Source organism: Streptomyces sp. NPDC059679 (assembly GCF_042734105.1).
Lineage (GTDB): Bacteria > Actinomycetota > Actinomycetes > Streptomycetales > Streptomycetaceae > Streptomyces.
This window is the reverse complement of sequence record NZ_JBHWES010000033.1, coordinates 1-114,461: the sequence shown is the minus strand read 5'-3', so window position 1 is coordinate 114,461 and position 114,461 is coordinate 1. Positions and strand designations below refer to the sequence as shown.

Genomic DNA, 114,461 nt, shown 5'->3' with positions numbered 1-114,461 from the left:
TCACCGCCGTGCAGCGCGGTGCGCGCATGGGCGTACTCGTGCAGGCACAGCGACACGATCCAGCCGGAGACCACGAAGAGGAAGACGGCGAAGCCGGGGCTCGCCGAGTAGTCCGTCCACACCGCCCATCCGGACACGCCCATGATCGCGACCAAGCCGAGGAACACGGGACTGATCCGCCGATTGCGGCGGCTGACTGCGGTGGCCATGCGTGAAGTCTCTCCGTGGGGGGTGCGGCTGTGCGGTCGGGGCGTGGTGCGCGGTGCACGGTGCGGTGACCGGGAAACGTCGATCGAGGTGCGGTGAGTTCCGGTGGCAGATGCTAGAGCCTGTCGTCAAGGGGGGGCGAACAGCTGAGCGGACCAGCCGCCGCCGTGCATGACAATAGGTCGGTGCGCTACGCCATACTCGGCACCACCCAGGCCCGACGCGACGACGGCACCCCCGTCGCGCTCGGCGGCACCCGTCTGCGCGCGCTGCTGGCCGTACTGGCGCTGCACCCCGGACGGGCGCACACCACCGGCGCGTTGATCGAGGAGATCTGGGACGCCGACCCGCCCGCCGACGGCAACGGCGCGCTGCAGGCCCTCGTCGGCCGCCTCCGCAGGGCCCTCGGCAAGGACGCGGTGCGCTCGGTCCCCGGCGGCTACCGGCTGTGCGCCGACCGTGACGACGTCGATCTGCACCGCTTCGAACGCCTCGTGGACGAGGGGGCCAGGGCCCTGGACGACGGCGACCCGGCCAAGGCCGCCGCCGTCCTCGACGACGCCCTCGCCCTCTGGCGCGGCCCGGCCCTCGCCGACCTCCCCGGCGGCGGCTCGGCGGCGGCCCGGGCCGAGGCCCGCCGGCTGGACGCCCGTCGCTGCCGTATCGCGGCCGACCTCGCCCTCGGCCGGGCCGACCAGGCCCTGCCCCAGCTCGCCGAACTCTGCGCCGCGCATCCCCTCGACGAGCCCCTGCACGCCCTGCGGATCCGTGCCCTGCGCGACGCGGGCCGCCCGGCGGAGGCGCTGACCGCGTACGAGGCGATCCGCGCCGAGATCGCCGACCGGCTCGGCGCCGACCCCGGCCCCGCCCTGCGCGCGCTCCACGCCGAGCTGCTGGACCCGGCGGCGTCTGCAGTAGCCGCCGTAGCCACTGCATCTGCCGTATCCGCCGCGCCGGGGCCGAGGTTGGGGCCGGGGCCGGGCTCCGAGGGCGCGCCGACCCGGCGGCCGGATGCGCGGCCCTGGGTGCGGGGCGGCAATCTGCGGGCCCGGCTCACCAGCTTCGTCGGCCGTGAGACGGATCTCGGCGTACTGCGCGCCGACCTGGCCGGGCAGCACCGGCTCATCACCCTCCTCGGGCCCGGCGGGGCCGGGAAGACACGGCTGTCGCAGGAGGCCGCCGAATCGGTGGTGGATGCCTGGCCGGACGGCGTCTGGCTGGCCGAGCTGGCGCCCGTGGACGACCCGGGGACCGTGCCCGAGACGGTGCTCACCGCGCTCGGGGCGCGCCAGACCGTCATCCGCGGCACCGCCGCGGAAGGGCTGCGGGCCGCGACCGACCCGACCACGTTCGACCCGCTCGCGCGGCTCGTGGAGCACTGCGCGCCGCGCCGCATGCTGATCGTGCTCGACAACTGCGAACACCTCGTCGACGCCGCGGCCCGGCTCGCCGAGACCCTGCTGACCCGCTGCCCCGGCGTCACCCTCCTGGCCACCAGCCGGGAACCGCTGGCCGTCCCGGGCGAGCTGGTGCGCCCCGTGGATCCGCTGCCGGACCCCGTCGCGCTGCGGCTGCTCCAGGACCGGGGCGCGGCGGCCCGGCCCGGCTTCCGGGTGGACGACGACCCGGCGGCCTGCGCCGAGATCTGCCACCGGCTCGACGGTCTGCCGCTGGCCATCGAGCTGGCCGCGGCGCGGCTGCGGTCGCTCACCCCGCGTCAGCTCGCCGACCGGCTCGACGACCGCTTCCGCCTGCTGACCAGCGGCAGCCGGACCGTGCTGCCGCGCCAGCAGACGCTGCGCGCGGTCGTCGACTGGTCCTGGGACCTGCTCGACGAGCGGGAGCGCACCGTGCTGCGCCGGCTTTCGGTCTTCGCGGGCGGCTGCGACCTGGCCGCCGCCGAGGCCGTATGCGGAGACCCGGGCGACGGAGACAGCGGGGGCAACGGGGTTGATGGGGCCGGTGCGGTCGACCCCCTCGACGTCACCGCCCTGCTCGGCTCCCTCGTCGACAAGTCCCTGGTCGTCGCCGCCCCCGACACGGCGGGCGGGATGCGCTACCGGCTGCTGGAGACCGTCGCCGAGTACGCCTCCGAACGGCTCGAACAGGCCGGGGAGCGCGCGGCGGTGGAGCGGCGGCACCTGGTCGCCTACCGCGAGCTGGCCCGCACCGCCGACCCCCTGCTGCGCGGCCGGGAGCAGCGCGTATGGCTCGACCGGCTGGAGACGGAGCACGACAATCTGCGGGCCGCGCTGCGTCGCGCCGTCGCCGCGCGCGACGAGCAGGAGGCGCTGTGCCTGGTGCTGTCGCTCGGCTGGTTCTGGCAGCTGCGCGGCCACCGCGGCGATGCCCGCCACTGGTCGGCCGCCGCCGCGGCGCTCGGCCCCAACCCCTTCGCGCCGCCCGTGGCCTCGGCGCCCCCGCTGCTGTCGGCCTCCACGGACCGGCCGCCGCCCATGCCGCCCGATCTGCTCGAGGAGGCGCGGCGCGGGGTGCGGCTGATCGGGCTGGCCAATATCGAGGGCGATATGCGGAGGCTGGGCAGCGAGGAGGCGCGGCGCGAGCTGGAGGGGATCATCTCCGCGTACCGTCCGGGGCTGCCGCAGAACTGCCGGGTACCGGGCTTCATGTGGTTCTACGCCGTGCTGCTCACGGGCGACTTCACGCTGCTGCGGGAGATCATCGACGAGGGGGTGCGCAGCTGCCGGGAGCTCGGCTACGAGTGGGAGACCGCCCTGATCCTGCAACTGCGCGCCAAGATCCTGGGCGACCGGGTGGAGGACACCGACGAGGCGCGGCGAGCCGCCGACGAGAGCCTGGAGATCTTCACCCGGCTCGGGGACGCGTGGGGCGTGGCCGAGGCCCTGTCCGGCCGCGGCGAGTTGCTGGAGCAGCGCGGTGAGAGCGAGGCGGCCGCCGCCGACTATCGCGCGGCGATCGGCTGTGCCGAGCAGCTTGGCGCGTTGTCGCAGGTGTCGCTGTTGCGGGCCCGGCTGGCCGGGGTGATGACCGAGAGCGGGGTGGCGGCGCAGGTCGCCGAGGGCGAGCGGATCCTGCGCGAGGTGGTGGAGCAGGGGCAGCACATGGAGGCCGAGGCGCTGGCGTACGCCCGGCTGCATCTCGCCATGCGGTGCGGCAACAGCGGGGCCACCCAGGAGGCGCGGGACCATCTGGAGCATGTGCTGGCGGTGTTCGACCAGCGCGCGCTCGACCTCTTCCACGGGCTGGTGGAGGGGCTGCTCGGCTGGCTGGATCTGCTCGAAGGACGGCCCGAGGACGCCCTGGTGACGCTGCGGGGAGCCCTGGCCAAGGGCAGCGATCCGCTGGCCCGGATGATCGCGCCGCAGATGCAGATCGTCAACGTCCTGATCGGCGCCCGGGCGCTGGCCGCGCTGGGCGACGCCGCGCATGCCGAGACCGCGGCGCGGCTGGTCGGCGCGTACGACGCGCTGCGGCCGACCGGCTATCTCGTCCCGACCATGGAGGTCACCAACCGCGAGCGGACGGTGGCCGCGGCGCGGGACCGGCTGGGCGAGGCGGCGTACGAGCGGGCGTACGCCGAGGGCGGCGGCCTGTCCCTGGAGGAGGCCACCGCCCTCGTATGAGGCGGCTCGTACGAGGCCGCTCGTATGAGGCGGCGGGTGCTGCGGATCGCTGCGCGCGGTTCAGGTCTTGTTGCGGAACTTCGCCACCGCCAGCGGCGCGGTGACCACCGTGATGGCCAGCGCCCAGATCACGACGATGGTCACCGGATGCGCCACCGCGCCATGACCACTGGTCAGCGCCCGGGCCCCGTCCGCCAGCTGGGACAGCGGGTTGTAGTCGGTGAAGGACTGCAGCCACCCCGGCATGGTCGAGGTCGGGGCGAAGATGGACGAACCGAACTGCAGCGGCATGATCACGAGGAACCCCAGTCCCTGTACGGCCTGAGGGGTCTTCAGCGACAGGCCGAGCAGCATGAATATCCAGGTCAGCGAGGATCCGAAGAACAGGGCCAGGGCGACCGCGGCGAGCAGCTCGACCGGACCGGTCTTGAGGTCGAACCCCATGATGAAGCCCATGACCAGCAGGACCACGGTGGACACCAGCATCCGGCCGGTCTCCACGATCAACTTGGCGATCAGCACCGAGGAGCGGGCGATGGGCATCGTGCGGAAGCGGTCCATGACGCCCTTGTTGAAGTCGTCATTGACGCCGGTGCCGACCGACATCGCGATGTTCAGACCGCCCATCGCCATCATCCCGGGGATGAAGTAGTTCACATACGCGTTCCGGTCGCCCTGCGCCACCGCGCCGCCGAAGACATACACGAACAGCAGCGAGAAGATGATCGGCATCAGCAGGGCGTCGAACATCGACTCCGGGTCCTGCTTGATCTGCAGCGCGTTACGCCGCACCAGCGCGCCGATATGGCGCAGATTGGCGCGCAGCCCGATCCGGCCCTCCCCGGGCAGCGCCTTCACGGGCGCGGAACTCACCGTCGCGGCGCTCACGCGGCGACCTCCTCAAGTGCGTCGTGCGTCTCGGCCATGGACGTCTTCTGACCGGTGATGGCCAGGAACACCTCGTCCAGGCTGGGCAGATGGGTGTCGATCCCGGAGATCGCGAAGCCGCGCTCGCCGAGCAGGCCGATCACGGCGGTCAGCTGCTCATCGCTGATGATCGGCACATTGACCAGGCCCTCTTCCACATCCGCGGTCGCGCCGCTGACGCCGTCGAGCCCCGCCTGGGCGATGGCGCCGACCATGCGGTGCAGCTCTTCCGGATCGGTCGGGCGGATCTGCAGGGTGCGGCCGCCGACCTTGGCCTTGAGCTCGTTGACCCGGCCCTCGGCGATGACCTTGCCCTGGTCGATGACCGTGAGGTCGTCCGCCAGCTGCTCGGCCTCCTCCATGTACTGCGTGGTGAGCAGGACCGTGGAGCCCTCGGAGACCATCCGCTTGACCTCGTCCCACACCTCGTTACGGGTGCGCGGGTCCAGACCGGTGGTCGGCTCGTCCAGATAGAGCACGGCGGGCCGGCCGATCATGGACGCGGCCAGGTCCAGCCGGCGGCGCATACCGCCGGAGTAGGTGCGCGCGGGCCGCTTGGCCGCGTCGGTGAGGGAGAACCGCTCCAGCATGGCGTCCGCCCGCGCGCGGGCGTCCTTACGGGACAGATCGAGCAGCCGCCCGATCATGTACAGGTTCTCCCAGCCGGAAAGCTTCTCGTCGACCGAGGCGTACTGCCCTGTCAGCCCGATCGTGCGGCGCAGCTGCCGGGGCTGGCGCAGCACGTCGTACCCGGCCACCACCGCGGTGCCGGCGTCCGGCACCAGCAGGGTGGACAGGCAGCGGACGAGGGTGGTCTTGCCCGCGCCGTTCGGCCCGAGCACGCCGAGGACGGTGCCCTCGGGCACGGTCAGGTCCACTCCGTCGACGGCTTTCGTGTCGCCGAAGTGTTTGACCAGCCCCCGCACTTCGACGGCGTTGCCGCCGCTGGTCGTGTGTTCGTATCGCGTCATACCGCCACGATGACAGCCGCTACCGACAGACCACCGACAAGCAGCAGACAAGCCGCAGACATACAGCAGACAAGCGGCAGACAGCCCGCCGACGGGGGAAGATCGGCGGGCTGTCGGCGTGCCGCGGTGGCTAGTGGAAAGAGTGCTCCGCGGCCGGGTAGGCGCCGCCGACGACATCCTCCGCGAAGGCGCGCGCCGCGTCTCCGAGAGTCTGGCGCAGCTGCGCGTACTGCTTGACGAACCGCGGCACGCGGCCGCCGGTCAGACCCGCCATATCGGTCCACACCAGGACCTGTGCGTCGCAGTCGGGCCCGGCGCCGATGCCCACGGTGGGGATGTGCAGCGAGCGGGTGACCTCGGCGGCCACCTCGGCCGGGACCGTCTCCAGCACGACCGCGAAGGCGCCCGCGTCCTGTACGGCCTTGGCGTCCCGCAGCAGCTGCTGCGCGGCCTCCTCACCGCGCCCCTGCACCGGGTAGCCGCCGTAGGCGTTGACGGACTGCGGGGTGAGGCCGACATGGGCCATGACCGGGATGCCGGACTGGACCAGCAGCTCGATCTGGTGGGCGGAGCGCTCGCCGCCCTCCAGCTTCACCGCGCCCACCCCGGCCTCCTTGACCAGCCGGGTGGCGCTGCGCAGCGCCTGCACCGGGCCTTCCTGGAACGAGCCGAAGGGCAGATCGCCGACGATCAGGGCGCGCTTGGTGCCCCGTACGACGGCGGCGGACAGCATGGTGATCTCGTCGAGGGTGACCGGGACGGTGGACTCGTAGCCGAGGTGGCAGTTGCCCATCGAGTCGCCGACCAGCATGACCGGGATGCCGGCCTCGTCGAAGACGGAGGCGGTCATCGCGTCATAGGCGGTGAGCATGGGCCACTTCTCGCCGCGCTCCTTGGCGGCGGCGATATCGCGGACGGTGATACGCCGGGACCCCTTCCCTCCGTACAGCGCCTTTCCGGCCTCGGAGGGGCCGGTCCCGCTGCTGTCGGGCTGTTTCCCGGCAGGGCTGACGTGCGCCATTGCAACGCTCCTGTTCGTCATCTCGAGGCGCCCTCACGGCGTCCCCGGACCACCCCCATGCTGGCACGCGGTGCCGCCGGGCGAAAGTGGGCCCTCGGCCGGGCCCGCTGTACCCCGCTCGGCGTGCGCGGGACCGTAAAGGCGGGTAAAGGCTCGCAAAGATTTTCTAATACGAGACGGTTCCGTATCGGAACGCCACCTAGCCTGGGGCATATGGCATCCCCCTCCGACACCCAGGGCGCCTCCGCCGTGAGCGGCGTCCCCGAGGTGATCCACCGCAGACGGTGGGCGATCCTGGTCGTGCTGATGCTCAGCGTCCTGGTCGTCGTCCTCGACAACTCCATACTCAACGTGGCGATGAAGACCATCGCCTCGCCCAAGCCGACAGGGCTCGGCGCCGGCCAGAGCCAGCTGGAATGGGCGATCAACTCCTACACCCTCGTCTTCGCCGGGCTGCTGTTCACCGCCGGTCTCCTCGGCGACCGGCTGGGCCGCAAGAAGGTGCTGCTCAGCGGCATGGTGATCTTCGGCATCGGGTCGGTGCTCGCCGCGTACTCCAGCACGCCGGGCGAACTGATCGGCTACCGGGCGCTGATGGGCCTGGGCGCGGCGCTGGTGATGCCCGCCACCCTCGCCATCCTGGTGAACGTCTTCGAACGCGACGAGCAGCCCAAGGCCATCGGCATCTGGACCGCGGCCGTCGGCCTCGGCATCGCGATCGGCCCGATCACCGGTGGTGTGCTGCTCGAGCGCTTCTGGTGGGGCTCGGTCTTCTTCGTCAATGTGCCCGTCGTCATCATCGCGCTGATCGCGATGTCGCTGCTGGTCCCCGACTCCAAGGACCCGGCGCCCGGCCGGCTCGACCCCGGCGGTGTGCTGCTGTCGGTCGTGGGTCTGGTGCTGCTGGTGTACGGCATCATCAAGGGCGGCCAGCTCGCCGACTTCTCCGATGCGAAGGTGCTCGGCACGATCGCCGGCGGACTGGCGATCCTGGTGCTGTTCGTGGTGTACGAGAAGCGCAGCGACCACCCGGCCATCGATGTCTCGTACTTCCGCAAGCCCGCCTTCTCGGCCGCCATCGCCGCGATCGCGCTGGTCTTCTTCGCCCTGATGGGCGTCACGTTCTTCATGGTCTTCTACATCCAGAGCGTGCGCGGCTACAGCGCGCTGGAGTCCGGCCTGCTGATCCTGCCGCTCGCCGTCGCCCAGCTGATCTTCGCGCCGCGCACCCGGCTGGTCGTCGAGCGGTTCGGGGTCCGGGCGGTGTGCGCGGGCGGCATGCTGCTGGTGGCCGGAACCATGGCGGGGTTCACGCTGCTGGGGGTGGACACCCCCCTCGTGGTGATGGAAGTGCTCTTCTTCTTCCAGGGCGCGGGGATGGCCCACATCATGCCGCCCGTCACGCTGACGGTCATGCAGACGCTGCCGCGCCAGAAGGCCGGCTCCGGCTCGGCGCTCAACAACACCTTCCGCCAGGTCGGCGGCGCGCTCGGGGTCGCGGTGCTCGGCTCGGTGCTCTCCGCCACCTACCGCAACGGCATCAAGGACACCCTGGCGGCAGTCCCCGGGCTGCCCGACTCCGCGCGGCATGCGGCGGGGGAGTCCGTCGAGGCCACCCTCGGCCTCGCCGAGAAGCTGGGGCCCAAGGGCCAGGCGCTGGTCGGCCCGGCGCACGACGCCTTCGTCCACGCCATGCACATCACCGCGCTCGGCTCGGCGGCCGTCGCCCTCTTCGGCGCGCTGGTCGTGGTGGCCTTCCTGCCCGGCAAGGCCGCCGCCGAAGGCGAGCCCGGTGGCGACCGGCCGCGGGAGAGCGCGGGGGCGGGAGCGGAGCGATGACCGCGCGCGACGGGGCGTTGGCGGCTCCGGGCGGAGCGACGGCCGCGCCGGACGGAGCGACGGCCGCCCGCGACGGGGCCACGGCCGCGCTGAACGGGGCCACGGCCGCCCGCGACGGTGCGCCGGCCGCGCGCGACTGCGCGGGGCCCCGGCTGCCGGGGCGGCCGCGAAGCGCCGCTGCCGACGCCGCGATCATCGAGGCCACGCTGCGGCTGATCGAGGACGGCGCCACGATCGGCGGACTGTCCATCGAGCGCATCGCGCGCGAGGCGGGGGTCGGCAAGGCCACCGTCTACCGCCGCTGGTCCGGCAAGGACGCGCTGATGATCGATGTGGTGCGCTCCCTGGAGGAGCCGAGCGAGCCGGCCGCTGGGGTCTCGGTCCGCGACGACCTGGTCACCATCCTGGAGCGGATGCGGCGGCGCGGCCTGGCCAAGCGCAGCTCCGCACTGCTGCGCACCGTCCTCACCCAGATGCACGCCAACCGCAAGCTGTGGCGCGCCTATGAAGACCATGTGATAGCCGTCCGGCGCGAGGTGATGTACGAGGTGCTGCGCCGCGCGATGGCGAACGGCGAGATCCGCGACGACCTCGATGTCGAGCTGATCGCCGATCTGTTCACCGGCCCGATGCTGTCCCGCACGATTCTTCACGAACGGAAGGCGCTTCCGGAGGGACTGGCCGAGACCATCGTCGATACGGTGCTCGAGGGGGTGCGGACCTAAGAGCCGACACCGCCGCCGCACGGCTGGTGACGCCCGCCGTCTTACGGCTGGTTTGTGCCCGTTGTGTCACAGTGGTCCCGCCCTCCCGCCAGAGCCGGAACCCGTACGCTCCCGGCGAACGTCCCCCTACTGGGGCACTCGCCCGGAGCGTCGGGGAAAGCACTGGTCATCGCCTAGGGTCTTAGCCCAGGGCGCGGCAGTTGAGGCAGCGAGGGACGGACGACGAATGGCGCAGGCGTACACGCAGGAGACGGAACAGCACGGGGCTGCGGAGCCGACCGGCTCTCGGGCCCGGCGCCTGCTCGACCGGCTCCGCCGTGACCGCGGCATCTGGCGGCGGGGGCTGGTCCTCGCCGCGATCGCGGTGCTGCTCACGCTGGTCATGGTCTTCCACGCCGAGATCCCCAACCGCGTGGGCAACCTCGGCAGCCTCCTGGAGACCTTTCTGCCCTGGCTGGGCCTGCTGATCCCGATCCTGCTGGTGCTCGCGCTGGTCCGCCGGTCGGCCAGCGCCGTGCTCTCGCTGGTGCTGCCGGTCTTCGTATGGCTGAATCTCTTCGGCGGGCTGATGTTCGCCGACAAGTCCGGCGGCGAAGGCGATCTGACCGTCGTCACCCACAACGTCAACGCGGACAACCCCGATCCGGCCAAAACCGCGAAGGACGTGGCCGCTTCGGGCGCGGACGTGGTGGCCCTGGAGGAGCTGAAGACCGCCGCGGTGCCCACGTACGAGCGGGCGCTGGGCGGCACTTACCCGTACCACACGGTTCAGGGCACGGTCGGGCTGTGGAGCAAGTACCCGCTCTCCGGCACCAAGCCGGTGGACATCAAGCTGGGCTGGACGCGCGCGATGCGCACCACGGTCGCCGCGCCGGACGGCCGCGTCGCCTTCTATGTCGCACATCTGCCATCCGTCCGGGTGAAGTTCAACGCGGGCTTCACCGCCGGACAGCGCGACGACAGCGCCGACGCGCTGGGCGAGGCCATCTCCAACGAGCCGCTCGACAAGGTGATCCTGCTGGGCGACCTCAACGGCACCATGAACGACCGCTCGCTGGCCCCCGTCACCTCGCAGATGCGGTCCGCGCAGGGCGCGGCGGGCGACGGCTTCGGCTTCAGCTGGCCCGCGTCGTTCCCGATGGCGCGCATCGACCAGATCATGGTGCGCGGGGTGTCGCCGGTCTCGGCGTGGACCCTGCCGCGGACCGAGAGCGACCATCTGCCGGTGGCGGCGTCGGTGAAGCTCTGAGGGTGTCCTGGGGGCGGTCTTGAGGGTGGCCGTCCGCAAGATCTAACAACATGTTCACCTGGGGGATTCTCCTGGGGAACAAAACGCGTGAGAGACTTTGTTCCGGTAGAGAACATACGCATCACACCCCTCTTCTCCTTCGTTTGAAAGGTCTCTCATGCCCCTGGCCCTGCTCGCACTCGCTGTGAGCGCCTTCGGCATTGGTACTACCGAGTTTGTGATGATGGGCCTGCTGCCCAACGTCGCGGACGACCTGGGCACCTCCGTGCCGACCGCCGGGTACCTCGTCTCCGCCTACGCCATCGGTGTCGTGGTGGGCGCCCCGCTGCTGACCGCCCTCGGCTCCCGCATCCCGCGCAAGCGGATGCTCATCCTTCTCATGGCGCTCTTCACGGTGGGCAACCTCGCCTCCGCCCTGGCCCCCTCCTTCGGGCTGCTGATGGCCGGACGAGTGCTCGCCGGGCTGCCGCACGGCGCGTTCTTCGGCGTCGGCGCGGTGGTCGCGGCGCGGCTGGTGGCGGAGGAGCGGCGGGCCCGCGCGGTCGCCACGATGTTCCTCGGCCTCACCGTCGCCAACATCGTCGGCGTGCCCGTGGCCACGCTGCTCGGCCAACGCCTCGGCTGGCGCGCCACGTTCCTCGTGGTCGCCGCGATCGGCGTCGTCGCCATGGCCGCGCTCGCCCGGCTCATCCCCCAGATCTCCATGGACCAGCAGGCCGGCCTCCGCCACGAACTGGGCGCGCTGCGCGACCGCCAGGTCGTACTCGGGCTGCTCACCGCGGTCTTCGGCTTCGCCGGCGTCTTCGCGGTCTACAGCTACCTCGCCTCGATGATGACCGAGGTCACCGGCCTGGCCGAGTCCTCCGTCACGGTGGTGCTGGCCCTCTTCGGCATCGGCATGACCCTGGGCGCGCTGCTCGCCGGCCCGCTCACCGACCGGGCCCTGCGGCCCACGCTCTACGGATCGCTGGCGGCGCTCGCGGCGGTGCTGGTGCTGTTCGACTTCACGGTGCATATGAAGTGGGCGGCCATGGCCACGGTCGTGGTGCTGGGCGCGGTCGGCTTCATGACCACGACCCCGCTGCAGATGCTGGTCATGAACAAGGCCCGGCACGCCCCGACTCTCGCCTCCGCCTCCAACCACTCCGCCTTCAACCTCGCCAACGCGGGCGGCGCCTGGCTCGGCGGCGTCGCGATCGCGGCCGGCTGGGGCTGGACCTCGCCGACCCTGGTCGGCGCGGCGCTCGCCGCCGCGGGCCTGGCCATCGCGGTCACAGCGGGCCTGCTCGACCGCGGTACGAGCGGGGTGTCCCGGGTGGTGGCGAGCAGCGAGTCGGCGCCCCGCCTCTCCGAGGTGGCCTGACCCCTCGCCGCCGTACGTACCGCCTGTACGGACCGCACGCGGCAACGCGCCCCCGCTCCCGGCAGACAGTCGGAGGCGGGGGCGCGTTGTCTTGCACGATGTGGCGGTCGGTCGGCCGAACCCGCCGCTCAGGGGGTCATCGACGACGGCTGCGAGGAATGCGGACCAGGCGGCGTGAGAGACCCGGGCGGCGGGGAGATGGGTGTTCTTCGAGTCCCGTACGGCGATGCCGGGAGCGTTGGGTATGTCGGCGACCTCGACGCAGTTGCCGTTGTTGGCCGTGTACGAACTCTTTCGCCACCTGGCGTCAGCGAGGTCGCCCTTCTCGCCTGCCGTGAACGGGATGCCCCGGAACGTGACGTTGGCCAGCTCGGCGATTTCTGCGAGGTGGCGGAGCTGTGCGCGCCTGACTTCCGCCCCTCCGACCACGGCTTCGAGGACCAGCGGATCGTCGTCCCGTAGCCGTTGCCGGCGGCGCATCCGAACCTCCACCAGGCTGTCCACCTGATCGGGGCCGAGGGCTGCGAAGCCGGTACTCGTGATGGCGCGGGCGTAGTCCTCGGTCTGCAACAGGCCGGGAATCAACAGGGCCTGATACTCGCGACTGCGGCCCGCTTCGGCCTCGCTTGGCCGAGGCCGGCGAACTGGTCGTCACCGAGCTGGTGGCCAACGCCTCCCAGCACACCCGATGCCATTACATCCGTGTCACCATCACCCGACCGAGTGATGATCTGGTGCGCATCGGTGTCGTGGACAAGTCCCGTACTCTCCCGACGCTGCGGCACCCGGATGACGACGATGTGCACGGCCGGGGCCCGGCCCTGATCGACACACTGACCTGCCGCTGGGGAACCGATCTCCTGCCGTGGGGCAAGCGGGTCTGGTGCGAGCTGCGCACTGGGGCCGCCCAACGCCACCTTGCCCAGGATCCAAGGCGACCATGTCGGCCGTCCCAGGGCCCCAGGGCTCGTACGAGGCTGCCTCCGCGCCCCGTAAGCTCCCGCCGGAACTGTGATCGCGGCGTGGGTGCCTTGTCCGTTCGAGTTGGGCCAGGTGTGGGGGCCGCGCAGGCGAAAACCGATGGACACAGTTACTTGTGCGTCCTAGCCTCACCGAGGTTGGAAGATCCCCACGTCCGGATGAGGTGGATTTGATGACGGTCCAGGCAACGACGGCCAGCTTCAACAGGCCGTTCTCCGCGCACTTCATGACCTCATCGGACGTAAGGAACCCCAACAGTGGATCTTCCACGTAGCTTTACCATTCGCGAGAGCAGCCACCGCATCCACAACCCGTTCACCAGCGAGAAGCTGGCTGCTCTGGGGCAGGTGCTGGGCCTGGCCCCCGGGACGCGCGTGCTCGACCTCGCCAGTGGGACGGGCGAGATGCTGTGTACCTGGGCGCAGGCCCACGGCGTCGTCGGGACCGGAGTGGACATCAGCACCGAGTTCACGGCCAGGGCCCGTGTCCGGGCAGCTGAGCTCGGCGTTGCCGATCAGGTGGTTTTCCTTCACGGCGATGCGTCCGGCTATGTCGCGGACGAACCCGTCGGCCTCGCCGCATGCATCGGCGCCACCTGGATCGGTAACGGAGTGTCCGGCACGATCGATCTGCTGCGTCGCAGCCTTTGCCCTGGTGGCATGCTGCTGATCGGCGAGCCGTACTGGCGTCAGGAGCCCTCGGACCAGCACATCGTCGAGGCGTGCCATGCCAGCGCCAAAGAGGACTTCCGACTGCTGCCTGAGCTGATCGAACAGTTCGGCGAGCTGGGTTACGACGTCGTCGAAATGGTGCTTGCTGATCAGGACAGCTGGGATCGGTATCGGGCTGCGCAGTGGCTCAACGTCCGACGCTGGCTCGACCGGAATCCCGATGACGAGCTGGCTGCCGAGTTGAGGGCCGAGCTCTCCCAACAACCGGCCCGCTATGCCAGGTACGAGCGTGAGTACCTCGGTTGGGGGGTCTTCGCTCTCATGGGCCGCTGACGGTCACGTCGAGGCCGGGGGCCGGCGGCATGCTGCCGGCCCCGTTTGCCTGGGTGATTCATGGCGCGGGCAGGACGAGCCTGGCAGGGGCAAGCGGTTCAGCCGGGTCAAGCCAACAGCGAGATCATCTCAACCCGTGGCCGGCTATTGCGAGACCGCTCGAAGCCTTCCCGCCCGTCGGGGCCCTTCGACGCCGTGGCAGATCCCTCGGTCCTGTCGAGTTCAGTCGGCAGTGTCCTGGATCCTGTCGACCACACGCTTGATGCCGATCAAGACCCTGTAGCGCCGCCGCTTTATGAACTCCGTCATCTCCCAGACCACCGGGCGCCCTATCTCTGCACACAGATGCAGCACTCGACCCTCGTTCACCCAGACTCCTACGTGGGCGCCATAAGCATCGTCGGTGGCGTTGAACAACACCAGGTCAAGCGGCTGGGCAACCGATACACGTACTGTGGCCTGCGTGTCGGCCCACAGTTCACTCGAACGCAGATCAGGCGGAGCCAGGCCGAAGTGCCGAAGCACCTCGTAGGCGAACAGCTGGCAGTTCGCACCCTCCTCCAGGTTGGGAAGGTCAGCCACCCCCGACGCCCCCGGAAACCGGGAGCCCACGTACGGAACGGTCCGGAAAACGGCAGGTAGTTGGTGCAGCACGGGATCCATGACCCCATTTTCCCTGAGGTTCGGGCCGGGACAGGGGCTCCAACCACGCACGCCGCCACAGCAGCCTGAGACGGACCTGAAACCTCCCCCAACAGGGAAAGTTCGGTTACGTCCGAGAGGCCGACGGGCGCGAGTACGCCTGGTATATCCCCGACGGCCGCCGCCGCCCGCTCACGGTCTGAAAGCCTTTGGCGTTGCGTCAGGTCCAGCTGACTTTGCCGGTGTCGAGGGAGAAGTAGGCACCCGCGATGGTGAGGGACTTGTTGGCGACCTTGGGCTTGAGTATGGGGTCGGCGTTGAGCGCGGCGACGGTGAGCTTGGTCTGCTGCCGTATCGTCGCGTCGATCAGGGCCGTCAGGTCCGCCTTGGGGTTGGCGGCCTTGGCGGCCTCGTAGGCGGGCTTGGTGGCCGCGATGATCTTGTCGATGTTGGCCGTCGGCATCTTGTTGTTCTCCAGCGCGTTGACCGTGGCGGTCACAGCGCCGCAGCGCTGGTGGCCCATCACCACGATGAGCGGAGTGTTCTCGGCGAACGGCCCGTACTCGACACTGCCCTCGACAAGGCTGTCGTAGTCCTGGGCGGCGACCCGGATCTCGAAGAGGTCGCCGAGCCCGCGGTCGAAGACAATAACCGGGGATATGCGGGAATCGACGCAGCAGAACACCACGGCGGCCGGGTCCTGGCCGGCGGCCACCGCCTTCATGCGGGCGGCGTCCTGGTTCGGATGCTGCATCGTTCCGGACACGAACCGCTTGTTGCCCTCCTTGAGGAGGGTGAGCGGGTCACCCGCGGGCCGAAGGCTCGTGCTGTCGTGGGCAACGGACTTGGCCGTGGCCTGCGTCTTGGGCGCGGCGTCGGCGGAGCAGGCCGCCAGCGCCGACCCGGCGAGGGTCACGCCGACGCCCGTGCCGACCTGACGAAGGACATTTCTCCGGGAAACCGCCGACTCGTTCATTTCTCATGCCTGCCTTCTGAAAACCGGCGCGCGGCCGATTTCTCCTGACGTTGATTGAGCGATACGCGGGCAACTACAGAGCATAACAAGTGATGATCTTCGACTCTGCTGCTTAATCCGGTGAAGCGGGCGTGACCGGCCGTCCGTCCAAGGGTCGTACCTGGGGCAGGCGCGGTATCACCCCGACCGTGAAAGTGCCCAGCCGCAGCCGTGGGTGCCTGCCGGTGGCCGGGCTGCTGTGTTACCGGCCCGGTCTTCCCACCCGCCTGTGCTACCGGTTGCGCCGTCACACAGGGCGGAGGGGTGAACGCCGCTCGCTGACCGTCGGGATCAACGGCGGCCCGAAAGCGCAATAAGTCCTGATCGTCCCTCCATGGCTGCTAGGCGCTAAAAGCCTTCAACGCCGGGAAATGTGTCTGCGAATTGTCACGCCTTCTCGTTGAGTTCGCCTTGCAAGCGATCCGGCCAGCAGAGAACCCGCCTGCCGCTGTCAGCCTCATACGGCTGTAACCGCAAAACCAGGGGAGAAAGAATTGCGCATCAGGAAAGTCGTTCAGGGCGGCGTATCCGCACTGACCATGGCGGCGTTCGCAGTGGCCATGCCGTCGGGCTCTGCCAAGGCGATTGACTGGGATCACGGGCCCCTGTACGACGGCGGCAGGGCCGCGGCGGCCTACTTCGAGGAGAATGGCGACCATGTGAAGGTCTGCGACACCAAGACCGACGGCAAGAAGGCGTGGGTGAACGTCTACGATCACATGACTGGCAAGTTCTTGTACGGTCTCACCGACACCACGAACGACGGGAAGTGCAGTTACCGGCACGCGTCGGATGGCGGCGTGTACAACCTTCCCGAAAAACCATGACATTGGCTTCTCGGTCTCGAAGGAGCCCTCGGACAATTCAGATTCCGAGTATTACGTGTACTTCAACGACCACTAGGAATCGGTCAGTTGAGTGTCACCGAGCGGGAAGGGCGGCGGCCGTTCCCGCTCGGCCGTTCCGCCCCCCTTCTCAAGCCATGCGGATGAAGAGGCCGACGGCCAGCATCCGTACCTCTTCCCGGCACGTGCGCTGTTCGGCGGCCAGCCCGCCTCCGTCCGGATACCGCATGTCTCCCGCGTATCACCCTGGCCGGACCGCGTCACCGGTCCCCAGACAGATCCAGACCCCGAAACCCCGAAGTCAGTGACCAACGCGGTACAGCACGCTGAGTGTGGTGACCGGGTCGTCGGCGAAGAACTGGATGACATCCTCGCCGTCGACATCGGCGATGAGCGTACCCACCTCGGCCCGGTCGCGCTGCGGGCCGCGACCTGGCTGACGGGGAGGCGACGGCCCGGTGGACGCTGCTCGCCGGTGCCGGGGCGCCCTACGTGGACCGGGTGACCGCCGAGCAGTTGGGGGAGGCGGTCGCCGGGGCGCGGGCGTCCGTACCGCCCGGGGCGATGAGCAGTTCGGCCATGGCGCGGGCCTGCCGGGCCGGCCAGTCCGCGCGGTGGGCCTGGACGGAGGCGTAGACGCCCTCCAGTGTGACGGTGAGCTGGTCGGCGAGCGCCGAGGGGTCGGCGATCGGGGAGACGGCCGCCAGGGCGTCGGTGAGCTCGCGGAAGCGGTCGCGGACCCAACGCTTGACGGCAACGGCGTTGCGGTGGGCCGGCAGTTCGCGGTCGGGGAACTCGGCGAGCGTCATCAGGAAGGGGCAGCCTCGGCACTGGTCGGGCTGCACCTGGCTGATGAGCGCGTCGAACAGCGCCAGGATCCGCTCGCGCGGATGGCGGCCGTCGGCCCGGGTCGCCTCGGTGAACCACTGCTGGTAGCCGTGCCCGTTGTGCTCGACGTAGGCGGCGACCAGGTCGTCCTTGGAGGCGAAGAGCCGGTAGAGCGTGGTGGGGGCGACGCCCGCCTCCCGGGCGACTCGGTCGATACCGACGGCACGGACGCCGTGCCAGTAGAACAGGTCGTGGGCGACCGTCAGCACATGCTCGCGCGTTTCCACCGCCGAGCGTCGCATCGAAGTTCCCCCTTCGGTTCCTTGCCTCTTCGTTGAACGCCGCTCTAGGGTATAGGCCACGCCAATGTTAGGGAACGTTCCACTACATCTGGGTTCGACAGGAGCGGCACCATGCCCCACGCCTCCGCACGGCCATCCCGCACACGGACGCGACGCCTGCTGTTAGTTTGGCTGGCCGCGCTGTGCGCGCTCATGATGGCCGCCACCGGCTGTTCCGGCGGCGGTGACGGCAAGGCCCCCGGGAATCCCGCGAGCCGGAACGCGGGCAGCGGCAAGCCGCTTCGGGTGGAGCGGATCGCCTCCGCCAATCCGGGCTCGGTGAACACCTACTGGTTCCCGGCGCCCGAAGGGCTGATCGTCGTGGACACCCAGCGCTCGCTCACCGATGCGCGCAGCGTGCTCAACACCCTCCAGGGCACCGCCGAACCCGTCGTCGCCGTTCTCATCACCCATCCCCACCCCGACCACGTCGGCGGAGCGGGAGTCCTCCATGACGCGTATCCGCAGGCCGGGATCTATGCCTCCGAAGCGAGCAGGGACTTCATGCGCGACGACCCGCTGGGCTTCTACAAGCTCACCCGAAAGCTCCCCGGCTCCGACTACGCCAGGAAGCTGACCCTGCCGGACCACCTGATCCGGTCCGGTGCCGCCCTCCGAGCAGGTGGCGTTCGGCTGGAGACCGCCGAGTTCGGCCCCGGCGAATCGGTGACGACCACCGCCTACTACGAGCCCCGCTCCGGCGCGCTCTTCGCCGGCGACCTGGTCAACAACGAGGCCACGCCCGCACTGATCGAGGGCAACACCTGCGGCTGGCTCACCGATCTCGACCGGCTCGAAGACAAGTTCCCCGACGCCCGCACCCTCTATCCCGGCCACGGGGCACCTGGTGCTCCAGCCGAGTTGATCGATCGGCAGCGCGACTACCTGCTGCACATCCGCCACCTGGTCCGGCCCACCGTCGCCGCCGAGTCGCCCGGCGGCGAGAAGGTGACCCGCGAGGAGAAGAACTCGGCCATCGCCGAACTGAAGAGCTCCTATCCGGGCTTCCAGCCTGTTGCCACCCTCCCCGACCTGTATGCGGTCAACGTCGACGCGGTGGCCAGGGAACTGCGCGGGGAGGACAGCGGCCGGCTGCCCGAAGCCTGCCGGGAACGTGCGAACTGAGTGGCTGTCCGGTGGCTGTTTCGTCCATTCGTCGACAGGGAGAAGTGAAATGATCTTGGTGACAGGTGCGACCGGCAATGTGGGATCGGAACTGGTCAGTGCGCTGGCCGAGGCCGGCGAGCAGGTGCGCGCGCTGACCCGGAATCCGTCGGCCGCCGCCTTGCTCCCGCCCGGGGTCGAGCCCGTGGCGGGTGACCTGAACCGGCCACAGAGCCTGGCCGACGCGCTGGCGGGGGTCAGCGGGATCTTCCTGCTGCCCGGGTATCAGGACATGCCGGGCCTGCTGGAGCAGGCCCGGCGGGCCGGGGTGAAGCGGGTGGTGCTGCTGTCCGGCGGCTCGGCCGCGCTCGCCGACCTCGACAACGCGGTGTCCCGCTACATGACCCTCTCCGAGCGTGCGGTGCGCGAGTCCGGGCTGTCCTGGACCTTCCTGCGGCCCCGGTCCTTCATGTCCAATGCCCTGCGCTGGCGAGCGCAGCTCGCGGTCGGCGACGAGGTGCGCGTGCCGTTCCCCGGGGTGCGGACCGCCGCCGTCGACCCGTACGACATCGCGGCCGTCGCCGTGCCGGCGCTGCTGACCGACGACCACGACGGCCGTATCCACGAGCTGACCGGCCCGGAGTCCCTGCTGCCCGCCGACCAGGTCGCCGTGCTTGCCAAGGTGCTCGGACGGGACCTGCACTGCCACGGCCTGACAGACGCCGAGGCGCGGGAAGACATGAGCCGGACCATGCCCGCCGAGTACGTCGACGCCTTCTTCAGCTTCTTCGTCGACGGAACCCTCGACGAGTCGTCCACGCACCCGACGGTCCGGGACGTCACCGGGCGTGAGCCGCGCACCTTCGAGCAGTGGGCCCGCGCGCACGCCGGTGAGTTCGCCGCACCGGCTTGACTCTGACACCGATGTGAGACTTTAGCGTCGCGGCCATGAGTTCGATGTCTTCCCGCCCCTCACGGTGCCGGAAGCAGCGCATCGACCGTCCAGTGGAAGGAACATCGTCATGACCGCCACATCACCCCTTGGACGCCTCGGCCGCATCGTGCGCGGCACCGGCCCCGGGCTGCTCCTCGCCCACGGCGGCACCGGCAGCATCGACGGGAACTACGGCCCGATCCTGGACGGGCTGGCCGAACGGTACAAAGCAGTCGGACCCGACTACCCCGGCTCGGGCCGCACCCCACGCGCCGAGGGCCCGCTGGACCTCGACCGACTCGCCGACGACGTCGTCGCCACCGCCGTCGAGGAGGGCCTTGAGACCTTCGCGATCGCCGGGTACTCCCTCGGCGGCCCGGTCGCCCTGCGCGCCGCGACCCGGCACCCCGAGCGGGTGACCGCCCTGGTGCTGACGGCCACCTTCGCCCACCCGAACGCCCGGATGCGCCTACTGGTCGGGGACTGGCTCCGCCACCTCAGGTCCGGCGACCCGGAGGCGACGGCCCGCTGGGCGCTGCTCACCGCCGCCGGCACGCCGTACGCGGACCGGATGACCCCGGACCAGCTCGCGGAGGCGGTGGCCGGGACCGGCGCGTCCGTCCCGCCCGGAGCGGTCGAGCAGGTCGAGCTCGTCGGGAGCGTGGACGTACGTGAGGACTTGGGCCGGGTCCGGGTGCCGACCCTGGTGATCTCCACCGCCCTTGACACGATGGCGACGCCGTACCACCACCGTCAGGTCGCGGACGGCATCGCCAACGCGGAGTTCGCCGAGCTCCAGTCCGGCCACCTGCCGTTCCTGGAGGCGCCCGGTGAGTGGCTGAGCCTGATCAGGAAGTTCCTGGACGCGAGGGTGGGCAGCTAGGCGCGGTGCCCCCACCCACCTCAGCCGTGTTCGCGCCAGCGGTTCGTGATCGGGAGGCGGCGGTCCTTGCCGAAGCCCTTGGCGGAGATCTTGGTGCCCGGCGGGTACTGGCGGCGCTTGTACTCCGCGGTGTCGACCAGCCGCAGAATGCGCGTGACCAGCTCGTCGTCGAAGCCCGCCGCGACGATTTCCGCCCGGCCTTGGTCCCGGTCGACGTACAGCTCCAGGATCTGGTCGAGCACGTCGTAGTCGGGGAGGGAGTCGGTGTCGACCTGGCCCGGGCGGAGTTCGGCGCTCGGGGGCTTGGTGATGGAGTTCTCCGGGATGGGCGGGGTCTGGCCGCGCTCTTCCGCGGCTTGGTTGCGCCATTTCGCCAGGCGGAAGATGGACGTCTTGTAGACGTCCTTGATGGGGCCGTACGCGCCGACCGAGTCCCCGTACAGGGTCGAATAGCCGCAGGCCAGCTCGGACTTGTTGCCCGGGGCCAGCACGATGTGGCCCTCCTGGTTGGAGATGGCCATCAGCATCGTGCCGCGCAGCCGCGACTGCAGGTTCTCCTCGGCCAGGCCGGTGAGGTGCAGCGACTCCATATACGCGTCGAACATCGGGGCGATCGGGACCGTACGGAAGTTCAGCCCCGTGCGCCGGGCGAGCTCGGCGGCGTCGGCGATGGAGTGCTCGGAGGAGTAGCGGGACGGCATGGCGACGCCGTACACGTTCTGCGCGCCGACCGCGTCGCATGCGATGGCCGCGACGAGCGCGGAGTCGATGCCGCCGGACAGGCCGATCAGCACGCTGCGGAAACCGTTCTTCGCCACATACGCGCGCAAGCCCACGACGAGCGCGGTGTAGATCTCCTCGTCATCGCCGAGGCGCTCGGCGGTGCCGCCGGTCAGCTCGGGCTCGTACGCCGGGAGCGGGTCCGCGGAGAGCGTGAGGTGGTCGATGCGCAGTCCGTCGTCCACGACGCCCTGTGGCACGGTACCGGGGTCGGCGGCGGGCAGGTCGAGGTCGAGCAGCACACAGCCCTCGGCGAACTGCGGGGCGCGGGCGATCACTTCGCCGTCGCGGTCGACGACGATCGAGTCGCCGTCGAAGACCAGCTCGTCCTGGCCGCCGATCATGGCGAGGTACGCGGTGGTGCAGCCCGCCTCCTGGGCGCGCTTGCGGACCAGCTCCAGGCGGGTGTCGTCCTTGTCGCGCTCGTACGGCGAGGCGTTGATCGACAGCAGCAGCCCGGCCCCGGCGGAGCGGGCGGCGGGCACCCGGCCGCCGTCCTGCCACAGGTCTTCACAGATGGCGAGGGCGACATCGACGCCGTGCACGCGGATCATGGGCAGCGTCTGGCCCGGGACGAAGTAGCGGAACTCGTCGAAGACGCCGTAGTTCGGCAGGTGGTGCTTGGCGAAGGTGAGGATCACCTCGCCGCGGTGCAGCACGGCGGCGGCGTTCTGCGGGGCCCCGGCGGGCTGGCCGAACCGCGGCTGGGCGCGCTCACTGCGGTCGAGATAGCCGACGACGACGGGCAGCTCGCCGAAGCCCTCGGCCTCCAGCCGGGCGGCGAGCGCGCGCAGCGCGGCGCGGGACGCCTCGACGAAGGAGGAGCGCAGGGCCAGGTCCTCGACGGGGTAGCCGGTCAGCACCATCTCGGGGAACGCCACCAGGTGGGCGCCCTGCTCGGCGGAGTGCCGGGTCCAGTGGACTATCGACTCGGTGTTGCCGTCGAGGTCGCCGACGGTCGAGTCGATCTGGTTCAGAGCGAGACGAAGTTGATCCACGGCGACCAGTGTAATCGTCTCTTTGACGCGATGGCCCTGCGTGTCTCCTTTGTCACGTCGGCCCACGACGGCCCGGTCCCCGTCGGCTCGTATGACGACAAAGACCGGGCGGCAGTGTCCCGCTACTTCCGGTAGCCGATGATCGTCATCAGCCCGGACTCCGAGTGGTAGACGTTGTGGCAGTGGACCATCCACAGCCCCGGGTTCTCCGCGTCGAAGTCGACGTTCACCTTGTGGTGCGGCAGCAGGACCGTCGTGTCCTTGCGGGGGCCGCCGTCCGGCAGCTGGAAGGTGTGGCCGTGCAGATGCATCGGGTGCCACATGTCGGTGCCGTTGATGAAGGACAGCCGGACCCGCTCGCCCGCGCGCACCGGATAGCGCTGCGACGGGTCGTACGGCTTGCCGTTGATCGCCCAGTCGTACTTCTTCATGGACCCGGTGATCCGCATGCGGATCGTCCGGTCGGGGTCGCGGGGCCCCAGCCGTACGTCCTCCGTGGCGCGCAGCTCGTCCGCGGTGATCAGCCTGCCGTCCAGCTCCTTGGGGCGTACGGACGGCCGTGGCGCACTGGCGCCCTCGCTGGTGCGCAGCAGGGCCATCGCGGCGCGCCCCTTGCCCTCGGCGAGCGCGATCAGCGGGAAGACCCCGTCCTGGGCGGTGACCACCACGTCGTAGCGCTCGGCCATGCCCAGCAGCAGCGCGTCGGTGGTGGTGTGCTCGACGGGGAAGCCGTCGGTGTGGGTGACCGTCATGGTGTGGCCGCCGAGCGCGACGCGGAAGGCGGTGTCGCCGCCCGCGTTGATGATGCGGATGCGGACGCGGTCGCCGGGCTTGGCGCGGAAGGTCCGGGGGGCGTCCGGGGTGCGGCCGTTGACCAGGTAGTACGGGTACGCCACATTGCCCGGGTCGCCGCCCAGCAGCCGGCTCCTGGCGCCACTGAGGATCCGGGACGGGCCGGTGCGGGGCGGGCGGGGGCCGTCGCCGTCCCCGTCGTTCCCGGAGTCGTCCCGGACGCCCTTGCCGGAGCCGTCGCCGGGGCCCGTGTCGTCCATCCCGTGCATGCCGGCCATGCCGCCGCCGAGCTCGTCCAGCACCTCGTCCGGGGTGCTGCCGTCCACCCCGTCGACCCAGTCGTCGAGCACGACGATCCACTCCTCGTCGTACTCCAGCGGCTCCCTGGGGTCGTCGACGATCAGCGGCGCGTACAGCCCCCGGTCCAGTTGGACTCCGGAGTGCGGATGGAACCAGTACGTGCCCGGGTCCGGCACCGTGAAGCGGTAGTCGAAGGAGGCCCCGGCCTTGATCGGCGGCTGGGTCACCCCGGGGACGCCGTCCATGTCGTTGCGCAGGGAGATGCCGTGCCAGTGCACGGTGGTGGAGTGCGGCAGGTGGTTGGCGACCCGGACCGCGAGGGTGTCGCCCGCGGTGACCCGGATCGGCCGGGCGGGCAGCTCGTCGTCGTACGCCCAGGTCCTGACCGTACGGGCGCCGAGGTCGAGCGAGGTGGTGGTGGCGGTCAGCCGGATCTCCCGTACCGGCCCCCGCTCCCGGTGGGCGGCGGCGACCTCCTCGCCGTGGGGGGAGACATAGCCCTCGGGCGCGGGCTCCGCGGCGGCGGCCGGAGCGCCGGCGTTACCGGAGCCGGCCCGCGAGCCGTCGGACGCGGAGGACGGGGCGGAGCAGGAAGTGAGCGGTCCGCTGCCGCCCGCGACGGCGATTCCCGCACCGAGCACGGCGCGGCGAGTGAATGCGTGCATGAGTGGGCACCCCAATGGCCGATGTGTGTGAGCTGCGTGGTGGGGCGGCGCGTACGCCTCGCCCGCGCCGGGGTGCGGGGTGGGCGGACGCGCTCCTATATGCCCTGTCGCTGGCGCTGTCCGAGCATTGCCTTCCTCCGGTCGCTCCGGTCGGCCACGGCCCCTACGATCGGTGTCGGCGTGTGCCGACGTCGGCCACACTTTACCCCCAAGGGGTATCGAAACCCTGGTGGCGGGCCCGTGTGCGAAGTGCTCGGGGCCGTCCGGGGCCGCATGAAAGTACGATGCACACATCGTGGCGGGGACGCCGGGGGAGCGGTCGGAAACCTCTCCGAAACCCCGCCAGGTGATACTGGGGTCCACAGGTGCCCCACGCGTACCCCAAGTGCCGTCTGACCTGTAAGGATAGGGGACCATGGATAAGCAGCAGGAGTTCGTGCTCCGCACCCTCGAAGAGCGCGACATCCGGTTCGTGCGGCTGTGGTTCACCGACGTGCTCGGCTTCCTCAAGTCCGTCGCCGTCGCGCCCGCCGAGCTCGAAGGCGCCTTCGACGAGGGCATCGGCTTCGATGGCTCCGCGATCGAGGGCTTCGCCCGGGTCTACGAGTCCGACATGATCGCCAAGCCGGACCCGAGCACCTTCCAGATCCTGCCCTGGCGCGCCGAGGCCCCCGGCACCGCCCGGATGTTCTGCGACATCCTGATGCCGGACGGCTCCCCGTCGTTCGCCGACCCCCGCTTTGTGCTCAAGCGGATCCTGGCCAGGACCTCCGACCTCGGGTTCACCTTCTACACCCACCCCGAGATCGAGTTCTTCCTGCTCAGCAAGAAGCCCGTGGACGGCAGCCGCCCGGAGCCCGCCGACTCCTCCGGCTACTTCGACCACACCCCGCAGAACATCGGCATGGACTTCCGCCGCCAGGCCATCACCATGCTCGAGTCGATGGGCATCTCGGTCGAGTTCTCCCACCACGAGGGCGCCCCCGGCCAGCAGGAGATCGACCTGCGCTACGCCGACGCGCTGTCCACCGCCGACAACATCATGACGTTCCGGCTGGTGATGAAGCAGGTGGCGCTGGAGCAGGGCGTGCAGGCCACGTTCATGCCCAAGCCGTTCTCCGAGTACCCCGGCTCCGGTATGCACACCCACCTCTCCCTCTTCGAGGGCGACCGGAACGCGTTCTACGAGTCCGGCGCCGAGTTCCAGCTCTCCAAGGTCGGCCGCTCCTTCATCGCGGGCCTGCTGCGCCACGCCGGGGAGATCTCCGCGGTCACCAACCAGTGGGTCAACTCCTACAAGCGCATCTGGGGCGGCTCACAGCGCACCGCGGGCGCCGGCGGCGAGGCCCCCTCGTACATCTGCTGGGGCCACAACAACCGCTCGGCGCTGGTCCGCGTGCCCCTCTACAAGCCCGGCAAGACCGGCTCCACCCGCGTCGAGGTCCGCTCCCTCGACACCGGCGCCAACCCCTACCTCGCCTACGCCGTGCTGCTCGCCGCGGGCCTCAAGGGCATCGAGGAGGGCTACGAGCTCCCGGCCGGCGCCGACGACGACGTATGGGCGCTGTCCGACGCGGAGCGGCGCTCCCTGGGCATCGAACCGCTGCCGCAGAACCTGGGCGAGGCCATCTACCTGATGGAGCGCAGCGAGCTGATCGCCGAAACGCTCGGCGAGCACGTCTTCGACTTCTTCCTGCGCAACAAGAAGCAGGAGTGGGAGGAGTACCGCTCCGAGGTCACCCCCTTCGAGCTGCGGAAGAACCTGCCGGTGCTGTAGGCGCGGGCTGTGCCCGTGGGCCTAGGCTCGTCATCGGGCCCGCCCTGGTCACCGGTGGCGCGGGGCCATGGGCGGCGGCACTCGAGAGGCACGGGAGGCGGCGGCATGTCCGTACCGCAGGGACGCAGAAGCAGTAACTTCACCCGGCTGCTGCGGCACGGCTTCACCGACGCCTCCGCCGCCCAGCGGCTGCTGGACTCGCCCGAGCTGTCCGGCGTACGGAGCGATTCGGTGCTGCTGGAGGCGCTGGGCGCGTCCGCGGACCCCGACTTGGCCCTGCGCGGGCTCGTACGGCTCGTCGAGGCGCTGCCGGACGGCGCGGCGGCGGACGGGGCGGCCGGCGGTTCGCGGCAGGCGCTGCTGGACACCCTCGTCACCGCCAAGCCGCTGCGCGACCGGCTGCTCGGGGTGCTCGGCGCGTCCGAGGCGCTGGGCGACCATCTGGCCCGGCACCCGGGGGACTGGCAGGCCCTGGTGATGTACGAGTCGGCGGATCTGCATCCGACCACCCCCGAGTTCGAGCGGGCGCTGGCCGAGGGCATCTGGGGCCCGGACGGGGCGGGGCGGCCCCGGCCCGACGCGCTGCGCATCGCCTACCGACGGGCGCTGCTGGCCATCGCCGCCCGCGATGTGTGCGGCACCACCGACGTGGCCCAGGCGGCCGCCGAGCTGGCCGATCTGGCGACCGCCACGCTGCGCGCCGCGCTGGAGATCGCCGCCGAGGAGCAGCCCGAGGACGCCGCGGCGTGCCGGCTCGCGGTGATCGGCATGGGCAAATGCGGCGGCCGGGAGCTCAACTACGTCTCCGATGTGGACGTCATCTTCGTAGCCGAGGGCGTGGCGGGGGCCGAGGAGGGCAAGGCGGTGCAGGCCGCGACCCGGCTCGCCTCCCGGCTGATGCGGATCTGCTCCGAGGCCACCGTCGAGGGCAGCATCTGGCCGGTCGACGCGAACCTCCGCCCCGAGGGGCGCAACGGGCCGCTGGTGCGCACCCTGTCCAGCCATCTGGCGTACTACCAGCGGTGGGCCAAGACCTGGGAGTTCCAGGCGCTGCTCAAGGCCCGGCCGGTCGCGGGCGACGCGGAGCTCGGCCAGGCGTACGTGGACGCCCTCGCGCCCATGGTGTGGCAGGCCGTCGAGCGCGAGAACTTCGTCCCCGACGTCCAGCAGATGCGCCGCCGCGTCGTCGAGAACATCCCCGTCGCCGAGATAGAGCGTGAGCTCAAGCTCGGCCCCGGGGGCCTGCGCGACGTCGAATTCGCCGTCCAGCTACTGCAGTTGGTGCACGGCCGGTCCGATGAGGCGCTGCGCAGCGGCACCACGCTCGACGCGCTGGCGGCGCTGGCGGCGGGCGGCTATGTGGGGCGTTCCGACGCGGCCGCGCTGGACGCCGCGTACCGCTTTCTGCGCTCCATGGAGCACCGCATCCAGCTGTACCGGCTGCGCCGCACCCATCTGGTGCCCGAGGACGAGGCCGATCTGCGGCGCCTGGGCCGCTCGCTGGGCTTCCGCACGGAGCCGGTGGCCGAGCTGGGCACGGTGTGGCGGCGCCACGCGCGCGAGGTCCGGCGGCTGCACGAGAAGCTGTTCTACCGGCCGCTGCTGGACGCGGTCGCCCAACTGGAACCTGGCGAGACCCGGCTCAGCTCCGCGGCCGCGGGCCAGCGCCTGGAAGCGCTCGGCTACGCCGATCCGGCCGCCGCGCTACGACATTTGGAGGCGTTGGCGTCCGGTGTGACCCGTAAAGCAGCGATTCAGCGTACGCTACTGCCCGTGCTGCTGGGCTGGTTCGCCGACTCTGCCGATCCGGACGCCGGGCTGTTGGGCTTCCGGAAGGTTTCCGACGCCCTGGGCAAGACGCCCTGGTATCTGCGGCTGCTGCGCGACGAGGGCGCCGCCGCGGAGAATCTGGCGCGAGTGCTGTCCGCGGGGCGGCTCGCCCCCGATCTGCTGCTGCGCGCCCCCGAGGCGGTCGCGCTGCTCGGCGACCCGGAGGGGCTGCGGCCGCGCGGCCGGCCGCACCTGGAGCAGGAGACGCTGGCGGCGGTCGGCCGCGCCGAGGGCGCGGAGGCGGCGGTCGCGGCGGCGCGCGGGGTGCGGCGGCGGGAGCTGTTCCGTACCGCGGCCGCCGACATCATCGAGAGCGCGCGCCATGCGAACGGTGCCGTACAGCCGTCCGTGAGCCTGCCGCCGCCCGGCGGCGCGGGCGCGGTGGGCAGCGGGGCGCTCGCGGCGGCCGGCGGCGCGCGGCCCCCGGCCAGCAGGCCGGGCACCCCGGGCCCGCTCCGCCCCGCCGGGGCGGCGAAGCCGGCCGGGACCGCGCATGGCGCCGGGGCCGCTCATGGCGCCACGGCCACCGCGGCCACGGCCACCGCGGCCACGGGCGTGCCGGGGGTGGCCGAGCCGCCGCTGGACCCCACCGCGATGGTCGATCTGGTCGGGGACGCCGTCTCCGACCTCAACGCCGCGACGATCGCGGGCGCGCTGCGCGCCGCGGTGCGCGCGAAGTGGGGCGACGAGCTGCCCACCCGCTTCGCGGTCATCGGGATGGGCCGGTTCGGCGGCCATGAGCTGGGCTACGGCTCGGACGCGGATGTGCTGTTCGTCCACGAGCCGCGCGAGGGCGTGGACGAACAGGAAGCCGCGCGCGCCGCGTTCGCCGTGGCCAACGAGATGCGGCGGCTGCTCCAGCTGCCCACCGTCGACCCACCGCTGGCCATCGACGCCGATCTGCGGCCGGAGGGCAAGTCCGGCCCGCTGGTGCGCACCCTCGCCTCGTACGCCGCCTACTACCGGCGCTGGTCGCTGGTGTGGGAGAGCCAGGCGCTGCTGCGCGCCGAGCCGGTCGCGGGCGACCCCGAACTCGGCGCCCGCTTCATCGAGCTGATCGACCCGCTGCGCTACCCCGCCGAGGGTCTGGGCGACGACGCGGTCCGCGAGATCCGGCGGCTCAAGGCCCGGATGGAGTCCGAACGGCTGCCCCGAGGCGCCGACCCCACCACCCACACCAAGCTGGGCCGCGGCGGCCTGTCCGACGTCGAGTGGACGGTGCAGCTGCTCCAGATGCGCCACGGCTGGGCCGAACCGGGCCTGCGCACCACCCGCACCCGCGAGGCCCTGGCCGCCGCCCACGCCGCCGAGCTGATCGGCGCGGAGGACGCGCAGACCCTGGACGAGGCATGGGTGCTGGCCACCCGCGCGCGCAACGGCATCATGCTGGTCCGTGGCCGCCCCGGCGACACGTTCCCCGGCGACAGCCGCGAGCTGGCGGCGGTCTCCCGCTACTTGGGCTACGGGCCCGGTATGGTCGGCCAGATGCTCGACGACTACCGCCGTACGACGCGGCGGGCGCGGGCGGTGGTGGACCGGCTGTTCTACGACTACGAGGGCTGACGCAGGGACAGCACGAGATCGGCGATGCTCTCCACGTCCTTGAAGTGGCCGCCCGTCAGATGGGTGGCCGGCACCAGGACACCGAGTTCGTCCCGCAGATGGGCCAGCAGCCGCGCGGTCCGGATCGAGTCCAGGATGCCCCAGGCCAGCAGCGGTGTGGTCGGGGTGATCTCGGCGAGGTCCGGATCGGCGACCAACTCGTGCCGGATATAGCCGAGAAGCGTGTCCAGCAGGGCCGAGCGTTCGGTGTCGGGCACGGTGACTCCATCTATTGAGGGGCGGGGGCAGGGCGGTCAGGCGCGGCGATCCGGCTCCCTCGTCCGCAACTCCCGTGCGAGGGCGGCGCGGTCGGTCTTGCCGTTGGGGCCGCGGGGGATGGCCTCGACGGTGTGCACCGCGTCGATGATCATGTAGCTGGGGAGCAGCGAGGCGCAGTGCCTCTTGAGGTCGAGCAGTTGTGGCCGCTGCCCGGGGCGGGGCACGACGACGGCGTGGAGCCGTGCCGTGTCGCTGCCGCCCGAGACGAGTACCACCACATCCCCGACCGCCGGATGCGCGCCGAGGGCGGCTTCCACCTCACCCGGCTCGACCCGGTGCCCGCGCACCTTCGCCAGGTCGTCGAACCGGCCCAGATACTCCAGATCGCCGCGGGTATCGCGGCGGCCGAGGTCCCCGGTCCGGTACGGGCCGTGGTGCGGCGGCCGGCCCCAGTAGCCCAGCATCACGGTCGGGCCGCTGACGACGATCTCGGCCGTACCGTCCGGCCGGGGCTCCAGGCGTACGTCGTTCCCGCAGCACCCGGCGCCGATCGGGAGCGGCGTCGTACGGACCAGATCGGCGGCGGTCACCTCGTAGGACGTGCAGACATTGGTCTCCGTCGGGCCGTACCAATTGAGCAGCCGTACGCCGGGCCAGGCCGCGCGCAGCCGCTTGACGTCCTTGAGTGGGAAGGCTTCGCCCGCGAAGACGCAGGCGCGCAGGGACAGTGGCCCCCGGTCCAGCAGTCGCCCTTCGCGCAGCAACAGCAGGAACGCCGACGGCACCGAGTACCAGACGGTGATCCGCCGCTGGGCGAGCACATCGATGAGCTGGTCGGGTGCGTGGGCCAAGGTGTCGGGGACGAGATGCACCGAGGCCCCGGCCCGGAAGGCGCCGTAGAGGTCGAACACCGACAGGTCGAAGGTGAAGGGCGCGTGGTTGGCCAGCCGGTCGGCGGGCCGCAGCCGCAGCTTTTCGGCGGCCCAGTCGATGAAGGACAGCGCGTTGCGGTGGCTCAGGCAGACGCCTTTGGGCTCGCCGGTGGAGCCCGAGGTGTAGAGGATGTACGCGGGGTCGTCGGGTGCGGCGAGGTGGTGTGCGGGGCGTCGTCCCGGCTCGGCGGCGTCCCGCAGCGCGGTGCGGTCGACCACCGCGACCCGCGGACCGTCCAGGTCCAGGTCCGCCGGGTCGGGGGCGTCGTCGAGGTCGGTCACCACCAGCGACGGGCGGCAGTCCGCGACGATCCGGCGGACCCGGCCGATCGGGTTCGACGGCGTCACCGGCACATAGATCGCCCCGATCCGCAGCACGGCCTGCATCAGCGCGACCACGTCGGCGCTCTTGCCCGTCCACAGCAGCACCCGGTCCCCGGCCCGTACGCCCGCGTCGAGCAGCGCGGCGGCGTACTGGTCGGCGAGCGCGTCGAGCCGGCCGTAGCTGAGGCCGCCGGTCATATCGTGGACGGCTGGCGCCTCCGGGGTGCGTTCGGCCGCTTCGACCACCAGCCGGTGCAGGCTCACAGTCCCAAGGCTCACAGTCCCATGCTCCTTGCGATCAACTGCCGCTGGATCTCGGAGGTTCCGGAGAAGACGGTCGTCGGGAGCGCGTCCCTGACCGCCGCCTCGATGCCCTCCTCGCGCAGATAGCCCCGGCCGCCGAACAGTTGCATGGCGTCCAGCGAACTGGCCACGGCCGCCTCGGAGACAGCCAGCTTGGACAGCGAAACCCACAGGGAGGCGTCCGGGTCGTCGCGGTCCAGCGCGTCGCACGCCCGGTAGAGCAGCAGCCGCCCGCTCTCCAGCCGCAGCTTCATATCGACGACCCGGTTGCTCACCGACTGGAACTCGGCCAGTCGCCTGCCGGACTGCCGGCGCTGCCGTACGTGCTCCACGCACCGGTCGAGCAGCCGCTGCTGCACTCCCAGATACACCGCGAAGAGGCAGGACCGCTCCCACCGCATGGAGTGCTGGAAGATCGCGCCGCCCTGGCCGGGGGCGCCGAGCACCTGCTCGTCCGGTACGAAGCAGTCGTCGAACGTCACCGCCGCGGCGGGACACGACAGCAGCCCCATCTTGTCCAGCGGCTGCCCCACGGCCAGCCCTGGCGCGCCACGCTCGACGACGAACGCGGTCACCCCCAGATGCCCGGCCTGCGGATCGGTGGTCGCGTACGTCACGAACACATCGGCCACCGGTCCATTGCTCACAAAGCTCTTTGTGCCGCTGAGCAGAAAACCGTCCGTGACCCGCCGCGCGGTCACCGCCAGCCGGGCCACATCCGAGCCGGATTCCGGCTCCGTCATGGCGTTTCCGGCGATCAGCTCCCCGGAGCACATTCGGGGGAGCAGCCGTTTACGCGTATCAGGTGGCGCGAAATCGAGGATCGGCATTCCGCAGGCGAACAGATGAGCGGCGGCGGCGAACAGAATTCCGGTGTCCCCGCAGCCGCGGCCGGCGGACTCGAAGACGAGCGCGGTGTCCAACGCGCCGAGCCCACCGCCGCCTTCCGCCGTCGGCACGCTCGCCCCGAGCAGCCCCAGGGCGGCGAGGCGGGACCATTCGGCGCGGGTGTACGCCGGGTGCGCCGGGTGCGCCGGGTACGCCGTGGGCCGATGGTGGCCCGACCCGGTGGGGAAGGCGGCCTGCGCTCGGGCCAGGACGCCGGCGCAACGGTCGCGTTGTTGTCCGCTGAGTGTGAAGTCCATGGGGCCGCCCTCCTGTTTCGGGAAAAGCGAATTTCAGGTGTAGCCGCAACGCTCGACGGTCGCAAGGGAGGGGAAAAAGAAATTCACGGACTCCGTCGTCGGCTGAGGTGTATTCGAGTTGGAAGCGACCGCCTCTCTTCCGCGTCGGCGTATACGGAGAAAAGTCGAACCTGAATCCACGGACAGGTGCGGAAGGGTGTACGTAGATGCGGACATCGGATGTGTACATCGCCGCCGTCGGGACCTATCTGCCCGACAGCGTCAGCGTGACCGAGGCCGTCCGGCGGGGATGGCTGGACGCCGCCGAAGCGGAGCGCTCCGGTCTGCTCGGCGCGGCCGTCGCGGGCGACACCCCCGCGCCGGAGATGGGAGTCCGCGCGGTCCGTACGGCCCTGGGGCGCTGGGGCGGCGATATCTCGGAGCTGGGGCTGCTGCTCTACGTCGAGGGTTACCGCTGCGGCCCCGACGGCTGGCTTCCGCAGTCGTATGTGATGCGCGAGGCGGTCGGTGGCGATCTGCTGGCGGTGGGCGTACGACAGGGGTGCAACGGCGTCTTCGGGGCCCTCGAACTGGCGGCGGCGCACCTTCGGGGCGGCGGCAGCGAGGCGGCGCTGATCGTCGCGGCCGACAACATGGGCTCACCTCTGGTGGACCGCTGGCGGGCGAGCCCGGGCTATCTCCTCGCCGACGGCGCGGCAGCGCTGGTGCTCACCCGGTCCGCGGGCTTCGCCCGGCTGCTGTCCGTCAACTCCAAGGCCGTACCGGAACTCGAAGCCCTGCACCGCGGCACCCAGCCACTGGAACCGTCCGGCTCGGCCCGGCCAGTGCCGCTCGACCTGGGCGCCAGGCAGCGGGAATTCCTCGGCGGTGACGACGCACCGAAGGACTGGATGCTGAGGGTGATCAAGGCCCAGGGCGAGCTGATGGCCCAAACCCTCGACGAGGCGGGCGTCACCGCCGAGGACATGACCCGCGTCGTCACCGCCCATGCGAACCGGGAACTGGCCGACGCGTGGCTGTCCTCCCTGAGCCGCACCCTGGAGCAGTCCGCCTGGGGCTTCGGCCGCGGGGTGGGCCACCTGATGGCCGGCGACCAGCTGGTCTCCTTGGAGCATCTGCTCATGGCCGGCGAACTCGGCCCCGGCGACCGCGTCCTGATGGTCGGCTCCGGCCCCGGCCTGGGCATCGCGGCAGCCGTCGTGGAGCTCACCGCGCTCCCGCCGTGGGCGTGAACCGGCAGGGCAGCCGCGTCATTCCGTGGATGGACGTCCCGGTCACAAACTCGGGCTCACCCGCCTCGATATCGGGCAGGACCCGCAGCAGTTCCCGGAAGAGGATCCTCAGCTGTGCCCTGGCGAGCTGGGCCGCCAGGCAGTAGTGCGCACCGCCACCGCCGAAGGACAGATGGGGGTTGGGGTCGCGGGCGAGGTCAAAACGGTCCGGTTCGCGGAAGACGGCCGCGTCGCGGTTGCCCGAGGCGTAGAACATCACCACCTTGTCCCCGGCCGAGATGTGCCGGCCGCCCAGCCGGGTGGGGGCCACCGCCGTACGGCGGAAGGTCAGCACGGGTGTGGCGTAGCGCAGGATCTCCTCCACCGCGGAGCCGATCCGGCCGTCGAGGTCGGCCAGCAGCCAGGCCCGCTGCTCGGGCAGGTCGGTGAGCAGCCTGAGCCCGTGGCCGATGGTCAGCGTCGTGCTGTCGTTGCCCGCCAGACACAGCAGCAGGAAGAAGTCCGCGATGTCGTCGTCGGTCAGCCGGTCCCCGTCGACCTCGGCTTGGACCAGGACGGTCATCAGGTCCTGGGCCGGGCGGCCACGCCGTAACCCGGCCAGATTCAGGGCCATGTCGCGCAGTCTGCGATGGCCCTCGACCAGAAGCTCCAACGGGCTCTGCTCGTGCCCGCTCTCCCCGCCTTCCTCGTCCGTGCCGCTGATGCTCCGGGAGACCGTCGCGGCCACGGTGTCCTGCCATTCGCGGGGGATGCCCATCACATCGGAGATCACGCGCATGGGCAGCAGCGATGCGCAGTCCCGCATGAAGTCGGCCCTGCCGTCGGAGCGGTGAGCCAACTCGGTGACGATCCGCCGCGCGTGGGCATCGATCCGCTGTCGCATCCCCAGGATGTGCCGCGGGGTGAAGGCGCCGCTGACCAGCCGTCTGATCTTGGTGTGCCGGGGTGGGTCCATGGCGAGCAGGGACTGGGAGCCTTCGACCACACCCTCGGGGATGTTCTCGAGCAGCACACCGGCGGACGAGGCGAACAGATCGGAGCGGCGGCTGACCGTCACGATGTCCTCATGCCGGACGACGGCCCAAAAGCCCGTGTCATCCGGGTCCGGCAACAACCTCCCCTCCACCGGCCGATGCCAGGACACCGGCCGCTCGGCGCGCAGCAGGGCGAAGGACCGCTCCCGCTGCTCGGCGGTCTGCGACCAGAAGGCGAGGGACGAAAGGTCCACGGAGTCATAGCGCTTCTCACCGGCGTGGACATCGCGTGGGGCATCCATCTTCCCTCCAAGGGTTGACCTGGGAGTGACCTGGGCGTGGCGGGTGCGATTACCCCTTGTCCTCTGCCCGTCCCGTCCTGAGAGGCGGTCGACAACGATCGGAGCCCCCCCCGGCGCATCCGATACGGGTACGCGTACGGGTACGCGTACCGGGACCGGCTCAGACCCCGGCCGTGGATTCGGCCCCGGCCTTGGCCTCGCACTGGTCGTACGCGGTGCGCGCGGCGGCGATCTCGTCCTGGTGGTCCTCGGTCCAGGTGACGAGCGCCTGAATGGTGTCGTGCAGCGTCGCGCCCAGCGGAGTGAGCTGGTAGTCCACGCGCGGCGGGACGACCGGATGCACCGTACGGCGCACCAGCCCGTCGCGCTCCAGATGGCGCAGCGTCACGGTCAGCATGCGCTGGCTGACCCCGTCGATCTCGCGCCGCAGCTCGGTGAAGCGCATGGTGCGGACGTCGAGCAGGGCGATGACGAGCAGCGACCACTTGTCGGCCACGCGGTCGAGGATCTGCCGGACCTCACAGCCCTCCCGGGTGTCCCACTGGCGGACGTTGTCGTCGTCGGTTCCCGTGCAGTGACTCGGTGACTTCAAAGTGCCTTCTTCCACGGTCGTTCAGGGTGCATCAGGATCGAGACGGTAACAAGAGGGAACTGACCGGCGTCCCGGTAACCGCGTGCGACGCGTCCCCTCTTCTTCCCTCTTTCCTTCTTCTCTCAAGGAGCTGTGCTGTGTCCACGCCGTCTGCGCCGTCCGAGTCACCACCGCGGGAGACCGTCCCCGAGTCCGGTGCCGCCCGCTTGAGCGGGCGCGGCTGGGGTGTGCTCTTCGTGCTGTGCGGAGCGATCTTCCTGGAGGGCATCGATGTGGCCATGCTCAATGTGGCCCTGCCGTCGATCCGCGCCGACCTGGGGATGTCCACCGGTGAGCTGCAGTGGGTGATGAGCGCGTACGTCGTGGGCTACGGCGGGTTCATGCTGCTGGGCGGAAGAGCGGCGGACCTCTTCGGCCGTCGGCAGATGTTCCTGCTCTGGCTGACCGTCTTCCTGCTCTTCTCCGGCCTGGGCGGCTTCGCCGACGGTGGACCGACGCTCATCGTCGCCCGCTTTGTGACCGGGGTCGCGGCCGCGTTCATGACTCCGGCCGGACTGTCCATCATCACGACCAGCTTTGAGGAGGGGCCGCAGCGCGACAAGGCCCTCCTGATCTACTCCGGCACCGCGGCCGGTGGCTTCTCCGTCGGCCTGGTCGTCGGCGGGCTGCTGACCTCGGCCGACTGGCGCTGGGTGTTCTTCGCGCCCGTGGTCCTGTCGTTCCTCATCCTGATCGCCGCGCTGGCCCTGGTCCCCAAGTCCCCGCGGCCCGAACGCACCGGACAGCGCGTCGATCTGCTCGGGGCGCTCACCGTCACCGGCGCGATCGTGCTCCTCGTCCTCGCCGTCGAACGCGCCGCCCACACCGGCCTCGGCCAGACGCTCGGCACGCTCGCCGCCGGCCTCGTACTCCTCACCGCCTTCGTACTGACCGAACGCCGGGCGGCCGCGCCGCTGGTGCGGCTGGGGATCTTCCGCAGCGGCGCCCTCGTACGCGCCAACCTCTCCGCGCTGTTCTTCGCCGGCGGCTTCTTCGGCTTCCAGTTCATCGCCGTGCTGTACCTGCGGGAGCTGCGCGGCTGGTCCACGGTCGAGACCAGCCTCGCGCTCCTGGTGATCGGTATCGACGCCGCGCTCTCACCCACGCTCACCCCCAAGCTCGTCAACCGCTTCGGCAACGCGCGGGTCGTCTTCGGCGGCCTGGTGCTGGCCGCGCTGTCGTACGCCCTGTTCCTGCCGGTCGGCGAGGACTGGACGTACGCGGCGATGTTCCCCAGCTTCATCGCCCTCGGCCTGGCCTTCTCCCTGGCGTACGGCCCGCTCACCATCATCGCGACCGAAGGCGTCCAGGAGGAGGAGCAGGGCCTGGCCGGAGGTCTGCTCTACACCTCCTTCCAGTTCGGCGCCGCCCTCGGCCTGTCCACCGTCACCGCCGTCAACGTCGCCGCCACGGGCGCGGACGGATCCCCGCAGGCCCTGCTCGACGGCTACCACGCCGCCCTGTTCGTCCCGCTGATCGCGGCCGGGGCGGCCACGCTCATCAGTGCCTTCGGCCTCCGCGGTCGGCCCCGTGACGGGGCGGCGGCGACATGACGCTGAAGGTCGGCTCCTTCTCGGATGTGGAGGGCGAGTTCTTCCAGTACATCGGCGATATCGCGTACGCGACCATGATCACCGTCGATAGGAAGAACCGCCCCCGGGCGCGGGTACTCCTCCCCGTCTGGGAGCTCTACCGCAAGGGCAGCCCACCCGGCGTCGGCTACGACCCCCGCGGCTACTGGCACGGCGGACCGACGGACCCGGAGTACCACGTGGTGCGCATCGAGCCATGGCGGGTGCAGGTGCTGCGCGGTACGGATCTGCGCAGCAGGATCTGGACGGCGGAAGGCGGCGCGTAGCGGCCCTTGGCACGCCCCCGGCCACGGCCGGGGGCGCTTTCTTGAGCACTCGATCCAGATAGATTATGGTGAACGCATGGCAAGGACGCGGGAGTTTGACACCGAGGCGGCGGTGAGCCGCGCGATGGAGCTGTTCTGGGCGCGCGGATACGAGGGCACCTCGGTGCGCGACCTGACCCGGCACCTCGGGATCGGTCAGGGCTCCCTCTACGCCGCGTTCGGCGACAAGGACGGCCTGTACCGGGCCGCGCTGGAGCACTACCGCACCACGTTCGCGGCGGCCGCGCTACGCAGCCTCGACGAGGGGGCGGACGCCCGGTCGGCGATCCGTACGATGCTGGTCGAGCGGATCCGGATCGCCGTCGAACGCGACGGCCGGGGCTGCCTGTTGATCAACGCCGCCTGCGAACGCGTACCGGAGGACGCGGCCACTCGGCGCACCGTGCGTGACGTACTGGGCGCCAGCCAGGAGGCGCTTGCCGAAGTGCTGCGGGTGGCGGCGGAGCGCGGCGAGATCGCGCCGCGGCACGACCCGCACACCCTCGCCGCCTTCCTTGTCACCTTCCTCAACGGGCTGCTTGTCTCCTCGAAGGTCACACCGGACCAGCGCGCCCTCGAACCCCTTGTGGAGGTCGCGCTGGCGACCCTCGACTGACTTTTTCATGCCCTCAATCTGTATCGGACGCTCCAGAAAAATTATCGACACCCGGAGGACCCATGCCCCCCTCACGGACCTCGACCACACCCGCCCTCGGCGGCAACCGATGGAACACCTTCCCGGCGACGGGCACCATGACCGCCCGCGAGTTCTTCACCGGCACCGAACCGCTGCTGCAGGGCGTCGTCGACGCCCTGCAAAGCGTCGACCGCGAGATACTCGGCGCCCAGATCCACGCGACGCTCGGCCTCGGCACCCGGGAGACCTCGCTGCCACTGGCCCTCGGTCCCGACGCCGCCTCGGCGACCCGCGAACTGGGCGCACAGGCCGAGACCATCGGCCGGGAGATCGCCTCATGGGCGACAGCGGCTCTGGACCGGCTGCTCACCCACCGGATATCACTGCCCGCGGGCCCACTCGCCGTCCGCAGCCACTGCTACGGCCATCTGCTCACCCACCCCGCGACCGACCTGCTCATGGGCCGCCGCGGCGGCCCCGTCACGATGCAGCTGTACAACGAATGGCTGCACCAGATGGTCCTGCTGCGCGACGCCCTGCTGCCCTTCACCAACTGGCAGGACGTCCCGCTCCGCGTCACGCCGACCGGACTGCGGCACACCGAGCCGGCCCGCGACCGTTTCCTCACCGAACTCCTGGTCCGCCAGATCCGGCACACCAGCATCGTGAACTTCGCCCGCCACACCATCACCGGCAGCTCCGGCCCCGACGGCTCGCGCCCCGAAGGCTACGGCTTCGACCACGACGGCGGCACCGTCCTGCCCGCCGTCGTCGACGCGCCACCCCTCACCGCGCCCCGACACCTGCTGACCTGGCGCCCCGACCCGGCTGCCGGTGAATCCGCCACCTACGTCGCCGAGGTGCGGGACTACTACGCCGCACCCCGCACGCTCATCGAGCACCTGTCGCCCACCACCGGAACTCCGGGGCCGATCACCGCCCGTATCGTGGCCGAACCGGTCGTCGACGGGACCCGCACCGCCCACGTCGAAGTGACCCACGCGGCCCACAACGACGCCACCGCCCGCGTCGACCTCGGCCAATGCCTACGCGGCCACCGCTTCGCCCACCGCCAGGACCCCGCCGCACACCCCGAGGCACCCGGCGACACCCGAACCGCGGACACGTGGGCCGTACTGCGCGCACCGGGGTTGGTGTGGACGGAGGGCGGCGATGCCACCCTGGACGCCACCGCGCAGGACAACACCGTCGTTCTGGCCCTGCTCGGCCGGCTCTACCCGGACAACGTCGTCCTGCGCCCCGCCGGTCATCACGCCGGTCCAGTGACCGCGACCAGGAACGGACCGAGCGGCCTCGTGATCGACATTCGCCGCGAAGCACACCAGGAGAGCTGACAGGGTATGACCTTCGACCACCACGGAGCCCCCGTCAGCACGGGCCGTGCCACCACCAACGGAACGAGTCTGCACTACCGGACCGGTGGCTCCGGCCCGGCGGTGGTGCTGCTGCACGGCGTACCCAAGACCGGCTACCACTGGCGACACCTCGTCCCCGAACTGACGCCGCATCACACCGTCGTCGTACCGGACCTCCGCGGCCTCGGCGACTCCGCCCACCCCGCGGACGGATACGACTCGGCGACAATGAGCGACGACATCGCCGCGCTGATGGCCCACCTCGGCCACGAGTCCTACAGCGTGATGGGAGAGGACTGGGGAGCGGTCATCGGCTACCAACTCGCCGCCCGCCACCGCGCTCACGTCAACGCCCTGGTCTTCGCCGAGGCGCTGTTCCCCGGGTTCGGCTTCGAGGACCACACCGCTCTCACCCCCGAGAACGTCTTGAGCGGGATGCACCTGTGGCATCTGGGTTTCTACTTCCAGCCGGACGTCCCCGAGATGCTGATCGCCGGGCACGAGCGTGAACTCATCACGTACATGCTCAAGAACGAACGCAGCCACCCAGACACAGCCACCGCCGAAGCAGTCGACGAATACGTACGCTGCTACTCCATGCCCGGCGGCATCCGCTCGATGCTGGCCATCTACCGGGCCATGCTCATCGACGCCGAACAGAACCGTCAGGCAGCCCGGAAGAAGCTGGACATCCCGGTACTCGCCCTCGGCGGCTCGGCCTTCATCGGCGACCGCAACGAGACCCAGATGCGGCTCATGGCCCACGACGTCACCGGCCACGTCTTCGACGCCGGACACGACCTCGCCGAGGAAGTACCGGACGAGGTGGCCGCCGTGATACTGCCGTTCCTGGCCCTCGTGCACGCGGCTTGACTCGTCGTCGGCCTCGTGGGTGCGGGTGCGGGTGCGGGTGCGCTTCGCTGCGCGGTGGGCTTCGCTTCGCCTGCGCCTGTGCGCCGTCTCGCGGCATTCGGTTCGGGCGGGTGCGGGTTTCGTCTCGGACCCTCCGGGTCCAAAGCGCCGGCGAGAAGGGGGAAGGCGGCGGCCGACCCGTTGTCCCGATTCCTCGGCCCGGCGAGTAGCTGAGCTCAGGACAGGCTCCGCTGCGCTCCGCCGCAGCTGCTGCCGCGCGGTGGCCGATCGAGGGGACCAGCGGTGCGCTCAACGGGGGCCTGGGAGCGCGACGGATGGGCGGGCACCGGGGGACGGGATCGCCTCTCCCGCCACCTGCTCTCAGAAAAACACTTGATGCAGTACTTGATGTAGAGCAAGCACTTTTTTAAGAGCAGGCGGGTGGAAGGCCCGAACCGGACCCCTTGGGCTGGACGGCGACGAAGCCCCCGGCGCCCCCGCCCCTTCCCGCTGTTGGCCGCTGTGCGCCGAAGGCGCGAGACGATGCCCGCGCGCGGCGTTAGGACCATGCCGCCTAGCGGTCGCCGGCCCGTTCGTCGCGCTCGCGCACCCAGTCGAGCGCACCGCTGGACTGACCGGCTTGGCCACCGCGCGGCAGCAGTTGCGGCGGAGCGCAGCGGAGCCAGCCTTAAGCTCAGCCACCCACCGGGCCATGCGGTCATCCATGAGGCCGCTCTGCTCATGCAGTTCGTGTCCGCTGACGTCATGCGTCGTCAGATCGAGCATCTTGTCAAGATGGCGGAGCTGCCTCAGGTGCGCATTCAGTTGCTCCCATTCCAGGCGGCCGTCAACGCGGCCGCTACCCCTGGCGCCCCTTTCGGCATCCTGGACGGCCGGGTGCCAGAGCTGAGTACCGTCTACGTCGAGCATCCGGTCTCGTCCGTCTTCCTCGGCGACCGGGAGCACCTGGCCCAGTACAACGCCGCCTTCGAGCACCTGAGTGCGGTGGCGCTGTCGCCGATTGCGCTTCGGGCTGGGCGCGAGTGCTATACGAAGCGAGACTCGCTCCAGCTCATCCAGCACTTGCTGTACCTACTGTGAAGGGAACCCCATTCATGCCTTCGTGGCGGAAGTCAAGCTTCAGTAGCGGTCAGGTCAGCTCCGATTGCGTGGAAGTCGCCGCGTCACCCCGAAACCTCATACTCCTGCGCGAGAGCGACGACCCGACCGCCGTCATCACCACCGCCCCGGCCCGGTGGGCCACCTTCATACGAGGCGTCAAGCGCGGCGACTTCGACCGACTCCCGCAGTAGCGACTACTTGAGGAGCCGGAAGCCGGGCTGCTCGGCCCACGTCCTCAGGAACTCGGCGGAGCCATACGCGGCCGCCCAGGGGTTCGTCATCAGGGCCATCACCCCGGGAAGCCCGGACACGAGCCGCACCTGATCCTCGCGCAGCTCCGCGTTGGCGACGCCGCCGAGCACATCCATGATTGTCGCCGATTCCGGGGCCCATCAGGGAGACGAGGGCCGGCCGGTGTCCGTCGACACCGCCGGTGTGAGCCGACGGCGGCACGAGATGGGAGCGGCCCGTGGGCGCGCGGCGGGTCAACCCCGGACAGGGGCCGCGAGTGCCGTCGCTGTCGCGTGGGCGAAGGCGTCCGGGTTGTCCAGCATGATGTTGTGTCCGCAGTCCGGGATCGCGACGACGGACACTCCGGCCTCGGTGAGCGCTTCGGTGCCCGGGAGCGGGGCGTCGGCCTCGGGGAGCAGGTAGGTGCGGGGGATCTTCAGGTCGAGCAGCAGCTCGCGCATGGTGGGGACGGTGCCGCGGGTGAGGTGGAGTGCGCTGCGGTGCAGTGCCTCGCGGCCGGCCAGGCGCATCGTGGACCACCAGTGGGGGCCGACCCGGTCGCGGACCTCTTGCCAGCCGCCCGCCAGGAACTCCTCTTCCGTGTACGCGGCGATACCGCTGCTGCCCGAAGAGCCGGGCTTGCGCGGGATCGGGTCGAGGTTGGCGTCGACGAGGACCAGGCGGGAGACCAGATGGGGGTGGCGGGCGGCGAGGACGATGGCCACCGAGCCGCCCATGCTGTGGGCGATCAGTTCGGCGCCGGTGACATCTGCGCCGGCCAGCGCCGCGGCGAGCGTATCGGCGTGTGATTCCAGCGTGTAGTCGAAGTCCGTCGGCCGGTCGCTGATGCCGTGACCCAGCAGGTCGATCAGCAGCGAGCGGCGGCCGGCCAGGAGGGGGTGCAGCGCGACCTCCGCGAAGTAGGCGGGCGATGTGGCGCCCAGGCCGTGTACGTAGACGCGTGGCGGCTCCTGCCCCGGCAGCTCGACCCAGCGGATCCGGTCGCCCTCGGGCGTTACGGCGGCGTTGCGCATGGCCTGCTCTCCTGCGGTCACGATCGATGCATCGATGGAGGGACGAGAGTAGCCACACCAGAAGGCGGTGGACGCGGCGGCCCTCTGACGCGCGCGGGGGCAGGGCGAGCACGGAGGAAGATCACTACTCTGCATGAGTGCTCTCCTACGACGAGTTGACATCACCGGAGCGCGAGCTGTGGGACGCGTTCCCCGAGGGACGCCGCGTGGACCTGCGTACGGGGGTGCCCGAGGACGACCGTGTCGCCGAGGGTCGGCAGTGGGGCCTCGGGCGGACGGTTCGGGCCGCCGTGATCGTGGCGCTCCTCTTGGGTGCGAACACCGCACAGCCGGGCGCGGTAGCGTGTCTGAGGCTCGCCGGGGGGCGGATATCCGGGCACCTCAACCTGGCCGGCGCGCAGATCGCTCACGCCCTCTGGCTCGAGGACTGCTGGTTCGAGGAGGGTGTGGATCTCTCCGGAGCGTCGACCCAGTCGATCGCGATCGTGGGCAGCCGGGTGCCGGGCGTGGAAGTCGGCATGATCCGTATCGAGGGACGCCTCGACCTGCGCCGCTCTCGCCTGGAAAGCGGCTCTGCCTCGCCCTTCCACCGCAGGGTCACCGCCTTGTCGCTCATCAACGGCCACGTGAGCGGTGCCGTGAACCTCAACGGAGCTGAGATCACCGCACCGCGCGAGTGGGCGGTGTCCGCCGGCGGGCTGGTCGCGGAGGGCGGCGTCTACTGCGGGGACGGGTTCGTCGCGCACGGCGAAGTCCGCCTCATGGGGGCACAGTTGCCAGGCGGACTGCATATGAGGGGTGCACTACTGGAGCGCCCCGGTCGGCGCGGGGTGGCGCTCGCCCTGGACAACGCCGTGGCCTCGACGCTCGACTTCTCCGACGGGTTCATCGCGAACGGGACCGTACGGCTGCGGGGTGCCCGGATCTCGGACAACCTGACCTTCGAAGGAGCCGTCCTGAACGGGCCGCCCGACGGCCACGGCCCGTCATTGGACGCCCTGCGGATGCAGGCCGTCGACTTCGACCTCACCCTGGCCCGGCGGCCGTCCGGCACCGTGGACCTGCGGGGCGCGCAGGTGTCCTACCTCCACGACAGCGAGCACATCTGGCCGGACGTGGTGGAGTTGGACGGCTTCGTCTACGGCTCCGTCAAGGGGGACGAGGCAGGGGAGCGGCGGGAGGCGGCGGGGCAGCCGGACTCCGTGGCACGCCGGGTGGCGTGGATACGACGCAGCCCGGGCTACAACCCACAGCCCTACGAGCAGTTGGCGAGCTGGTACCGGAAGGGCGGCCATGACGACGACGCCCGCCGCGTCCTCCTGGCCAAACAGCGCCATCGGCGTCAAACTCTGCCCCTGGTCACGCGTGTGTGGGGGCACTTGCTCGACGTGACCGTCGGTTATGGCTACCGCCCCTGGCTGGCCGGCGTCTGGCTCCTCGCGCTGACCTTGCTGGGCACGCTCTCCTTCGGCGCTCACTCCCCCATCCCGGTCAAACAGGGCGAAGGCGCCCCGTTCCAACCCCTCGTCTACACACTCGACCTCTTGATCCCCATCGGTGGTCTGGGCCAGCGCACGGCCTGGTACTGGTCGAACGACAGCCTCCAGTGGCTGGCCTACCTGCTGATCGCCTTCGGCTGGGTGCTGACGACCGCCATCATCGCGGGTGTCACTCGCACGCTGCAGAGAAGCTAGCGGGCGACAGCCGAACCTTCAGGGGCGCCCCGCTCAACTCACCAGGTCTTGCCGGCCTGCTCGCGGATCGTGTGGTTGATCCGGTTGAAGAAGTTGGTCATCGCGATGTTCATGATGATCGCGGACAACTGCTTCTCGTCGAAGTGGTCGGCGGCGGCGTCCCAGATCTCGTCGGTCACCCCCGGCGCGCCGTCCTGGATCCGAGTGGCGGCTTCGGTCAGGGCGAGCGGTGCCCGTTCCTTCTCGGTGAAGAAAGGCGTCTCGCGCCATGTGACCACGTTGTGCAGCCGCTCATCGGTCTCTCCGTACTTCTTGGCCGACTCGACCCCGGCGAAGACGCACGGGCTGCAGCCGTTGATCTGGCTGGCGCGCAGATGGACCAGTTCGAGTACGAGCGGGTCGGCGCCGGAGCCGTGAATCGCCTTCATGAGGTGTTGGATCCCGGTGAGGACATCGGCGTTCACCGGGCCCTTCATGCGTGCTTCCATCGATCTCGCTCCTTCATCGGTTACCTGTGCCCGTTCGGGCACGTCATCCCCATGACGGAGCGGATCCGAGGAAGGTAACAACATGCCCGACACCAGCCCGACGGACCCGGTGGCCAAGGCGTTCGAGGCCCAGCGCGGCCGGTTGCGCGCGGTCGCCTACCGCATGCTGGGATCGCATGCCGACGCCGAGGACGCGGTACAGGAGGCTTGGCTGCGGCTCTCCCGCCAGGACACGGCGACCATCCACAACCTCGCCGGCTGGCTGACCACGGTGGTCGGACGGATCAGCCTCGATGTCCTGCGTTCGCGTCAGGCCCACCCCGCGGCGTCCTACGACGACCGGCTGCCCGAGCTCGTGGTGACGGTCGATGACGGACCCGCGCCGGAGGACGATGTGGCGCTCGCCGACTCGGTCGGGCTCGCGCTTCTGGTCGTCCTGGATTCACTCGGGCCGAGCGAGCGGCTGGCGTTCGTACTGCATGACCTGTTCGCGGTGCCGTTCGACGAGATCAGTCAGATCCTCGGCAAGTCCACCGCCGCCACCAAGATGCTCGCCAGCCGCGCCCGTCGGAAAGTACACACAGCCCAGCGGCCGATATCCGGAGGGCGGGAGCAGCGAGCGGTGGTCCAGGCCTTCCTGACGGCGGCCCGCCACGGCGACTTCGAGGGGCTGCTGCGCGTACTCGACCCCGAGGTGAGGCTGACCGTCGAAACCCCCGATGGTGTGGCCGTCGTCCTCGGGGCCACCCAGGTCGCCGCCAGGGCGCGGCTGTCCGCCGGTACGGCCCCGCGGGGGCGGGCGGCGCTCGTCAACGGGGAGCCCGGGATCGTGTCCTGGCACGAGGACGGCACCCCGCTCTCGGTCATGGCGTTCACCGTCGTCGAGGGCCGGATCGCCCGTATCGCGGTCGTGATCGATTCGGCCAGGCTCGCGTCGATGGACCTGCCGGGGCCGGTGTGAGTTGCCGCCGAGGCGGTCACCGCGGTGCGGGTCGTAAGCCGTTGTCAGAGCGAGTAGTTACCGTCATGGCGCTGCGGCAACCGTCGCCGGCCATCGCCTTCCAGGGGAAAGGGCGCCCATCGTGACCGATCTGTTCGCCGTGTCCATCGACAGTGTCGAGGAATGCACCGTGCGCGGGAGGCTGCACATCATCAACCCCGATGCCGCCTTCGTCCCCAAGGGGCCGCCTTTCCCGCTGGCCCTGCTGGTGGACGCGTGGTTCCTGCTGTCGAACGGGTTCCTGAGGGACGGCGACGGCATGCCCAGCCGCCCGGACCGGTATCCGTATTCCACGGAGCGGGGCATGGAGATCGTGGCCGGTATGCGGATGAAGGATGAGTTCCGCGAGCTCTACGACGCCATCCGCGGCAAGAAGATACGGGTCACCGACGACGGATATCTGCTCGCGGACGACGGCATAAGCGTGCTCATTCCCCGGCGTACGGCGAAAGCCGTGTACGGAGAGGAACTGGGGGGTGGGTCCGGGTATGACGGCATTTCTCACTATGTCTTGACGGAGAGCGACCCCGTCGAGTTCTCCTGCCGGGCCTTCGAGATCGTGACCTCCTACGAGACGGGCCCGATCCGTAATGTCCCCCTGTGGAGTGAGGTCGCGGCGCTGGAACACCCGGACGAGCCATGGGGAGAGGGAGACCTCGACGATATCGCCACTCTGGAGGGCGAGGCCGATCTGTCGGACTGGCGGACATGGATGCTCATAGGCACCCGCCCCTTCGAGGAGCTTCCCTGCAGCGACTTTACGTTCACGGTGGGCCACCCGGCCCATCTCGAGCATGTGGTCGGCGGAATGCGCTGGTCGACAACCCACACCGGGCGGGTCTAGCCGGCTGAGCGCAGGTAGTTGTAGACCGTCGCCCTGGACACCCCCAGCAGCTCCGTCACCACCTGCACGGAGTGCTTGACCTGAAGAAAGCCGCGGGTCTTGAGAGAGCGTACGAGCTCTTTCTTCGCGGCGGATCCGAGGCTGCGCGCCGTGTGACCGCGGGCCGCGGCGAATTCCTCGATGACGGTGCGGAGTTCGTCGGCGGTGCGGGCGCGCAGGGTTTCGGTGAGGGGCTGTTCCTGGTCGTCGGTCCTGACCAGGTTGTTGAGGCTGCGCGCGACGCTGGCGAACAGCGAGACGTCGAGGTTGAGGCAGATGGCGGCGATGTATTCGCCCGCGCTGTTCTTGATGCCGATCGAGGTGCTTTTGGCCGGGCGGCCGTCGGGGAAGCGGTTGGGGTAGTTCTGGACGATGTCCGGGAAGCCGGGGTCCTGGATACGGGCGATGCCGAGTTCGGTGGCGGGGTCGCCGACGGAGCGGCCGGAGAGATTGCTCTCTATGGCCCGGATGGCGTGTTCGGGGTCGCGCAGATCGTGCAGCACGACCTCGCACAGGCCCGGGAACATCCGGCCGATGGCGACGACGATCTTCTCGGCCTCGCGCAGCAGCAGGTCGTCCTCGGCGGTCATGGTCTGCCTCCCTGATCGGCGAAGCCTTGATCGGTGAAGAGGGCGTTCATCGCGGTCGCCGCCTTGAGCCCCGAGCCCGTCAGCAGTACGACGGTCGTCTCGCCCCGGCGGATCGCGCCCCGGGCGCGGAAGACGTCGATCGCGGCGGCCGCGGTCGCGCTGGTCGGCTCCGCGTACAGGCCCATGGCGGCCAGGCGGCGGACCGCGGTGGCGATGTCGTCCTCGGGGATGGCCGCCATGTCGCCGTCCGAGCGGCGGACGGCCTGGACGACCTCCGGCAGCCGGATGGGCTCGCGGATGGCGGTGCCCTCGGCGACGGTGGGGGCGAAGGGCGCGGCGGCCCGGTCGTGGAACGCCGCGTGGATGGGGGCGCAGTTGGCGGGCTGGGCGACGAGCAGCCGGGGGCGGCGCCGGATCTGGCCGGAGGCCAGCAGCTCGGAGAAGCCGATGTCGCAGCCCAGGACGGTGGAGCCGGCGCCGGCCACGGTGATGACATTGTCCGGGGCCGCAAAGCCCAGGTCCTCCCACAGCTCGTACGCGAGGGTCTTGGTGCCCTGGAGGAAGAACGGGTGCCAGTTGTGGCTCGCGTAGTACGTGCGCTCCGACCGGCGCAGCGCCTCCGCTGCGGTGGCGTCCCGGTCGCCCGGGACGAGCTCGACCCGCGCCCCGTACGCGCGGCTCTGGAGCACCTTGGCGGGGGAGGTGGCTTCGGGGGCGAGGATCGTGGCCCGGATGCCGGCGGCCGCGCAGTACGCCGCGACGGAGGAGCCGCCGTTGCCGGAGCTGTCCTCGATGACCTCCGGCACGCCCCGCTGCGCCAGCAGGGAGATCATCACGCTGGTGCCGCGGTCCTTGAAGCTGCCGGTGGGGCTGAACCACTCCAGCTTGAAGCGGACCGGGACCTCGCCCCAGACCTTCTCGACCAGCGGGGTGCAGCCCTCGCCGAGCGACACCGGGGCGGCGATGTCCACGGGCAGGGCCGCCCGGTAGCGCCACAGCGAACGGGTGCCGGTGTCCACGTCCTCGCGGGTGATGCCGGGCAGGGGCGAGACGGTCAGCGGGGCGCCGTCGTCGCCGCACCAGCGCGGGTCGGTGAGCGGGTAGCGGGCGCCGGATCGCTCGTCCAGGTAGTGGGGTTCAGGTTCGGGGTGGCTGGGTTCAGGGTGCACTTTAGAAATTCTGTTTAGTTGTGGATGATAGGTCAAGAGGCTCGGTCAGGGGCGGCCGTACAGGCGCTCCAGGACCGCCGCCACCCCGTCCTCGTCATGGTCCGGAGCCACCTCGTCCGCGACGGCGATCAGGCCCGGGTGCGCGTTGCCCATCGCCACCCCGTACCCGGCCCACTCCAGCATCGGGATGTCGTTCGGCATATCGCCGAAGGCGATCGTGTCCTCGGGCGCGAAGCCCATACGCTCCGCCGCCCGCCCCAGCCCCACGGCCTTGTCCACCCCCGCCGGCAGCACCTCGATCATGCCCTTCTCGGAGTGCGTCACCGACACCTCGTCCCCGCCCGCCAGCGCCGCGGCCGCCGCGACCCGGGCGTCGGGCAGCTCGCGATGGCGCATCAGTACCTTCTCGATCGGCTGTGCCCACAGCTCCTCCCGGCTGCCCACGAGCCCCCAGTCGGGGCGCATCCGGTCGGTGAAGCGCGGCGTGATCACGAAGCGGTTCTCGGGCGCGGCGGTGACCACCGCCAGCTCCAGCGGGCGCCCGCCCAACTCCTCCTCGGTGCGCTTGACCACCGCCCGCGCCAGGTCCAGGTCCAGCGCCGCGGAGACCAGCAGCCGGTCCGCCGAGGCGTCGTACAACTGCGCGCCCTGACCGCATACCGCGAGCCCCTGATAGCCGATGGCGACCAGGAACTCCCGGCAGGAGGTGGCCGGCCGGCCGGTGACGACCAGATGGCGCGCCCCGGCGCGGTCCGCGAGGGCGAGCGCCGCGCGGGTACGGGCCGAGACGGTCAGGTCGGTGCGCAGCAGCGTGCCGTCGAGGTCGGTGGCCACCAGCCGGAAGCATGACCCGTCGGTGTCCGGGAGGTCGGTGGAGTCCGGGAGGGGCGCGGAGCCCGAGCGGGGCCGTGGCAGCCTGAGTGCGGTGGCCGGTGCCGGCGTGGCGTCAGCGGTGTGCACGTGCCGGTGTCCCTTTCATGTCCTGTGTCCTCGGGCCCGCGGCAGTGCGCACAGGTACGTGCGCGGGGATGCGCGCGACGCGGACCGCCGCCCCCGCGCGATGGTCGAGCCGGTGATCGAGCCCCTGAATTCGGAGCCAGAATGGCGGCTCGGGCGGGTGCGATCAAGCCGCCTTGACAGCCACGCTTCCCTCCGCCACATACCGCGGCAGCCGGTAGGGGAGCCTGCCGTACCACAGCCGCGACAGGGTGAAGCCGAACGACAGGCAGATGACGCCGCCGACGGCGTCCAGCCAGAAGTGGTTGGCCGTCGCCACGATCACCACCAGCGTGGCCGCCGGGTACAGCAGCCCCAGCGCCTTCACCCACACCGGGCGGGCCAGTACGGCGATGGTGACGCCGCACCACAGCGACCAGCCGATGTGCATCGACGGCATCGCCGCGTACTGGTTCGACATATTGGCCAGGTTCCCCGAGGCCATCGACCCCCAGGTGTCGTGCGCCACGACGGTGTCGATGAAGTGGCCCCCGGCCATCAGCCGGGGCGGGGCCAGCGGGAAGAAGTAGTAGCCCAGCAGCGCCACGCCGGTGGTCGCGAAGAGCACCAGCCGGGTGGCGGCGTACCGGCCGGGGTGCCAGCGGTAGAGCCACAGCAGCACGCCGAGGGTGACGATGAAGTGCAGCGTGGCGTAGTAGTAGTTCATTCCTACGATCAGCCAGTCGACCGAGTCGATCGCGTGGTTGACGTCGTACTCGAAGGCCATGCCGAGTTGGTGCTCCCACTCCCAGATCCAGTCGGCGTTGCGCAGCGCCTCATGTCGCTGCTCCGGGACGGCGTTGCGGATCAGGGAGTACGTCCAGTAGCTGACGGCGACGAGGACGATCTCGAACCAGAGCCGGGGTCTGCGGGGGGTGCGGAGCCGGTCCAGGAGCCTTTGGGGTGGCGCTGGGCGCGTACCGGCACCCGCTTGGCTCCCCTCGATGGGTGACGGAGTGGCCGTCCGGCTTGCCAGAGTCCTCACAGTCGTTTCACCCATAGGGCAACAGTCTGCCAGAAGCGGCCCAGCGGCAGATCGCCCTTCGGGCCGGTCTTGACGCCTTATGTCCTACTCCGGTCCGCCCCGCATGTGGCGTAGTCCGCCGTACGCCCGGTTATGTCCCGCGCCCATGCCCCGCCCATGTCCCGCCCGTGCCCCGCCTACGTTCCGCCGCCCCGGGCCCCCGCCCCGTGGGCCGAGGCCGTGGAGCCGCGGACCACCAGCTCCGGGAGGAAGACGAATTCGCTGGGCGGGGCCGGGGTGCCGCCGATCTCCTCCAGCAGGGCCCGCACCGCGGCCTGGCCCATCGACTGCACGGGCTTGCGGATGGTGGTCAGCGGCGGGTCCGTGAAGGCGATCAGCGTCGAGTCGTCGAAGCCGACCACCGAGATGTCCCGCGGTACGGCCAGGCCCTGCTGCCGGGCCGCCCGTATGGCGCCGAGCGCCATCATGTCGCTTGCGCAGACCACCGCCGTGCAGCCGCGTTCGATCAGCGCGCCGGCCGCCGCCTGGCCGCCCTCCAGCGTGTAGAGCGAATGCTGGATCAGCTCTTCGGACTTCTCGGGCGCGACCCCCAGCTGTTCGTGCATCGCGCGCTGGAAACCCTCGATCTTCCGCAGTACGGGCACGAACCGCTTGGGGCCGAGCGCCAGCCCGATCCGGGTGTGGCCGAGCGAGGCCAGATGGGTCACCGCCAGCAGCATCGCCGCCCGGTCGTCGGGCGAGATGAAGGTCGCCCGCACCTTGGGGGAGTAGCCGTCGACCAGGACGAACGGCACGCCCTGGCCGTGCAGTTGGTCGTAGCGCTGCATATCGGCGCTGGTGTCCGCGTGCAGCCCGGAGACGAAGATGATCCCCGCCACCCCGCGGTCCACCAGCATCTCGGTCAGCTCGTCCTCCGTCGAACCGCCCGGGGTCTGGGTGGCCAGCACCGGGGTGTAGCCCTGGCGGGTCAGCGCCTGCCCGATCACCTGGGCGAGCGCGGGGAAGATCGGGTTCTCCAGCTCGGGGGTGATCAGGCCCACCAGCCCCGCGCTGCGCTGCCGCAGCCGCACCGGCCGCTCGTACCCGAGCACGTCGAGCGCGGCCAGGACGGATTCGCGGGTGGCCGCCGCCACGCCGGGCTTGCCGTTCAGAACGCGGCTGACCGTGGCTTCGCTGACCCCCGCCTGGGCCGCGATGTCAGCGAGTCGTGCGGTCATGGGGCTGGACTGTACCGGTCGCATGGCAGATTGCCCACCACGCGCAGGAATCGGCGGGAATGCGCACCGTGCCCGCCCCGTACTCCAGCGGGGCCGAGGACAGCAGCGCACGCCCTGGAACGGGCAGTTCCACCCCCTCCGCGAGGGTGTTGATGGTGCATACGAACCCCGGGCGGGACAGCGCGAGCACCCCCTCGGGTGCGTCCAGCCACTCCATCGGGGTGTCGCCGAGGCCGGGCACCTCCTTGCGCACCGCGAGCGCCGCGCGGTACAGCTCCAGCGTGGAGTCCGGGTCGCCGGTCTGGGCCTCGACCGACAGATCCGGCCAGCCCGCGGGCTGCGGCAGCCAGCTGCCGCCGGGGCCGAAGCCGTACGACTCCCCGCCGCGCGACCAGGGGATGGGCACCCGGCAGCCGTCCCGGAAGCCGTCCTGGCCGCTCTCGTGGAAGGTGCGGAAGAAGGCCGGGTCCTGGCGGCAGTCGTCCGGCAGGTCCGTGACCTCCGGAAGCCCCAGTTCCTCGCCCTGGTAGATATACGTCGAACCGGGCAGCGCCAGCATCAGCAGGGCGGCGGCCCGGGCCCGCCGCAGGCCCTGGGCGGGGCTGTCCTCGGCGTAGCGGGTGGGGTGCCGGACCACGTCGTGGTTGGAGAGAACCCAGGTGGTGGGGGCGCCCACGGAGGCGGTCGCGGCCAGCGAGTCGTCGATCACCTCGCGCATCGCGGCCGCGTCCCACGGGCACCTGAGGAACTGGAAGTTGAAGGCCTGGTGCAGCTCATCGGGGCGCACGTACAGCGCCAGCCGCTCGGAGGTGGGGGCCCACGCCTCCGCGACGCCGATGCGCGCCGGGCCGTCGTGGGTCTGGCTGTACGAGTCCAGCAGCCGCCGCCAGGAGCGGTGGATCTCGTGCACTCCGTCCTGGTCGAAGAACGGCAGCACCTGCGCGCCGATCAGCTTGGCCTGTTCGGTGCGGCCGATATCGGGCAGACCCGCGGCCTTGACCATGCCGTGCGCGACATCGATGCGGAAGCCGTCCACGCCCAGGTCCAGCCAGAACCGCAGGACGGACGCGAACTCCTCGGCGACCTCGGGGCACTCCCAGTTGAGGTCGGGCTGCTCGGGCGCGAAGAGGTGCAGATACCACTCGCCGGGGGTGCCGTCGGGGTCGGTGGTACGGGTCCAGGCGGGGCCGCCGAAGACCGACTCCCAGTCGTTGGGGGGCAGGTCGCCGTCCGCGCCCCGGCCCGGCTGGAAGTGGTAGCGCTCGCGGGCCGCCCCCCGAGGTCGGTCCGCGAGCGCCTCCTGGAACCACACGTGCCGATCGGAGGTGTGGTTCGGAACGATGTCCACAATTACTTTCAGGCCCAGCTCATGGGCGGTGCGCACCAGGTCGTCGGCATCGGAGAGGGTGCCGAACAGCGGGTCGACGGCGCGGTAGTCGGCCACGTCGTAGCCGCCGTCCGCCTGCGGCGAGGCGAAGAACGGGGTCAGCCAGACCGCGTCCACGCCCAGTCGGGCCAGGTGCGGCAGCCGCTCGCGGGCGCCGCGCAGATCCCCGATGCCGTCGCCGTCGCTGTCGGCGAAGGACCGCACGTACACCTGGTAGATGACGGCGTCACGCCACCAGTCGGGGCCGCCGGACGGCTGCGCGGTCTCGGTCTGGGGGGAGGTGGTGAGCTCCTGGGTCATGCCGGTGAACGTAACAGCTCTGCAATGCCTTGCGGAAGAGCTTGCAGGGGCTTGCAACGCCTGTCGGGGCGGCTCCGGGGCGGCTACGAGGCGCCTCCGGGGCGGACTGGGGGCGCTCGCCGGGGCACTCCGGCGCGTGTGTCAACCGCCCGGGCGGCCACCGGAGGGACACGTGGGGGTAACGATCCCGGTCGCTTTCAGAATTTTGCTGCAAGGTCTTTCGATCGATTTGCATCCCTGTTACGTTCCTCGGCAACTCGGCGCCGCGATGGCGCGGCCGGCTTTGGAGGAGTTCAGATGCGACGTGGCATAGCGGCCACTGCGCTCGTCGCGGCGATGGCGCTCGCGGCGACCGCATGCGGCGGTGATGACGGCGGCAGCGGCGGGGGCAACAAGTCGGCCGGGGAGATCTCCGGCACCGTGACCTACTGGGACACCTCGAACGAAGCCGAGAAGGGCACGTACAAGAAGCTCGCCGAGGACTTCAGCAAGAAGTACCCGAAGGTCAAGGTCAACTACGTCAGCGTGCCGTTCGGCGATGCGCTGAAGAACTTCAAGAACGCGGCGGGCAGCGGCGGCTCCGGCGCCCCGGACGTGCTGCGCACCGAGGTCGCCTGGACCCAGGACCTCGCCAACATCGGCTATCTGGCCCCGCTGGACGGCACCGCCGCCCTCGACAAGGAGTCGGACTATCTGCCGAAGGCCGCCGCCGGCACCAAGTTCAAGGGCAAGACGTACGCCGTGCCGCAGGTCATCGACACCCTCGGCCTCTTCTACAACAAGAAGCTGCTGAAGGAGGCCGGCGTCGAGCCGCCGACCAGCTGGACCGAGCTCAAGGCCGCCGCGAAGAAGATCAAGCAGAAGACCGGCAAGACCGGCCTCTACCTGCGCGGCGACGACGCCTACTTCTACCTGCCGTTCATCTACGGCGAGGGCGGCGACCTGCTGGACACCGACGCCAAGAAGATCACCGTCGACGAGGAGCCCGGCGTCAGGGCCTTCGCCACCGCCCGCGACCTGGTCAAGTCCGGTGCGGCGATCACCGACGCCACCGACGGCTGGGACAACATGCAGAACGCCATCAAGAACGGCGACGTCGCGATGACCATCAACGGGCCGTGGGCGATCGAGGACACCCTGGCCGGCAAGGCGTTCAAGGACGACAAGTCCAACCTCGGCGTGGTCCCCGTCCCGGCCGGCAGCAAGGCCCAGGGCGCCCCGCAGGGCGGTCAGAACCTCACCGTCTACGCCGGGTCCAAGAACCTGGACGCCTCCTACGCCTTCGTCAAGTACATGAGCTCAGCCGAGGTCCAGGCCAAGACCACCGAGAAGCTGAGCCTGCTGCCGACCCGTACCTCGGTCTACGCGAACAAGGCGGTCGCGGCCAACGCCAACGTCAAGTTCTTCAAGGCGGCCGTGGACAAGGCCGTCGAACGCCCCTGGATCCCCGAGGGCAACAGCCTCTTCCAGGCGATCCTGGTCGAGTTCCCGAACGTGGTGACCGGCAGGACCTCCCCCGAGCAGGCTGCCAAGTCGGTGGCCGCCGCGTACCGCAAGCTCCTCAAGGGCGACTGGAAGTAGGGACCCGCGACGATGGCTGTCGAGACCGGCCAGTCGGCAGGATCGGCCGCGGGCGCGGAGGGCGCCCGCGGCCGGGTCCGCGAGACCGCCGCCGAAACCCATAAGCCCGGCGAGCCCGGCAGGCCCGGCAAGAAGAGCGGGGTGAACAAGCGGCCCCCGGGCCGGATCCGCAACGCGCTGGGCCGCCACTGGTACGCCTGGGCCATGGTCGCGCCCGTCGTGCTGGTGATCGGCCTGATCATCGGCTATCCGCTGGCGCGCGGCATCTATCTGTCGCTCACCGACGCCAACGAGGCGAACGTCGAGCGCAACATCGGGATGAACCACATCCCCGCCACGTACGACTTCGTCGGCCTGGACAACTTCACCGCGATCCTGAAGGACCCGATCTTCTGGGACCGGCTGGTCTGGACCGTGACCTGGACCGCCGCCTGCGTCGCCCTCACCTTCGCCATCGGCCTCGGCCTGGCCGTCATCCTCAACCGCAGATTCGCCGGCCGCACCCTCTACCGGTCGCTGCTGATCCTGCCGTGGGCCGTACCCGCTTTCGTCTCGGTCTTCGCCTGGCGCCTGCTCTACAACGAGCGGAACGGCATCCTCAACAAGATCCTGGACGGCGGCGGCATCGACGCCGTGCCCTGGCTGAACGACCCCACCATGGCCAAGGTCTCGGTGATCGCCGTGAACATCTGGCTCGGGGTGCCGTTCATGCTGGTCGCGCTGCTCGGCGGACTGCAGTCCATCCCCGGTGAGCTGTACGAGGCCGCCGAGATGGACGGGGCCGGGCCCTGGCAGCGGTTCCGCCACATCACCCTGCCCGGGCTGCGCTCGGTCAGCTCCACGGTGGTGCTGCTGTCGACCATCTGGACCTTCAACATGTTCCCGGTGATCTTCCTGCTCACCCGCGGCGGACCGGGCGACAGCACCGAGGTCCTGGTGACGTACGCCTACCGGCTGTCGTTCGTCAACAGCCCGCGCGACTTCGCGGGCGCCTCGGCATGGGGCGTGCTCATCCTGCTGATCCTCATGCTCTTCGCGACGGTCTACCGCCGCGCACTCCGCAAGCAGGGAGAGGTGTGGTGACCATGCGCGACCAACGACGTTCCCCACTGGCCTCGGTCGGGCTGCACGCGACCCTCATCGTCGCCTCCGCCGTCGCGGTCTTCCCGCCGCTGTGGCTGCTGGTGACCTCCTTCAAGCCGAAGAGCGAGGCGTTCTCCACGGATGTGGTGAAGAGCCCGACGCTGGACAACTACCACCACGTCCTCGCCGATACGAAGTTCCTCACCTGGTTCGGCAACTCGCTGTTCGTCGTGCTGATCACCACGCTGCTCGGCGTGTTCGTGGCGGCCACCACCGGATACGCCGTCAGCCGCTTCCGCTTCCCCGGGATGCGCCCCCTGATGTGGCTGCTGCTGATCACCCAGATGTTCCCGGTGGCCATCCTCATCGTCCCGCTGTACAACATCATGTCGACGCTGGGCTGGCTCAACCAGCCGATCGCCCTCATCGTCACCTATCTCACCGTCGCCGTACCGTTCTGCGCCTGGATGATGAAGGGCTTCTTCGACACCATCCCGGTGGAGATCGACGAATCCGGCCGGGTCGACGGGCTCAACCCGTTCGGCACCTTCTGGCGTCTTGTGGTGCCGCTGGCCAAACCGGGCCTGGCGGTGACCGCGTTCTACACCTTCATCACGGCCTGGGCCGAGGTCGCGTACGCGTCCGCCTTCATGACGGGAGAGGAGAACCTGACCCTCTCCGCCGGGCTCCAGACCTTCGTCAACCAGTACACCTCGGACTGGGGCTCCATGACCGCGGCCGCCGTCCTGATCGCCATCCCGGCGACGCTGGTGTTCTCCTGGGCCCAGCGTCACCTGGTCGCCGGGCTCACCGCCGGGGCGACCAAGTCCTGACCCTCACCGACCGAGCCTCGATCGTCTTCCGCAACTCCCCCCACAGAAGCAGGAGGAACGATGGCCAGCAGACCCCTCGCGGCCGCCCTCGCCCTCGCGGCGGGCGCGGCAATGCTGATAGCCCTGCCGGGGCAGGCGCAGGCCGCGCCACCCGGCGACAAGGACGTCACCGCCGAACTCTTCGAGTGGACTTACGCCTCGGTGGCCAAGGAGTGCACCAACACGCTGGGACCGGCCGGTTACGGCCATGTCGAGGTGTCCCCGGCGACCGAGCACATCCAGGGCGGCCAGTGGTGGACCTCGTACCAGCCCGTCAGCTACAAGATCGCCGGACGGCTCGGTGACCGCACCGCCTTCAAGAACATGATCGACACCTGCCATGCGGCGGGCGTGAAGGTCGTCGCCGACGCCGTCATCAACCACATGTCAGCTGGGTCCGGCACCGGCACCGGCGGCTCCTCGTACACCAAGTACACCTACCCGGGCATCTACCAGCCCCAGGACATGGACGACTGCACCGCCCAGATCAGCAACTACCAGGACCGCGGAGACGTCCAGCACTGCGAGCTGGTGGGCCTGGCGGACCTGGACACCGGCGAGTCGTATGTGCGCGACCGGATCGCCCAGTATCTGAACGACCTGCTCTCGCTCGGCGTCGACGGCTTCCGGATCGACGCCGCCAAGCACATGGCGGCCGAGGACCTGGCCGCGATCAAGAGCAAGCTGAGCAATCCGAACGTGTACTGGAAGCAGGAGGCCATCTACGGCGCGGGCGAGGCCGTCTCACCGACGGAATACCTGGGCAACGGTGATGTGCAGGAATTCCGCTACGGCCGGGATCTCAAGCGCGTCTTCACCAGCGAGAAGCTGGCCTACCTCAACAATTTCGGCGAGGGCTGGGGCTATATGGCCTCGGGCAAATCCGGTGTCTTCGTCGACAACTGGGACACCGAGCGCAATGGCTCCACCCTGTCCTATAAGGACAACGCCAACTACACCCTCGCCAATGTCTTCATGCTGGCCTGGCCGTACGGCTCCCCGGACGTCCACTCCGGCTATGAGTTCTCCGACAACGACGCCGGGCCGCCGAACGGAGGCACGGTGAACGCCTGCTGGCAGGACGGCTGGAAATGCCAGCACAAATGGCCCGAGATCATCAAAATGGTCGCCTTCCGCAATACGGCGCGCGGCACGGCCGTCACCAACTGGTGGGACAACGGCAACAACGCCATCGCCTTCGGGCGCGGTGAGGCGGCGTACGTCGCCATCAACCACGAGGGCACCTCGCTGACCCGGACCTTCCAGACCTCACTGCCCGCGGGCGGCTACTGCGATGTGCAGAGCGGCAAGAGCGTCACGGTCGACTCCTCCGGACAGTTCACCGCGACCCTCGGCGCGAACACGGCGGTGGCCCTGCACGTGGGCGCGCGGTCCTGCGGCTGAGTTCCCGGTATTGGTCGGAGCCGCACATCGGCGGATGTGCGGCTCCTTCGCCGTTTCGCCGTTACGCGGGCTTGGTGCGGACGAACCGGTCGGGGTTGCCGCTGCTCCAGTTGAAGGTGATGGTCTGGCCGCCGTTGCTGAGCTGGGCCGTGCCGTTCGTGGTCTCGCCCTGGCAGGAGAAGGTGACGGCCATGGAGGCGTTGATGGTCCCGGAGCAGGTGCCCTTGTTGCCGCTCGCGGACATGGACGTGCCGCTGATCCTCAAGGTGATCACGTTGCCGCTCGCGTCCCGCACCGGGTAGTACCAATTGCCCTGGACGCTCGCCAGCTTGCTGGGGGTGGTGGGCGGGGCGGCGCTCGTACGGCTCGGGACCGGGGCCTTGGTGGGGGCGCTGGTGGTGGTGCGGCTGGGGACCGGGGTGGACTTGGCGGGGGTCCTGCTCGGGGTGGGGGTGGGGCTGGAGGACTTCATGTCGCCCGACGCATTGGTGCCGGAAGGCGAGGGCTTGCCCGTTTTCTCGGACTGGCTGGTGCCCGTGTCGTCCTTGGCCGGCAACGCGGACTTTCCGTCGCCGTCGTCGCCTCCGCAGCCGGTCAGGGTGAGTGCCAGCACCGCTACAGCGGTGGCAGCGATCGAAGTCGTTATCCGCACGAGATATCCTGCCGTACCCAATTCAATATTCGGAATTCCATGGACGCTGGCGAGCCTTCCATACGCGACAAGCCGAAATCCAGTGCTCAAACACGTTCTCTGGATCAGTTCCGCTGTACTGCGGATGAGGAGTGGCGGCGCGGGCCCGTTCGCCCCGGAAAATCGGTTTCGGGCAGGGGCGACGGTATGCCAGGGTCGCCGGGTGCATACCTCCCCACGTGAACTGGCACGCTGGCAGTTCGAGCTGACCTGGTCCCTGTTCGAGTACCACCTGGAGCGGCTGGAGCCGGAGGACTTCCTGTGGGAGCCCGCCGCCCACTGCTGGACCGTACGTCAGCAGCCCGACGGGACCTGGGTGCCCGACTGGGCGGACACCGAACCCGATCCGGTGCCCGTCCCCACGATCGCCTGGCTGAGCTGGCACATCGGCTGGTGGTGGAGCGTGACCCTCGACCACGCGCAGGGCCGGACGCCGCGCGAACGGACCGAGGTCAGCTGGCCGGGCGACGGCACGGCGGCCGTCGAGTGGCTGCGCGGGCTGCGCACGGACTGGCTGGCGGCGCTGGACAAACTCACCGACGCCGACCTGGAGGCCGTCGCGCCCTTCCCCTGGCAAAACGACCCCCAGCACACCGTCGCCCACATGCTCGGCTGGGTGAACGCCGAGCTCATGAAGAACGCCGCCGAGATCGGCCAGCTCCGGATGGTGCGCGCGGCCTCACCACGCTGAACCGAGCTGAACCGAGTTGAGCTGAGCCGAGGTCAGCGCAGCGCCGTCAGCCGCCCGCCGCCCATCAGCCGGCCGATCAGCCGCGCCTGGTCGCCGGCCTCGGCGGGCAGCGTCAGCAGCCGTCCCGCCGCCGCGCCCCGCACGTCGCCGCGCGCCGCCACGGCGGTCACCTGGCTGCTGCCCGCCGCCAGCAGATACCACCGTCCGGTACGCGACTTCCACAGCGCGCCCGCCAGCACCCGCGGCGCGCGCGGCCCGCAGTCCGGGGAGCCGTCCGCGCTCGCGACGATGGCGGCCGGGGCGCCCGGGTCCCTGGCCGGGGGCTGGAACTGGGCCAGCACCCGGTCGCCCGCGCCCCGCCAGGTCTCGGCGCGGGTGCACACCCAGTCCGCCGCACCGCCGCCCTCAGGCAGCCGCTGGGCCGCGAACCGCCAGGCGTTGACCTCGCGCACGCCCCGCGAATGCAGCAGCGGCAGCCGGCAGCCGGTGTGCGCCCAGGCCGCCCGGGCCTCCGCGCCCGCCACGTCCAGCGGGCCGCCGCCCGGCCCGAACCCGCCGGGGGCGCCGTACGTCAGCCGGGCCGGGACGATCTCGCCCAGGTCCGTCACCAGCCGGGAGCCCAGTCGCAGCGCCATCCAGCTCTCGCACTCGGGCGTCCGCCCCGAGCCGGGCACCAGGCCCGCACCGCCCGCCCGCACCGGATCGGTCACCCCGTCCGGGGCCAGCCGCAGCGGCCGCGGCGCCTCGTCGGGCCGCACCAGGTCCCGTACGGAGGGGCGGCGCACCCAAGGGGCCGTCAGATAGCGGACGTTGCCGTCCGCGCGGGTGGCGACCAGCGCGGTCGAGGAGGCCGCGTCGGCGGCGTCGGTCCGCGCGAAGTCCAGCGCCACCGCGCCGCCGTCGCCCCGGCCCTTCTCCGCGTACCGCACCACCCGCAGCCCGTCGTACAGCAGCACCACCGCCACCTGGTCCACCTCGCCCGCGTACAGCAACTGCGGCGGTCCGGACGGCGGGCCCGACTGGGTGCCGGGCGTGGCCGACACATGCACCGAGCGGCCCGGCCGCGCCCAGACGGCCAGCGCCCGGCGCAGCAGCGGCGTGTCGTCCGTACGGTCGCCGCGCGCGGGCCAGGACGAGAAGTCGGCGCGGGTGGCGGTGCGCCATGCGCCGGGCTCGGCGCGGGTCAGCTCGGCGGGGTCGAGCGCCCGCTCCGAGGACGGGTTGCGCGCGTACGAGGGGGCCGCCGCGCCGCTGGGGCCCCAGCCCTCGCCGGGCAGCCCGAGCAGCGTGCCGCACACCACCAGCGCCGCGGCGGCGGCGAGGGCCGCCCGTACGTGCTGGCGTCGCCGCATCAGATCGGTGGGCCGGGCCTGCAGCGAACAGGCGTCGAACTCGGCGGACTCCAGCAGCGCCCCGTCCCGGCTGCCCGCCGGGCCGTCCATCTCGTCCGCCTCGATGAGCGCGCCCCGCGGATCGACGACCCCGGCGGCCTTCAGTACCTCGCGCACCTCGGGGTCGTCCATCTCCTCCAGCTCGCGCAGCACATACGCGGCGCGGCCGGGTCCTGACAGCTCCGACAGCGCCTTGTCCAGGGCGAGTTCATCGGCCCCGCCCGGGCGCGGGACCAGCCGCAGCCCCCACACCCGGGGCAGCACCGGCGCCAGCGGCCCACGCCGCCGCCGCGCGGCCCGCAGCGCGCCGCGCAACACCCGCAGCCGTACGAAGGCGTACCCGCCGTCGCCCGCCGCGCCCTCCGGTCCGCCCTGAGACCCGCGCTGCCCGGGCAGCCCCGGCCCGGTACTGGCCTGAGTTCCCGCGCTGTTCGCCCGGTTGCGGGGGAGCGCGCGCTGGGCGAGGGCATGCGCCGCGAGCACCCGGCGTGTGCGCCCCACGCCGGGTGGCAGCACCAGATACGCGAGCCGCACCAGCCGCGGATAGTGCTCGACGATGGCGGCCTCGGCCTGCTCGACGTCGATGAGGGTGGGGGATTCGGAGAGGTTGGCTGTCGCCTGCTGCTGCTCCACGGTTGGTGAACGAGCGCCGGATGGGATGGTCACCGCTCCGGTGTGGCGCCACTGGGCGCCACACCGGAGCGGTGGGGGCTACGCGATCGCCTGAAGCCCCTCGGGGTGACCCGAAGTCCCCAGGTCACCCGATGGGCCCCGCGGTGACCCGATAGGCCACGCAGCCATCCGCGGCCCCCGCGGTCACCCCACACGCCACCCGCTGAACTCCGCCGTCCCGCGCGCCACGCTCCCCCCATGCGTCGCAGTCATGAAGATCCCGACGTCCTGCGCGGAGCCCGAGCCCCCCGGCGCCGTCACCGTCCCCACCGTCCGCCAGGTCGTCCCGTCGTCGGTCGACAGCTCGCCCTTGTACGAGGTGGCGGACACCCGCGTCAGCCGCAGCAGCACGGGCGCCTTGACGCCGGTGATCCGCTTGTACGCGTCCAGCGTGCCGTCGCCGTTCGAGTCGTACGACAGCACGATGCCGCTGGACGGGGTGGCGGCCAGGTTCACAAAGCCCCGGGAGCCCGCCGTCGCCAGGCTGTCGCGGGCGATGATGCCCGCCCGCGCCCACGCGCCCGTCACGGCCTGGCTGACCACCTTCACCGTGACGGCGGTGCCGACCGCCAGCGCCCCCTCCCGGTACACCGACCCGAACTCGGCCGTCGCCTTCCACAGGTCCCGCCCCGCCCCGTCGATCGCGAAGCGATCCGACAACTGACCGAAGACCGCCGCGTTGTTGGTGACCGTCTTGAGGCCGGCGTCCAGCGGCCCGGCCACCCACAGCGTGCCGGTGCGCACCAGCCGCACCCGGTCCTCGCCGCGCGGCCCGAACTCCACGCCGAGCTTGTAGGGCAGCGGCTTGAGCGGGTTCTCAAGCGGCTCGTCGGGGGCGGTGGCCCGCCAGTGGACCTCGCCGGTCCTGGCCGCCGGGATCGAGCGGAGCCAGGTGTCGCCCTGCGGTTTCGGGTCGAGGCCGGTCACGGTCAGGTCGAAGTCGACGCGGCCGGTGGCGCGCAGCCCGTTCATATTGCGCAGGGCCGCGGCGATGTCGGCGGTGCCCCCGGGTTCCACCCCCGACGGGGTGGTGGAGACGGTGGCGGTGCCCTGGTACGGGGCCTTGACCAGCGCCTCGTACACCCGGCGCCCCGTGCGGTGGGCGTCCGTCGTGGGCCGCACCGGGTAGCTCTTGCGCTCGCGCGTCCAGGGTTCCTCGACCGCGAACCAGTCGAAGTCGCGCGGTTCGCGCCCCTCGGTGAGCGCGTCCTCCAGCTCGTCCAGGTAGCTCTGCCACTGCGGCAGGTGGAAGTCGCCGATCAGGCCGTTCCAGTCGCGGTTCGCGTAGTTGGCGAGCTTCCCGGTGTCCGCGGTGACCCGGTCGGCCCAGGTGGTGATGAGGGTGCGCGCCAGGTGTTCGAAGCGCTCGGCCTCCGCCTCGCCGGACGCCAGCCGCTTGGCGTCCTCCAGCCAGGGACCGAGCAGAAAGCCCCGGTGCGCCCCGGTCATATCGTCGCTCAGCCGCATCAGCTTCAGCCACAGCCGGGCCAGCGTCCGGAAGGCATCCAGGTCCTTGCGCTCGTACGCGTCGTGCAGATGCGGGATCAGCGTCCAGGAACGGTCCGCGAGCGCCTGGCGGGCGATATCGGTCAGATCGTGGCGATAGGCGTCGGAGTCGCGCAGCGACGGGCGTACGTCCAGCAGCGCGGCGAAGGCGGAGTCGAAGTCCGCGAGGTCGAAGGCGGGGATGCGGGTGGCGTAGTTGGTGCCGGAACGCGCGGTCACATCGGGGCGGGCGGAGAAGACCGAGTCGTGCGGGCGGCCGTCGGAGCTGGTGATCTGGTACGCGGTGTCGCGCAGCGCCGCGTACGCGTCCCGGGCCCGCTCGTCCCGCCCGCCCAGCCGTACGTCCGCGTAGGTACGGAACCACTCCTCGCGGTCCACTGCCGCATCCCGCCACGCCAACTCGCTGAACAGCTCGAACGCCGCCGGATCGCGCCCGACCGCCTCCGCCATATAGGCGGTGCCGACCAGCTTGCTGCCCGGCTTGTCGCGCCACTGGGTGAACCGCCGCGCCCAGATATGGGTCTTGGCGCCGATCGTGGTGCGGCCGCCGAAGTTGGGGATGGTGCCGAAGGCGTACGGCACCGAGCCCCAGTCCTGCTCCCGGTCGCCGATCGAGTCCAGGTCCGACAGGCCGTCCACCACCAGCATGTGGTCGTGGTTCACGGCGTCCAGCAGCTCCCGCCGGGGGTTGGCCTGCCAGCCGAGGATCACCCAGGTCGCGCCGGGCCGGGCGGTCTGCAGGGCGGTCTCCACGGCGCGGGCGGCGTCGGCCACGGGGACGTCCCCGGGGTCGCCGCCCTCGTGCAGCAGGTCCATCTTGAACAGGTCGCATTCGCCGAACAGCTCCTGCTGGTGGCGGTAGAACGCGGCGGCCACCTGCCCGAACGACTCGGTGCGCGGATCGAGCCAGTCGGGGCGCTTGAGCCCGTTCCAGGTGCCCTGCGGGACCGTACGCGCCCCCGGGTTGCGGTCCACGAAGCCGTCCGGGACGGTTCCGAAGTAGCCGGGGTACACCGGCCGCATGCCCAGCTCCCGCAGCCGGTCGGCGATCTTCCGGCCTAAGGCGGTGCGCTTGTCCAGCAGCTCGGGGCTCACCGGCCCGCCGTATTCGCTCATGTTCTGCAGCAGCCACCAGGGCTGGTGGGAGGGTGCGGGCAGCCAGGCGCGCGCCTCCTCGTCGGAGTAGCCGAAGTCCTTGAGGAGGAGGTGGTAGACGGCCTCCTGCCCGGCGGTGACCAGCAGTTCGTTGCAGCCGTGCAGGGCCGCGACGTCGATCAGGTGCTCCCAGTGGTCCCAGCCGGCGAACGGCGCGGTGTAGCCGTCGTGGGTGTCGTTGAAGGCGAAGCGGTGCGGGAGCGCGGTCGACTGCTCGATGCGGGCCCGGGGCGCGGGCAGCGACTTGGGCAGGTCGAGCTGGTCTCCGGCCCAGGTGATCAGGGCATGACAGGTGTACTTCAGGTACCAGTGCACCCCGGCGAGCAGCACCGCCGGACTGGTCCCCGCCACCTCGATCCGCCCCTGCCGCCCCGAGACCTCGAATCGCTCCTCGCCGCCTTTGCCCTCCAACGGCACCAGGCGGAACTGCTCGGCGTGGTCCGGCAGCAGCCGCTCGAGGGCGGCGCGCGCGGGCGCGGTGTCGAACACGGCGTGGTCCTCTGCGCTTTCCGTTCCCTCGGCGGCCGCCGGGGACTGGCTCCCCATGGCGGCCCCGACGCCGAGTGCTCCGGCGGTTCCGATCAGCGTACGTCTGCTCAGATCGCTCATGGTGCCCCCAATGACGCCCGGCCCGGGCCAACGGTGGTATGTGAGCGGCACGTTAACGAGGGTGACGGGGTGGCAGCAATGGTGCGTACGGGGTGTCCACCCGTACGGGCCCCTAGCCCGGCAGTATGCGCACGTGGGCACCGGAGAGCTTGGCCCACCAGTGGTCGTAACGGCTGTAGAGGCGGGGGTCGCGGTCGGTCAGCAGCGTCAGCAACGAGCGGGCCTCCGCGGCGAGCCCGTCCCACGCCGCCGGAGACAGCTCATGGAAGGCCATGGCCTCGATCCCACCCTCGACCGGCCGCCACACACCGGCCACATAGCCGTCGACCAGCAGCGTCGGCAGCACATCGCCGTTGACGCGGATCACCTCCCGGCGGTAGTCCGGGGGGATCACCCGGCTGCGGTCGGCGTACGCGAGCAGGACGCTGTCCCACATCGCCATCAGCCGGGGCGGCGCCGGGGTGTCCGCGGCGGGGCGCGGGGCGCCCGGGAGATCGAACAGCGCGGTTTTATCCGGCCCTTGGAGTTCTTCGACGGCGTTACCGAGCGCGCGCAGGGCCTGGCGTATCGGCGTCCGCTGGACCATGGCGAACTGCGCCATGTCCGCGACCGAAGCCGGTCCGAACCCCTCCAGATAGCGGACCAGGAGCCTTTGCAGCGCGTCTGGATCCGCCTCCCGCCCCGAGCGCAATGGACCTGCCTGCGCGGCGCGGTACGACGGCCGGACCCCGAAGGACCACGGCCCACCGGTCGCCGCGTGCCACAGCGGCGCGTACGCCCGCAGCCCCCACCACGCGCCGGTCTTCTTCTCGGGGCCCAGCCGCTCCTCGAGCCATGCGTCGAACTCGGCCGTCGTACGCGGCTGTTCGGCGAACGCCAGCAGCTCCGGGACGAGTTCATCGGCATCGGCCGGCGTGAGCCCGGCGGCGGCGAAGCGGTAGCCGAGCCGGGAGGCGTAGAGGGTCGGCCGCATCGCCTCGCGGAAGACCGGGTAGTCGTCGGCGTGGACCGCGTGCAGGGTGATCCGCATCAAGGTCGCCTTGACGACTTTCTGGCCGGTGAACGCGGCGTCCAGCTCGGCCGGGGCGAATCCGGTCAGCCGGTTCCACAGCGCGACGTACGGCGAGCCGGCGTGCTGCGCCTGCAGCGCGACGATGCGGCGTACGGCGTCGAGGGCGCCCAGCGACTCGCGTCGCAGGAGCAGCTGACGGCTGAGCGTGGCTCGGTTGAGTTCGCGTGCGGTGATCTCCACGACGGGGATTGTGCCGTGTGAAGCGGGGCCATGGACACGCTTTTCAGCTCAGGTTTCAGCTTTGGGCATGCCCCCGGTCGAGATAGGCCAGCACGGCCAGCACCCGGCGGTTGTCATCGTCGGACGGTGGCAGTCCGAGCTTCCCGAAGATGTTCGACGTGTGCTTGGCGACCGCCCGCTCGGTGACGAACAGCTGCGCGGCGATGGCCGCGTTGGACCGCCCCTGCGCCATCAGCTCCATCACCTCCCGCTCGCGCGGCGTGAGGTTCCCCATCGGCTTGTCCTGCGACCGCCGGGTCAGCAGCTGCGAGATCACCTGCGGATCCATCGCCGTACCGCCCGCCGCGACCCGTCGCACCGCGTCGATGAACTGGTCCGCGTCGAACACCCGGTCCTTGAGCAGATACCCCACCCCGCCGCTCCCATCGGCCAGCAGCTCCCGCGCGTACAGCTGCTCCACATGCTGCGACAACACCAACACCGGCAACCCCGGCCGCGCCCGCCGCGCCGCCAGCGCGCACTGCAGCCCTTCGTCGGTGAACGACGGCGGCAGCCGTACGTCCACGACGGCGACGTCCGGCTTCAGCTCGGCCAGCGCGCGAGTCAGATCGGGCCCGGTGTCCACGGCCGCCGCGATCTCGAAGTCGTATGCCTCCAGCATCCGGACCAGACCGTCCCGCAGGAGGAAGAGGTCTTCGGCGAGGACAACGCGCACGGCGGCTCCAAGACTTCGTCGGGCCCCTGGGACGGGGCGCATGACCGAATCCGACGAATGTACCGCCGTGAGGTGAGCGAGGGGTTATCAGTGGCCTGGGTGGTCGAGGGCGCCGGTTTTTATGGTGCGGAGGAGTGCGTGGAGGGTGGTGGGGGTGGTGGTTATGACGGTGTGGGGGTCGTCGCTTTCCCGGAGGTGGAGGGTGCCGGTGGGGTCGGTGGCGACCTCCACGCAGTTGAGGGCTCCTCCCTCGCTGAAGCTTGACTTCCGCCATATCAGCCGCGACATCGATGCCTCTCCTAGAGCAGGGGATACAGGATGCGCTGGATCAGCCCCAGCGAGTCCTTGGCGATGCGATTCTCGGGTGCTGCTGTGGCGTCGATGGGAGCCAGCGCCATGGCTTCCAACCTAGCGAAGTGCTCGTCGTATCGGGCGATGGAGGCCGCGTCTTCCAGGTATAGCATCTGCTCGACGTGCGAGACGAGCGTCATGCTCAGGCCCGCCACGAGCGGTTCGATCATCAGGAAGCCGGTGCCGAAGGCGATGGGGCCGTCAAACGGCAGGATCTGCACGGTCACGTTCGGCAGCCGGGACGCTTCGACCAGCCGCAGCAACTGCGCGCGCATGAGCTCGTGGTCCCCCATGGACGGGCGCAGCGCGGCTTCGTGAATGATCGCGTGGAACCGGGGAGCGTGCTCACCGGTAAGGATCTTCTGCCGATCCATCCGGAACTCGACGGCGGCCTCCTGCTCCTCCGCGGAGAGCCGTGCGTACCCGTCCCGATGGACGGCCGTCGCGTACTCACGCGTCTGCAGCAGGCCGGGGATGAACATCGGCTCGTAGTTCCTGAGGCACACCGCCGCGGCCTCGGATTCGGCGAGATCGAGGTAGGGCTGTTGCAGACGCTTGCGGAACCCGCTCCACCATCCCTTGCCGGACGACTGCTCCATCTCGATCAGAGCTTCGATAAACGTGCTATCGGTGACACCCGACTCGGCGGCCAGCACCCGCAGCCGCTCCACGCCGATCGTGGTGCGTCCCGCTTCGATGTGGCTCAGCTGCGGCTGCTTCATGCCGAGCCGCGCCGCCATCTCGTACGAGGACAGACCACTCTGCTCGCGCATGCGGCGCAGCTCCGCCCCCAGACGTCGCTGCCGATACGTTGGGCTGCTTCTGAGTCCCACGGTTCTCCCTTCCCTCGGGCCAGTCCATCGCGTAACCACACATCGGAGCAAGAAGGTTGCAGCGATGGCACCTGTAAGCCTACGGTGAGTATGGCGCCAGTCACGCAAGGTACTCACCTGGAGGCTGCCACATGCGCACGCCGGAATCGCCTTGGTCCTACGGCCTGTTCATCCCGCAGGACCCGCGTGCGGTGGGCGTCGTACGGGCCACCATCCGCCACATCCTCAAATCGGCCCGCCTCGACTGCCTCGTGGACACCGCCGAACTCCTCGTCTCCGAGCTGACGACGAACGCCCTACGCAACACCACCACCGACTCGTACGTCAGCATGGACTGGCAACCGAAGCCGCCGGACTTCCGCGTCACCGTATGGGACTCGGGCTCCGTCCTGCCCCGGCCTGTGCAGGCCGAGGTCGACGACGAGGGCGGCCGGGGCCTGGCGCTGGTCGAGTCATGTTCGGACGACTGGGGTGTGGTCGATTACACCGACAAGGACGCGGGCGTCACCGGCAAGGCGGTGTGGTTCGCCCTCGCGCCGCCGAAGCCCGAGGAGCAGCACGGCTGAGCGCGAAGAGAAGGTTTCCGCGTGGGGCAGCCCTGTAGGGGCGCCCCACGCACCCGGGAGACTCTCGGGTGGTGCGGCCTCACCTACGCTACTGGTGTCCGGCTTCGACTGCTTCCCTTGTCCGAACGAGCTTGGATGATCTCCCGCTGGTGAAAGTTGAGCGTTGTCTCGGAATCCGACCAGGCGATTCAAGGTTTGCCCAAGGCTCCTCCAAAGTTCGGCGTGCACCGTGAACGAGATGTCTGCAGTTCTCGCCTGACGACAAAGGAGGAACTATGCGTGTGGGTGGATTATCGCGCCTTGCGATCGCGTTGGTGGCCATGGTGGCGACGCTGGTGACGGGCGGAGTGACGGCCGCGTCCGCGTCGGCCGACGAGGACCTGGGAACCGCTGTAACGGAAACTGCCGCAGTGCCGCCCCGGGACAACACGTCCAGCGAACCGGTTTACTTCATCAAGGGCTACCTGGGCGTCTCCACGGACGCGACCGGCAGCAGCTGCCTGGAATCCTGGGGCCCGGCCAAGAAGCTCTTCGAGGACGAGAAGTGGTCGGGTCCCTTGCACTTCGTCGGCTTCTACGCCGGCGACACCAACTGCAACACAAAGATCGCCGCAGGAAACAAGAACACCTCCATAAAGGAACTGGGGAAGAAGCTCGCCAATCACATCTACGACAACTATTCCAAGTATGGGAAGTCGGTGGACCTTGTCGGTCACTCCATGGGGGGCCTGATCGCGCGGGCGGCCATCACCGGTGTCGAGCGTAAAGAGGAAGGATTTCCGCGCTCTCTTCTCGTCGAGGATGCGGTCACCATCGCCACCCCGCACGACGGCATATTCCTGAGCCGCTTCTGCTGGGCGGCCGAGCGGACCACTCAATGCCGCGAGATGCAGCCGCGCTCCGATTTCCTTCGGTGGGCGGGCGAGAACCCGCAGTCGGCCCAGGGAACCGACTGGACCGTCATTGGCGCGGCCGACGACCAATACCTTGCAGGATCTGCCCTGGGAATGTCGGCGGATCACAGGGTGTGGTACTACGCGGGCAACAGGGGCTGGAAGCACGACACCATCAACGAGATAACCACCGGCACCTACAGGCAGTTGTACCAAAACCTGCCTGCTCGGCCCGTCTACGACCGCACCGGTGCGGCTCCTGTCCGTGCGGCGATGAACGCTCTCTACTGGTCGGAGAATTGGTGATTCGCTGACGCCCTGTCGAGTGAATCCCATTGAGCATGTGTCGGGTACACCGGATACCAGGTGTACCCGGCGGCATGTCCGGGCCATACCCATGAGGTGTCTGGACCGGCTCGGGGGTGTTCAGCGGCCTGATCGTCGGCTCGGCCGTATGACCTCGCGGGAACCGTTCTGCCGGATTCCGCGTGATGACATCCTGACGTGCTAGTGGCTGCTGGTGGGCGACCAAAGGGGGACCAGGTGAGGGCTCGGGTGCGGGCGGCGGTGGGCATGGCGGTGTCGCTTTCGGTGGCGCTGGTGGCGTGCGGGCCGGAGAAGGAGAAGGAGTGGACGGGGGCGGAGCCTTCGAAGGGGTCCGCGGCCGAAGCCGCGCGGTTCGCTCCGTTGGTGCGGCTGGCCAAGGGGGAGTCGCTGTTGCCGATGGACGCGACGCGGTTCATCGGGCGGTCCGCGCTGCGCTTCGACCACGACGGCTTCTGCCGTGACGAGGGACCGGTGGCCGATCCGGTCGACCCGCGGCGGTTGGGGAGTAAGGACGATCCCTACAAGCATGCGGAAGTGGAACCGGGGAAGTCCTCGTCCAAGCCGGTGTCCTGCCCCGGACACGGCGATAAGTGGCACACCTCGACGGAGGACAAGGGTGGTTTCTACCTCGACCCGCCGAAGGCGGTGCGGAAGGGCGAGGGCACTGACGCGCCGGTCTACTGGGAGTACCACAAGCACAAGTCCGACCCGAAGCGCGCGGCGTACGTCTACTGGTTCTTCTACGCCTACAACAACCTGGTCCCGGGCAACCGGCACGAGGGTGACTGGGAGCGCGTCGCGGTCCAACTGCGCGACGGCAAGCCGGAGGCGGTGACGTTCGCGAAGCACGGCAAGGACACGTGCAGCGTGAAGTGGTCGGAACTGGATCCGCAGGACGGGCATCCGACGGTGTACTCGGCGCGTGGTTCACACGGCTCCTATCCGACCGATAAGGACCACTGGGTGAATGGCATGCGCGACCGGCCCTCGAAGGGCGGCGCCGAATGGCGCACCTGGGAGCACGCCCGCCCCGTCAACGGCGAGCCGTGGTGGGGGTACGCCGGGTGGTGGGGTTCGCAGCAGCATGTGAGCGGCTTCAACGGGCCCAACGGCCCGCACCCGGGGCGTCTGCTGGCGGGCATCTTCACCAACGACAGTTGTGGGTCCGGCGACAAGCCGCCGACGGACCAGCCCAGCGACCAGCCCACTAATCAGCCCACAGGCCAGCCCACAGGTCAGCCCACGGACCAGGCCGTGCCCAGGACGAAGGAAGGGGCGATCCGGCGGTACGAGGAGTATCTGCACGCCGTCGGCCGGGAGGACATCAAGACCGTCTGCGACGTGGGCGGGCCCGCGGCGAAGAAGGCGGAGGACCAGGGGTTCGGCCCATGCACCTCCACGTTCCTCGTCACGTTCCAGATGATCTCGCCCACGCAGAAGAAGGCCCTGCAGACCGCGACGGTCGACCCGCAGCAGGTCGTCGTACGAGGCCCCGACAAGTTCGACATCCCGGCCGCGGCGGTCAAGGCCTCGGTCACCTTCTCCGAAAACGAGATCGGGACCAGCACCCTGGAGTACCTGAAGGACAACTGGTACATCACCGACTGAACGAACGGGCGATGTTTCGCCCTATCCGGGCGCGGTCCTCTCCCCGGAGCGGCCGCGTACCCGGAGATCCGGTGGGTCACCCCACGGCGGTACGGGATGCGGGGGAGGGTTGTGCTTGGGCGACGGTGTCGGCTGCGGGCTCGACCGGGTCCCCTCGGCGGTGGGCGGGGACGGGGGTAAGCCAGGTGTCGGAGACGGGACGGACATGGTGGCGTGTCCCTTCGGCAGTGAACCCATGTCGGTGGAGACGGCTACGGACGCTTGGGTGACTTGTCGCGGTTGGCGGTATGGGCTATTCCGCAGCCCTGGTCAGACGATCATCGTCCCATCCGGGGCTTCGGAGTGTAATTGACCCTGAGCGCAATGTTGTTGTCCTGCCGCGCAAGCTAGCGGTGGCCCAGGACGTTGACCACCCGGCCGCCCGGGTCGCGGACGAAGAAGCGGCGGACGCCCCACTCCTCGTCCTGGAGGGGGTGGACGATCTCCGCGCCGGCGTCGCGCATCGCCTCGTACGCCGCGTCGACGTCGTCCACCTCGACGCTGATGTCGGGCGAGACCGGTGCGGTCTTGTCGCTTGTCATAATGCTGACCTGGGCCGCCGGGGTGGTGGGGGAGGCGAGGGTCATGATCCAGCCGAGGTTCATGACCTCCTCGAAGCCCAGCCTGCCGTAGAAGTCCCGGTTCTGCTCCATGTCCTCGGAGTGGACGATGGGCATGACGCGGCGGATGGTCATCGACAGCTCCCTTGTTCTGGCAGGCGACTTCACGCGGTGCTGGTCGCTCGCCTCATTTTCCTCCGCAGTATCACGGAGCCGACCAGTACCGCCAGACCCGTCCCCCAGACGGTCATCGCCGCGGTGGCGGACTCGTTGACATGGTCGCCATTGCCCTGAGCCTGGGGCAGTCCGGCGGTCGCGTAGTGGGGGAGCAGCAGGAGACCCACGCCGACGGTGGCCAGTACCGCCCAGCCGAGGGCGTCACGGCGGGACGTGCGGGCGGCGAGCAGGGCGGCGGCTGTCAGGGCGAGGGCGCAGCCGAGGGCGGGGAGGACGGTGTAGGTCAGCCATTCGGAGAGCAGGGGCTGCCAGTACCACTCGGCGGCGGGCCTCGGCTCGTCGAAGTAGTAGAGGGTGCGGGGCTGGGGCGGGCCCGTGAAGTCGCGGATCGTGCCGGGGGTGATGCCGGCCAGCAGACCGCCGGTGAAGGCGAGGCTTGCCGTACGGACCCGGCCGCCACCGGGCTGCGTGGTCGATTTTCCGAGCCGCAGCAACCAGACCGCGCACCAGCCCGCCAGGAGCCCCAGTACGACCCCTTTGGCCGCGCCGTAGCCGATCGGTGTCCAGACGTTCCAGGGGTAGTTGCGCATATGCTCGGCGCGCCAGCTCCCCGCCAGGCCCCAGGCGACCGTGCCCGCCGCCACGGCCCAGGGAACCACTCCGACGGGGTGTTTTCTTTCGTTCATCGTCAAAGCGGACGCGCCCGCCGCCCCTATGGTTGCGGGTAGTCGCTGGTCATGGTGTTGAAGTAGCCCTCGGGGAGTTCTTCCAGGTAGTCCAGCAGATTGGCCAGGAAGTCGCGCAGCGGCGGGCGGGCGTTGTGGCGGTCGAGGTCTTCCTGGGTGCGCCAGACCTCGTAGAGGAAGAGGCGGCCGTCCTCGTGCTCGTGGAGGTGGTACTGGAGGTTGCCCTCTTCCTGGCGGGTGGGTTCCACGAGGGCGGACAGGAGCTGTCTGACCTCGTCGGCGCGCTCCGGCTTCGGGCGCAGGAAGCCGTAGAGGGAGAGGGGCGTCTGAGTGGCCGTCGGCGTAGGCGTGGCCGTGGGTGTCGTCATGAGGGCAACGCTAAAGTCTGACATCGATGTGAAGGTCAAGTCAGGTGGCGACCGTATGCGGAACCCGGCACACTCCTTGTCGCGTCCCGTTGCATGACGCCTGTTCAGAAATCACCTTCGGGGGAAAGGCCGCAGCCCATGAGCTACAACCAGCCGCCACCTGGATCGTACGGCCCGCCTCCGGGACAGCCGCCGGGCCCGCCGCCCGGCCAGCCCCCGCAGGGGGTACCGAATCCGTACGCGCAGGGGGCCCCGAATCCGGCCCCGAGCCCGTACGCGCAGCCCGGCTACGGCCCGTACGCCCCGCCGCAGCAGCAGCCACCGCAGCCCGGCTACGGCTACCCACAGCAGCCGGGGTACGGCTACCCGCAGACCCCGCAGCCCCCGCAGAGCGGCGGCGGCAAGGGCAAGACGGTGGGCCTGGTGATCGGCGCCGTGGTCGTCGTCGGGGCGATCGTCGGTGGTGTCATGCTGATGGGCGGCGGAAGCGGCGACGACGGCGGCGGGAAGCTCACCGACGACGGCAAGCAGTACAAGATCACCGCACCCCAGACCGTGCTTGGCGCGTACAAGAGCGAGGACTCCGACACTACGACGCTGACCGGCGAGGACGCGCAGGCGTTCGGCCTTGCGACCGGTACGGGGGTGAACGCGGAGTGGGCCGCCACCAGTGGTGGGAAGAAGCTCGAGATGCTCGGCGCCTATGGAGACGTGAAGGACCCGGAGAAGTCGGTCGACGCGTTCTTCAGCACCCTGAAGAAGAAGAGCCAGGCGGGCGGCAGCGACAGTGACGCCGATGTGGTGGGTACCCCGGAGCGCAAGTCGCCCGAGGGGTTCGAGAACGGAGTCATGAAGTGTCAGATGATCCGGGCGAAGGAGGACCCGAGCCCGGGGGAGCCCAATACGCTGGCGCTGTGCACATGGGCCGACTACGACACCGTGGTGACCGTGGTGCCGCGCGAGGGGGCGAAGAGCCTGACGCTTGACGAGTCCGCCAAGATTGCCGCTGATCTCCGCAAGGAGGTACGGGTGGAGGTCCCGAAATCTTCGTGAGGTAGGTCATGGGTGAGCCGGGTCACAAAGATGCCGTGGCGGCTGCTACCCGTTTTCCCGTTCCTTATGACAGGTTTCTTTCGACATTATGAACTGGGTCGAGAAATCGGCCCGTTCCTCCAGGTCAGAGGTACTGTCGCGGTTCGACCTACGTACCGCTGCCGCTCAGCCATGGGGGAAACCGTGCTCACGTATCACCAGGTCATGACAGCTGAACTGTCGTACCTGGAGACCGCCGCGGGGCAATGGAAGGAGGCCGCGAAGCAGTTCTCGGACGCTCAGAAGGTCTACCGGAGGGATGTCAAATCGGTAGGCACTGACGGAAGCTGGCACGGCCAGGCGAATTTCGTCGCCACGGACACGATGGATGTCACGGACGAGCAATTCACCGCCGCCCAGAAGGAGGCGAAGGCCATTGCCGCGCTGCTGACCGACGCCCACCACCAGTTCGTGGAATTGCGCGGGAAGGTGAAGTCCGCGGTGGCGGACGCGGTGAGGGCCGGAATGAAGGTCTCGGACGCCGGAATCGCGAGTTACGACTTCTCGAAGGCGAGCGAGGCGGCGGCCAACGCCGCGCGGCACGACCCGGACCTGCACCGGACCGAGCAGTCGTGGACCGAACACATCGCGGCGGCCGTCAAGGCGGTCGACGACGCCGACCAGGGCGTGAAGCTCGCGCTGAAGGCGGCGGTGCGGGATCCCAACCCCCTCGACGGAGCGGTCAACGGGTTCAACGGCGAGGCGGAAGGTGACATCGAGAAGGTCGAGGCCAAGGAGGCCCAGGAGTTCGCGACCAAGCTCAACTCCGGCGACAAGCTCAGCGGCGAGGAGATGGCCGAATTCCAGCGGCTGTTCCGGGACAACGAGCACGACAAGCCGTTCAGCCAGACCTTCCTGGCGGGCATGGGACCCAAGGGCGTCATCGAGCTGAACAACAAGTTCCACAGCCTCGGCAAGGGTGATGGCAAGAAGGACTTCACCGCCCTCCAGGAAGGCGTGGCGACATCGATCGCCACGGCCACCAAGTCTCCTTCCGATCCCTTCTATATGAAGTGGCGCGAGGGCCTGCGCAAGGTCGGCGACGAGAACTTCGGCGAGGAGCTGAACCCGCTCACCGGCTATCAGTCGTTCGCCGATCTGATGACGCACGGCAAGAATTACGGGAAGCAATTCCTGACCGATGTCGCCGATGACATCATCGCCGTGGAGCAGAAGGACGATTTCGGGACCGGCCGGTGGAAGCAGCTGAACGCGGGCCACGGCGACTACACGGGCGACCCGCTCGACACCGTCCTCGGCATCATGGGCAAGCAGCCCGACGTCGCGACGTCCTATCTCGATCCCGGGGCGGACGGCGGGAACGAGCGCCTGAAGTATCTGCTCCAGGACCGCGACTGGCCCGCGTGGGAGACCGCCACCGGCTACGGCAGCGCCACCAGGGACGACCCGGCGAACCGCCTGGGCCTGGGCGCGGCGCTGGAGGCGGCCGCCACCGGCCACGCGCCGGGCACCGAGCATCCGCTGGGCGGGCACACCGAGGCCGAGGCGCGGGTCATGCACGACACCATCAAGCTCCTCAACAAGGACTGGCGCGGCGACGAGATGCCCGCCAACCTGCGGTCGAACCTGGGCCATATGCTCATGGACTACACGGCCGACACCCACGAGATCCTGTCCCGCACCAACGAGAACTACAAGGTCAACGCGGACGGCGACGGAGTGTGGAACGACGACGGCACGGTCCGCATGGCGGTGTCCCCCGAGGAGCTGTCCCGCATCATGCGCGGTGTGTCGGAGGACCCCGCCGCCTACGCCGGGATGTACACCGCCGAGCGGCAGTACGCGGCCCAGACGCTGGCCGGCACCGACTTCAAGCACCCGAACGACCGCACCGCTGCCATCAATGCGGCCTCCTCCGCCTTCGGCTTCTACGACGGGGTCAGCTCCGATATCGCCTTCGACAAGAGGGACAAGGCGGTGCAGTGGGCCTCGGACGTCCGTACGGCCGCCTTCACCGTCCCCGCAGTCGCGTTCAACTTCGTTCCGTCGACGCCCGCCGCCGTACCGGTCCTCGGCAACGTGGTCCAATCCATCCTCTACGTGGGCATGTACGAGTGGGGCAAGGACCAGGTCGCCCAGGCCGGCCAGGCGGCGGCGCTGGACAACATGAAGACGTTCGACGTCGGTCAGCGGCAGGTGGACGCCCTCGTCGTGGGCTGGAGCAAGGAACACGGTGAGGGCGCCGACAGCGGCCTGACCAGGACCCTCGTCGGCTCCGGGCAGGAACGCCACGACAGCGCGCGGCGGGAGGCGCTCCAGGCCCTGGGCCGACCGGGGTTCTAGTGGCCGGCCACCGGTCTCATGTGGCCGCGCGGCGCGCCGCCGCTCGGTAGTGGTCGCGTATGTCCTGGCGCAGCAGCGCGCCGAACCCCGCCTGCTCGACACGAGTGGCGAGCTGGTCGCGGCTCACCCCCAGGGCGTCGGCGGTCACGCCGAAGTGCCAGTCGTGGGCGGCGAGGAGGGTGAGCAGATGGCCGCGCCGGGTCTGGGCCTCGGAGAGGCGGAAGGTCTTGAGATAGGCCAGCCGGCCGTCCTCGTGGGTGATGGTCTCGCCGATGTGCTGCTCGGTGTTGCGGTGGAACGGCGGCAGAAAACGGGACAGTGCGAAGGGGCCCATCGTGCGGACGCGCTGGCGGGTGTACGACTCGTCGAGCAACCCGCCCGCCATGGTGTGGTCGTGGAACTCCGCCCACTCGCGCTGATGCCGGGCGGCCTCCGCCCGCAGCTCGGCCAGTGAGCCCACCGCGCCGTCGTCGATCCGGGCCCGGAACTCGGGGACCGGGCCGTGCAGCGTGGTGTACTGGTGGATCAGTTCCCCGAAGAGGTCCAGGACCAGCGAGGGGTGCAGGGCGCGGTAGTCGTCGGGGTGCGGCACGACAAACGCGGCGGCGAGGGCGTCGGCCGCGTAGACCATGACCCCGCACTGGCCGGGGTGGATCTCGAAGACCCGCAGCGCGTCGCGCAACCCCTCCACCTCGGCCCCGGCATACGCCTGCTCGACCCGCGGCGACAGACCGCGGCTGACCGCCCGGCGCGACCACTCCTCCCACACCACCGAGGGGCCGCCGAAGTGCAGCGCCAGATAGCCCTCCAGGGCCAGGTGGAGGGGCAGAAAACGCACCCGGTTCTTGTCGACGCGGCGGGCCATCCGGCGGTGGAAGCGCAGCGGAACGCATGCGGGGCGCGGTCCGTCGGCGTCCCGCCGCAGCTGGGTGCCGTAGGAGGACGCGGGGGTGCCGTCGTCGGTCCAGTTCGCCACGTAGCCGTGCGGGATGTACGAGCAGTACGCGGTGCGCCGGTCGACCGCCACGGCCGCGAAGTCATCGCCGTACAGCCGGTCGTCGAGCCGCAGATCCGTGATCGGCTCCTCCCGCACCAGCGGTACAAGACGGATCGCGCCCCACACCTGGGAGGGCAGCGCGGTCAGGCCCGTGAGCGCCACGAGCGTCGTGTCCCGGCTCATCCCTCCACCTCCAGAAACCGCCGTACGCGGGCGTCCACATGCGTCCACAGCTCGGCCGCGCGAGTGCGGCCCTCCGCGAACTGGGCCAGCTCCACCAGGGCCGGAAGGTCCTCCGCGTCCCGCACCCCGACGGTCGGCACCTCCCGCGCCAGCCGCCGTACGTCGAAGTCCGCCGCGTCGTACACCGGGTTGAGGTGGACCACACTGGTGCGGCCCTCGGGGTCAAGGCGGGTGCGCCATATTCGCAGCACCTCGCCGGCCAGGCCGGGGGGCGCGTTGTCCCAGCCGTCGGAGACGATGACGAGCCGGTCCGGGCGGTGCTCCAGCGCGTCCAGCACGCGGGCGCCCAGCGGTGTCGGGCCCAGCGGATACATCAGCAGCGCGTCCGTGCGGCCGGACAGCCACAGCGGGATCAACTGGCCTGCCAGCGCCTCCAGCAGAAAGTGGCAGGCCAGCGCCACCGCCAGCGGGCGGCGCCGCTTCTGCGCCGAGCCGAAGGCCGAGAAGCTGTCGTCCAGCACCGCGGCCACCCGGCCCCAACTGCCCGCGCGCGGGCCCGCGGTGCGCCGCGCGGCCGACCGCAGCGCGGCGGTCAGCTCCTCGCGGCGGCGGATCCGGTCGTCCAGGGGGAGGGAGAGGACATAGCTCGCCAGCCGGGTCAGGGGCATGGCGGCCAGGTCGCCCACCACCGCGTCCGCCCGGTGCTTACGGGCCGACTCCTGGAGCCGCAGCCGCTCCAGCCGGGTCAGCCGTGGGGCGATCCGCTCCAGGAAGGCGCCCCGGTCGATGCCGTGCTTGACCGCGAACCCCTCGGCGACGGTGTACGGCAGCTCGTACAGCGCGCTCTGGGTGTAGTGGGCGCGGCGCCAGGACTCGAACAAGGGGGTGGAGAAGCCGGCCTTGCGGGTGTGCGGCGCGAAGAGGAAGAGGCCCATCTCGGTGTCGAGCGGCAGATGGGCGTGGCGGGCGGCGGCCTTGACCCCGGCGCGGTACTTGACCGCGTCGAGCGCCGGTTCGGGGCGGGCCGCCAGCCAGTCCCGCATGATGGCCCGGGTACGGCGGTTGTTGACCCCGGCCCGGCGCAGCTCGCGGAAGAGCCGGTACACCCGCTGCGGCGGAAGCAGGGCCAGCCGCCCGGCGATCAGCCGCCCCTCGGTGCGGCGCTGCTCGGGCGATGCCTCGGAGGCGGTCTCCAGCAGCCTGCGCACGATCAGTGCCGCGTTGTGGTGGTTGATGTCCAGCGCGAGCGTCGCCGCGTACAGCTCCCGGTAGTTGCCGAGCACATACGCATGCAGGAAGTCCAGCGACATGCGCTGCTGCCATTCGCCCGAGCGGAACTCCCGCTGTCCGGTCGAGGTGATCGCCGCGTTCACGAACAGCAGCAGGTCCTCGGCCGCCACGAGGTCGGTCTGGTTCTCCATCTCGGGTCTCCTGGCGGCAAGGTGTGCGGGTGTCGGCCGGGGAATGGGGGCACGAGCTGCGAATCATCGCTTAACAGGCGGGTTCCGGAAGTCGCACCGGAGTCCCGCGGCCGACTGCCGCACGCTAACACCCGTGTCGTACGCTCCGCCCCCCGGTTTCCGGCTCCCTCAGGCAGCAACGGGTTCAGATAGCGACTCCTCAGACGGTGGGGCGCTGGGCGGAGAGCCGGCAGGGTATCTCGATCGTCGCCATCGTCGGCCCGCCGACCGGGCTGCTGATCGCCATCACCCCGTCGAAGGCGCCCAGCCGCCGCTGCACCCCGCTCAGCCCCGAGCCATCCGCCTGGGAAGCCCCGCCCCGCCCGTCGTCGGTCACCGCGATACGCAGGGCGCCATCGTCGTGGTGGATGTCGATCCACACCCGGTCGGCGCCGGAGTGCTTGGCCGCGTTTGTCAGCAGCTCGCTGATCGCGAAGTACGCCGCCGTCTCGACCGGTTCGTCGGTCCGCCCCGGGAGGTCCACCTCCACCTCAACGGACAGCGGCATCCGCAGCGCCAGGGCCCGCACAGCATCGCCCAGGCCACGCTCGGCCAGCACTGGCGGATGGATGCCGCGGACCAGGTCGCGCAGCTCGGCCAGCGCCTCGGCGGAGCTGGCGCGGGCCGCCGCAAGCAGCTCCTTGGCCTTGGCCGGGTCCTTCTCCATCAGCGCCTCGACGGTGCCCAGGCTCATGCCCATGGCGACCAGCCGGGCCTGTGCGCCGTCGTGCAGATCGCGCTCGATACGGCGCAGCTCGGCGGCGGAGGTGTCGACCGCGTCGTGCCGGGTCTCGGTGAGGTGATGGACCCGCTCGGCGAGCGTCATCCGCGGCGTGGGCGCGAGAAAGGCCCGGCCGACCAGGAAGTGCGCGCGCAGCAGTACGGGGGAGGTGAAGATGCCCATGACGAGGAGGCCACAGCCCAGCAGAGCGGCGTAGTTCGCGGTGGCCTGGGAGGTGACCGGGACGAATCCGTACCAGTAGGTGCCCGTCGCGCCCACGATCGGGTGCCAGGTGCCCAGCGCCAGCACCCAGCCCTCCAGCGCGTACGGCATCGGGGCGCATGCCAGCAGCGCCACGACGGCCCCGGCGGTCATGTCGACGATCAGCCACAACAGGTCCCGCCAGGTCGCCGGGTCCCTCAGCAGCAGGGAGCACTGCTCCACCACGCCCACGAGCCCGCCGCGCCGATCGGGAGGCAGGGCGCGGTACGGCAGCGGGATCTCGACGCCGGACCAGCGGGCGGCCAGCAGCCGCCGCTGATTGGCATGGGCGCGGACGAGAGCGAGCAGGGGCGGGGTGGTGAGCACCCCCACGCCCAGCGGGATGAAGGCCAGGGACAGCACCACCAGGACGAACAGCGTGATCGACCCGGCCAGCGAGGCGATCGCGAGCACCAGCCCACGGGCGGCGGCCACCAGCGCCTTGCGTACCCTCATCGGACATCTCCCTGACGCCGCTCCCGCGGGACCCGCGCCGGGGCCCGCGCCCGGCGCGGGACGCTCCCCATCGCCGGACGGTTCAAGTCTGGCGGACCCGGCCGCCCCGGTCACTCTGCCCTGCCCCCGTCCCGGGGTATACCTAGCCCCACCCCCGGGACTCTCCTTTTGCTTCAGCGGATTGGGGACTTGCGCGGCTGGGGCGGGAGCCCGCCGTTTTCTAGCGTCGATGACGTGACCTCAACAGTCCTTTCAGTCCGTTCAGTCCTGCCAGTTCCGGTCAGGACTCACACCTCCCGGGGGGAGACGCGATGAGCGCAACGAGGCGGGGCCTCGCCGTACGGCTCGGCGGGTGGAGCACCCGACACCGCAAGACCGCCATCATCGGCTGGCTGCTGTTCGTCGTGGTCGTCGCAGTCATCGGCGGCATGTCCGGCATCAATGAGATGACCAACTCCGAAGGCGGGACCGGCGACTCGGCGCGCGCCGAGAAGATCCTGGAGGACGCCGGGCTCAAGGACCCCGCCGGCGAGATGGTGATGCTGCGCAGCGCCGAGCCGGACGGCTGGCGGGATGCGGCGGGCGACCTCACGGCGCGGCTGGAGAAGACCGGCGAGGCGGTGCGGGTCCAGCCGCCGGTGCGCTCCGAGAGCGGCCGGGAAGGGCTGATCAGCTTTGAGATGAAGGGCGACGCGGACACCGCGGGGGAGCGGATCGAGCCGGTGCTCGACGCGGTGAAGCAGACCGAGGCGGCCCATGAGGGCGTTCAGGCGTACGAGGTCGGCGACGCCAGCTTCGCGCACAGCCTGGACGGCATCCTCTCCGGCGACATGAAGACGGCGGAGCTCACGGCCGTACCCCTGGCGCTGGGCATCCTGCTGGTGGTCTTCGGCGCCCTGGTCGCCGCGCTGCTGCCGGTCTTCCTCGGCGTGACCGCGTGCATCGGCACCTTCGGTCTGCTCGCGTTCGCCAGCCACAAGCTGCCGATGTTCTCCAGCACCCAGTCCGTGATGTTCCTGGTGGGGCTGGCCGTCGGCGTCGACTACTGCCTGTTCTACCTGCGCCGTGAGCGCGACGAGCGGGCCGCGGGCCGGGACCCCGAGACCGCGCTGCGCATCGCCGCCGCGACCAGCGGACGGGCCGTACTGGTCTCCGGCATCACGGTCATGCTGGCCATGTCCGGCATGTTCCTGTCGGGTCTGCTGCTCTTCAAGGGCTTCGCGGTCGCGACGATCCTGGTCGTCTTCACCGCGATGCTCGGCTCGGTGACGGTGCTGCCCGCGATGCTGTCCTGGCTCGGCGACCGGATCGACGCCGGACGGGTGCCGCTCCTCAACCGCCGCCGCCAGAAGGGCGTGCACGGCAGCGGCGGCATCTCGGGCCGGCTGATGAAGCCGGTGCTGGCCAAGCCGGGCCTGTTCGCGGTCATCGCCGGGGCGCTGCTGCTGGCCCTGTGCGCCCCCGCGCTGGGGATGAAGACCGAACAGCTCGGCATGGAGAAGCAGTTCGGCAAGGACTCCAGCCTGACGGTGGCCTTCAAGGCGATCACCGAGTCCTTCCCCGGCGGCCCCGCCCCGGCCGAGGTGATCGCACGGGCCGACGACGTCTCCTCGCCCCGCTTCCAGGGCGCGGTGGCCGACCTCAAGAAGAAGCTCGCCGCGGCGGGCGAGTTCGGCAAGACCGTCAAGGTCGAGCTGCACAAGGACGAGGGCGTGGCGCGTATCGAGGTGCCGCTGGCCGGAAACGGCTCCGACAACGCCTCCAAGCACGCCCTGAGCACCCTGAAGGACGACATCGTCCCGCAGGTCCTCGGCCCGGTCTCGGAGAAGGCGTACGTGGGTGGCGAGACGGCCGCGAACGTCGACTTCAACGACCAGCTCTCCGACGACTTCCTTCCGGTGTTCCTCTTCATCGCGGCCGTGACCTTCCTGCTGATGCTGGTCTGCTTCCGGTCGCTGCCGATCGCCATCGTGTCGATCCTGCTCAACCTGCTGTCGGTCGGGGCCGCGTACGGCACGATGACCGCCGTCTTCCAGCACGGCTGGGGCGCGGAGACGATGGGGATGGAGCCGGCCGGGGCGATCGAGGGCTGGATGCCGCTGTTCGTCCTGGTGATCCTCTTCGGCCTTTCGATGGACTACCACGTCTTCGTGGTCTCCCGGATCCGTGAGGCACACGAGCGGGGCCTGTCCACCCGGGAGGCGATCCGCGACGGCATCCGGTCCACGGCGGGCTCGATCACCGGTGCGGCCGCCATCATGGTCGCGGTGTTCGCGGTCTTCGCCCTGCTGCAGATGCAGGACATGCAGCAGATGGGTGTCGGCCTCGCGGTCGCGGTGCTGGTGGACGCCACGCTGGTCCGGATGGTGCTGCTGCCCTCGGTGATGGCGCTGCTCGGGGAGCGCAACTGGTACCTGCCGCGGGCGCTGTCCTGGCTGCCGCGCCTCGACCACGGCGGGCACGGCGAGGAGCCGCTGCCGCCCGCGGCCCAGAGCCACCAGCCGCCGGTGTCCATCGGCCGCTGACCTCCCCGCGAACACCAGCCCGCGAACACCAGCCCGCCGCGCCGGATCAGGCCGTAAGTCGCCTGACCCGGCGCGGCGGGCTTCGGGCTGTGGCGTCGGGGGCCTGAGGCGGTCGGGCCTCAGGCGGTCGGTACGTACTTGTAGCCGACCCGGCGGACCGTCACGATCGTGCCCCGGTACTCGGGGCCCATCTTCCGCCGCAGCCGGGCGACATGGACGTCCACGGTCCGTCCGTCGCCGACATGGCCGTACCCCCACACCGTGGTCACCAACTGGTCGCGGGTGTGCACCCGGTGCGGATGCGCCACGAGATGGGCCAGCAGCTCGAACTCCAGATACGTCAGATCGAGCGGCCGCCCGGCGACATGAGCGGTGCGCTGGTCGGGGTCGATCCGTACGAGCTCGTCGCCCGTGACCGCGCCGCGGTCCCCGGTCTGGCCATCCGGCCCGGTCTGCCCGCCTGGCCCGGTTTGGCCCGCCGCCGTGGTGTCGGCGGCCGGGACGAGCACGAGATAGCCGACCATCGGTGGCTGCCCGGGGAGCGAGGGCAGCGTATGGGCGGGAGCGGGCAGCCAGGTGGCGCCGGGATGCAGCAGTTCGGCGACCGGCGGCACCTCGTCGGGCGCGACGGCGCGCAGCCGCTGTCGGTGCGGATGGGAGTGGGGGTGCGGGTGACGGCCGGGAGTGGCGGCCGGGGAGGCGGAGGTGGAAGGAGCGGACAGACTACGGACGTTCGTCATGGGATTCGGCTCTTTCGCGCTCAAGGGGCGTCTGTGGACGTCGTGCGCGCGGGCTGGGCCGCCGGGGATCACCCGGGAGCGGGGCGGCTGAGCGGTCGAAGAACGACGTCAGCGGCCGAGCGAGCGGGCCCGCGCATGCGATGCGCGGCAACACTCGCGGTCGAAGTGGTGCGCCTGCCGGGACGGCCAGAACGGCTCGAGGTCGAGGGGACCCGTCGCGGCGTTATGGAGGCTGACCATAGGCATATTGAAGCAGACGACCGGCCCCCGGCGCTCGTCACGGTGGCGTAGTGCGACGATGCCCACGTAACGGGTCCGCGCGAGCGCGGACCCGCCACGACCCCGTAAGGAGCTCGTTCCCCATGCCGCACATCGTCGTCGAGTACTCCGACACCCTGACCGATGCCCTCGACCGGCGTGCCTTCGGCCTCGCCCTGCACCCCGTCGTCGCCAAGACCATCGATACGCAGGTCGCGGGCTGCAAGACCCGGTTCCGCCGGGTGGAGGACGCCGTTCTGGCGGACGGCGCCCCGCACCACGCCATGATCCACATAGAGGTGGCGATCCTGTCCGGCCGGGATGCCGAGACCAAGCGGGAGCTGTCCGCCGCCGTGCTGGAGGTCGCGCGCGCCCATCTGGCGCCGGTCCCGGGGCTGACCGTGCAGACCACCGTGAATGTGACCGACCTCGACCGCGCCTGGTATGCCAAGGACGAGCAGGTCTTCCCGGCCTGATCAGGCCCTGAGCAGGCTCTGATCAGGCCCTGAGCAGGCTCTGGTCAGGTCCTGAGCAGGCGCTGAGCAGGTAGCGCGGCCGCACTGCGCGGACGACCACCCGGTCACCCGCCTGAGCAACCCGTCCGAGGACCCCGCCCCGCTCGTGCCCGTGCTCCAGCTGCTGTGGTGCCCGTACGACCATGAGCGCTACTACGCACCCTGGCCCGAACTGAGCTGGTGCGCCTCCGGCGAGGTGGACGACGTACTGGCGGACCCGCCCCGCCCGGCGAACGCCCCGCACACCTGTCTGCCGGAGCCGGGCGGGCGGCTATCCCAACTGGACCCAGGAGCCCGACTGGCCCGGCTGTCCGGACTGCGGGCGCCGGATGGACCATCTGCTCACCGTCGACAGCGCGGAGTTCGACGGCGGGTCCGCGAAGACCTGGCTGCCCGTCGAGGACCGGCCGCCCGTGGGAGAGGTCCGGGACCTCCCGTACGAGCAGCGGAAAGCCGTGCAGCGGGCCCCGCTGATGATCGGCGATATGGGTGGTGTGTACGTGTTTATCTGCCCGTGCTGTCCAAAGATGCCGTACGACCACCGGTCCGACTCCAGCTGAGCCTGAGCCTGAGCCTGAGCCTGAGCCTGAACCGGCTGCTTCGCGGGCATAACCACTCCCTCGCATCTCAAACAGACATCTACCTATAAACCAAGGCGAGGCGCACAATGGTGGTGCGGCACAGCGCCGCACTGCGCGGTCAGACTTGCATGGATCGAAGGAGGCGAGTCGTATGGCCGACGTCTCACGCCACAGGAGCGATATCACGCGCCACCCCGATGTCACCGAGATGCGCGAGCGCTACGCACGCATGCTCGGCGCGAGGGATGTTGTCTTCGTCGATGGGCCGGTTCTCCTGGCCGGTCTCTACTTCGCCATCTCTCCCTGGGTGGTCCACTTCTCGGGCACCCGCCCCGACCTCACGGTCAACAACCTCATCCTGGGCATCAGCGTGGCCCTGCTGGGCGTCGGCCTGACCACGGCGCCGCGCCGGATGTACAGCCTGTGCTGGGCGATGTCCGCGATCGGTGTATGGATGATCATCTCTCCCTGGGTGGTCACACGGTTCCCCGACGCCGGAATGATCTGGAACAACGTCGTTGTCGGCGCCGTCACGTGCGTGCTCGGACTGGTCGCGGCGGGGGTGTTGATGCGCACCGGCCGCGAGGCGCGCGAAGTGTGAACCGACAGGTGCATTGACAGGTGAAACGGCAGGTGAATTGACGAGGGCCGGCGGCCGCATCACCCCCTGGGTGATGCGGCCGCCGGCTGTCATCCGAGGTCTCTCCGCTGACGAACGGCCAGTTCCTGCCTTGGACCGATGGGGTGGCGCCCTCGAGATACGGCCGAGATGTGCGGGCCGCACAATGAGCGCACCCCCGGGGCGTCACGTACACACCCGTAGGGACCACTCGAGGCCACGTCCAGGGAACAGGGAATGAGGCAGATCGCGTCATGCGCATTGCACTGAGCCAGATCGTCAGCGGCCCGCGCCCGGAGCGGAACCTTGCCGTCCTTCGGGAGCAGGCACACCGTGCCGCGGCGGCCGACGCCCGCTTGATCGTCTTCCCCGAGGCCGCCATGGCGTGCTTCGGCACCCCGCTGGGGCCGCTCGCCGAGCCGCTGGACGGGCCGTGGGCCACCGAGGTGCGGCAGATCGCCAAGGACACGGGTCTGGTGGTCGTGGCGGGGATGTTCACCCCGGCGCGCGACGGCCGGGTGGCCAACACTCTGCTGGTCACCGGTCCCGGGGTGGAGACCTCGTACGACAAGATCCATCTGTATGACGCCTTCGGTTACGCGGAGTCCGACTCCGTAGCGCCCGGTTCCAAGGTGGTGACCTTCGACCTCCAGGGCCTCCGGATCGGCCTGGCCACCTGCTACGACGTGCGCTTCCCCGAGCTGTTCCGGGCCCACGCCGACGCCGGCGCACATCTCTCCCTGCTGCCCGCCTCCTGGGGCGCGGGGCCCGGTAAGCGCGAACAGTGGGAGCTGCTGATCCGGGCGCGGGCGCTGGACGCCACCGTCTGGCTGGCCGCCGTGGGCCAGGCCGATCCCGCGGCCACCGGCACCCTGGAGTCCGAGGCGGCCGATCCAATGGCCCCCACCGGCATCGGCCACAGCGCCGTGGTCGGCCCCGACGGGACCGTACGGCAGCGGCTGGGGGCGACCCCGGGGCTGCTGGTGGCGGAGATCAGCAGCGACGAGGTGACGGCCGTCCGGCGCAAGGTGTCCGTCCTGGCCAACCGGAGGCTCGGCCGGAACATATGACGTACGGGCTGCCCGTACGGCGCTCACGGCGCACACTGGAAGCGCGCGCCGGGCGTGCGGGTGTCCGGGGGAGGAGGTCGCGATGGAATTCGACGTCGTCGTGGAGATCCCCGAGGGATCGCGCAACAAGTACGAGATGGACTTCGAGGCGGGGCGGATCCGGCTGGACCGGATGCTGTTCACCGCCACCAAGTACCCGGCCGACTACGGCTATATCGACCACACCCTGGGGCGCGACGGCGATCCGCTGGACGCCCTGGTCACGGTCGGTGAGCCCACGTTCCCCGGGTGTGTCATCGAGTGCCGGGCCATCGGGATGTTCTGCATGAGCGACGAGAAGGGCCCGGACGAGAAGATCCTGTGCGTCCCCGCCCACGATCCGCGCTACGCCGATGTGCAGGACATCGGCGATGTCTCGGAGTTCGACCGGATGGAGATCACCCACTTCTTCGAGGTCTACAAGGACTTGGAACCCGGCAAGTCCGTCGAGGGCTCCCACTGGGAGGGCCGCGACCAGGCATACGCGGAGATAGCGGCCTCGCGGGCCCGGGCGGCGGAGTCGGCCCGCTGAGTCAGTTCGGGACCGCTGAGTCAGCCCGGGACGGCTGAGTCAGTTCGGGACCGCTGGGGCGTCCGGGGTGGTGCCCCGGTCGTTCTGAAGGGCCCACAGCTCCCGGAACAGCCCGGGGGAGTCGACCAGTTCCGCGAAGGTGCCCTGCTGGATCACCCGGCCGCGGTCCAGGACCACGATGCGGTCGGCCACGGCGACGTTCGCCAGGCGGTGGGTGACCAGGACGACCGCGCGGTCCCGCGCCAGCCGCCGCAGCCCCGCGAAGATACGGTGCTCGGCGCGGGCGTCGAGGGCGCTGGTGGGCTCGTCCATCACCAGCAGCCCGGCGGGCCGGTGGAAGGCGCGCGCCAGGGCGATCCGCTGCCACTGGCCGCCGGACAGCTCCACCCCGCCCCACCACTGCCGGGCCAGCAGGGTGTCCAGACCGCTGCGCAGCCCGTCCAGGACCTCATGCGCCCCGGAGTGCACGGCGGCCTCCCGCACCGCCTCGTCGCCGCCGTGCGGCTGGCCGAGGGTGATGTTCTCGCGGGCGGACAGCGGCCAGTGGGCGTAGTCCTGGGGGACGACCGCGGTGTGCCGCCACAGCGCGTTCGGATCGAGGTCACCGGTCTTGGCGTCGTCCCAGGTCACCGCGCCGTCGGTGGGCAGGTAGAGACCCGTGAGCAGCTTGCTCAGGGTGGTCTTGCCGGAGCCGTTCTCGCCGACGAGGGCGAGGACTTCGCCGCGCCGGACCTCGACGCTCACCTCGTCCAGGGCCGGCGCGTCCGACTCCGGATACCGGTAGGTGACCGACTCGGCCCTGACCACCTTCGGGGCGGACGGGATCCGGCCGCCGCGCCGCATCCGGTGGCCGCCCGCCTCCTCGATGAACTCCGCCCAGTCGTCCAGATACAGCCCGGTACGGAACAGCCGGGTGCCGTATCCGACCATGCCGCGCAGTGAGGAGCCCACCGTGCGCAGCGCGAAGACCGCGGTGCCAGCCGAGGCGACGGACATCCGCCCCGAGCTCAGGAGCAGCGCCAGCGCCGCCCACACCAGCCCGGAGGCGATCCCTCCGGCCAGCGCGCCCAGCACCGCGAACCGCGCCCCGCGGTGGGCCGCCCGGTCGGTCGCGGCGTCGACCCGTGCGCCGATGGCGCGGTAGCGGTCGAGCAGGAAGGTGGCCATGGTGCCCGAGCGCAGCTGGTCGGCGATGTCCTTGTCGACCATGTACCAGCGCAGCAGCCCGAGCGTGCGCCGCTCGGCGCTCATCGCCCGCGAGGTCTCGTAGTGCACCCGGGCCGCCTTCATCCCGGCCACCCCCTGCGGCAGCGCGGCGAGCAGCAGCAGCGGCAGCAGCGCCGGGTGCAGTACGGTCACCACGCCCGCCGCCGCCACCAGGGAGGCGAGGCAGGCCGTCAGCTGCTGGGACTCGATGATCAGATCCTGGGCCACGACGGCGCCCCGGTCGGCCGCGTCCCACTTGTCGTTGAACCCCGGGTTGTCGTACGCCGCGAGCTCGGCGTTGATCGCCGAGTCCAGCATCCGCATCTCGGCCTCCCGGGAGATCCGGGGGGCGAGTCTGGTGGAGATGTTGGATACGGCGATGCCCAGCAGGGCCCGTAATCCGGCCGCCCCGGCCAGCACCGCGAGCGAGGGCAGTGCCTCCTGGACCCGCTCGGCCATATGCCCGGAGGAGATCAGCGCCGTGATGGTGCCGGTGGTGGCCAGCAGCCCGAACGCCTCGAAGACCCCCGACAGCACCTGGCACAGCATCAGCCCCACCACCGCCCTGCGGTCCACCTGCCACGCCAGCACCAGCGCCCGCCGCACCAGCTGCGGCAGCCTGCGGGCCATGGAGCGGCTGGTGATCGGGTTCCGCTCGAACGCCGCGAGCGTGGCCGACCGGTACCGCAGTTCCTCGGCGGGCTGGGCTGTCATCGACCTGGGCTGGGCTGCCATCGATCCCCCCTTGTCGCCGTGCGTCGGTCCCACACGCTGCCGCACGGCCCGCCGCGCCGCCCGGCATACGGCGCGCATCCACCCGAACGGGGCACGGCCCGGCCCGGCCGCGGGCGTCAGGCCAGGCCATCGGGCGTCAGGCCAGGCCGCCGGGCGTCAAGCTCGGCCGCGCGATTTCTGGGAGCGCCGGGAGAGCGAGTCGAGGACGACCGCGGCCAGCAGCACCCCGCCGGTGATCATGAACTGGAGGGCCGACTCGACGCTCAGCAGGGCCATGCCGGAGGAGAGCGACTGGATGACCAGGATGCCCAGCAGCGCGCACCAGGTCCGGCCGTGCCCGCCGAACAGGCTCGTACCGCCGATCACGGCCGCCGCGAGCGCGTTCAGCAGCAGGATGCCGGTGCCGGAGGGCTGGCTCACCGAGGTGATCCGCGAGGCCAGGAACAGCCCGCCGAGCGCGGCCATCGTGCCGGACACCATGAGGACCGAGATCCGCACCCATGTCACCCGCACCCCGGCCCGGCGGGCTGCCTCGACGCCGCCGCCCAGCGCGTACACCGTGCGGCCGTAGGGCGTGCGGCGCAGCAGCACATCCAGGGCTGCGACCAGGACCACGAAGATCAGCAGGGCGAGCGGCAGGCCCTGGAACTGGTTGAGCACATAGGCCGCCGCGAACGCGACCACCGCGATCGCCGCGGTGCGCACCACGATCTCGTGCAGCGGCCGGTACGGCATCTCCGCGGCCTTGCGGCGCCGCCGGTCGCGGTACGCGGCGAGGAAGAAGGCGGCCGGGCCGAGGGCGGCGAGGCTGTAGGCGGCGGCGATGTCGTTGAAGTAGTAGCTGGTCAACTTGGCGACCAGGCCCTGGCTGTCGAGGTTGATGGTGCCGCTCTGGCCGAGCAGGTAGAGGGTGAGGCCGTTCCAGGCCAGCAGCCCGGCGAGGGTGACGACGACCGCCGGTACGCCGAATCTGGCGAAGAAGAACCCGTGCAGGGCCCCGATCAGCGAGCCCAGGAGCACCGCGAAGATCAGGGCGAGCCATTCCGGCAGACCCTCGTTGACGGCCAGCACCGCGAAGACGGCCGCCGCCAGCCCGGCGACCGAGCCGACCGACAGATCGATCTCCCCGATCAGCAGCACGAAGACGATGCCGACGGCGATCAGGCCGGTGCCCACGATGTCCACGCTCAGGTTGGACAGATTGCGCGGGGAGAGGAAGTTGTCGTTCAGGATCTCGAAGACGGCCCACAGCACGATCAGGCCGAGACCGACCGGCAGCGCGCCCAGCTCTCCTTCGCTCAGCCGCCGCCGTATGTCGCCCAGGACGCCTTTGACGCGCCGCCGGCCGGGCACCAGAGCGCGGCCGGTCACAGCCCGGCCTCCCCGGGGCGGGGCGGACGGCGGGCATGGGAGGTGGCGCCGGTGATGGAGGAGATGATCTGTTCCTGGGACGTGGTCATCACATCGAAGAAGCCGTTGTTGCGGCCCAGGCGCAACACCGCAGCCTGGTCCGCCACGGCCTTCACATCGCCCATGTTGTGGCTGATCAGCAGCACTCCGAGCCCGTGGTCGCGGAGCCGGTCCACCAGATCGAGGACGTGCGAGGTCTGCTCGACGCCCAGGGATGCCGTGGGCTCGTCGAGCAGCAGCAGCCTCGGCTCGCCGAGCAGCGAGCGGGAGATCGCGACGGTCTGCCGCTGGCCGCCGGAGAGCGTGGCCACCGGGACACGCACATCGGGGATGCGGATGGACAGGCTTTCCAGCAGGCCACGGGTGCGGCGCTCCATCTCCACCTCGTCGAGGATGCCGAGCCTGCGCACCTCGCGGCCGAGGAAGATATTGCCGACGACATCGAGGTTCTCGCACAGCGCCAGGTCCTGGTAGACGGTCGCGATGCCCAGGCTCTGTGCGTCGTGGGGGCGCCTGACCTGGACCGTATGGCCCTGCCACTCGACGAACCCCTGGTCGGCCGGGCCGACCCCGGCGATCACCTTGACGAGGGTGGACTTACCGGCGCCGTTGTCGCCCAGCAGGGCGACGACCTCACCGGTGTGGATCTCCAGATCGACGTCGGCGAGCGCTTGGACGGCGCCGAAACGCTTGGAGACGCCGCGCAACGCCAGCAGAAGCGGACCCGGCACGGTCACCATCTCCCCTACGGCATGAGCCCGGCCCTCTCACAGGCGGACCGGTACTGCGGGGTACATATCTGGCTAATCGTGTACATACCATCCTTGACCACCGTCTTCTTGATGGAGTGCACGGTCAGCGGGATCGGGCGGAGCAGCACGGCAGGTACGTCGCCGCGCACCCGGTCCCTGGCGAGGGGCCCGGGGCCCCTGCCGTGGGCCAGGGCGACGGCGATCTCGGCGGCCGCGTACGCCTCGGGCTTGAACGGCTTGTAGACGGTCATGTACTGCTCGCCGTCGACGATCCGCTGGATGGCCGCGAGCTCGGCGTCCTGGCCGGTGACCGGGGGGATCGGCCGGATGCTGTTTGCCCTGAGGGCGGCGATGACGCCGGAGGCGAGGCCGTCGTTGGCGGAGTAGACGCCGTTGATGCGGTGGGGCCCGAGCGCGGCGATGGCGCCGGACATATCGGTGTAGGCGTTCTCCGGCCGCCATCCGGCCGCGTCGTACGACTTGTCGATCCTGACCTTGCCGGCGAGGACGGACAGCGCCCCCTTCTTGAACGCGACCCCGTTGGGGTCGGCCTGGTCGCCGTTGATCATGACGATCCCGCGGTCGTGCGCGGGGCGGTGGCCCATGGCCCTCAGCAGCGCCCGCGCCTGGAGCCTGCCGACCTCCTTGCCGTCGAAGGAGACATAGGCCGAGATGGGGCCCTGAACGAGTCGGTCGTACGACAGGACCGGGATACGCGCGTGATGCGCCTTCACGACCGCGGGGCGCATCGCCTTGGCGTCCACCGGGACCAGGACCAGGGCGTCCACGCCCCTGATGATCATCGAGTCCACCTGCTGCTGCTGCATGGCCACATCGCCCTGGCCGCTGACGGACCGCACCTCGCAGTCGTGGCACAGCTGGTGGATCCGCCGCTCGATCAGGGGCCGGTCGAAACGGTCCCAGCGCGGAGTGGTGCTGTCCGGCACGAGCAGGCCGATCGTCGGCCGGCCCGCGGTCGGGGGCGAGACGGGCCGTACGGCGGTGCCGGACTCGGCGGCCTTGCCGCAGGCCCCCAGCGCGAGGGCCAGGGACACCGCGGCCACGAGGACGACGGCATCGCGGGGACGACCTCTCACGATGGGAAGCACCTCCTCACACGCACACGGGCTAGCTGGCGCCGTCCACAACCCCGCCGTCCTGCGCCATGACGACCTCGCTCCACACCTGCTTGCCGCCGCTGACCGGCACCGAACCCCAGGTCGTCGACATCGCCTCGACCAGGAGCAGGCCCCGGCCGCCCGTCGACTCCCAGTCCACGAGAACCGGCTTGGCGGGCGCCCGCGGCGACGAATCGCTCACCGCGACCCGCAGCCGGTCCCCGGCCAGCGTGAGGTCGAGCCGCACCGGGCCCTGCGTATGCACCAGGGCGTTGGTGACCAGCTCGGAGACCACGAGCAGCACCATGTCGGCCTCTTTGGACACGCCCCAGGAGCGCAGCGTGCGCCCGGTGAAGCGGCGCGCGTGCATCACGGCGTCGGGCAGCCGCCACACCGCCCAGCCGGCCCGGGTCGGCCGGACCTTCATCCCGTCGTAGCGCAGCAACAGCAGGGCCACGTCGTCGTCGCGCCGGCTCAGATCGCCCAGCAGCGAGTCGGCCAGCCGTCCGGCGTCGGACGGATCCGCGTCGGAGAGCGCCCCGCGCACCCGCAGCAGACCGTCGTCCAGGGGCAGGCTCGCGGACTCGACCAGCCCGTCCGTCAGCAGCGTCAGCACCGTACCGGGGGCAAGACCGACCGCGGTCATGGCGTACTCCGCGTCGGCGAGCACCCCCAGCGGCGGCCCGCCCTCGGCCTCCACCTCCTCGGTGGAGCCGTCCGGGTGGCGCAGCAGCGGCGGCAGATGACCGGCCCGTACGAACCAGGCGTCGCCCTCCTCCATGTCCAGCTCGACATAGGCGCAGGTGGCGAACAGCTCCGTCTCCATGCCGACGAGCAGCCGGTTGGCGTGGCAGACCACCACGTCGGGCGGATGGCCCTCCACCGCGTACGCCCTGATGGCCGTCCGTATCTGGCCCATGATGGTCGCGGCCCCGGCGCTGTGCCCCTGGACGTCGCCGATCACCAGCGCCACATGGCCGTTGGGCAGCGGGATGACGTCGTACCAGTCGCCGCCCACCTCGAGCCCGCTCATCGCGGGCAGATAGCGCGCCACGGCCACCCCGCCGGGGAGCTCGGGCAGCCTGCGGGGCAGCAGGCTGCGCTGCAGCATGGTGGCGAGCTCGTGCTCGGCGTCGTACGCGTGGGCGCGCATCAGGGCCTGACCCACCAGGCCCGCCGTCGCGGTCAGCAGCGACCGCTCCTCCGGGCAGAACGCATGCGGCTCCTCCCAGCCGACCAGACAGACCCCGACCACCCGGCCCTGCGCCGGGAGCGGCAGAACGGCGAGGCCGCCGGCGCCCATGTCGGCGAGACCGGGCTCCAGGCGGCCGCCGGGCGGCAGCAGGGTGATCCGGTCCTCGCGCAGCGCGGTCTCCACCGTGGGCAGTACGCGGGTCGGCACATCGGGCCACTCCGACCGCCACTCGGACCGCCACATCCCAGGCCAGGCCCCCGGCTGCGGCGGGTCGAGGGCGGTCACCACCAGCCGGTCGCCCTCCAGCTCGGCGAGCGCCACCCGGTCGGCCCCCAGCGGCTCGCGCAGCGCGGCTGTCACCACCAGGCTGACGTCCCGGACGGTCATCGCGTTGGCCAGCGCCGCGGACAGCCGCTGCACCCGGGAGACCTCGTCGGCGGTGGGCCGCAGATACGAGGCGTCCGCCACCAGGCCCAGGAGCCGCTCGGGGGTGCCCACGGCATCGCCCTGGATCCGGCAGCACAGCCGCAGCCAGCGCAGCTCGCCGGTGGGCCGGCGGATCCGGAACTCCAGGTCACGGCTGCCGAGACTCAGCTGACCAGGCTCGACGATGGCCATCAGCGCGGGCAGGTCGTCCGGCACGGTATGCGCCAGCAGCGTCTCCACCCGTCCGTCGAACGCCTCCGGGGAGATGTCCACCAGCTCCAGCAGCTGTGTGTCCGCGTCGATCCGCCCGGTGTTCAGCACCAGGGTGAACGAGCCGACGTGAAGGTGGTCGAGCGCCGAGCGCAGTACCGACAGCGGCCCGCCCCGGTCCGGCACCCCGCCACCGGCGTCCTGGGCCGGTGTGCCCGCCTTGAGCTGGGCGGCGATCTGGTCGGCGTACAGCTCCAGGAAATTGCGCTGCTCGGCGTCGAAGCCGTCCCCGGGGTAGACCACGACCAGGCAGCCCAGCCGCCTGCCGTCCGCCCCCAGCGGCAGCGCGCCCAGCGACATATCGGCCGGGAGGGCCTGCGGGGCGTTCTCCCCGTAGGCGGCGAGCTTCTCGGAGGTCGACCACTGGGGCCGCCCGGTGCGGAAGGCGTCGGCGACGGGTGAGCGCCCGGACAGCGGATAGCTGGTCGGCAGCCCGTACAGGGCGCGCGGACCGCCGGCCGTCTCGGTCAGCCGCAGCTCGTCGCCGTCCGCGGACAGTACGTAGACAGCCGTCAGCGCCGCCGTGGCGAACACCATGGCCTGCTCCGTCACGGCGCGCTCCATCGCCGGCGGCCGGAGGCCGACACTGGACGCCCCGACATCCTGGTCCCTCCTCGGCCGCGTGATGTCCACTCCGGAGCCGCCTTGGCCGGCCATGTCGCCATTCCACCTCCTGGCCCGCCTGTGTGCCACCCACACACGTGATGGCGCTCACACAAACAGGATGGCATAGCCGCCACGGAACGAGTGGGGTCCGGCCGAACGCTGGTGATCTGCGGAAATGGATCTGCGGGAGGGATCTCCGGCAATGGATCTTCGGGAACGGATCTTGAGGCGGGGGTCTTGCGAGGCGGGAGGCAGAGCTCATATGTCTAACCCGCGCCGCACGGCATGCGCCGCCCGCGCCCCGCGAGCCGTAGAGCGCTGCGCCATTCAGGGTAATTCGCGGTCATCTCTATGGCGTAACCGTGTTGACGGCGCGCCTACTAGTCGTACTGACCGGTGGGTTTTCCCATCTGCCGGGGGACGGCGACGCGTATGTGACGCAGCGTCAGTCGCCGTGATGAGCCCCCCTGACACATGAAGCGCCCGCTCCGCCCGGCTCAAGGCTGCACGCGGCGCGATACGGCCCACCGTCATCCATCCACAGCACACAGCAGCACGGAGGGCTCATCATGCCTAGTCCCACGATTACCCTGGTGACCGTATCGCCGAATCCGGCGGTCGTCGGCCAGTCGGTCACCGTCACCGCCACCGTGATCCCGCTCGGAGTGGGGAGTCTCACCCCCGCCACGGTGACCTTCACTCTCGCCGGGGGCACGCCCGCCTCGCAGACCGTGAGCCTGACGGGCACCACTGCCTCGGCGACCTTCACCGGCCTGGGCGTTGGTGCTCACACGGCCACCGCGTCGTACAACGGCAACACGGACTTCACGGCCTCCACCGGCTTCAACACTGTGGTCGTCATCCAGGGCCAGACGACCACGACGGTGAACTCCTCGCCGAACCCGTCGTCAGTGGGGCAGACGGTGAACATCACCGCCACGGTCGCGCCGGTGTCACCCGCGACGGGCACCCCGACCGGCACGGTCACGTTCTCCATCACCGGCGCAGGGGGAGGAACGTTCACCCAGCCCCTGGTGAGCGGCGTGGCCACGCTCCCCATCAGCACCCTGGGCGCCGGCTCGCACACCATCACAGCGCTCTACAACGGCAGCACGGACTTCCTGCCGTCCGCCGGTTCCGGCACCCAGACGGTGAACTCGGGACCGGTGGCCACGACGACGACGGTGAGCTCCTCGCCCGACCCGTCGGTGTACGGACAGTCGGTCACCTTCACCGCCACCGTCACGCCGAACCCGCCCGGGACGGGCACGCCGACCGGCACGGTCACCTTCACCATCGACGGTCCCGGCGGCGGCACCTCCGCTCCCATCACGCTGTCGGGGGGTGTGGCGACTTTCATCACCAGCGGCCTCGGCGCCAGTGCCACCGCGCACAACGTGACCGCCGTCTACACCCCGAACACGCCAAACTTCATCACCTCGACGGGGACCGACACCCAGCTGGTGAACAAGGCGAACACGAAGACGACGGTCAGCTCCAACCCCAACCCCTCCACGGTGGGGCAGACGGTCACCTACGTCGCCTTCGTGGAGGCCGTGCCGCCCGGGTTGGGAAACCCCACGGGGAACGTGAACTTCACAGTCAGCAACAACGTCTCCTCCCTGGTCGGCACCGCGCCCGTCAGCGGTGGTTTCGCCTTCCTCACTGACGCCGGCCTGGCCGCAGGCACGTACAACGTCGCCGCGAGCTATGTCGGAGACGCCAACTTCAACGGATCGACCAACACCAACACCTACACCCAGACGATCAACGCCTGACCGACGCGCCCGGCGCCGCCGGGAGCAGGGGCACCTCCGACAAGAACTGAGCGGAAAGCACTGAGCCTCGCCACCGCCCGTCGGGCGGTGGCGAGGCTCAGCCGTGTCCGGGCGAGGCCGGTCGGATCACACGTCGAAGTAGAGCTCGAACTCGTGCGGGTGCGGACGCAGCTGCAGCGGAGCGATCTCGTTGGTGCGCTTGTAGTCGATCCAGGTCTCGATCAGGTCCGAGGTGAAGACATCGCCCTGGAGCAGGAACTCGTGGTCGGCCTCGAGAGAGTCGAGAACGGCCGGGAGCGAGGTCGGGACCTGCGGGACGCCCGCGTGCTCCTCGGGGGCGAGCTCGTAGAGGTCCTTGTCGATCGGCTCGGCCGGCTCGATCTTGTTCTTGATGCCGTCCAGACCCGCGAGGAGGAGGGCGGAGAAGGCCAGGTACGGGTTGCCGGAGGAGTCCGGGGCGCGGAACTCGACGCGCTTGGCCTTCGGGTTGGAGCCGGTGATCGGGATACGCATCGCGGCGGAGCGGTTGCGCTGCGAGTACACCAGGTTGACCGGGGCCTCGAAGCCCGGGACCAGACGGTGGTAGGAGTTCACCGTCGGGTTGGTGAAGGCCAGCAGCGACGGGGCGTGCTTGAGGATGCCGCCGATGTAGTAGCGGGCCATGTCCGACAGCCCCGCGTAGCCCTGCTCGTCGTAGAAGAGGGGCTCGCCACCCAGCCACAGGGACTGGTGGACGTGCATGCCCGAGCCGTTGTCACCGAAGATCGGCTTGGGCATGAAGGTCGCGGTCTTGCCGTTCTTCCACGCGACGTTCTTGACGATGTACTTGAAGAGCTGCAGGTCATCGGCAGCGGCAAGCAGCGTGTTGAACTTGTAGTTGATCTCGGCCTGGCCGGCGGTGCCCACCTCGTGGTGCTGGCGCTCGACCTGGAGGCCGGACTTGTTCAGCTCGAGGCTGATCTCGGCGCGCAGATCGGCGAAGTGGTCGACCGGCGGGGTCGGGAAGTAGCCGCCCTTGTAGCGGACCTTGTAACCGCGGTTGTCCTCCAGCGCACCGGTGTTCCAGGCGCCCGCCTCGGAGTCGATGTGGTAGAACGCCTCGTTCGACTTGGTCTCGAAGCGGACGCTGTCGAACACGTAGAACTCGGCCTCGGGGCCGAAGTACGCGGTGTCGGCGATACCGGTGGAGGCGAGGTATGCCTCGGCCTTCTTGGCGATGTTCCGCGGGTCACGGCTGTACTGCTCACCCGTGATCGGGTCGTGGATGAAGAAGTTGATGTTGAGCGTCTTGTCCCGCCGGAACGGGTCGACACGGGCCGTCGACAGGTCCGCACGCAGAGCCATGTCCGACTCGTGGATCGCCTGGAAACCGCGGATCGACGAGCCGTCGAAGGCGAGCTCCTCGTGCGGGTCGAACGCCTCCGCCGGTACGGTGAAGTGCTGCATGACGCCGGGAAGGTCACAGAACCGGACGTCTACGAACTTGACGTCCTCGTCCGAGATGAACTTCCGAGCGTCGTCGGCGTTCTGGAACATCCAACTCCTCCTAGCCCGGCCGCGGGGGACGGGGATTTGTTCGGTCGCGCGGCTCATGTGCGGCTGGCGCGCTGGGGCCGACCATAGGCAGACGGGATTTCCCAAGCATGACCCATTTGTTTCACCCAGGTTAACCGGCATACGTCTCGTGCGCGTGGGGCATGTGAGGCCGGGGCGCGGTCCGGGGCCCGGTCCGGGGCCCGGTCCGTAGGGACCGTATGCCATCGCAGTACCGTGGTCGCGTGGATAAGAGGCAAGCAATCGGATCATGGCTCTCCGGGCCGCGCGCGGCCGCCGAGGACATGGGCGTCGAGCTGGGCTACCGGGGCGAGGCACTGGGGCTTCCCGAGAGCGGGCCGGGCTCCATCGCGCCCATCGGACGCCGCCTCGGGGCGCTGCTCATCGACTGGGGACTGTGCCTGCTCGTCTCCTATGCGCTGCTGTCCGGCGGCAAGGCGCAGGCCACGGGCAACTGGGCGCTGGCCGTCTTCTTCGTACTGAGCGTGCTCACCGTCGGCACGGTCGGCTGCACCCCCGGAAAGCTACTGCTGAAGCTGCGCGTGATCTCCGCGAGCGGAGGGCGGCTGAGCCTGCCGCGGGTGGTGCTGCGCAGCGTGCTGCTGCTGATCGTGATCCCCGCGGTGGTCTGGGACCGGGACACCCGCGGTCTGCACGACCGGTTCGCGAACTCGGTGCAGATCCAGGTCTGAGGCCGCCTGAGGCCGGTGCTCGTACGACTGGGCTGAAACGACTGGGGCGGCCCGGAAACTCCATTCCCGGCCGCCCCAGTCGTATGCGGTCCTGTTGTGCTGGTACGGGGCTCAGCGGCCCTTCGGCATCCGCATCCCCTTGGGCATCGGGCCCTTCGGGATCGGCATGTTGCTCATCAGATCACCCAGCGCCCGCAGCCGGTCGTTGACCGCGGTCACCTGGCCGCCGGGCAGCACCCGCGGCAGCTTCAGCAGCTTGGTGCGCAGCTTCTTGATCGGCACTTGGTCCTCGCCGGTGCCCACGATCACATCGTGCACCGGCACATCGGCGACGATGCGCGCCATCCGCTTCTTCTCCGCGGCCAGCATGGACTTCAGCCGGTTCGGGTTGCCCTCCGCGACCAGCACGATGCCCGCCTTGCCGACGGCCCGGTGGATGACGTCCTGGTTGCGGTTCATCGCCACCGCGGGCGTCACCGACCAGCCACGGCCCACGTTCTCCAGCACCGCCGCCGCCGCGCCCGGCTGTCCTTCCATCTGTCCGAAGGCCGCTCGCTCGGCACGGCGGCCGAAAACGATCGCCATCGCGAGGAAGGCCAGGACGAAGCCCAGGATGCCCAGGAAGATCGGGTGGTCGATCCAGAAGCCGATCGCGAGGAAGACACCGAACGTGACGATTCCCACCGCGGCGACGACAAGACCGACCTTCGAGTCGACCTTCTTGGTCATCTTGTAGGTCAGGGCGATCTGCTTCAGCCGCCCGGGGTTCTCGGATGTTTCCTTCCTCGCCATACAGCGAAGTTTACGTGGCCTGGGAAGCCCCGGTGGACACGGCCTCCAGTACGTGCTCGGCCTCGTGACGGTCCTTCGCGCGGCGCCGGTCCTCCAGGACCGCGGTCCAGGCGTTACGGCGGGCGGTGCGCTGCCCGCCGCCCAGCAGCAGCCCCTCCAGAACGAGCAGTGCGTCGGTGACGGACGGCGGGCGTACGGGCGCGGCCGACATGGGTCCCCCTCGGGAGCAGCGGATGATCAGAGCCCACACACAGAATGTTGTGTGGCTTAATCGTTACCCAAAGGTGTTACCAGCGCGTGACCGGCCGGTCAAACACCGATGAAGCCTTGAAATGCCGCTGATCTCGCTCTGACCAGCGGCATTGTCCAAGGTGTGAGCGTGCGTTGTGCCCGTACTCACATAGCGTATTGGTCACATCCGGTGGTCATACCGCCTGAGCGGCCACCACGGCACCGCGCTTTTCGACCGCCTGCTGGTAGAGCCGGCCCGCGCGGTAGGAGGAGCGGACGAGCGGACCGGACATGACACCGGCGTAGCCGATCTCCTCCGCCTCCTCCTTCAGCTCCACGAACTCCTGGGGCTTGACCCAGCGGTCCACCGGGTGGTGCCGGACGCTCGGCCGCAGATACTGCGTGATCGTGATCAGCTCGCACCCCGCGTCGTACAGGTCCTGGAGCGCCTGGCTGATTTCCGCCCGCTCCTCGCCCATGCCCAGGATCAGATTGGACTTGGTGACCAGACCCGCCTCACGCGCCTTGGTGATCACCTCGAGCGAGCGCTCATAGCGGAAGCCGGGGCGGATGCGCTTGAAGATCCGCGGGACGGTCTCCACATTGTGCGCCAGCACCTCGGGGCGGGCGGAGAAGACCTCGGCGAGCTGCTCGGGCACCGCGTTGAAGTCCGGGATCAGCAGCTCGACGCCGGTGTCCGGCATGAGGGAGTGGATCTGGCGGACCGTCTCGGCGTACAGCCAGGCGCCGCCGTCCTCGAGGTCGTCGCGCGCGACACCGGTGACCGTCGCGTACTTCAGCTCCATGGACTGGACGGACTCGGCGACCCGGCGCGGCTCGTCCCGGTCCAGGGCCTGCGGCTTACCGGTGTCGATCTGGCAGAAGTCACAGCGCCGGGTGCACTGGTCGCCGCCGATCAGGAAGGTCGCCTCGCGGTCCTCCCAGCATTCGTAGATGTTCGGACAGCCCGCCTCCTGACACACGGTGTGCAGGCCCTCGCGCTTCACCAGGCCCTGCAGCTCGGTGTACTCGGGACCCATCTTCGCGCGGGTCTTGATCCACTCGGGCTTGCGCTCGATGGGCGTCTGGCTGTTCCGGACCTCAAGGCGCAGCATTTTGCGTCCGTCGGGTGCGACTGCGGACACGTCCGGCACTCCTTAGTGCTTGTCAGTGCTTGGAGAGGCATCGAATCTTTGGTGAACCCCAGCGTACGCCCGTCATTCGTACGCCCTTACGCCCAGGGACCCCGCCAGAGAACGGAACGGCCCCCGGGGACCATTCCCCGGGCCGGGGCAGCGGTCAGACGGCGCGCGGCAGCGGTACGGCGGACTCCATGACGGTCCGCAGATGCTTCTCGATCACCGGAACCACCTCCGTCACGGAGATATCGCGGCCCAGCTCCTCCGAGAGCGAGGTCACCCCCGCGTCGCGGATCCCGCACGGCACGATCCGGTCGAACCAGGTGGTGTCGGGGTTGCAGTTCAGCGAGAAGCCGTGCATCGTCACGCCCTTGGCGACCCGCACCCCGATCTGGGCGAGCTTGCGGTCCTCGCGGCGCTGGCCGGCGTTGGACGGGGCGTACTCCGGGCCGTTCAGCCGCGGGTCGAACTCCTCGTCGGCCACGCGCGGATCGAAGTCCAGGTTCAGCCCGCCCAGCGCGCGGCGCTCCTCCACCGGATCGCCCAGCACCCACACCCCGCTGCGGCCCTCGACCCGGGTGGCCTCCAGGCCGAACTCCGCACAGGTCAGCAGCAGGGCCTCCTCCAGACGCCGTACATGCGCGACGACGTCCACCGGACGCGGCAGCTTGAGGATCGGATAGCCGACGAGCTGCCCCGGGCCATGCCAGGTGATCTTGCCGCCGCGGTCCACGTCCACGACCGGGGTGCCGTCCAGGGGGCGCTCGTCGTCCGCCGTGCGCCGGCCCGCGGTGTAGACCGGCGGGTGCTCCAGCAGCAGACAGGTGTCCGGCGCCTCATCGGCGAACCGAGCGGCGTGCACCCGCCTCTGCTCCTGCCATGCCTCCTGGTACTCGACGGCGTCCGCCCCGAACCCCAGATGGACAAAGCGCAGCTCACTCACGGCGGCAATCCCTTCGGACCTCGTACAGCGCTCCGGCGCCCGACTCCGGGCGCCTCAGCCACTGTACGTCCGGCGAATCCGGCCCCCGCATCCGGATCGTTCTCCCCCGACGCCTCACCCGACCCCTCACACGATCGGATGAATGCGGGGCGACCGAGACGATCAGTGCCTCATCGGCGGCTACTTTCGGGCCGTTTCCACGAAGCGATCAGGGAGACCGGCAGGCTGATGACGGAACGACCCCCGCAGCGCATTCCCAACCGTCAGCTCGCCGCGCTCATCGCGGAGGCTGGCTTCTCCAACGCCGGGCTCGCCCGGCGGGTCGACCAGCTCGGCCTCGAGCACGGCCTGGACCTGCGGTACGACAAAACATCGGTGACCCGCTGGCTGCGTGGACAGCAGCCGCGCGGCACCACCCCGGCGCTGATCGCCGAGGTCTTCACCCGGCGCCTGGGGCGCCGGCTCACCGCCCAGGACCTGGGCCTCGACGCGTGCGCCCCGGTCTACGCCGGGCTGGAGTTCGCCGCCACCCCGCAGGAGGCGGTGGACATCGTCAGCGGGCTGTGGCGCAAGGACTCCGGCAGCCAGGCCGAACTGCGCAAGATCGCCTTCACCCCGGCCGGTCTTGTGGTCCCCAGCCGCGACTGGCTGATCGGGCGGCCCGACGACAAGGTGGCGCGCGGCGAGCCACCGACGGCACCCGCCGCGGTGGCGGGCCCACCAGGGCCTCGGGTGCCAGGCCGCGCCCCCGGCCCGGCGGCCGGCCGGGCGCCGCTGCCGCGGCAGCGGCAGGCGGACCGGTCCCAGCGCGGGCCCGGCTACCGGGTCACCGCCGGGGACATCGCCGCACTGCGGTCGGTGGGCGAACTGTTCCGGTCGCTGGACCAGACGTACGGCGGCGGACACGCACGACAGGCCCTGGTGCGCTATCTGGAACACGAGGGCGAGCCCATGCTGCGCGGCACCTACGGAGAGGCGACCGGGCGGCGGCTGTTCGCGGCGATCGCCGATCTGACCCGGCTGGCCGGCTGGACGTCGTACGACATCGCCGCCCACGGCCTGGCCCAGCGCTACTTCGTCCAGGCGCTGCGGCTCGCACAGGCGGCCGGGGACCGGCCGTACGGCAGCTATGTGCTGGTCACGATGAGCCGCCAGGCCGTCTACCTGGGCCACGGACGGGAAGCCGTCCAGCTGGCCCGGGTGGCCCAGCAGGGCATGGGCGCCGGCGCCCCGCCCGCCCTGCAGTCCCTGCTGCACGCCGTGGAGGCCCGGGGCCACGCCGTGCTCGGCGAGGTCCGGGCCTGCACCGCCTCGCTGGCGCGCGCCGAGCGCGCTCTCGAGACGTCCCGGCCCGCGGACGACGTGCCCTACTGGGCGCGGTTCTTCGACGAGGCGCAGCTGGCCGACGAGTTCGGCCACTGCCACCGCGATCTCCAGCAGTACCGCGCCGCCGCCCAGCACGCCGAGCGCTCGCTCCAGCTGCGCGGCAAGGCGTTCGCGCGCAGCAGGCTGTTCTGCCGGGTGGTGCTGGCGACGGCCCGGCTGGGCCTCGGCGAACTGGAGCAGGCGTGCGCGCTGGGCGCGGAGGCGGCGCAGCAGGCGGCCGAGATGCGGTCGGCGCGGGCCATGGACTACGTACGCGACTTCGAGCGGCGGCTGGAGCCGTACCGGGACGCGGCGGCGGTACGGGGGTATCGGGACCGGGTGGCGGCGCTGGGGTAGGGCCTGGGCTTGGGCGCGGGGCGGCGGGTGGCCCGCCGCCCCGCAGGTCCTCCGGGCGTGGCGGGTCAGGCCGCCGCCGCGTCCGGGGCTGTGGGCTCGGCGTCGGGGAGGGCGCCGAGGTCGTGGAGGATCGCTCGGGCGGCGCGGCGGCCGGAGACGAGGGCTCCCTGCACGGTGCTCGAGTCGCGGTGGTCCCCGCATACGTACAGGCCGGACAGCAGCCGGACCGGGCGCCGCAGGTCGTGCGGGGCGGGCATGGCGGGGACCGCGTACGGGTCGTGATGGGCGGCCAGCAGCTCCCAGTGGGCGGTGGAGGTGCCGTAGACCGCGGCGAGCTGGGCCCGGGCGGCCCGGTCGAGTTCGGCGGTCGGCAGGGCCGCGGCGGCGCCGAGGACCGTGGAGGTGATCAGGACCCGGCCGGGCGGGGTGCGCGACGGGTCGACCTCGCTGGCGACGGCGGTGTGGGCCACCGGGCCGTGGTCCCCGGCGGTGAGCACCAGCGCGGGCTCGCGCAGCGGCGAACTGTCCGCGGTGTGGTGCAGCACGGTGACCGGGTGGAAGGACGGCAGCCGCAGCCCGGGGAGGAGGTCGGCCGCGGCACGGGCGCCGGTGGCCACCAGGATCGAACGGCAGGCGATCTCGCCGTGTTCGGCGGTGGCCACGGCGGTCGTGGAGGCGGTCACGGCGCGTATGCCGGTGCGTACCGTACCCGGCGGCAGGGCCGCGGCCAGCAGCTCGGGGACGGCCGAGGCGCCGCCCGCGGGCAGGCACAGGCGGCCTCGCGCGTAGCCGCGCAGCACCAGGTCGGCGCAGCGGCTCGAGGTGGTCAACTCGGGGTCGCTGAGCAGCGAGACGAGCAGCGGGCGCAGAAAGCCCTCGACGGTACGGGCCGGCAGCCCACGCCCGGCCAGGGTCTCGGCGACGGGCCGGTCCGGGCGGGTGAGGAGGCGGTCGGCGGGCAGCGCGGCGAGCCTGCCGAGGGCGGCGCCGAGGCGGGCCTGGTCGAGCGCGCCGCCAAGGGGCGCACGGGCGGCGTTCGCGAGGGCGCGTGCGGTGGTCAGTGCGCCCCTCGTGCCCCGGCCGCTAGTGCCACGGCCGTTCGTACCTCGCCCACTCGTCCCCCGCCCAGTCGTTCCGCGCCCGCTCGTGCCCCGGCCGCCGGTTCCCCAACCGCCGGTTGCCCAGCCACCGGTGCCCGTGGCGCCGACCCGGTGGGTGCGGCCGTCGGCGCGCACCAGCACGCCCGGGGAGAACGGGCGCAGCACCAGCCCGCCGAGCCCAGGGGTGCGCTGGAGCTCCGGGAAGGAGGTGTTGACCAGTTGCCCGCTGCGGTCCAGCCGGAAGCCGTCGAGCAGATCCGTGGCCATACGGCCGCCCACCTGGGGCGCGGCTTCCAGAACGCTGACCGTCACCCCCGCGCTGGTCAGCTGATGGGCCGCGGCCAGCCCCGCCAGTCCGGCTCCCACGATGACGACGTCCGTTCGGTGCGCGCTGGTGAGCACGTGCCCTCCCCGAGGTCTGTGCGTACGCTAAGGGGCCTGCTGCCCCCGACCGGCAGCCCGGATGCGTATATTCCGCAACTCGGGTTCCCTGGGCCGGTCATGACAGTACGGACAAAAATGGTCGATGCCAGACGCGCATCGACCGAGCATGGGCGCACAGCGGTCGCACGTTGCCCTGGGGTGGCGCTGAAATGGGCTAGTGGCCACCGGCGGCGCGCGCCGCCAGCGCGGCCCGCAGCGCCTGCTCGATCTCCGGGTGGGTGAAGGAGAACCCCGAGTCCAACAGCCGCCGCGGCACCGCCCGTACGCTGCCGAGCACATCGCTGGAGAGCTCCCCGAGCGCAAGCCGCAGCGCGGGCGCGGGGACGGACAGCAGCGTCGGCCGGCCCAGCACCCGGCCCATGGCGGCGGTCACCTCGCGGTTGGTGATCGGCTCGGGCGCGGTGAGGTTGACCGGGCCCACGAGCTCATCCGTGGCCAGGATGTGGCGCAGCGCGGCGATGTGGTCGTCCAGGGCGATAAAGCTCCAGTACTGGCGGCCACTGCCCATCCGGCCGCCGAGGCCGAACCGGAACAGCGGAAAGAGCCGCCCCCAGGCCCCGCCCTCAGCGGACACCACCAGCCCCGTGCGCGCGAACACGGTCCGTACGCCCGCCTCCTGGGCCGGTGCGGTCGCCTCCTCCCACTGCTGGCACAGATCCGCGAGGAATCCGTCACCAGGGGGCGCGCTCTCGTCCACCACGCGCCCCCCGGTGTCCCCGTAGAAGCCGACCGCGCTGGCGCTCACCAGCACCCGGGGCGGAGCGTCGAGCGAGGCCACGGCCTCGGCGACGGCGGTCGTGCCGAGCACCCGGCTGTCCCGCAACTCCTTCTTGTACGCATCGGTCCAGCGGCGGTCGCCGATCCCCGCACCCGCGAGATGCACCACCGCGTCACAGCCCACGAGCCCTTGCGAGTCCACCCACTGCCGCTTCGGATCCCACTGGACCTCGTCCTCCGCCCGGGGCGCGCGCCGCACCAGACGCACCACCTGGTGGCCGTCCGCGCGCAGGGAGCGGACGAGAGCCGTGCCGATGAGCCCGGACGAACCGGTGATCGCGATACGCATGGGGCCATCCTGCCCGCCATCGTGTACGGGATGTCGGAGGCGGGTGGTGAACGCGGGGGCGGGGGCGGGCGTGAGAGAGCGAGATCGTGAGCGAACTCATGCGCGGTCGGGCCGACATGGCACAGTGGCCCACATGTCCGATCCGACCATCCGACCCGCCGCCCTCTCCGACGAAACGACGCTCGCCGACCTGGACCGGCGCACCTGGTCCCCGCTGCACTCCGTACAGCCGCCCCCGCGCCCGAACGACCCCTTCTTCACCGACCGGAACCGGCCCGACCACCTGCTGATCGCCGAGGCCGACGGGCGGACGGCGGGCTTCATACGCCTCGTCGCGCCGACCCCGCTGGCCTGCAACACGCACGTACGCGCGATCCAGGGCCTGGCGGTGGACGACTGGGCGCGCGGCCGGGGCGTGGCGCGGGCGCTGCTCGGCGCGGCGTACGAGGAGGCCAGGCGCCAGGGGGCGGTCCGGATCACGCTGCGGGTGCTCGGGCACAACGCCCCGGCGCGGCGGCTGTACGAGTCCGAGGGCTTCGCGGTGGAGGGCGTGTTGCCGGGGGAGTTCCTGCTGGAGGGGGAGTACGTGGACGACGTACTGATGGGGCGCGCTCTCTGAGCCCCTGCCCGCTGCCCCCGCTGAGCCTCTGCCCTCGCTGAGCCTCTGCCCTCGCTGAGCTAGCCGCGGAAGCGTTCCCACAGCCGGGGGAACCGCTCCGCCAGCGCCCCCTCGTCCGCCAAGTCGAGGACCGCGCCGACCGGTTCGGCCGACCGCGCCGGCAGGCCCAGATCCGGCAGCACCGCGCCGGTCAGTTGCTCGTACGCCTCGTCCGCCGCGAAGCCCAGGTCCTCGCAGTCCCCGTCCACCTGCTCGTCGAAGTCCTCCAGCAACTCGGCGAGGTCGTCCGGCTCGTGCAGCGAGCCCTCGAACACCTCCCGGCCCTGGCCGATCAGCCAGTAGCGGAAGGCGTCGAAGGCATCGTCGCCCACATCCCCCAGCAGGAGTTGGGCTGCGCCCCACAGGTCCCAGCGGTAGGCGCGGTTGGAGCGGGCCTCGAAGTGGCGGGCGAAGTCCAGAACGGCGTCCGGATCGAGCTGGGACAGCCGGTCGACGAGCAGGTCGGACTGGTCCTCGGGGTCGCCCTCGGCCGCATCCCGAGCGCTGTCGACCAGCTCCCAGAACTCCGTCTCGTCCATCACGGGACCAGCATCGGCCCTCGCGCGCGCCCGCGCACGCCGGAGCGGCCCGGAACGCAAGGCGACAGAAAAAAGACGACAGAAGATGGCGGGATTCACTGCGAAGGTCGGAGGCGTTCACACCACACCAGTCCGAGAAGGGACATACGTACGTGAGTACACAGGGCGCACTGGCGGGCAGGGTCGCACTCGTCGCGGGGGCGACACGCGGCGCGGGCCGGGCGATGGCCGTGGAGCTGGGGGCGGCGGGGGCCACCGTCTACGCGACGGGGCGCACCACGCGCGAGAAGGCCAGCGAGGTCGGGCGGACGACGGAGACCATCGAGGAGACGGCGGAGCTGGTCACGGCCGCGGGCGGGACGGGGATCGCGGTACCGGTCGACCACCTGGTACCCGAGCAGGTGCGGGCGCTGGTGGAGCGGATCGAGGACGAGCAGGGGCGGCTGGACGTACTCGTCAACGATGTGTGGGGAGGCGAGCACCTGGTCACCTTCGACAAGAAGACCTGGGAACTGGAGCTGGAGAACGGGCTGCGGATGCTCCGCCTCGGCGTCGAGACCCACCTCGTCACCAGCTACTACGCACTGCCGCTGCTGATCCGGCAGCCGGGCGGGCTGGTGGTGGAGGTGACCGACGGCACGGCCGAATTCAACAAGACCTACCGCGAGAACCTGTTCTTCGACCTCACCAAGAACGCCCCCATCCGGACGGCCTTCGGGCTCGCCCAGGAACTGAAGGAGTTCGGCGGCACGGCGGTCTCCATCACCCCGGGCTTTCTCCGCTCCGAGCAGATGCTCGACCACTTCGGGGTGACCGAGGAGAACTGGCGCGACGCCGTCGCACGAGAGCCGCACTTCGCCATCGCCGAGACGCCGTACTTCGTCGGACGGGCCGTCGCGGCGCTCGCGGCGGACCCGGAGCGGGCGCGGTGGTCGGGGAAGTCGGTGTCCAGCGGGGAGCTGGCCAAGGAGTACGGCTTCACGGATGTGGATGGCTCGCGGCCGGATGCGTTCGGCTACTTCCGGGATGTGGTTTTCGGCGGGAAGGAAGGGACGGCAGAGGACTACCGGTAGAGATCGGCGGCGGGCGGCCGCTATCGGTGGAGGTCCATGGCGCGGGCGGCCGCTACCGGTAGACCTCCGCGGCGCGGGCGGCCGCCGCGGCGAAGCGCCGGCGCAGCTCCGGCGGGGCCAGCACCTCCGCCTCCGGGCCGAGGGCCAGTAGCTGCTCGTACGCCACGTCCAGCGACTCCACGGGCAGGGTGACGGTGATCCGCCCCTGCCCGTCGGGCCCGTCGGGATCCCCGGCCGCCCCGGCCGCCGCCACGGCCTCCTGGCCCGCGGTCCGGTCCGTCACGAACGGCAGCCGCCGCGCGCCCTCCCCGGTCAGCCGCAGCACGACCTTCTCGCGCAGCAGCGAGCGGACGAACTGCGCGGCCCGCTCCTCCCAGAACCCGGGCAGGTCGAAGTCCGCCAGCCGATCGAAGCGGCCGTGACGGTCGAGTCTGCCCTCATCAGCGGCGGTCGGTGAGACGGCGGTGAACCGGTCCACCCGGTAGACGCGGAAGTCGCCGCCCCCGACCCGCGCCGCCAGGTACCAGACACCCGCCTTCAGAACCAGCCCGTACGGCTCCAGCGCCCGCTCCACCTCCGTGTCCCGGCGGCGGTAGCGGGCGGTGATCCGGCGGTCGTCCCATACGGCGTCGGCGATGGCGGGCAGCAGGTCCGGCGTCTCGGGCTCCTGCCACCAGCCGGGGGCGTCGAGGTGGAAGCGCTGGGCAGCGGTGTGCGAGGCGTCGCGCAGCTCCGGGAGGAGCGCGGCGGACACCTTCAGCCGGGCGGCGGAGGCGGCGTCCGCCAGCCCCATGCCACGCAGCGCGGCCGGCACCCCGGACAGGAACAGCGCCTCGGCCTCCGTACGGCCGAGGCCGGTCAGCCGGGTGCGGTACCCGCCGACCAGGCGGTAGCCGCCGCTGCGGCCCCGGTCCGCGTAGACCGGGACCCCGGCCTCGGACAGCGCTGCCACATCGCGCGTGACCGTACGCTCCGAGACCTCGAGCTCCCGCGCCAGCTCGGCCCCCGTCATCGAGGGCCGGGACTGGAGCAGCAGCACAAGACGGATCAGCCGGGCGGCACGCATGCGCCCATCATGCCCTTGCGCGCGGCCCGGGGGCCCTACAGATACCCGATCAGCCGGTCGACCAGGTCGACCGGGCGCGACAGCGCGACCAGGTGACCGCCGGGGACGTCGTCGGCGTCGATCCCGAGACGGTCGCGGGCCACTCGGCGCTGGAACTCCGCGGGAAAGAACCGGTCCTCGGCTGCGGCAAGCACGCGAGTGGTCACGTCCGGCCACCGTTCGATGTCGCAAGGCTGGCCGAACGCGGTGTCGGCCTCGGGCCGCTCGTGCGCCGCGCCGGCGGCGGCGACCTCGGCCGGCACGTCGTGCAGGAAGTAGGTGGCCAGGTCGAACTCCGGGCCGTACCCGCCCGCTTCGGCCGCCGCGACGCGGGCCGCCGGCGATCCGGTGTTGTCCCACCACTGTCCCGGCGTCTCGCCCGGCAGCGGGATCATCGCGTTGACCAGCACCAACAGATCTACGTGCACGCGGGCGCAGACCATCGGGGCGGTGAAGCCGCCCATCGACTGGGCCACCAGCACAACGTCGTCATGGTCGCCGATCGCAGCGACCACCGCGTCGGTGTACTCGGGCAGCCCTGCGGATTCGTCGGCGCCGGGCAGCTCGACGGCGACCGCCTCGTACCCCCTGGCGTGCAACTCGGGCACCACACGATGCCAGTACCAGGCCGCACCCCCGGCCCCGGGAATCAAGACGAACATGCCCATCCCTCGCTCTCTCCGCTTCGTTCTCGGAACGTTGAGACCGTCGGGAACGATGAGAATCATCGGTCGCGAAGCGGGTGTGGGGGCAGCCGCAAGCTGTGCGAAACGACTGGCCCCGCCCATACGCCGCCATGGCGTACGAGCGGGGCTTCCGTATTCCGCGGGGCGGTCAGATGCCGTAGCGCTCGGCCGCTTCCTTCGCCGCCGTGGGCTTGACCTCGCCGCGGCGGGCGAGGCGGTTCAGGGCGGTGGTCACGATGGCCGGGGCGTCGACGCCGAAGTGGCGGCGGGCGGCCTCGCGGGTGTCGGAGAGGCCGAAGCCGTCCGTGCCGAGGGAGTACCAGTCCTGCTCGACCCACTGGCTGATCTGGTCGGGGACGGTGCGCATCCAGTCGCTGACGGCGAGGACCGGGCCCGGTGCGCCTGCCAGGGCACGGGTGACGTACGGGACCCGGTCTTCACCGTTGAGCTGCGCCGCGTCACAGGACAGGGCGTCACGGCGCAGCTCGCTCCAGGAGGTGGCGGACCACACGTCGGCGGCCACGCCCCAGTCGTCGGCGAGGAGTTTCTGGGCCTCCAGGGCCCAGTGGATGGCGGTGCCGGAGGCGAGGAGCTGGATGCGCGGGGCGCCCTCGTCCGTCAGCTCGGCCGACTTGTAGCGGTACAGGCCCTTGAGGATGCCCTCCTCGACGCCCTCGCCGGTGGGCATGGGCGGCTGGACCTTGGTCTCGTTGTAGACGGTCAGGTAGTAGAAGACGTCCTCGGCGTCCGGGCCGTACATCCTCCGCAGACCGTCCCGCACGATCGTGCCGACCTCGTACGCGAAGGCCGGGTCGTACGCGATCGCCGCCGGGTTGGTGGAGGCGATGAGGTGGGAGTGGCCGTCGGCGTGCTGCAGGCCCTCGCCGGTCATCGTGGTGCGGCCGGCCGTGGCGCCGATCAGGAAGCCGCGCCCGAGCTGGTCGCCCAGCGCCCACATCTGGTCGGCGGTGCGCTGCCAGCCGAACATCGAGTAGAAGATGTAGAAGGGGATCATCGGCTCGCCGTGTGTCGCGTACGACGTCGCGGCGGCGGTGAAGTCGGCCATCGAACCGGCTTCGGTGATGCCCTCGTTGAGGATCTGGCCGTTGGCCGCTTCCTTGTAGTAGAGCAGCTGGTCGCGGTCGACCGGGTCGTAGGTCTGGCCGAGCGGGGAGTAGATCCCGGCGGTCGGGAAGAGGGATTCCATGCCGAAGGTGCGCGCCTCGTCGGGGACGATCGGCACCCAGCGGCGGCCGGTCTCCTTGTCCCGCATCAGGTCCTTGACCAGGCGGACGAACGCCATGGTGGTGGCGATCTCCTGGGTGCCGGAGCCCTTGGCCAGGGCCTCGAAGGGTTTGGCCGACGGCTCGGGCAGGGCGACCGGGTGGACCTTGCGGGCCGGGGCGGGGCCGCCGAGGGCGGCGCGGCGCTCCTGGAGGTAGCGCACCTCGGGGGAGTCGGCGCCGGGGTGGGCGTACGGGACCAGCTTGTCGTCCAGCGCGCTGTCCGGGATGGGCAGCTCCAGGAGGTCGCGCATGGCGCGGAACTCCTTGCCGGTCAACTTCTTCATCTGGTGGTTCGCGTTGCGCGACTCGAAGCCGGGGCCGAGCGTGTAGCCCTTCACGGTCTGGGCCAGGACGACGGTCGGGGCGCCCTTGTGCTCCATGGCCGCGCGGTACGCCGCGTACACCTTGCGGGGCTCGTGGCCGGCCCGGGAGGTGTGGAAGCACTCGGCGAGCTTGGCGTCGGTCAGGCCCTGGCCGAGCCGGGCGAGCTCGGGGTCGGCGCCGAAGAAGTGGTCGCGGATGTACCCGGCGTCGCGCGTCGCGTACGTCTGGAACTGGGCGTCGGGGACCTCGCGCAGCCGGCGCAGCAGCGCGCCCGAGGTGTCGAGGGCCAGCAGCTCGTCCCAGGCGGAGCCCCACAGGGCCTTGACGACATTCCAGCCGGCGGCGCGGAACTGCGCCTCCAGCTCCTGCACGATCTTGAAGTTGGCGCGCACCGGGCCGTCGAGCCGCTGCAGGTTGCAGTTGATGACGAAGGTGAGGTTGTCCAGGCCCTCGCGGCCGGCCAGGGCGAGGGCCGCGGTCGACTCGGGCTCGTCCATCTCGCCGTCGCCGAGGAAGGCCCATACGTGGGAGCCGGCGGTGTCCTTGATGCCGCGGTTCGCGAGGTAGCGGTTGAACCGGGCCTGGTAGATCGCGGAGATCGGGCCGAGGCCCATGGAGACGGTGGGGAACTCCCACAGCCAGGGCAGCCGCCGCGGATGCGGGTAGGAGGGCAGGCCCGAGCCGCCCGCCTCGCGGCGGAAGTTGTCCAGGTGGGCCTCGGTCAGCCGGCCGTCGAGGAAGGCGCGGGCATAGATGCCGGGGGAGGCGTGGCCCTGGATGTAGAGCTGGTCGCCCGACCCGTCGGTCTCCTTGCCGCGGAAGAAGTGCTGGAAGCCGGTCTCGTAGAGCCAGGCGGCGGAGGCGAAGGTGGCGATGTGACCGCCGAGGCCGTCACGGCTGCCGCGGGTGACCATTGCGGCCGCGTTCCACCGGTTCCAGGCGGTGATCCGCCGCTCCATGTCCTCGTCGCCGGGGAAGGAGGGCTCGGCGGCGGTGGGGATGGTGTTGACGTAGTCCGTCTCGAGCAGCGGGGGCAGCCCGAGACCGGCGGTCTCGGCGCGCTCCAGCGTGCGCCGCATCAGGTACGAGGCGCGGTGCGGGCCGGCGGCCCGGGTGACGGCATCCAGGGAGGCGCCCCATTCGGCGGTCTCCTCGGGGTCGCGGTCCGGGAGCTGGTCGAGCTCGCTGGGCTGCTGCGGAACGGGCTGCTGGATGGGCTGCTTCCGGTTGGCTGCGGCCATCCCTCCGTTGACGAGGTCGGTCATGTCTCGACTGTAAATTCTGATCGATGATCGATCAAAGTACTTGAGGCCAAAAACTTCTCCGAAAGGCGAAATTGGCATTCCGTGCCGTGAAAGTAGGCACGCGGTGCAGCGTCAGATGGGTATCAGGCGCGCGGCGCGCAGCCCAGCACATGCTCCTTGACGAGCTCCGCCACCCTCGGGTCCCGCCGCCGGAACGCGTCCACGACGGCCTGGTGCTCCTCGGCGTACGACTCCTGGCGGGTGCCGAGCCAGCGGATGGACAGGGTGGTCCAGATCTCGATGCCGAGCGATTCCCAGGTGTGCAGCAGCACACTGTTGCCGGAGGCCCGGACCAGTTCGCGGTGGAAGGCCACGGTGTGCCGCACCTGGGCCTCGCCGTCGGATCTTCGGTCCGCCTCGTACAGCGCCGCCACCTCGGGCTCCAGGGCCGAGGTGTCCTCGGCCAGCCGGGGCGCGGCGAGCTCCGCGGCGATCTGTTCCAGACCGGCCCGCACCGGATAGATCTCCTCCAGGTCGGCGGCGGTCAGATTGCGGACGCGTACGCCCTTGTTGGGCGCGGACTCGATCAGCCGCAGCGTCTCCAGCTCGCGCAGGGCCTCGCGGACGGGCGTCTGGCTGACCTCCAGCTCGGTGGCGATCCGGCGCTCCACGATCCGCTCGCCCGGCTTCCAGCGCCCGCTGACGATGCCCTCCACGATGTGCTCGCGGATCTGCTCGCGCAGCGAGTGGACGACGGGATGGACCATGGCACTCCTCCGAACGGTACTGACATGACAATACGGCGGGCGGACAGACGGCGGCGCCCCCGCCCGGAT

The 114,461-nt window shown here is 70.6% G+C and carries 97 protein-coding genes and 2 pseudogenes (1 of these 99 running past the window's edge); 44 read left to right on the top strand and 55 right to left on the bottom strand.

Annotation, left to right across the window (positions count from 1 at the left end; genetic code table 11):
* Window positions 1-209: the beginning of a site-2 protease family protein gene (locus ACFV2X_RS30865; RefSeq protein ID WP_385622652.1), read on the bottom strand. Its footprint begins 574 nt before the window's first position; only the first 209 of its 783 coding nucleotides appear in the window; its start codon is at window positions 207-209; its stop codon lies off the left edge, out of view.
* Window positions 210-392: 183 nt separating this feature from the next.
* On the opposite strand from ACFV2X_RS30865, the gene ACFV2X_RS30860 reads away from it, so the two are divergent.
* Window positions 393-3,812 (top strand): BTAD domain-containing putative transcriptional regulator, encoded by a 3,420-nt coding sequence (locus ACFV2X_RS30860; protein ID WP_385622650.1) that lies wholly within the window; start codon window positions 393-395, stop codon window positions 3,810-3,812.
* Window positions 3,813-3,872: 60 nt separating this feature from the next.
* On the opposite strand, the gene ACFV2X_RS30855 is transcribed toward ACFV2X_RS30860, so the two are convergent.
* From ACFV2X_RS30855 to panB, 3 genes are all read right to left on the bottom strand, one after another.
* Window positions 3,873-4,700, bottom strand: coding sequence for an ABC transporter permease (locus ACFV2X_RS30855; RefSeq protein WP_358636736.1), 828 nt, complete (start codon window positions 4,698-4,700; stop codon window positions 3,873-3,875).
* Window positions 4,697-5,710 (bottom strand): ATP-binding cassette domain-containing protein, encoded by a 1,014-nt coding sequence (locus ACFV2X_RS30850; RefSeq protein ID WP_385622648.1) that lies wholly within the window; start codon window positions 5,708-5,710, stop codon window positions 4,697-4,699. The genes ACFV2X_RS30855 and ACFV2X_RS30850 overlap by 4 nt, the downstream gene beginning before the upstream one ends.
* 130 nt (window positions 5,711-5,840) lie before the next feature.
* Complete coding sequence (gene panB / locus ACFV2X_RS30845) at window positions 5,841-6,731, bottom strand: 3-methyl-2-oxobutanoate hydroxymethyltransferase (protein ID WP_385622645.1); 891 nt, start codon at window positions 6,729-6,731, stop codon at window positions 5,841-5,843.
* Window positions 6,732-6,944: 213 nt separating this feature from the next.
* Between panB and ACFV2X_RS30840 the strand changes: the two genes are divergently transcribed.
* The 4 genes from ACFV2X_RS30840 to ACFV2X_RS30825 all read left to right on the top strand — a co-directional run bounded on the left by ACFV2X_RS30840 (window position 6,945) and on the right by ACFV2X_RS30825 (window position 11,907).
* Entirely contained in the window at window positions 6,945-8,570 is a 1,626-nt protein-coding gene (locus ACFV2X_RS30840) for an MFS transporter (RefSeq protein WP_385622642.1), read from the top strand.
* Complete coding sequence (locus ACFV2X_RS30835; RefSeq protein WP_385622639.1) at window positions 8,567-9,295, top strand: TetR/AcrR family transcriptional regulator; 729 nt, start codon at window positions 8,567-8,569, stop codon at window positions 9,293-9,295. The genes ACFV2X_RS30840 and ACFV2X_RS30835 overlap by 4 nt, the downstream gene beginning before the upstream one ends.
* A 226-nt stretch (window positions 9,296-9,521) precedes the next feature.
* A complete protein-coding gene (locus ACFV2X_RS30830; RefSeq protein ID WP_385622636.1) occupies window positions 9,522-10,544 on the top strand; it encodes an endonuclease/exonuclease/phosphatase family protein in 1,023 nt (340 codons plus the stop codon).
* A gap of 157 nt (window positions 10,545-10,701) precedes the next feature.
* Window positions 10,702-11,907 (top strand): MFS transporter, encoded by a 1,206-nt coding sequence (locus ACFV2X_RS30825; RefSeq protein WP_385622633.1) that lies wholly within the window; start codon window positions 10,702-10,704, stop codon window positions 11,905-11,907.
* Window positions 11,908-12,063: 156 nt separating this feature from the next.
* On the opposite strand, the pseudogene ACFV2X_RS30820 reads toward ACFV2X_RS30825, so the two are convergent.
* Window positions 12,064-12,519 (bottom strand): annotated as a pseudogene (locus tag ACFV2X_RS30820) (Scr1 family TA system antitoxin-like transcriptional regulator); the annotation flags it as partial.
* 626 nt (window positions 12,520-13,145) lie between these two features.
* Here ACFV2X_RS30820 and ACFV2X_RS30815 point away from each other — a divergent pair.
* Window positions 13,146-13,892 (top strand): SAM-dependent methyltransferase, encoded by a 747-nt coding sequence (locus tag ACFV2X_RS30815; RefSeq protein WP_385622630.1) that lies wholly within the window; start codon window positions 13,146-13,148, stop codon window positions 13,890-13,892.
* A gap of 222 nt (window positions 13,893-14,114) precedes the next feature.
* On the opposite strand, the gene ACFV2X_RS30810 is transcribed toward ACFV2X_RS30815, so the two are convergent.
* Both ACFV2X_RS30810 and ACFV2X_RS30805 read right to left on the bottom strand, forming a co-directional pair.
* A complete protein-coding gene (locus ACFV2X_RS30810; RefSeq protein ID WP_385622627.1) occupies window positions 14,115-14,555 on the bottom strand; it encodes a hydrolase in 441 nt (146 codons plus the stop codon).
* 199 nt (window positions 14,556-14,754) lie between these two features.
* Entirely contained in the window at window positions 14,755-15,510 is a 756-nt protein-coding gene (locus ACFV2X_RS30805; RefSeq protein WP_385622624.1) for a carbonic anhydrase, read from the bottom strand.
* A 533-nt stretch (window positions 15,511-16,043) separates the two neighbouring features.
* Here ACFV2X_RS30805 and ACFV2X_RS30800 point away from each other — a divergent pair.
* Window positions 16,044-16,376 (top strand): hypothetical protein, encoded by a 333-nt coding sequence (locus ACFV2X_RS30800; protein ID WP_385622621.1) that lies wholly within the window; start codon window positions 16,044-16,046, stop codon window positions 16,374-16,376.
* A gap of 506 nt (window positions 16,377-16,882) precedes the next feature.
* On the opposite strand, the gene ACFV2X_RS30795 is transcribed toward ACFV2X_RS30800, so the two are convergent.
* Window positions 16,883-17,524 carry a TetR/AcrR family transcriptional regulator gene (locus ACFV2X_RS30795; protein ID WP_385622618.1) on the bottom strand — a complete coding sequence of 214 codons (642 nt, stop codon included), beginning with the start codon at window positions 17,522-17,524 and terminating at the stop codon, window positions 16,883-16,885.
* 111 nt (window positions 17,525-17,635) lie between these two features.
* Here ACFV2X_RS30795 and ACFV2X_RS30790 point away from each other — a divergent pair, with 111 nt between their 5' ends.
* The 3 genes from ACFV2X_RS30790 to ACFV2X_RS30780 all read left to right on the top strand — a co-directional run bounded on the left by ACFV2X_RS30790 (window position 17,636) and on the right by ACFV2X_RS30780 (window position 20,484).
* Window positions 17,636-18,688, top strand: a complete 1,053-nt coding sequence (locus ACFV2X_RS30790; protein WP_385622616.1) for an MBL fold metallo-hydrolase — start codon at window positions 17,636-17,638, stop codon at window positions 18,686-18,688.
* Window positions 18,689-18,737: 49 nt separating this feature from the next.
* Entirely contained in the window at window positions 18,738-19,580 is an 843-nt protein-coding gene (locus tag ACFV2X_RS30785) for an NAD(P)H-binding protein (RefSeq protein ID WP_385622613.1), read from the top strand.
* A gap of 109 nt (window positions 19,581-19,689) precedes the next feature.
* The gene (locus ACFV2X_RS30780) at window positions 19,690-20,484 is read left to right on the top strand and encodes an alpha/beta fold hydrolase (RefSeq protein WP_385622610.1); all 795 of its coding nucleotides are present in this window, start codon (window positions 19,690-19,692) and stop codon (window positions 20,482-20,484) included.
* A 20-nt stretch (window positions 20,485-20,504) separates the two neighbouring features.
* On the opposite strand, the gene ACFV2X_RS30775 is transcribed toward ACFV2X_RS30780, so the two are convergent.
* Together ACFV2X_RS30775 and ACFV2X_RS30770 are read right to left on the bottom strand one after the other, a co-directional pair.
* Complete coding sequence (locus ACFV2X_RS30775) at window positions 20,505-22,262, bottom strand: NAD+ synthase (RefSeq protein ID WP_385622607.1); 1,758 nt, start codon at window positions 22,260-22,262, stop codon at window positions 20,505-20,507.
* 122 nt (window positions 22,263-22,384) lie between these two features.
* Window positions 22,385-24,019, bottom strand: coding sequence for a multicopper oxidase family protein (locus tag ACFV2X_RS30770; protein WP_385622604.1), 1,635 nt, complete (start codon window positions 24,017-24,019; stop codon window positions 22,385-22,387).
* A 415-nt stretch (window positions 24,020-24,434) separates the two neighbouring features.
* Here ACFV2X_RS30770 and glnA (ACFV2X_RS30765) point away from each other — a divergent pair, with 415 nt between their 5' ends.
* On the top strand, window positions 24,435-25,796 hold the full coding sequence (gene glnA, locus ACFV2X_RS30765) for a type I glutamate--ammonia ligase (protein WP_089506296.1): 1,362 nt from the start codon (window positions 24,435-24,437) through the stop codon (window positions 25,794-25,796).
* Window positions 25,797-25,901: 105 nt separating this feature from the next.
* Window positions 25,902-29,189: a bifunctional [glutamine synthetase] adenylyltransferase/[glutamine synthetase]-adenylyl-L-tyrosine phosphorylase gene (locus ACFV2X_RS30760; RefSeq protein ID WP_385622601.1), complete on the top strand. Its 3,288-nt coding sequence runs from the start codon at window positions 25,902-25,904 to the stop codon at window positions 29,187-29,189.
* Here the strand turns inward: ACFV2X_RS30760 and ACFV2X_RS30755 are convergent.
* From ACFV2X_RS30755 to ACFV2X_RS30745, 3 genes are read right to left on the bottom strand one after another with little or no spacing between them, the layout of a single operon-like run.
* Window positions 29,177-29,446 (bottom strand): acyl carrier protein, encoded by a 270-nt coding sequence (locus ACFV2X_RS30755; RefSeq protein ID WP_385622599.1) that lies wholly within the window; start codon window positions 29,444-29,446, stop codon window positions 29,177-29,179. The two genes, ACFV2X_RS30760 and ACFV2X_RS30755, sit on opposite strands and share 13 nt — an antisense overlap.
* A 36-nt stretch (window positions 29,447-29,482) precedes the next feature.
* Window positions 29,483-30,982 (bottom strand): amino acid adenylation domain-containing protein, encoded by a 1,500-nt coding sequence (locus ACFV2X_RS30750; protein ID WP_385622597.1) that lies wholly within the window; start codon window positions 30,980-30,982, stop codon window positions 29,483-29,485.
* Complete coding sequence (locus ACFV2X_RS30745) at window positions 30,979-32,151, bottom strand: acyl-CoA dehydrogenase family protein (RefSeq protein ID WP_385622594.1); 1,173 nt, start codon at window positions 32,149-32,151, stop codon at window positions 30,979-30,981. The genes ACFV2X_RS30750 and ACFV2X_RS30745 overlap by 4 nt, the downstream gene beginning before the upstream one ends.
* A gap of 206 nt (window positions 32,152-32,357) precedes the next feature.
* On the opposite strand from ACFV2X_RS30745, the gene ACFV2X_RS30740 reads away from it, so the two are divergent.
* Window positions 32,358-33,383, top strand: a complete 1,026-nt coding sequence (locus ACFV2X_RS30740) for a ketoacyl-ACP synthase III family protein (protein WP_385622592.1) — start codon at window positions 32,358-32,360, stop codon at window positions 33,381-33,383.
* Here ACFV2X_RS30740 and ACFV2X_RS30735 read toward each other — a convergent pair.
* On the bottom strand, window positions 33,358-34,659 hold the full coding sequence (locus tag ACFV2X_RS30735; protein ID WP_385622591.1) for a cytochrome P450: 1,302 nt from the start codon (window positions 34,657-34,659) through the stop codon (window positions 33,358-33,360). The genes ACFV2X_RS30740 and ACFV2X_RS30735 overlap by 26 nt on opposite strands.
* A 160-nt stretch (window positions 34,660-34,819) precedes the next feature.
* Window positions 34,820-35,251 (bottom strand): winged helix-turn-helix transcriptional regulator, encoded by a 432-nt coding sequence (locus ACFV2X_RS30730; protein ID WP_385622589.1) that lies wholly within the window; start codon window positions 35,249-35,251, stop codon window positions 34,820-34,822.
* A gap of 206 nt (window positions 35,252-35,457) precedes the next feature.
* Here ACFV2X_RS30730 and ACFV2X_RS30725 point away from each other — a divergent pair, with 206 nt between their 5' ends.
* The 7 genes from ACFV2X_RS30725 (at window position 35,458) to ACFV2X_RS30695 (ending at window position 41,365) form a co-directional block, all read left to right on the top strand.
* Window positions 35,458-36,843, top strand: coding sequence for an MFS transporter (locus tag ACFV2X_RS30725; RefSeq protein WP_385622695.1), 1,386 nt, complete (start codon window positions 35,458-35,460; stop codon window positions 36,841-36,843).
* Window positions 36,840-37,148: a hypothetical protein gene (locus ACFV2X_RS30720; RefSeq protein WP_385622586.1), complete on the top strand. Its 309-nt coding sequence runs from the start codon at window positions 36,840-36,842 to the stop codon at window positions 37,146-37,148. The genes ACFV2X_RS30725 and ACFV2X_RS30720 overlap by 4 nt, the downstream gene beginning before the upstream one ends.
* Window positions 37,149-37,224: 76 nt before the next feature.
* Window positions 37,225-37,803 (top strand): TetR/AcrR family transcriptional regulator, encoded by a 579-nt coding sequence (locus tag ACFV2X_RS30715; protein ID WP_385622584.1) that lies wholly within the window; start codon window positions 37,225-37,227, stop codon window positions 37,801-37,803.
* Window positions 37,804-37,865: 62 nt separating this feature from the next.
* Window positions 37,866-39,179, top strand: a complete 1,314-nt coding sequence (locus ACFV2X_RS30710; protein WP_385622582.1) for a hypothetical protein — start codon at window positions 37,866-37,868, stop codon at window positions 39,177-39,179.
* A gap of 6 nt (window positions 39,180-39,185) precedes the next feature.
* Window positions 39,186-40,073 carry an alpha/beta fold hydrolase gene (locus ACFV2X_RS30705; RefSeq protein ID WP_385622579.1) on the top strand — a complete coding sequence of 296 codons (888 nt, stop codon included), beginning with the start codon at window positions 39,186-39,188 and terminating at the stop codon, window positions 40,071-40,073.
* A gap of 522 nt (window positions 40,074-40,595) precedes the next feature.
* Window positions 40,596-41,153, top strand: a complete 558-nt coding sequence (locus ACFV2X_RS30700; protein ID WP_385622576.1) for a DUF5753 domain-containing protein — start codon at window positions 40,596-40,598, stop codon at window positions 41,151-41,153.
* A gap of 14 nt (window positions 41,154-41,167) precedes the next feature.
* Window positions 41,168-41,365: a DUF397 domain-containing protein gene (locus tag ACFV2X_RS30695; protein ID WP_385622573.1), complete on the top strand. Its 198-nt coding sequence runs from the start codon at window positions 41,168-41,170 to the stop codon at window positions 41,363-41,365.
* Window positions 41,366-41,368: 3 nt separating this feature from the next.
* Here ACFV2X_RS30695 and ACFV2X_RS30690 read toward each other — a convergent pair whose 3' ends face one another.
* Together ACFV2X_RS30690 and ACFV2X_RS30685 are read right to left on the bottom strand one after the other, a co-directional pair.
* Entirely contained in the window at window positions 41,369-41,542 is a 174-nt protein-coding gene (locus ACFV2X_RS30690; protein ID WP_385622570.1) for a DUF6368 family protein, read from the bottom strand.
* Between the two features lie 117 nt (window positions 41,543-41,659).
* Window positions 41,660-42,439 carry an alpha/beta fold hydrolase gene (locus tag ACFV2X_RS30685; protein ID WP_385622692.1) on the bottom strand — a complete coding sequence of 260 codons (780 nt, stop codon included), beginning with the start codon at window positions 42,437-42,439 and terminating at the stop codon, window positions 41,660-41,662.
* Between the two features lie 137 nt (window positions 42,440-42,576).
* Between ACFV2X_RS30685 and ACFV2X_RS30680 the strand changes: the two genes are divergently transcribed.
* Window positions 42,577-44,133, top strand: coding sequence for an oxidoreductase (locus ACFV2X_RS30680; protein WP_385622567.1), 1,557 nt, complete (start codon window positions 42,577-42,579; stop codon window positions 44,131-44,133).
* Between the two features lie 38 nt (window positions 44,134-44,171).
* Here ACFV2X_RS30680 and ACFV2X_RS30675 read toward each other — a convergent pair whose 3' ends face one another.
* Complete coding sequence (locus ACFV2X_RS30675) at window positions 44,172-44,621, bottom strand: carboxymuconolactone decarboxylase family protein (protein ID WP_385622564.1); 450 nt, start codon at window positions 44,619-44,621, stop codon at window positions 44,172-44,174.
* A gap of 82 nt (window positions 44,622-44,703) precedes the next feature.
* Here ACFV2X_RS30675 and ACFV2X_RS30670 point away from each other — a divergent pair, with 82 nt between their 5' ends.
* Together ACFV2X_RS30670 and ACFV2X_RS30665 are read left to right on the top strand one after the other, a co-directional pair.
* Window positions 44,704-45,582, top strand: coding sequence for a sigma-70 family RNA polymerase sigma factor (locus tag ACFV2X_RS30670; RefSeq protein WP_385622561.1), 879 nt, complete (start codon window positions 44,704-44,706; stop codon window positions 45,580-45,582).
* 121 nt (window positions 45,583-45,703) lie between these two features.
* Window positions 45,704-46,465, top strand: coding sequence for a hypothetical protein (locus tag ACFV2X_RS30665; RefSeq protein ID WP_385622559.1), 762 nt, complete (start codon window positions 45,704-45,706; stop codon window positions 46,463-46,465).
* Here the strand turns inward: ACFV2X_RS30665 and ACFV2X_RS30660 are convergent.
* The 6 genes from ACFV2X_RS30660 to ACFV2X_RS30635 form a co-directional block, all read right to left on the bottom strand.
* Window positions 46,462-47,094: a transcriptional regulator gene (locus ACFV2X_RS30660; RefSeq protein WP_385622556.1), complete on the bottom strand. Its 633-nt coding sequence runs from the start codon at window positions 47,092-47,094 to the stop codon at window positions 46,462-46,464. The two genes, ACFV2X_RS30665 and ACFV2X_RS30660, sit on opposite strands and share 4 nt — an antisense overlap.
* Window positions 47,091-48,221, bottom strand: coding sequence for a pyridoxal-phosphate dependent enzyme (locus ACFV2X_RS30655; protein WP_385622690.1), 1,131 nt, complete (start codon window positions 48,219-48,221; stop codon window positions 47,091-47,093). Before ACFV2X_RS30655 ends, ACFV2X_RS30660 begins: the two co-directional genes overlap by 4 nt.
* Before the next feature lie 87 nt (window positions 48,222-48,308).
* Entirely contained in the window at window positions 48,309-49,223 is a 915-nt protein-coding gene (locus ACFV2X_RS30650) for an HAD family hydrolase (protein ID WP_385622553.1), read from the bottom strand.
* Between the two features lie 163 nt (window positions 49,224-49,386).
* Window positions 49,387-50,259, bottom strand: coding sequence for a phosphatase PAP2 family protein (locus ACFV2X_RS30645; RefSeq protein ID WP_385622551.1), 873 nt, complete (start codon window positions 50,257-50,259; stop codon window positions 49,387-49,389).
* A gap of 161 nt (window positions 50,260-50,420) precedes the next feature.
* Window positions 50,421-51,461: a LacI family DNA-binding transcriptional regulator gene (locus ACFV2X_RS30640; protein WP_385622548.1), complete on the bottom strand. Its 1,041-nt coding sequence runs from the start codon at window positions 51,459-51,461 to the stop codon at window positions 50,421-50,423.
* Window positions 51,442-53,148, bottom strand: coding sequence for a glycoside hydrolase family 13 protein (locus ACFV2X_RS30635; protein WP_385622545.1), 1,707 nt, complete (start codon window positions 53,146-53,148; stop codon window positions 51,442-51,444). The genes ACFV2X_RS30640 and ACFV2X_RS30635 overlap by 20 nt, the downstream gene beginning before the upstream one ends.
* A gap of 297 nt (window positions 53,149-53,445) precedes the next feature.
* On the opposite strand from ACFV2X_RS30635, the gene ACFV2X_RS30630 reads away from it, so the two are divergent.
* The 4 genes and pseudogenes from ACFV2X_RS30630 to ACFV2X_RS30615 all read left to right on the top strand — a co-directional run.
* Window positions 53,446-54,729: an extracellular solute-binding protein gene (locus ACFV2X_RS30630; protein ID WP_385622543.1), complete on the top strand. Its 1,284-nt coding sequence runs from the start codon at window positions 53,446-53,448 to the stop codon at window positions 54,727-54,729.
* Window positions 54,730-54,741: 12 nt separating this feature from the next.
* The gene (locus ACFV2X_RS30625; protein ID WP_385622541.1) at window positions 54,742-55,812 is read left to right on the top strand and encodes a carbohydrate ABC transporter permease; all 1,071 of its coding nucleotides are present in this window, start codon (window positions 54,742-54,744) and stop codon (window positions 55,810-55,812) included.
* A gap of 2 nt (window positions 55,813-55,814) precedes the next feature.
* The gene (locus ACFV2X_RS30620; protein ID WP_179285041.1) at window positions 55,815-56,645 is read left to right on the top strand and encodes a sugar ABC transporter permease; all 831 of its coding nucleotides are present in this window, start codon (window positions 55,815-55,817) and stop codon (window positions 56,643-56,645) included.
* Between the two features lie 60 nt (window positions 56,646-56,705).
* Window positions 56,706-58,085: pseudogene (locus ACFV2X_RS30615) on the top strand (alpha-amylase family protein); the annotation flags it as partial.
* A 64-nt stretch (window positions 58,086-58,149) separates the two neighbouring features.
* On the opposite strand, the gene ACFV2X_RS30610 reads toward ACFV2X_RS30615, so the two are convergent.
* Window positions 58,150-58,740 (bottom strand): hypothetical protein, encoded by a 591-nt coding sequence (locus ACFV2X_RS30610; RefSeq protein ID WP_385622538.1) that lies wholly within the window; start codon window positions 58,738-58,740, stop codon window positions 58,150-58,152.
* 202 nt (window positions 58,741-58,942) lie between these two features.
* On the opposite strand from ACFV2X_RS30610, the gene ACFV2X_RS30605 reads away from it, so the two are divergent.
* Window positions 58,943-59,470: a DinB family protein gene (locus tag ACFV2X_RS30605; RefSeq protein ID WP_385622536.1), complete on the top strand. Its 528-nt coding sequence runs from the start codon at window positions 58,943-58,945 to the stop codon at window positions 59,468-59,470.
* Window positions 59,471-59,502: 32 nt separating this feature from the next.
* Here the strand turns inward: ACFV2X_RS30605 and ACFV2X_RS30600 are convergent, their stop codons facing one another.
* The 6 genes from ACFV2X_RS30600 to ACFV2X_RS30575 all read right to left on the bottom strand — a co-directional run bounded on the left by ACFV2X_RS30600 (window position 59,503) and on the right by ACFV2X_RS30575 (window position 67,954).
* Window positions 59,503-61,494: a hypothetical protein gene (locus tag ACFV2X_RS30600; RefSeq protein ID WP_385622687.1), complete on the bottom strand. Its 1,992-nt coding sequence runs from the start codon at window positions 61,492-61,494 to the stop codon at window positions 59,503-59,505.
* A 183-nt stretch (window positions 61,495-61,677) separates the two neighbouring features.
* Window positions 61,678-64,803 (bottom strand): alpha-N-acetylglucosaminidase, encoded by a 3,126-nt coding sequence (locus ACFV2X_RS30595; protein ID WP_385622534.1) that lies wholly within the window; start codon window positions 64,801-64,803, stop codon window positions 61,678-61,680.
* Window positions 64,804-64,915: 112 nt separating this feature from the next.
* The gene (locus ACFV2X_RS30590) at window positions 64,916-66,055 is read right to left on the bottom strand and encodes a winged helix DNA-binding domain-containing protein (protein WP_385622532.1); all 1,140 of its coding nucleotides are present in this window, start codon (window positions 66,053-66,055) and stop codon (window positions 64,916-64,918) included.
* Between the two features lie 55 nt (window positions 66,056-66,110).
* Entirely contained in the window at window positions 66,111-66,770 is a 660-nt protein-coding gene (locus ACFV2X_RS30585) for a response regulator transcription factor (protein ID WP_089506261.1), read from the bottom strand.
* A gap of 87 nt (window positions 66,771-66,857) precedes the next feature.
* Window positions 66,858-67,058 carry a DUF397 domain-containing protein gene (locus ACFV2X_RS30580; RefSeq protein ID WP_385622530.1) on the bottom strand — a complete coding sequence of 67 codons (201 nt, stop codon included), beginning with the start codon at window positions 67,056-67,058 and terminating at the stop codon, window positions 66,858-66,860.
* 11 nt (window positions 67,059-67,069) lie between these two features.
* A complete protein-coding gene (locus tag ACFV2X_RS30575; protein ID WP_385622528.1) occupies window positions 67,070-67,954 on the bottom strand; it encodes a helix-turn-helix domain-containing protein in 885 nt (294 codons plus the stop codon).
* Window positions 67,955-68,085: 131 nt separating this feature from the next.
* Between ACFV2X_RS30575 and ACFV2X_RS30570 the strand changes: the two genes are divergently transcribed.
* The 3 genes from ACFV2X_RS30570 (at window position 68,086) to ACFV2X_RS30560 (ending at window position 71,348) form a co-directional block, all read left to right on the top strand.
* Window positions 68,086-68,520: an ATP-binding protein gene (locus ACFV2X_RS30570; protein WP_385622526.1), complete on the top strand. Its 435-nt coding sequence runs from the start codon at window positions 68,086-68,088 to the stop codon at window positions 68,518-68,520.
* A gap of 275 nt (window positions 68,521-68,795) precedes the next feature.
* Window positions 68,796-69,719, top strand: coding sequence for a hypothetical protein (locus ACFV2X_RS30565; protein ID WP_385622524.1), 924 nt, complete (start codon window positions 68,796-68,798; stop codon window positions 69,717-69,719).
* A 237-nt stretch (window positions 69,720-69,956) separates the two neighbouring features.
* On the top strand, window positions 69,957-71,348 hold the full coding sequence (locus ACFV2X_RS30560; RefSeq protein WP_385622522.1) for a PT domain-containing protein: 1,392 nt from the start codon (window positions 69,957-69,959) through the stop codon (window positions 71,346-71,348).
* A gap of 386 nt (window positions 71,349-71,734) precedes the next feature.
* On the opposite strand, the gene ACFV2X_RS30555 is transcribed toward ACFV2X_RS30560, so the two are convergent.
* The 3 genes from ACFV2X_RS30555 to ACFV2X_RS30545 are packed head-to-tail and all read right to left on the bottom strand — an operon-like array spanning window position 71,735 to window position 73,178.
* Entirely contained in the window at window positions 71,735-72,082 is a 348-nt protein-coding gene (locus tag ACFV2X_RS30555) for a VOC family protein (protein WP_385622521.1), read from the bottom strand.
* 29 nt (window positions 72,083-72,111) lie between these two features.
* On the bottom strand, window positions 72,112-72,810 hold the full coding sequence (locus ACFV2X_RS30550; RefSeq protein WP_385622518.1) for a hypothetical protein: 699 nt from the start codon (window positions 72,808-72,810) through the stop codon (window positions 72,112-72,114).
* Between the two features lie 26 nt (window positions 72,811-72,836).
* Window positions 72,837-73,178: a putative quinol monooxygenase gene (locus ACFV2X_RS30545; RefSeq protein ID WP_385622516.1), complete on the bottom strand. Its 342-nt coding sequence runs from the start codon at window positions 73,176-73,178 to the stop codon at window positions 72,837-72,839.
* A 138-nt stretch (window positions 73,179-73,316) separates the two neighbouring features.
* Here ACFV2X_RS30545 and ACFV2X_RS30540 point away from each other — a divergent pair, with 138 nt between their 5' ends.
* Both ACFV2X_RS30540 and ACFV2X_RS30535 read left to right on the top strand, forming a co-directional pair.
* Window positions 73,317-74,231, top strand: coding sequence for a hypothetical protein (locus ACFV2X_RS30540; RefSeq protein WP_385622514.1), 915 nt, complete (start codon window positions 73,317-73,319; stop codon window positions 74,229-74,231).
* Between the two features lie 204 nt (window positions 74,232-74,435).
* Window positions 74,436-76,574, top strand: a complete 2,139-nt coding sequence (locus ACFV2X_RS30535; RefSeq protein ID WP_385622511.1) for a DUF6571 family protein — start codon at window positions 74,436-74,438, stop codon at window positions 76,572-76,574.
* Window positions 76,575-76,590: 16 nt separating this feature from the next.
* Here ACFV2X_RS30535 and ACFV2X_RS30530 read toward each other — a convergent pair whose 3' ends face one another.
* The 3 genes from ACFV2X_RS30530 to ACFV2X_RS30520 all read right to left on the bottom strand — a co-directional run bounded on the left by ACFV2X_RS30530 (window position 76,591) and on the right by ACFV2X_RS30520 (window position 80,652).
* Window positions 76,591-77,754 (bottom strand): hypothetical protein, encoded by a 1,164-nt coding sequence (locus ACFV2X_RS30530; RefSeq protein ID WP_385622508.1) that lies wholly within the window; start codon window positions 77,752-77,754, stop codon window positions 76,591-76,593.
* On the bottom strand, window positions 77,751-79,175 hold the full coding sequence (locus ACFV2X_RS30525) for a hypothetical protein (protein ID WP_385622506.1): 1,425 nt from the start codon (window positions 79,173-79,175) through the stop codon (window positions 77,751-77,753). Before ACFV2X_RS30525 ends, ACFV2X_RS30530 begins: the two co-directional genes overlap by 4 nt.
* Before the next feature lie 199 nt (window positions 79,176-79,374).
* Window positions 79,375-80,652: a sensor histidine kinase gene (locus ACFV2X_RS30520; RefSeq protein ID WP_385622503.1), complete on the bottom strand. Its 1,278-nt coding sequence runs from the start codon at window positions 80,650-80,652 to the stop codon at window positions 79,375-79,377.
* 311 nt (window positions 80,653-80,963) lie between these two features.
* Between ACFV2X_RS30520 and ACFV2X_RS30515 the strand changes: the two genes are divergently transcribed.
* On the top strand, window positions 80,964-83,177 hold the full coding sequence (locus tag ACFV2X_RS30515) for an MMPL family transporter (RefSeq protein ID WP_385622502.1): 2,214 nt from the start codon (window positions 80,964-80,966) through the stop codon (window positions 83,175-83,177).
* A gap of 119 nt (window positions 83,178-83,296) precedes the next feature.
* On the opposite strand, the gene ACFV2X_RS30510 is transcribed toward ACFV2X_RS30515, so the two are convergent.
* On the bottom strand, window positions 83,297-83,917 hold the full coding sequence (locus ACFV2X_RS30510) for a winged helix-turn-helix domain-containing protein (RefSeq protein ID WP_385622499.1): 621 nt from the start codon (window positions 83,915-83,917) through the stop codon (window positions 83,297-83,299).
* 362 nt (window positions 83,918-84,279) lie between these two features.
* Between ACFV2X_RS30510 and ACFV2X_RS30505 the strand changes: the two genes are divergently transcribed.
* The 5 genes from ACFV2X_RS30505 (at window position 84,280) to ACFV2X_RS30485 (ending at window position 87,531) form a co-directional block, all read left to right on the top strand.
* A complete protein-coding gene (locus ACFV2X_RS30505) occupies window positions 84,280-84,651 on the top strand; it encodes a 5-carboxymethyl-2-hydroxymuconate Delta-isomerase (RefSeq protein ID WP_089506248.1) in 372 nt (123 codons plus the stop codon).
* 368 nt (window positions 84,652-85,019) lie between these two features.
* Entirely contained in the window at window positions 85,020-85,250 is a 231-nt protein-coding gene (locus ACFV2X_RS30500; protein ID WP_385622496.1) for a hypothetical protein, read from the top strand.
* A gap of 172 nt (window positions 85,251-85,422) precedes the next feature.
* Window positions 85,423-85,872, top strand: coding sequence for an SPW repeat protein (locus ACFV2X_RS30495; RefSeq protein WP_385622494.1), 450 nt, complete (start codon window positions 85,423-85,425; stop codon window positions 85,870-85,872).
* A gap of 272 nt (window positions 85,873-86,144) precedes the next feature.
* Window positions 86,145-86,960: a carbon-nitrogen hydrolase family protein gene (locus tag ACFV2X_RS30490; protein ID WP_385622493.1), complete on the top strand. Its 816-nt coding sequence runs from the start codon at window positions 86,145-86,147 to the stop codon at window positions 86,958-86,960.
* 82 nt (window positions 86,961-87,042) lie between these two features.
* The gene (locus ACFV2X_RS30485) at window positions 87,043-87,531 is read left to right on the top strand and encodes an inorganic diphosphatase (protein ID WP_385622491.1); all 489 of its coding nucleotides are present in this window, start codon (window positions 87,043-87,045) and stop codon (window positions 87,529-87,531) included.
* A gap of 39 nt (window positions 87,532-87,570) precedes the next feature.
* On the opposite strand, the gene ACFV2X_RS30480 is transcribed toward ACFV2X_RS30485, so the two are convergent.
* From ACFV2X_RS30480 to ACFV2X_RS30460, 5 genes are all read right to left on the bottom strand, one after another.
* Entirely contained in the window at window positions 87,571-89,472 is a 1,902-nt protein-coding gene (locus ACFV2X_RS30480; protein WP_385622489.1) for an ABC transporter ATP-binding protein, read from the bottom strand.
* A 156-nt stretch (window positions 89,473-89,628) separates the two neighbouring features.
* Window positions 89,629-90,843: a sugar ABC transporter permease gene (locus ACFV2X_RS30475; RefSeq protein ID WP_385622487.1), complete on the bottom strand. Its 1,215-nt coding sequence runs from the start codon at window positions 90,841-90,843 to the stop codon at window positions 89,629-89,631.
* The gene (locus ACFV2X_RS30470) at window positions 90,840-91,622 is read right to left on the bottom strand and encodes an ATP-binding cassette domain-containing protein (RefSeq protein ID WP_385622484.1); all 783 of its coding nucleotides are present in this window, start codon (window positions 91,620-91,622) and stop codon (window positions 90,840-90,842) included. Before ACFV2X_RS30470 ends, ACFV2X_RS30475 begins: the two co-directional genes overlap by 4 nt.
* A 5-nt stretch (window positions 91,623-91,627) precedes the next feature.
* Window positions 91,628-92,731 (bottom strand): substrate-binding domain-containing protein, encoded by a 1,104-nt coding sequence (locus tag ACFV2X_RS30465; RefSeq protein WP_385622481.1) that lies wholly within the window; start codon window positions 92,729-92,731, stop codon window positions 91,628-91,630.
* A 31-nt stretch (window positions 92,732-92,762) separates the two neighbouring features.
* Window positions 92,763-95,207, bottom strand: coding sequence for a SpoIIE family protein phosphatase (locus tag ACFV2X_RS30460; protein ID WP_385622684.1), 2,445 nt, complete (start codon window positions 95,205-95,207; stop codon window positions 92,763-92,765).
* A 635-nt stretch (window positions 95,208-95,842) separates the two neighbouring features.
* On the opposite strand from ACFV2X_RS30460, the gene ACFV2X_RS30455 reads away from it, so the two are divergent.
* Window positions 95,843-97,027, top strand: a complete 1,185-nt coding sequence (locus ACFV2X_RS30455; protein ID WP_385622479.1) for an Ig-like domain repeat protein — start codon at window positions 95,843-95,845, stop codon at window positions 97,025-97,027.
* 126 nt (window positions 97,028-97,153) lie between these two features.
* Here ACFV2X_RS30455 and glnA (ACFV2X_RS30450) read toward each other — a convergent pair whose 3' ends face one another.
* Entirely contained in the window at window positions 97,154-98,563 is a 1,410-nt protein-coding gene (gene glnA / locus ACFV2X_RS30450) for a type I glutamate--ammonia ligase (protein ID WP_385622477.1), read from the bottom strand.
* Window positions 98,564-98,805: 242 nt separating this feature from the next.
* Between glnA (ACFV2X_RS30450) and ACFV2X_RS30445 the strand changes: the two genes are divergently transcribed.
* On the top strand, window positions 98,806-99,273 hold the full coding sequence (locus ACFV2X_RS30445) for an RDD family protein (protein ID WP_385622474.1): 468 nt from the start codon (window positions 98,806-98,808) through the stop codon (window positions 99,271-99,273).
* A 111-nt stretch (window positions 99,274-99,384) separates the two neighbouring features.
* Here the strand turns inward: ACFV2X_RS30445 and ACFV2X_RS30440 are convergent, their stop codons facing one another.
* The 4 genes from ACFV2X_RS30440 to lipB all read right to left on the bottom strand — a co-directional run bounded on the left by ACFV2X_RS30440 (window position 99,385) and on the right by lipB (window position 102,378).
* Entirely contained in the window at window positions 99,385-100,065 is a 681-nt protein-coding gene (locus ACFV2X_RS30440) for a DUF4191 domain-containing protein (RefSeq protein WP_089506212.1), read from the bottom strand.
* Window positions 100,066-100,075: 10 nt separating this feature from the next.
* Window positions 100,076-100,276, bottom strand: a complete 201-nt coding sequence (locus ACFV2X_RS30435; protein ID WP_089506213.1) for a hypothetical protein — start codon at window positions 100,274-100,276, stop codon at window positions 100,076-100,078.
* Window positions 100,277-100,490: 214 nt separating this feature from the next.
* On the bottom strand, window positions 100,491-101,441 hold the full coding sequence (gene lipA / locus ACFV2X_RS30430) for a lipoyl synthase (protein WP_089506214.1): 951 nt from the start codon (window positions 101,439-101,441) through the stop codon (window positions 100,491-100,493).
* Between the two features lie 154 nt (window positions 101,442-101,595).
* Complete coding sequence (gene lipB, locus ACFV2X_RS30425) at window positions 101,596-102,378, bottom strand: lipoyl(octanoyl) transferase LipB (protein ID WP_014180348.1); 783 nt, start codon at window positions 102,376-102,378, stop codon at window positions 101,596-101,598.
* Between the two features lie 228 nt (window positions 102,379-102,606).
* On the opposite strand from lipB, the gene ACFV2X_RS30420 reads away from it, so the two are divergent.
* Entirely contained in the window at window positions 102,607-104,100 is a 1,494-nt protein-coding gene (locus tag ACFV2X_RS30420) for a regulator (protein WP_385622468.1), read from the top strand.
* A gap of 65 nt (window positions 104,101-104,165) precedes the next feature.
* Here the strand turns inward: ACFV2X_RS30420 and ACFV2X_RS30415 are convergent, their stop codons facing one another.
* Both ACFV2X_RS30415 and ACFV2X_RS30410 read right to left on the bottom strand, forming a co-directional pair.
* Window positions 104,166-105,602: an NAD(P)/FAD-dependent oxidoreductase gene (locus ACFV2X_RS30415; protein WP_385622466.1), complete on the bottom strand. Its 1,437-nt coding sequence runs from the start codon at window positions 105,600-105,602 to the stop codon at window positions 104,166-104,168.
* 196 nt (window positions 105,603-105,798) lie between these two features.
* Complete coding sequence (locus ACFV2X_RS30410) at window positions 105,799-106,710, bottom strand: TIGR01777 family oxidoreductase (RefSeq protein ID WP_385622464.1); 912 nt, start codon at window positions 106,708-106,710, stop codon at window positions 105,799-105,801.
* A 133-nt stretch (window positions 106,711-106,843) separates the two neighbouring features.
* Here ACFV2X_RS30410 and ACFV2X_RS30405 point away from each other — a divergent pair, with 133 nt between their 5' ends.
* Window positions 106,844-107,329, top strand: a complete 486-nt coding sequence (locus ACFV2X_RS30405; protein ID WP_385622462.1) for a GNAT family N-acetyltransferase — start codon at window positions 106,844-106,846, stop codon at window positions 107,327-107,329.
* 59 nt (window positions 107,330-107,388) lie between these two features.
* Here the strand turns inward: ACFV2X_RS30405 and ACFV2X_RS30400 are convergent, their stop codons facing one another.
* Window positions 107,389-107,907 carry a DUF4240 domain-containing protein gene (locus ACFV2X_RS30400; protein ID WP_385622682.1) on the bottom strand — a complete coding sequence of 173 codons (519 nt, stop codon included), beginning with the start codon at window positions 107,905-107,907 and terminating at the stop codon, window positions 107,389-107,391.
* Window positions 107,908-108,059: 152 nt separating this feature from the next.
* Here ACFV2X_RS30400 and ACFV2X_RS30395 point away from each other — a divergent pair, with 152 nt between their 5' ends.
* A complete protein-coding gene (locus ACFV2X_RS30395) occupies window positions 108,060-108,980 on the top strand; it encodes an SDR family oxidoreductase (protein WP_385622460.1) in 921 nt (306 codons plus the stop codon).
* 52 nt (window positions 108,981-109,032) lie between these two features.
* Here the strand turns inward: ACFV2X_RS30395 and ACFV2X_RS30390 are convergent, their stop codons facing one another.
* The 4 genes from ACFV2X_RS30390 to ACFV2X_RS30375 form a co-directional block, all read right to left on the bottom strand.
* On the bottom strand, window positions 109,033-110,046 hold the full coding sequence (locus ACFV2X_RS30390) for a helix-turn-helix transcriptional regulator (protein ID WP_385622457.1): 1,014 nt from the start codon (window positions 110,044-110,046) through the stop codon (window positions 109,033-109,035).
* A 35-nt stretch (window positions 110,047-110,081) separates the two neighbouring features.
* Complete coding sequence (locus tag ACFV2X_RS30385; protein ID WP_385622455.1) at window positions 110,082-110,747, bottom strand: alpha/beta fold hydrolase; 666 nt, start codon at window positions 110,745-110,747, stop codon at window positions 110,082-110,084.
* A 172-nt stretch (window positions 110,748-110,919) separates the two neighbouring features.
* The gene (gene aceE, locus ACFV2X_RS30380; protein ID WP_385622679.1) at window positions 110,920-113,622 is read right to left on the bottom strand and encodes a pyruvate dehydrogenase (acetyl-transferring), homodimeric type; all 2,703 of its coding nucleotides are present in this window, start codon (window positions 113,620-113,622) and stop codon (window positions 110,920-110,922) included.
* Window positions 113,623-113,768: 146 nt separating this feature from the next.
* Window positions 113,769-114,392 carry a GntR family transcriptional regulator gene (locus tag ACFV2X_RS30375; RefSeq protein WP_089506224.1) on the bottom strand — a complete coding sequence of 208 codons (624 nt, stop codon included), beginning with the start codon at window positions 114,390-114,392 and terminating at the stop codon, window positions 113,769-113,771.
* Window positions 114,393-114,461 lie beyond the last annotated feature (69 nt).

Coding starts and splice junctions, on each gene's coding strand:
- ACFV2X_RS30850 (WP_385622648.1), bottom strand. CDS start 5,710: ATGACGCGATACGAACACACGACCAGCGGCGGCAACGCCGTCGAAGTG.
- panB (WP_385622645.1), bottom strand. CDS start 6,731: ATGGCGCACGTCAGCCCTGCCGGGAAACAGCCCGACAGCAGCGGGACC.
- ACFV2X_RS30840 (WP_385622642.1), top strand. CDS start 6,945: ATGGCATCCCCCTCCGACACCCAGGGCGCCTCCGCCGTGAGCGGCGTC.
- ACFV2X_RS30835 (WP_385622639.1), top strand. CDS start 8,567: ATGACCGCGCGCGACGGGGCGTTGGCGGCTCCGGGCGGAGCGACGGCC.
- ACFV2X_RS30830 (WP_385622636.1), top strand. CDS start 9,522: ATGGCGCAGGCGTACACGCAGGAGACGGAACAGCACGGGGCTGCGGAG.
- ACFV2X_RS30825 (WP_385622633.1), top strand. CDS start 10,702: ATGCCCCTGGCCCTGCTCGCACTCGCTGTGAGCGCCTTCGGCATTGGT.
- ACFV2X_RS30810 (WP_385622627.1), bottom strand. CDS start 14,555: ATGGATCCCGTGCTGCACCAACTACCTGCCGTTTTCCGGACCGTTCCG.
- ACFV2X_RS30805 (WP_385622624.1), bottom strand. CDS start 15,510: ATGAACGAGTCGGCGGTTTCCCGGAGAAATGTCCTTCGTCAGGTCGGC.
- ACFV2X_RS30795 (WP_385622618.1), bottom strand. CDS start 17,524: ATGCGACGCTCGGCGGTGGAAACGCGCGAGCATGTGCTGACGGTCGCC.
- ACFV2X_RS30790 (WP_385622616.1), top strand. CDS start 17,636: ATGCCCCACGCCTCCGCACGGCCATCCCGCACACGGACGCGACGCCTG.
- ACFV2X_RS30785 (WP_385622613.1), top strand. CDS start 18,738: ATGATCTTGGTGACAGGTGCGACCGGCAATGTGGGATCGGAACTGGTC.
- ACFV2X_RS30780 (WP_385622610.1), top strand. CDS start 19,690: ATGACCGCCACATCACCCCTTGGACGCCTCGGCCGCATCGTGCGCGGC.
- ACFV2X_RS30770 (WP_385622604.1), bottom strand. CDS start 24,019: ATGCACGCATTCACTCGCCGCGCCGTGCTCGGTGCGGGAATCGCCGTC.
- glnA (WP_089506296.1), top strand. CDS start 24,435: ATGGATAAGCAGCAGGAGTTCGTGCTCCGCACCCTCGAAGAGCGCGAC.
- ACFV2X_RS30760 (WP_385622601.1), top strand. CDS start 25,902: ATGTCCGTACCGCAGGGACGCAGAAGCAGTAACTTCACCCGGCTGCTG.
- ACFV2X_RS30745 (WP_385622594.1), bottom strand. CDS start 32,151: ATGGACTTCACACTCAGCGGACAACAACGCGACCGTTGCGCCGGCGTC.
- ACFV2X_RS30740 (WP_385622592.1), top strand. CDS start 32,358: ATGCGGACATCGGATGTGTACATCGCCGCCGTCGGGACCTATCTGCCC.
- ACFV2X_RS30735 (WP_385622591.1), bottom strand. CDS start 34,659: ATGGATGCCCCACGCGATGTCCACGCCGGTGAGAAGCGCTATGACTCC.
- ACFV2X_RS30720 (WP_385622586.1), top strand. CDS start 36,840: ATGACGCTGAAGGTCGGCTCCTTCTCGGATGTGGAGGGCGAGTTCTTC.
- ACFV2X_RS30715 (WP_385622584.1), top strand. CDS start 37,225: ATGGCAAGGACGCGGGAGTTTGACACCGAGGCGGCGGTGAGCCGCGCG.
- ACFV2X_RS30710 (WP_385622582.1), top strand. CDS start 37,866: ATGCCCCCCTCACGGACCTCGACCACACCCGCCCTCGGCGGCAACCGA.
- ACFV2X_RS30705 (WP_385622579.1), top strand. CDS start 39,186: ATGACCTTCGACCACCACGGAGCCCCCGTCAGCACGGGCCGTGCCACC.
- ACFV2X_RS30700 (WP_385622576.1), top strand. CDS start 40,596: ATGCCCGCGCGCGGCGTTAGGACCATGCCGCCTAGCGGTCGCCGGCCC.
- ACFV2X_RS30695 (WP_385622573.1), top strand. CDS start 41,168: ATGCCTTCGTGGCGGAAGTCAAGCTTCAGTAGCGGTCAGGTCAGCTCC.
- ACFV2X_RS30690 (WP_385622570.1), bottom strand. CDS start 41,542: ATGGATGTGCTCGGCGGCGTCGCCAACGCGGAGCTGCGCGAGGATCAG.
- ACFV2X_RS30685 (WP_385622692.1), bottom strand. CDS start 42,439: ATGCGCAACGCCGCCGTAACGCCCGAGGGCGACCGGATCCGCTGGGTC.
- ACFV2X_RS30675 (WP_385622564.1), bottom strand. CDS start 44,621: ATGGAAGCACGCATGAAGGGCCCGGTGAACGCCGATGTCCTCACCGGG.
- ACFV2X_RS30670 (WP_385622561.1), top strand. CDS start 44,704: ATGCCCGACACCAGCCCGACGGACCCGGTGGCCAAGGCGTTCGAGGCC.
- ACFV2X_RS30660 (WP_385622556.1), bottom strand. CDS start 47,094: ATGACCGCCGAGGACGACCTGCTGCTGCGCGAGGCCGAGAAGATCGTC.
- ACFV2X_RS30645 (WP_385622551.1), bottom strand. CDS start 50,259: ATGGGTGAAACGACTGTGAGGACTCTGGCAAGCCGGACGGCCACTCCG.
- ACFV2X_RS30640 (WP_385622548.1), bottom strand. CDS start 51,461: ATGACCGCACGACTCGCTGACATCGCGGCCCAGGCGGGGGTCAGCGAA.
- ACFV2X_RS30635 (WP_385622545.1), bottom strand. CDS start 53,148: ATGACCCAGGAGCTCACCACCTCCCCCCAGACCGAGACCGCGCAGCCG.
- ACFV2X_RS30630 (WP_385622543.1), top strand. CDS start 53,446: ATGCGACGTGGCATAGCGGCCACTGCGCTCGTCGCGGCGATGGCGCTC.
- ACFV2X_RS30625 (WP_385622541.1), top strand. CDS start 54,742: ATGGCTGTCGAGACCGGCCAGTCGGCAGGATCGGCCGCGGGCGCGGAG.
- ACFV2X_RS30620 (WP_179285041.1), top strand. CDS start 55,815: ATGCGCGACCAACGACGTTCCCCACTGGCCTCGGTCGGGCTGCACGCG.
- ACFV2X_RS30595 (WP_385622534.1), bottom strand. CDS start 64,803: ATGAGCGATCTGAGCAGACGTACGCTGATCGGAACCGCCGGAGCACTC.
- ACFV2X_RS30580 (WP_385622530.1), bottom strand. CDS start 67,058: ATGTCGCGGCTGATATGGCGGAAGTCAAGCTTCAGCGAGGGAGGAGCC.
- ACFV2X_RS30570 (WP_385622526.1), top strand. CDS start 68,086: ATGCGCACGCCGGAATCGCCTTGGTCCTACGGCCTGTTCATCCCGCAG.
- ACFV2X_RS30565 (WP_385622524.1), top strand. CDS start 68,796: ATGCGTGTGGGTGGATTATCGCGCCTTGCGATCGCGTTGGTGGCCATG.
- ACFV2X_RS30555 (WP_385622521.1), bottom strand. CDS start 72,082: ATGACCATCCGCCGCGTCATGCCCATCGTCCACTCCGAGGACATGGAG.
- ACFV2X_RS30550 (WP_385622518.1), bottom strand. CDS start 72,810: ATGAACGAAAGAAAACACCCCGTCGGAGTGGTTCCCTGGGCCGTGGCG.
- ACFV2X_RS30545 (WP_385622516.1), bottom strand. CDS start 73,178: ATGACGACACCCACGGCCACGCCTACGCCGACGGCCACTCAGACGCCC.
- ACFV2X_RS30540 (WP_385622514.1), top strand. CDS start 73,317: ATGAGCTACAACCAGCCGCCACCTGGATCGTACGGCCCGCCTCCGGGA.
- ACFV2X_RS30535 (WP_385622511.1), top strand. CDS start 74,436: ATGACAGCTGAACTGTCGTACCTGGAGACCGCCGCGGGGCAATGGAAG.
- ACFV2X_RS30530 (WP_385622508.1), bottom strand. CDS start 77,754: ATGAGCCGGGACACGACGCTCGTGGCGCTCACGGGCCTGACCGCGCTG.
- ACFV2X_RS30525 (WP_385622506.1), bottom strand. CDS start 79,175: ATGGAGAACCAGACCGACCTCGTGGCGGCCGAGGACCTGCTGCTGTTC.
- ACFV2X_RS30520 (WP_385622503.1), bottom strand. CDS start 80,652: ATGAGGGTACGCAAGGCGCTGGTGGCCGCCGCCCGTGGGCTGGTGCTC.
- ACFV2X_RS30515 (WP_385622502.1), top strand. CDS start 80,964: ATGAGCGCAACGAGGCGGGGCCTCGCCGTACGGCTCGGCGGGTGGAGC.
- ACFV2X_RS30510 (WP_385622499.1), bottom strand. CDS start 83,917: ATGACGAACGTCCGTAGTCTGTCCGCTCCTTCCACCTCCGCCTCCCCG.
- ACFV2X_RS30505 (WP_089506248.1), top strand. CDS start 84,280: ATGCCGCACATCGTCGTCGAGTACTCCGACACCCTGACCGATGCCCTC.
- ACFV2X_RS30500 (WP_385622496.1), top strand. CDS start 85,020: ATGGACCATCTGCTCACCGTCGACAGCGCGGAGTTCGACGGCGGGTCC.
- ACFV2X_RS30495 (WP_385622494.1), top strand. CDS start 85,423: ATGGCCGACGTCTCACGCCACAGGAGCGATATCACGCGCCACCCCGAT.
- ACFV2X_RS30490 (WP_385622493.1), top strand. CDS start 86,145: ATGCGCATTGCACTGAGCCAGATCGTCAGCGGCCCGCGCCCGGAGCGG.
- ACFV2X_RS30485 (WP_385622491.1), top strand. CDS start 87,043: ATGGAATTCGACGTCGTCGTGGAGATCCCCGAGGGATCGCGCAACAAG.
- ACFV2X_RS30480 (WP_385622489.1), bottom strand. CDS start 89,472: ATGGCAGCCCAGCCCAGGTCGATGACAGCCCAGCCCGCCGAGGAACTG.
- ACFV2X_RS30470 (WP_385622484.1), bottom strand. CDS start 91,622: ATGGTGACCGTGCCGGGTCCGCTTCTGCTGGCGTTGCGCGGCGTCTCC.
- ACFV2X_RS30460 (WP_385622684.1), bottom strand. CDS start 95,207: ATGGAGCGCGCCGTGACGGAGCAGGCCATGGTGTTCGCCACGGCGGCG.
- glnA (WP_385622477.1), bottom strand. CDS start 98,563: ATGTTCCAGAACGCCGACGACGCTCGGAAGTTCATCTCGGACGAGGAC.
- ACFV2X_RS30440 (WP_089506212.1), bottom strand. CDS start 100,065: ATGGCGAGGAAGGAAACATCCGAGAACCCCGGGCGGCTGAAGCAGATC.
- ACFV2X_RS30435 (WP_089506213.1), bottom strand. CDS start 100,276: ATGTCGGCCGCGCCCGTACGCCCGCCGTCCGTCACCGACGCACTGCTC.
- ACFV2X_RS30420 (WP_385622468.1), top strand. CDS start 102,607: ATGACGGAACGACCCCCGCAGCGCATTCCCAACCGTCAGCTCGCCGCG.
- ACFV2X_RS30410 (WP_385622464.1), bottom strand. CDS start 106,710: ATGCGTATCGCGATCACCGGTTCGTCCGGGCTCATCGGCACGGCTCTC.
- ACFV2X_RS30405 (WP_385622462.1), top strand. CDS start 106,844: ATGTCCGATCCGACCATCCGACCCGCCGCCCTCTCCGACGAAACGACG.
- ACFV2X_RS30400 (WP_385622682.1), bottom strand. CDS start 107,907: ATGGACGAGACGGAGTTCTGGGAGCTGGTCGACAGCGCTCGGGATGCG.
- ACFV2X_RS30390 (WP_385622457.1), bottom strand. CDS start 110,046: ATGCGTGCCGCCCGGCTGATCCGTCTTGTGCTGCTGCTCCAGTCCCGG.
- ACFV2X_RS30385 (WP_385622455.1), bottom strand. CDS start 110,747: ATGTTCGTCTTGATTCCCGGGGCCGGGGGTGCGGCCTGGTACTGGCAT.
- aceE (WP_385622679.1), bottom strand. CDS start 113,622: ATGGCCGCAGCCAACCGGAAGCAGCCCATCCAGCAGCCCGTTCCGCAG.
- ACFV2X_RS30375 (WP_089506224.1), bottom strand. CDS start 114,392: ATGGTCCATCCCGTCGTCCACTCGCTGCGCGAGCAGATCCGCGAGCAC.